The organism is Citrobacter sp. CK185 (assembly GCF_030333565.1).
GTDB classification, from domain to species: Bacteria; Pseudomonadota; Gammaproteobacteria; order Enterobacterales; family Enterobacteriaceae; genus Citrobacter_B; species Citrobacter_B koseri.
The window spans coordinates 230,685-346,027 of sequence record NZ_JAOWFR010000023.1; the positions used below are offsets into that span (position 1 = coordinate 230,685).

The following is a 115,343-nucleotide window of genomic DNA, read 5'->3' on the forward strand; positions in this document are numbered from 1 at the left end:
GACGTTCAGCGCGTCATTAACCAGATCTTGTTGCTGTTTCTGGTGAACGGACAGATACCCTACCGCCGGAGAGGCGGAGGCCGGGCGACCTGCGTAACGCAGAGCAGACCCAAATGGAATCACTTCACGGAAATGATGCTGACTACAGTACCATGCGCCCTGGTTGAGCGGCTCTTCCTGGCACCAGACAAAATCATGTACGTGGGCGTACGGTTTCAGCGCTTCCTGAACCGCTTTGTGCGGGAACGGGTAGAGCTGTTCAATGCGCACAATGGCGACATCTTTCTGATCGTTTTTACGGCGTTGTTCCAGCAGGTCGTAATAAACCTTACCAGAACACATCACCACGCGCTTCACGCCTTGCGGATCGAGCTCATCAACCTCGCCAATCGCTGGCTGGAAGGCGCCGTTGGCCAGTTCGTCCAGGCTGGAGACCGCCAGCGGATGACGCAGCAGCGACTTCGGCGACATAACAACCAGCGGGCGGCGCATACCGCGCAGCGCCTGACGACGCAGCATGTGGTAAACCTGCGCCGGGGTGGACGGGACGCAAACCTGCATGTTCTGCTCAGCGCAAAGTTGCAGATAACGTTCCAGACGCGCGGAGGAGTGCTCCGGCCCCTGCCCTTCGTAGCCGTGCGGCAGCAGCATCACCAGGCCGCACATCCGCCCCCATTTCTGCTCGCCGGAGGAGATGAACTGATCGATCACCACCTGCGCGCCGTTGGCGAAGTCGCCGAACTGCGCTTCCCAGATGGTCAGGGTGCGCGGTTCAGCGGTCGCATAGCCGTATTCGAACGCCAGCACCGCTTCTTCAGACAGGACGGAGTCCCAGACGCGGAAGGTGCCCTGACCGTTATGAATGTGCTGCAACGGCGTATACGTGGAGCCATTCGCCTGGTTATGAATCACCGCATGACGGTGGAAGAAGGTGCCGCGACCGGAGTCCTCGCCGGACAGACGCACCGGAATCCCCTCATCAACCAGCGTGGCGTAGGCCAGCGTTTCCGCGCCGCCCCAGTCGAACAGCTTCTCGCCAGCGGCCATCGACTGACGGTCGCCGTAAATTTTGGCGACGCGCGACTGCATTTCTACCGCTTCCGGCACCGTGCTGATGCGTTTAGCCAGTTCCTGCAAACGCTTCATTTCCACCTTGTTCGGGTAGCTCTCATCCCATTCATGGTTGAGGTACGGCGACCAGGTGAAGGAGTGCATGTTCATCGGACGCCACTCTTTCACCACGCATTCGCCTGCATCCAGCGCATCGCGGTAGAGGTTGACCATTTCAGTGGCGTCTTCCAGCGTAGCGACCTTGTCCGCTTCCAGCTTGTCGGCGTAGAGTTTACGCGGCGTCGGATGCTTTTTGATTTTCTGGTACATCAGCGGCTGGGTTGCGCTCGGCTCGTCGGCTTCGTTATGGCCGTGACGGCGGTAGCACACCAGATCGATGAAGACATCGCGTTTAAAGGTGTTACGGAAGTCCAGCGCCAGACGGGTAACGAAAGCCACCGCTTCCGGGTCATCCGCGTTAACGTGGAAAATCGGTGCCTGAACCATCTTGCCGATGTCGGTGCAGTATGGGGTGGAACGCGCATCCAGCGGGTTGGAGGTGGTAAAGCCCACCTGGTTGTTGATGACGATACGCACCGTACCGCCCACTTCGTAACCACGCGCCTTGGACATGTTCAGGGTTTCCTGAACCACGCCCTGGCCCGTCACTGCGGCGTCGCCGTGAATGGTGATTGGCAGCACTTTATTGCTGCTCGGCTCATCCAGACGATCCAGACGGGCGCGCACGGAACCGATCACCACCGGGCTGACGATTTCCAGGTGCGACGGGTTAAACGCCAGCGCCAGGTGAACCAGACCGCCTTCGGTTTCGATATCAGACGAGAAGCCCATGTGGTACTTCACGTCGCCGGTGCCGAGATGCTCTTTATGTTTGCCCGCAAATTCGTCGAACAGATCCTGCGGTTTTTTACCCAGCACGTTGACCAGCACGTTCAGACGGCCACGGTGCGCCATACCCAGCACCACTTCGCGGGTGCCGCTGTTGCCCGCATGGCGGATCATCTCTTTGAGCATCGGGATTAACGCATCGCCGCCTTCCAGCGAGAAGCGTTTCGCCCCCGGGAATTTCGCCCCCAGATAACGCTCCAGCCCTTCGGCGGCGGTCAGTTCGTTGAGGAAGCGTTTTTTCTCTTCCGCGCTGAAGGCGGCGCGGCCGGATTCGATACGCTGCTGAATCCAGCGTTTCTCTTCGGTGCTGGTGATGTGCATATACTCGGCGCCAATCGGGCCGCAGTATGTTTGTTTGAGCGCGGAAATAAGTTCGCCCAGCTTCATCGTCTCTTTGCCAATCGCAAAAGAACCTACGTTAAAGCTTTCCTGGAAATCGGCCTCTGTCAGATCGTGGAAAGAGGGGTCCAGATCCGCCACGTTTTCTTGCTCCCACAGTCCCAGCGGATCGAGATTCGCATGCTGGTGACCACGGAAACGATAAGCGTTGATAAGTTGCAGGACTTTGACCTGCTTCGTATTGGTGTCAGGGTCGGAAATCGAAGAAGAGTAACGTGAGGCATCCTTCGCCAGACGACGGAAATAATCACGCGTTTTTGAATGGAATTGATCCGGTTTGACTCCGGTGCCAGGTAACTGCTGGAACGTCGAACGCCAGTTAGCGTCTACCGAGTCAGGATCGGTTAAGAAGTCTTCATAGAGCTGTTCTATCCAGCTCTGGTTTGCGCCAGAGAGGTAAGAAGAGTCCAACCAGGCTTTCAAAGCGCTGTTCTGCATCGTGATCCCTTAAGCATTCTGTATGCTTACTTCGCCGTGGATACTACCACGCACATTGCTGTGCGTGCCGGGGTTCACTTGCGAGCTCTTCTCTGTGTAGCGGCTCGCGAAGGAACCTTTAGAAACTGTCTAACCATCAGGGCAGTTTTTAAAGGTTTCCTGCATTTCAAACCGGTGGTGGCCCCGTAGGTCTGATAAGCGTAGCGCCATCAGGCAATATATGCCGGATGGCGACGCCAACGCCTTATCCGGCCTACGGGACTGTCATTTACTGCGCTTACCGGCGTTATTATTTACGCACTGCGTTGCAACAACATCGACTTAATATGGCCGATGGCGCGCGTCGGGTTCAGCCCCTTAGGACATACACTGACGCAGTTCATGATGCTATGACAGCGGAATACGCTGAATGCATCGCTAAGATCTTCCAGGCGGCTGTCGGTCTCGGTATCCCGGCTATCGATCAGGAAACGATACGCCGCTAACAGGCCTGCCGGGCCGATAAACTTATCCGGGTTCCACCAGAACGACGGACACGACGTTGAACAGCACGCACAAAGAATACACTCATACAGCCCATCGAGTTTTTCACGCTGCTCGGGCATCTGTAAATGCTCACGAGCGGGTGGATTTTGCCCATTATTCAATAAGTAAGGCTTAATCTTCTCATATTGTGCGTAGAATTGCCCCATGTCTACCACCAAATCGCGGATAACCGGTAAACCGGGCAGCGGACGGATAACAATCTTCTTACCCGGCTGGTGTAGCGCCGAAACCGGCGTAATACACGCCAGGCCGTTTTTGCCGTTCATGTTCAGGCCATCTGAACCGCACACGCCTTCACGGCATGAGCGACGGAAAGAGAGGCTGGGATCTTTCTCTTTCAGCTGCATCAGCGCATCCAGCAGCATCATGTCACGCCCTTCTTCGCCTTCCAGGGTGTAATCCTGCATGCGCGGAGCGTCATCAACATCCGGGTTATAGCGATAAATCGAAAACTCGAGTTTCATTTTCCTGTCTCCGCATTAGTAAGTACGAATCTTCGGCGGGAATGCCGGGCGCAGTTTCGGTTCCATATTGACGCTACGACGCGTCATGGATTCCGTCTCTGGCAGATACAGGGAATGGCACAGCCAGTTTTCATCATCACGATCCGGGAAGTCGAAGCGGCTATGCGCGCCACGGCTTTCGGTACGGAAGTTGGCGGATACCGCAGTTGCGTAAGCCGTTTCCATCAGGTTGTCCAGCTCCAGACACTCGACGCGCTGGGTGTTGAACTCGCTGGAGGTGTCATCCAGACGGGCGTTTTTCAGACGCTCGCGGATCACCTTCAGTTGCTCAAGCCCTTTCGCCATCGCGTCGCCTTCACGGAATACCGAGAAGTTGTGCTGCATACATTCCTGCAACGCTTTACGGATAACCACCGGATCTTCGCCGTCACGGTTGTTGTTCCAGCGGTTGAGACGTTCCAGAGAGGCCTCAATGTCAGACTCGCTGGCGTCACGCAGCGCGCCCTGCTCGGCGATGGACTCCTGCAAATGCAGACCGGCCGCACGTCCGAAGACCACCAGGTCAAGCAGCGAGTTGCCGCCCAGACGGTTAGCGCCGTGTACGGATACGCAGGCGATCTCACCCACCGCGAACAGGCCAGGAATCACCACGTCTTCGCCCTGCTCGTTCACGGTCAGCGCCTGACCGGTCACTTTGGTCGGGATACCGCCCATCATGTAGTGACAGGTTGGAATAACCGGGATCGGCTCTTTAACCGGGTCAACGTGCGCAAAGGTACGGGACAATTCGAGGATACCCGGCAGACGGGATTCGAGCACTTCTTTACCCAAATGGTCGAGCTTCAGTTTCGCGTGCGGCCCCCACGGGCCGTCGCAGCCGCGACCTTCACGGATTTCGATCATAATAGAACGCGCGACCACGTCACGACCGGCCAGGTCCTTCGCGTTCGGGGCATAGCGCTCCATAAAGCGCTCGCCATGTTTATTCAGCAGATAACCGCCTTCACCACGGCAGCCTTCCGTCACCAGCACGCCCGCGCCCGCAATGCCGGTCGGGTGGAACTGCCACATTTCCATATCCTGCACCGGAACACCGGCACGCAGCGCCATACCCACGCCGTCGCCGGTGTTGATATGAGCGTTAGTGGTGGACTGGTAAATACGGCCTGCGCCGCCGGTCGCCAGCACGGTTGCGCGCGCTTTGAAGTAGACCACTTCGCCGGTTTCGATACACAGCGCGGTACACCCCACTACCGCGCCATCCTGGTTTTTCACCAGATCCAGCGCATACCATTCAGAAAAAATGGTGGTGTGGTTTTTCAGGTTCTGCTGGTACAGCGTGTGCAACAGCGCGTGACCGGTACGGTCAGCCGCCGCTGCGGTACGCGCCGCCTGTTCGCCGCCGAAGTTTTTCGACTGGCCGCCGAACGGACGCTGATAGATACGGCCATCGTCAAGACGGGAGAAAGGCAGCCCCATGTGCTCCAGTTCCAGAATCGCTTCCGGGCCGGTTTTGCACATATATTCAATCGCGTCCTGGTCGCCGATGTAGTCCGATCCTTTTACGGTATCGTACATGTGCCATTCCCAGTTATCTTCATGGGTATTACCGAGCGCCACGGTGATGCCACCTTGTGCGGATACGGTATGGGAACGGGTTGGGAAGACTTTGGAGAGCAGCGCACAGGTCTGGCCGCTCTGGGAAATTTGCAGCGCTGCGCGCATACCTGCGCCGCCTGCGCCAATAACAACAGCATCAAATTCTCTGACTGGCAGTTTCATTACACACCCCACACCACAACAAATCCATAAATGACGTAAACCACCAGCGCAACAACGATTGCCAGCTGTAGCACAAGGCGCAGGGCCAGAGGTTTAACGTAGTCGGTCAACACCTGCCACATGCCGATCCAGGCATGAATCAAGATGGAGAAAAGTGCCAGCAGGGTGAAGACTTTGGTGAATGCCGATGAGAAGAAACCGCTCCAGACATCAAAGGTCAGCTCGCCGCTTATTGCGAAAAAGCCCACCATATAAACGATGTAGAGGGTCAGAACGATAGCGGTAGCACGGACCAGGATGAAGTCATGTACGCCATTGCGTCCTAATGCGGAGGCGTTGCTTACCATACGAGGACTCCTGCGAGAAGTGAAAGCACGACAGTGATAACAAAAGAGATTTTGGCTGAGCGTTTACCCGCTTCGAATGTTTCTTCCAGATAGCCAAAATCCATCATCATGTGACGAATACCGACCACGACGTGATACGCCAGCGCGGTGAGGATGCCCCACATAATAAATTTAACAAAGAAGCTCCCCATGATGGCGGATGCCTGCTGGAATCCTTCAGGGGAAGAGAGGCTGGTGCCCAATAACCACAACAGAATCCCGACCGCCACGAAGGTGATCACTCCAGAAACGCGATGGAGAATGGACGCTATCGCCGTGATTGGGAACCGGATCGTTGTCAGATCCAGATTGACAGGTCTTTGTTTTTTCACATTTCTTATCATGAATAACGCCCACATGCTGTTCTTATTATTCCCTTTGGACTTCGGGTACAGAGGGTGAATCTACCTGTAGCCAGAAAGACGACGGGATTTCCTTCCTCCGGTCTGCTTGCGGGTCAGACAGCGTCCTTTCTATAACTGCGCGTCATGTAAAACACTGCTTCCAGTTGCTAAAACGACACGTTACAACGCTGGGTGGCTCGGGATTGCAGGGTATTCCGGAGACCTGGCGGCAGTATAGGACGTTCACAAAATCATTACAATTAACCTACATATAGTTTGTCGGGTTTTATCCCGAACAGTGACATAGGTCACGATAACAACATTTATTTAATTTTTAATCATCTGATTTGACAAACATTAAACAAAGTTGTTACAAACAACACCAGAAAAGGCATATAATGCGCAAAAGTTATGGGGTCACTCTTTCACCTGCTAATAAGTTATGTAACAGTGTGGCGGTATTGACCAATTTATTCAGGACAGTTATTAGTGATAGTCAGGTTTAATAATTCGGATTGCTAAGTTGTTGATTTGTTGCTAATTCGCCATAAGTTAACTGTTTTTACCTGCAAGCGCCCATTGCTCTGTACCCTGGTTTTCTCCTCTTTCGCAGAGCGGCGAGCCAAATAACAAACTGGTAACGGTTGATTTATGTAACGAAGCAAATCTCACTGAGTAGTCTTAAGCAATAAGGCGCTAAGGAGACCGTAAATGGCTGATACAAAAGCAAAACTCACCCTAAATGGTGACTCTGCTATTGAACTGGATGTGCTAAAGGGCACACTCGGTCAAGACGTTATTGATATTCGTAGTCTCGGCTCAAAGGGGATGTTCACTTTTGATCCAGGTTTCACCTCTACCGCATCCTGCGAATCCAAAATCACCTTCATCGACGGCGACGAAGGCATTCTGTTACATCGCGGCTTCCCGATTGACCAACTGGCTACCGAGTCTAACTATCTGGAAGTATGTTACATCCTGCTGTACGGCGAGAAACCGACCCAAGCAGAGTACGACGAGTTCAAAACCACCGTCACACGCCATACCATGATCCATGAGCAGATTACCCGTCTGTTCCACGGTTTTCGCCGCGACTCGCATCCGATGGCCGTTATGTGCGGCGTCACTGGCGCGCTGGCTGCGTTCTACCACGACTCGATGGATGTGAATAATCCGCGTCATCGTGAAATCGCCGCGTTCCGCCTGCTGTCCAAAATGCCGACAATGGCGGCAATGTGTTACAAGTATTCTATCGGTCAACCGTTCGTCTACCCGCGCAACGACCTCTCCTATTCCGGCAACTTCCTGAACATGATGTTCTCCACACCGTGCGAAAACTATGAAGTTAACCCGGTGCTGGAACGCGCAATGGATCGCATTCTGATTCTTCACGCCGATCACGAACAGAACGCATCAACGTCAACCGTCCGTACCGCAGGCTCCTCCGGCGCGAACCCGTTCGCCTGCATCGCGGCGGGCATTGCCTCCCTGTGGGGACCGGCACATGGCGGCGCGAACGAAGCGGCGCTGAAAATGCTGGTAGAAATCAGCTCTGTTAAACACATCCCGGAATTTATTCGCCGGGCAAAAGACAAGAATGATTCTTTCCGCCTGATGGGCTTCGGTCACCGTGTTTACAAAAACTATGACCCGCGCGCTACCGTCATGCGTGAAACCTGCCACGAAGTTCTGAAAGAGCTGGGCACCAAAGATGACCTGCTGGAAGTCGCGATGGAGCTGGAACACATCGCGCTGAACGACCCGTACTTTATCGAGAAGAAACTCTACCCGAACGTAGACTTCTACTCCGGCATCATTCTGAAAGCGATGGGCATTCCGTCCTCCATGTTCACCGTGATCTTCGCGATGGCGCGTACCGTGGGCTGGATTGCACACTGGAACGAAATGCACAGCGAAGGCATGAAAATCGCCCGTCCGCGTCAGCTGTACACCGGCTACGAAAAGCGCGATTTCAAGTCTGATATTAAGCGTTAATCTGTAAACGCCGGATCTTATCCGGCCTACGATGATTCACTTTTGTAGGCCGGATAAGACATTTATGCCACCATCAGGCAAATAACAGCAAACCCCACCTTTTCTTGACCCCCGTTATGTTATTCTCATCACGCTTTCCCTATGATTTATTGAGATTTCACGAGAGTTAACACAGGGAGCACAGGATGCCGGTTTTGCAGTGGGGTTTGTTGTTCCTGCTATCACTCCTTCTTTCGCTGGCTTTTCTCTGCATCCACCTTCCGGCGGCGCTGCTGCTCGGCCCGATGATTGCCGGTATCGCATTCAGTCTGAAAGGCATTACGCTGCGACTCCCCCGCTCCACTTTTCTCGCAGCGCAGGCCATTCTCGGCTGCATGATTGCGCAAAACCTTACTGGTTCGATTCTCACCACGCTGGCGGTGAACTGGCCGGTGGTGTTAGCCATTCTGCTGGTGACGCTGCTCTCCAGCGCAGTGGTCGGCTGGCTGCTGGTGCGCTACAGCTCACTGCCAGGCAATACCGGCGCATGGGGTTCCTCCCCCGGCGGCGCGGCGGCAATGGTGGCGATGGCGCAGGACTACGGCGCGGATATCCGCCTGGTGGCGTTTATGCAGTACCTGCGGGTACTGTTTGTCGCAGGCGCCGCCGTGCTGGTCACGCGGCTGATCCTCGGCGACAGCGCAGAAGCGGTCAGCCAGCAGATTGAGTGGTTCCCGCCGCTGAGCGGCAATCTGTGGAGCACGCTGCTACTGGCTGCGGTTGCAGGCTTCGCCGGGCGCATATTGCGCATTCCTTCCGGTACTATGCTGGCGCCGATGATCGTCGGCGCATGGCTTCATGCGGGCGGCATGATCGTGATTGAACTGCCGGAATGGCTGCTGGCGATTGCGTATATGGCCATTGGCTGGCGCATCGGATTAGGGTTCGACAGGCAGGTCTTTTTTATGGCGCTGCGTCCGCTGCCGCAGATTCTGGCCTCCATCTTTGCCCTGATGGCGATTTGCGCGGCGATGGCCTGGGGACTCGCCCACTACATGCAGATTGATTTTATCACCGCCTGGCTTGCCACCAGCCCCGGCGGGCTGGATACCGTGGCGGTGATCGCCGCCGGTAGCAACGCCGACATGGCGCTGATTATGGCGATGCAAACCCTGCGGCTGTTCAGCATTTTGTTGACCGGGCCTGCGGTTGCTCGTTTTATTTCAACCTATGCGCCGAAACAGCCGCAGGCATAAAAATGTTTAATTTAAATTATACTTAAACCCAACCCTGATCTGGTATTCATTTTTGGTGTCATCGCCATCTTTATATTCATCCAGATAACCTAATTCAAAGAAGGGATAAAAACGCGGCGTTGCATGGAAGTTAAAAACAAAATTATGTTGCAGCGTATGGTTTTTACCATTCGCATATTCAAATTTATCACCATGCGTTTTACTGTAATATGTTGGATTATATTGTACCCAAAAATCTGGCGTAAAATATTTGGTCAGATAAATATCAACGCGATGTTCCGAAGAGTCATCCCAGTCGCCCTGTAGCGTCTGGCTGTCGTGATTTTGATGATTATAGCGATAGCGTAAAACGGCACCCAGCGTTGGGTCAAAGTGATAACCAATGCCGAGGTAAGGATCGATACGCGAACCGGCGGACTCCCAATGAAAGACAACCCCAGGTTCAAGCCAGAAGTCGCTCTCGCCCAGCGGGAACGGCTTGTTAAACTCTGCTTCTTCGTAGCTGCTTTTCCACTGCTCCATATTTTTACCGAGATCGGAGTCCGTCTCAAAACTCCAGTACATTCGGGCGAAAATACTGTTCGGGTCCTGCACCACGCCTGTCAGCATCAGTCGTTGTAAAAAACGCTCGCTGGCCGTGCGATATTGTGTGCGTGGCGCAAAATAAACCGTCGTAAACGGTTTTTCTTTTGCCTGTGGCGCCGTCGTTGAATGACTGTTATTGTCCGCAAAAACGCTGGCGGAAGGCATGACCAGTGCAGCCGCTAATAGGGCTGTATTCATATTATTACTTTTCATTATATTTTCCTTGCAGAAACAGAGATAAAATCTCCCCCTGCTAACTGAATAGCATTATTATTTAACAGGAGGAGTGGGATATTACCAGTAACTATTCCAGCATGACGTTGCGCGGGTAATGGCCTCCATCAGGAAATAATCACCCCAGGCACAGCATTCATTCACGCCAACGTTACCTTTAAAATAATAAACAGAATGTTTTAATAATCCTTCGCCTTCTTTGTGCTCCAGATTGAGATAGCCGTCGAGCATCCGCTCAATCATTCGCAATGCCAGCGCCTCATAACTTTCACGATCGGGATGAGTCGCCGGAAGCTGTTTTACCAGCTCCAGCAAGGCGCAGGCGAGAATCGCGCTGGCAGAACTGTCTCTTTCGCTGTTGGGTTCGGTCAGCGCCAGATCCCAGTAACAGACCAGGTCTTCCGGCAAACGGTTAATAAAATAGTTTGCCAGCGTCTGGCTCAATTCCAGCAGTTTCTCATCCCCGGTATAGAGGTAGTTCAGCAGAAAGCCATACACGCCCCATGCCTGCCCACGCGACCAGCAGGAATCGTCGGAGAACCCCTGATGGGTATTGCCAAAGCGTGGCTCACCGGTGTGAACATCCATATAGTACGTGTGAAACGTCGAGCCGTCCTCGCGCACAATATAGCGTCGCGCCTGCTCAATATGGCTTTTCGCCGCCTGGGCATAGCGCGGGTCGCCCGTTGTCGCGCTGGCCTGATACAACAACGGCAGATTCATATTGCAGTCAATGATCATCCTCCCCTGCTGTTCCGGGTTATCCAGCTCGCCCCACGCCTGAATAATGCCGCACTTGTCGTGATAGCGCTCCATCAACACTTCTGCCGCCTGCTGGACGATATATATTGCCTCCCGGTTATCGGTCAATTTGCTGGCAGCCACGCAGGAAAGGCTGTACAGAAACCCGAGGTCATGGTGATTAGTGTGGTCGCGCTTTGCGATACGTTCGCCAAAGGAGCGGACATGCTGCCCGGCTAACGCGCGATATGCGGCATTCCCTGTCCACTCCCATGCCAGCCACAGTTGCCCGGTCCAGAAACTGGTCGTCCACTCCTGATTATCGATAATCGGATAGATACTGTTTTTACATGCCGCGTCGGGAAAACGCTGGCCGAAATAAGCGCTGTTACGATCAACAGCCTTTAAAATCACCGGCAACGCATGACGAATTTTCTGCGCGATAGCAGCGCGCTCGCCGCGCTGTAGCGCAACAGGGACAATCGTTTCTTTACGGATAGTTGCAGACATAATTCTCTCGTTTTCTTTACTTTAATGAATGGCTTCTTGCCCGTGGGCAGGGATGGCGGTGTTTTTTTTATGCTGATAGCAGGGAGATAGCGTGATGGCGGAGATCCCGGTAAATATCAGCGCGATGATGCCCATAATCAGATAGGTGTGTTCAAAACCGATCTTCTGGTAGGCATACCCGGCAGGCGGCGCCACCACGATAGAGCCGACGTAAATCATGGCCTGATAACCCAGCAGATACATCGTGGCGTTGACGCGCTTGTCGAAGTGTTCGGCGATATATTTGAAAACCGAGACCAGAATCAGCGCAATTTCAATCCCATACAGCGGTTTCACCAGGCAGATAATCAACGGATCGTTGGTTAACCCGGAGATAATCAAACGCAGGCTGATCACCAGCCCTGTCAGGAGCATCCCCTGTTTGGCGCCGATGCGGTTAATGATGGCGGGCACCAGCATCATGCCGAAGAACTCGGCGGCGGACTGCGCGGTGCTCATATAGCCAAACATGGCGTTTCCTTCCTCTTTGGTACTGAAGAAGGTGACGAAATAGCGAGAGAATTGCTGCTCGGCAATAAACATCATCCATGCCACACCCGCGATATACAGGGAGAAGGTCCAGAACTTTTTATTGCGCAGCAGCTGGAACACATCGCCAATGACAATCTTCTCTTTCGACAGAACGTTGTTTTCTTCCTGACCAAAGTGATCGACCTTCAGCGTCAGCAGCACCGCGAACATGCACAGCGCGGAAACGGTACTGATAACAAAGTTGATTTTGGGGGAGATATTGTAGAGATAGCCGGAAAACGACGACGCCGTCGCCCAGCCCAGCGCCGCCCACATGCGGATGCGGCCAAACTCCATATCATACAGACGGCTGAAACGGTCAACATACGACTCTTCCGCCGCCACGCCCGCATACCAGCCGAGGCTGAAAAACAGCGCGCCGACAATCATTCCGCTGACAAAATGGGTTTGCAGCAGCGGCAGATAGCACCAGATGTAAAACGGCGCCATCAGTGCCGAAACAATACAGACAAAATAGAGCAGGTGTTTTTTCATGCCCATTTTGTCCATGATGTAGCCGTAAACGGGTTTGATAATCACCGCAAAAACGCCGTTAACGGCAAACACCGTGCCGATTTCCACGCCATCCAGCCCGGCTTTATCCCCCAGCCAGATAGCATACAGGCCAAAACTGGCCGCCCAGGTAAAGGTAAACAGAAATACAAACAGACTCAGCTTGATGTAAGCCGAACGTGTCGACTGAACAGGGTTCATCATTATTTTCTCCGCATCAGCGTCAATTATTTTATTTCCAGCGTTTTCGAGTTCAGCGTCAGCACCTGATTGACACGATCGAATGCCATGACCACCGGCGGCGGCAGCGACGGAGACATCGTGGCGTTAACGCTACAGGCCAGCCAGTGAGTGCCCGGCGTGAGCGTCGTGCCGAGACAGGGGATCTCTCCAGGAGAGGCATACAGAATGTTGCTGTTCGGCGGGGTGGTGACGACCAGCGGCTGGCGTTCAGCCAGCAAATCCTCGATCTGACACACGCCGGAAGTGGTACTGAGAGTCAGCCCGTTTTTTGCCATTCGGGTCGTCGTCAGATGATGGCGATTCAGTGCGAATCCGCCTTCCACGCAGTCGAGCGTGCGTGGGGTTACAACGCGATGTAGCCGGAGATGCCCCTGCTCATGCGGGATAAGCCAGGTGGTGACGCTGACATCCGGCCAGGGGCGCCAGACGCTTCGAAGCCACGCTGGCGTCATCTCCACAGCATCGCACTCGCGACGCCCGCGCCAGTAGCCGTCCTGCTCACTGAACATCAGCGTCGAGTCACAGGCGGCATGGTTCAGACCATACACGCCGCGTTCAAGGGTGAAACCAAAGTGGCTGGAATAGGCGAACTTGCAGTATTTGGCGTCGAAATTGACGAAGTTATTGCGATCGTACTGCCCGGACATCAGCATCCAGACGTGATGGTTATCCTCCGCATGAACAATAAACTGCCCGGCTTCCGCTATCGGGTGAACCGTCTCCAGCACGGGCAATGGCGCGGGTTCCGCCTGCCAGAACGCACTCTCTTGCGGCAGCGCCAGAATCAGCAATGCCTTACATGCCCAGTACGGCGAACCGGGGCTGTTGTAATCTTCGGTCATCACCAGATTCGGGTATGTGTACCCCAGCGTGAACAAACCATCCGGGCCGATAAACGGTTGGCTCAGCCACCAGTCGATATGCCGCAGGATCAGCCCTTTGATAACCGGTACGCTAAACACATCCAGCCCGGTATATGCCACCGCGCTCCAGAATGCGACCTGTACGAAGCGATAAGTCAGGCTACGGCCAAAGGGGATCGCATTGCCGTCACCGGTAAAGTAATGGATATAATCTTTCGCGAACTGACGCGCGCGCTGACGATAGCGCAGGCAACGTTCAGGATCAGCATCCTGCATAAAGTGGCTGTACAGCAGGCTGTAAAAGTGAAACCCGCTGGAGATGTAGTAGTCGCGCGGCTTACCGGCGCCATCGGCGTACCAGCCGTTGCCAAGCCAGAACGGTTCAATGGCATTCAGATGCTTATCAATCACCATCATGTCGTAATGCCGCCCGACGCACTTAAGCCCCACCTGCACCAGCACCGGGAAGAAATGCCAGTTGTTATCGGGGATCTGAATGTCGGCGCTCTGGCGTAACCAGCGCTCCAGATTGTTTTGCTCGTCGGTGGAGAGCGCTGGCCAAAGCCCCGTTCCCGGTAACGCCAGCGCCAGGCCAAACGCCGCCATTTCAACGCATCGCTGATCGTTATCCGCCAGGGAGCCCCAGTAGTCAGGATGTTCGGGATCGCAGCCGTGACGAATACCGTCGATAAACGTCTCGCGAAAATCATCGGCTTCGCCACCGCTCAGTAACGGCGCCAGCAGCCACAGCAGACGGGAGAAACCTTCCATTCCGGCGACATCCGCCGGATAGTGTGCAGACGTTTCTCCGGCGTCCAGACGCGTGTTTCCTCGCCTCAAATGGGGGACGGCTGACGCCAGCCATTGTTGCGCCAGTCCGACATATTCTTGCCTTATTCGCATAATGAAACCTCGTTTCATTTGATAAATGTTGGACGCATAATAAGGATTCAGACGGACAGACAAATGTGATAATTGTCGTATTTTCGGACAACGTCGGTGATGAATAACAACATTCATCCGCTTTTAGCGACAAAAATTCGATTAGAGTGATAAAAGTTTAAGTTTATTCACATTGCGGGAGGGGCGGGCAGAAATGCAGCGAATGGAAGACAGCAGTTATCTTGAGAATATCAACCTCAACGATAAGTCGATTTACTTTAACCGCATGAAGAATATGCCTGCCAACTACTACCACTGGCATCAGTGTGTGGAGATCCTGTCAGTTTCTCAGGGAGTTGGCATCGCGCTAATGGAGCACCAGCAGTACACCGTTAAACCGGGGCGTATTTTTATTTTTCCGCCGGGAAAGCTGCATAAGGTGTTTGTCGAGCAGGACGATCGTAATGTTTATCACCGTACAACGCTGCATTTTAATGGCTCAATTATTGAGCAGTACCTGCGGGATTTTCCGCGTCAGCAAATGTTGCTGCGTCAGCTCTGCGGTCGGGGAGAAAAGGCGCGGGTATTTGATGTCGGCGACGTACAGCCGGTGATTGAAACGCTGCTGAGCCGTTTTGAAACGCTGGTAAAAAGCAAAACGTTCAGCGTCAGCGACAGCGCATTTCTGGTGATGCAGATTATCAGCCTGCTGCCGCATCAGGAGCAGGCGACGGGATACAATACCTTTTCGGTCAGCATTATCCGTTGGATAGAAACCCATTTTCACCAGCGCTGCTCGCTGGACGATATCGCCCGCGAGATGGGCTGCTCGCGCGGACATGCCTCACGCCGCTTTCACGAGGAAACGGGCGGCACCATTCAGGAGTATCTGATGATGCGCCGTATCCGTCAGGCATGTGAATTGCTGTTGCACACCAACAGCTCAGTGCGTGAGATTGCCGAACAGGTCGGTTTCTCCGAGTACGCCTGGTTTATTACCTGTTTTCGCAAGAATATGGGTAAAACGCCGTTGCAATATCGCAAAACGTATTCCCCCGCCTAGTTCCCACGCCAGATGGTCTGGTCTGTAAGCCGGATAAGGCGAAGCCGCCATCCGGCGCGTTGACGAATTACGTCTGACAGTATGGACACCAGTAGAACGGGCGCGAGGAGAGCGTCGTTTTCTCAATAATGCCGCCGCAGCGCTCGCAGGCTTCGCCGTCCCGGTGGAACACCTTAAAGCGAAACAGCGCGCCGTGATGCGTGTTCTCATCCGCCTGACCGCGCGTGGTATAAGAAAGGCGCGGGATATCGAGCAGCGCATGAGATAACGCCTCCAGCTGTTGGTCACTGAGATCTTTCGCCTTATGCTGCCCCGTCAGCCCTACCTGCCAGAGAATTTCCACACGCAGATAGTTGCCCAGCCCGGCGAGAAACGCCTGATCCAGCAACAGCCCGGAAAACTGACGATTACGAAAACGCGCAGAGAGCAGACGTGCTTTTACATCATCGGGCGTCAGCCGCGGGTCCAGCACGTCCGGCCCGACGCGTTGCAGAAACGGGTGGGTGGCGAGCTGTTCCGGCGTCAACATTTCAATGTCGGACGCGCTGTAAAGCAGAATGGTTTTATCCGCCGTTTGCAGGTTAACGCGTAATACCCGGGTGGTTGCCGGGATGTTCCCCGTCTCCACTACTCGCCATACACCATACAACTGGTTATGGCTGTAGAGCGTCAGCCCCTGCGAAAAGTGGGTCAGCAACGCTTTCCCCCGCGTTTCGATATGGGTAACCGTCTGCCCAATCAGCGGCGATTCATACGGTTTTAACTGCGAAAAGGCAAACCAGACATCCGTCAATGGTTTGCCTTTGATCGCCGCCTCCAGGTTATCCGCCGCACGACGGATCTCCGGGCCTTCAGGCATAGTTCTGTCCTTTGTTAGTGAGTTGCTCCGCCTGTTACTGCAATGTCAGTTTCCACATGAAGCGCTGTGACAATGGCGATTTCCAACGCCTGACGCACCGTTTCCGCCGCCATGCTGGGCGCACCAGGATGTGCCGCCGCCTGTTCCGGCAGATAAGGAATATGGATAAATCCACCCTTCACGTCCTGAATATCGCGCAATTTATGCAACAGTCCATACATTACGTGGTTGCAGACAAAAGTGCCTGCGGTCTGAGAGACCGATGCCGGAATCCCCGCTTCACGCACCGCCGAGACCATCGCTTTGATCGGCAGCGTGCTAAACCAGGCTGCCGGGCCTTCCGCCACGATGGGCTCATCAACCGGCTGCCTGCCGCGATTATCGGGGATACGCGCATCGTCAATATTAATCGCCACGCGCTCCACGGTAATATCCGTACGCCCTCCGGCCTGCCCTATCGCCAGCACCAGCACCGGGGATAACGCGTCAATCGCCGCATTCAGCACGGTGAGAGAATCGCCAAAGACGCAAGGGAGCTGGCGGGCCACCACGCGACACCCTGCGATAATAGCATTGTCGAGACGCGAGACCACTTCCCAGGAAGGGTTAACCTGCTCGCCGCCGAAGGGTTCAAACCCGGTGATTAATACCGTCTTCATCCTTCCTCCTTACAGAAACATCAGGAAATACATCAGAAACACGTTAACCAACAGCAGCACAATACCGGTCGGCACCTGCGCTTTGATCACCGCATTTTTATCCGGCAGTTCCAGCAGCGCCGCAGGCACGATATTAAAGTTTGCCGCCATCGGCGTCATCAGCGTTCCGCAGTAGCCGGAGAACATGCCGATTGCCGCCATCACCGCCGGGTTACCGCCATGTTGCAGCACCAGGATTGGAATCCCAATCCCCGCCGTCACAATCGGGAATGCGGCAAAGGCGTTCCCCATCACCATCGTCAGTAGCGCCATACCGATGGTGTAGACCGCCACGGCGATAAAACGGCTATCGACGGCAAGATATTCCTGGGTGAGATACGAAATTCCACTGCCGACGCCTGCCGCGGTAAATAACAGCCCTAACGTGGCGAGGATCTGCGGTAAAATGAACGCCCAACCGATGGAATCCAGCAGACGACGCGCTTCCTGAATCGGCTGGTGCACCTTCTCATGCGTCATCTTTATCGCCATCCCCAGACCAATCAATGACCCCACAGTCATGGAAAACAGCGTCACCAGCGTGGCGTGATTGCCCGGCCCGAACAGCGCCTCCTGCAACCCGGGAACATGGTTGAACATAAGCACGCCGATCACCGTGACCACCGGGATCGCCAGCGCCGGATAAAACAGGCGGTTGCCCAGACGACTGGCGCTTTCCTCACGCTGTTCGCGAGTTCGCTGGTGATAGCTTCCGAGCTTCACGCCGCCGAAACCGGCAATCAGCGCCATCACCACCACCGCCCCACCGACGGCGATGTTAACCATACGTTTGTCACCCACCAGCTGATAAGTCCAGTCGCCGAGCAGGAACAGTACGCCATAAACGCCCCAGAATAACCCCGTCGTCAGGCGACGCGGATTGGCTTTGTCCTGCCAGGACATGACGGCGACAATCAACAGCACCACACCGGCCAGCCAATAGAGATAGCTTTGTTGAAAATTCATTTCGCCTCTCCTTTGCTCATCGCCGCGCTGACTTTCGCCACTTCACGTTGCAGATAATTGTCCAGACGCCACAGGCGCGCGCCGTGAATCAGAAAAGCGCAGATCGCCGTCGGAATCCCCCACAGCGCAATATGCAGCGGCTCGGTCTGAATCCCGCCGGACTCCAGCATGAAGTTATGCATAAAGATGATGGCGCCAAAAGCCACGAAAATGTCTTCGCCAAAAAACAGCCCGACGTTATCGGTGGCTGCTGACATTGCCCGCAGCCGGTAGCGAACCGTGCCTGGCAGTTCCCCGTGTATTTTCTCTGCCGCCCCTTCCGCCATCGGCGCCAGCAACGGACGCACCATTTGCGGATGGCCGCCGAGACTGGTCAGCCCCAGCGCTGCCGTCGCTTCGCGGACAAACAGATAGACAATCAGCAGACGTCCTGCCGTGGCGCTGCGGATTTTCGCGATCCACGCCTGCGCGCGCTCTTTGAGCCCGTGACGTTCCAGCAGACCGATAACCGCCAGCGGAATCAGCAGAATAAAGGGCAGGTTACGGGTATTGAGGAACCCTTCACCCAGTTTTTCGAGGATCGTGGCGATCGGCATCTGCGCCGCCAGTCCCGTGACGATCCCGGCAATAATGACCACTAATACCGGGTTAAAGCGTAAAAGAAATCCAGCCACAATGACGGCGATACCCATCAGTGGCCAGAGAGAAATTGCGTCTCCCATGATCCGTTCCTGTCAGTCGTGTTGCGTTGTTTTTATTTGCACAGCGCCTCTTCGGGCACTGTGTCAGCCTGGTTATTGGTTATGCCATAATCCTGATACTGCGTTCTTCAAACGCCGCGCGCAAACGACGGGCAAAAGCGAGTGCGTGCTCGCCGTCGCCGTGAATACATACCGTTTGCGCCACAACGTTCGCCCATTCACCGGTAATGCTTTTCACTCTACCGGATTCCACCATGCCCAGCGTTTGCGCCAACGCGTGTTCTTCGTCTTCTACCAGCGCGCCCGGCTGGGTTCGCGGCACCAGGCTGCCGTCAGCCTGATACCCCCGATCGGCAAAAACTTCCTGACGCGTCGTCAGGCCATAATGCTCGCCTGCGCGAATCAGTTCGCTACCCGCCAGCCCGACCAGAATCAGCGACGGATCGCAGGCATGTACCGCTCTGGCGATGGCATCCGCCAGCTGTGGATCTTTCGCCGCCTGGTTGTACAACATACCGTGCGGTTTGACATGACGCATAACGCCGCCTTCCGCGCGGGCTATCGCCGCCAGCGCGCCGATCTGGTACAGCGTCTGGCCGTAGACGGTTTCCGGCGGTAACGTCATGGCGGTGCGGCCAAAGTTTTCCCGGTCAGGGAAACTGGGATGCGCGCCAATCGCTACGCCGTTTTTCAGCGCTTCGCGCACGCTCGCCAGCATGGTTTGCGCATCGCCCGCGTGAAACCCGCAGGCGATGTTGGCGGATGACACCAGTTGCAGTAACGCCGCATCGCTGGCGCACCCTTCTCCTAAGTCTGCGTTAAGATCAATGTTCATCATTAAGTCGCCATGTTAACTGTTCCAGATAACGCTGCTGGTCGTGACGCGCCTTAAGCGCCTCCTCCAGCGTACACTGAACAAAATGGATCGGTTGCCCGAGAGGGATCTGCGCCAGATGATACATATCCGCCTCAATGATGCAGGCGATACGCGGGTAGCCGCCGGTGGTCTGGGCATCGTTCATCAACACGATCGGCTGACCATTATGCGGCACCTGAATAACGCCCGGCAGCAGCCCGTGCGACAGTAACTCACGTTCGGTGGTACGTTTCAGCGGTTGCCCCTGCAAACGATAGCCCATACGGTTACTTTGCGGGCTAAGCTGCCACGGCGAGCGCCAGAACGCCTCCTGCGAGGCCGCTTCAAACTCCTGGTATTCCGGGCCAGGCAACGCGCGAATCCGGTTCCCCCACAGCAGCTGTTTAACGCCCTGCGGGCCGCTGAACTGGCGTTCTGACCTTCCTGTCGCCAGCCGATCGCCATCTTTTAACAAGCGCCCTTCCAGCCCGCCAATGCCGACTTTCAGGTCGGTGCTGCACGACCCCATCACTTCAGGCACGTCAATGCCGCCCGCCACGGCCAGATAGCTGCGCATTCCGTGGAGCGGGCGCTTCAGCGCCAGACGCTGCCCCGCTTTCACCGGCAGCCGCCAGCCGGTCCAGACCGGTTGGTCGTCCAGACGGGCCTCGCACCCGGCGCCGGTCAATGCAAACCAGCCGTCGGATTCAAATTCCACCACCAGTTGGCCGAGCGTAATCTCCAGCGCCGGAGCACTGGCGTCATTCCCCACCAGCAGGTTCGCGATATGCAGCGCCGGTTTGTCCAGCGCGCCGCAATGGCTAATACCGGACTGACGATAGCCGTGTCGTCCCCCATCCTGCACTGAGGTGTACATACCCGCGCGAATAATGTTCAGCATACCCCCTCCTTCTGCGGGACAAAGCGTATGGTGTCGCCCGGACGTAACAGGATGGGCTCATCCCGCTGTGGGTCGAACAGCTTCAGCGGCGTATGGCCGATTAGTTGCCAGCCGCCCGGCGTCGGCAGAGGGTAAATCCCGGTTTGCGGGCCGCCAATCCCCACGGAACCCGCCGGAACAATCAGGCGCGGTTCTGCCCGCCTTGGCGTGTGCAATTGTTCCGGTAAGCCCCCGAGATACGGGAAGCCCGGCTGAAAACCTAAAAACCAGACGACGTACTCCACTGAAGCGTGCAGTTCAACTACCTGCTTTTCGCTTAATCCGCTGTGTCGCGCCACCTCCGCCAGATCCGGGCCGCCCTCGCCGCCGTAGGTCACGGGAATTTCGATAAAGCGTGAATCAGGCTCCAGCGCCTCGCTCTCTTCCCACCAGCGCTGCAAACGTTCAATCGCATCCAGCGCCAGCGTCTGCGGCTCACGCAGGATCACCGTGATATTGTTCATACCCGGAATTGCTTCAACAACATTCGGCATATCGACCAGACGCTGCGCCAGTCGCCAGATGCGTTTCTGGGATGCCAGCGTGACCGGCGGTTCAAGCTCCAGCACCACCGCCGTTTCACCTAACAGATAACAACGCGCTCGTTGCACTTTCGTCCCTCTCGTGTTTTATGCGTTATGCCGGATTAGGAATATCAATAAAGGTCACATCCAGACTCGTATTTTCAGTCAGCCATTCGCTTAACGCGCGAATACCGCCGCGCTCGGTGGCGTGGTGTCCGGCGGCATAGAAATGCAGCCCCTGTTCGCGGGCGGAGTGAATCGTTTGTTCAGAGACCTCGCCGGTAATAAACGCATCCACGCCAAAGCGCGCGGCGCTGTCGATAAAACTTTGCCCGCCACCGGTACACCAGGCCACACGCTGCACTTTTTCCGGCCCGGTATCGCCGCACCATAACGGTTTACGCCCCAGGCGCGCTTCAATCCACGAGGCCAGTTCCAGGCCCGGCACCGGCATTGATAACTCTCCCCACGGCACCAGCGGCTCGATTTCCCCCATCACGGTAATGCCAAGCAGCGCCGCCAGCTGCACGTTGTTTCCCAGTTCCGGGTGCGCATCCAACGGCAGATGCCAGCCATAGAGGTTAATGTCATTCGCCAGCAGCGTTTTCAGCCGATTGCGTTTCATACTGCGAATGACCGGAGATTCCCCTTTCCAGAAGTAACCATGATGAACGATGACCGCATCAGCCTGCTGGCGTACCGCTTCATCCAGTAAGGCCTGGCTTGCCGTCACGCCGGTCACGATTTTTTGCACCGTCTCTTTGCCTTCAACCTGTAAGCCATTCGGCGCGTAATCGCTGATGGCCGCGCTGTTCAGCTTTTCATTGATCAGTTGTTCCAGTTCGGTGTTTTTCATCATCGCTCCCTTCTTCATATGTGCACTACGTTAAAATAGCGTTCTCCCGTCACTTCGTCGATAGCCATTTCTTCGACACATTGAGAAACAATCACGCCGTTTTAAGACGCAAAATGCTTACCCTTACTCGATCTGATTCATGTATATTTATGCAATCAGACAGCATATTGCAAAAATAATCAGATCTGTATCGAAGTTATAACTTTAAGGAAACACACTCACGCCGCGGATTTCTTTTGCGGTGTGACATCCATCCCGGAATCACAATGAATAAACCATCTTCTCAACCGCGCGCCATTTATTACGTCGTCGCACTGCAAATTTGGGAATACTTCAGCTTTTACGGCATGCGCGCCCTGCTGATTCTCTACCTCACCAACCAGCTAAAATACGACGATAACCATGCGTATGCGCTGTTCAGCGCTTACTGTTCGCTGGTCTATGTCACCCCGATTCTCGGCGGGTATCTGGCGGATAAAGTGCTTGGTAATCGCATGGCGGTCATGCTGGGAGCATTTTTGATGGCCGTTGGGCATCTGGTGCTGGGGGCGAGTGAAATCGCGCCGACCTTCCTTTATTTGTCGCTGGCGATCATCGTCTGCGGTTACGGTCTGTTCAAATCCAACATCAGTTGCCTGTTGGGTGAGCTGTATAAACCGGAAGATCCACGCCGTGACGGGGGATTCTCACTGCTGTATGCCGCCGGCAATATCGGCTCGATCGTTGCCCCTATCGCCTGTGGTTATGTTCAGGAAGAGTACAGCTGGGCGATGGGTTTTGCGCTGGCCGCCATCGGCATGATCGCCGGGTTAATTATCTTCCTGTGCGGCAATCGCCATTTCGCCCACACCACTGGGGTAAATAAAGCCGTGCTGCACGCCAGAACGTTTGTTCTGCCCAACTGGTGTTGGCTGCTGGTGCTGTTGGTCGCCGCGCCGCTGCTGATCACGGTGCTGTTCTGGAAAGAATGGTCGGTCTATGCGCTGATTGTCGCCACCGTCATTGGTCTTGCGGTGCTGACAAAAATCTACCGTCAGGCACAGACGCAAAAACAGCGTAAAGAGCTGGGGCTGATTGTGGTTCTCACCTTCTTCAGCATGTTGTTCTGGGCGTTCGCCCAACAGGGCGGCAGCTCCATCAGTTTGTACATCGACCGATTTGTGAACCGTACGATTCTGGGTTACGAAGTACCGACGGCAATGTTCCAGTCAGTGAATGCCTTCGCGGTCATGCTGTGCGGCGTGGTGCTGGCCTGGCTGATTAAGGAGAGTATGGGCGGCAACCGTACCGTGCGGATCTGGGGGAAATTCGCCCTGGGTCTCGGTTTAATGAGCGCCGGATTCTGCATTCTGACCGTAAGCGCCCGGTTATCTGCCGCCTACGGTCACTCTTCTATACCACTGATGATCTTAGGGTTGGCGGTAATGGGTTTTGCCGAGTTGTTCATCGACCCGGTCGCAATGTCGCAGATTACACGTATTGAGATCCCTGGCGTGACGGGCGTTCTGACCGGTATCTATATGTTGCTCTCCGGCGCAATCGCCAACTATCTGGCTGGCGTCATTGCTGATCAGACCTCGCAGAGCGCGTTTGATGCAAGCGGCGCGATCAACTACGCCATCAATGCCTATATCGATGTGTTCGACCAGATAACCTGGGGAGCGCTGGCCTGCGTGGCGCTGGTACTGCTGATTTGGCTGTATCAGTCGCTCAAATTCAGAAACCGCCCGCTGGCGGTTGAGTCCTGAATGACATTACGCCCGGTGGCGCTACACTTACCGGGCCTACAGTGCGGCACTATCTGTAGGCCGGATAAGGCATCGCCGCCATCCGGCATAACGTATAAAAAAACCGCCACATTTCTTACGCCCGGGGGCGCGACGCTTACCGGGCCTACAGTGTGGCACTATCCTGTAGGTCGGATAAGGCATCGCCGCCATCCGACCGCCACATTCATTACGCCCGGTGGCGCGACGCTTACCGGGCCTACAGTGTGGCACTATCCTGTAGGCCGGATAAGGCATCGCCGCCATCCGGCATAACGTATAAAAAAACCGCCACATTTCTGTTGGCGGTTTTCTCGGACGATGCTGTATATCAGTAGAAATCGCAGGTCACTTTTTCTGCCTGCTCCATCCACACCGGTTTATCGCTGGTTTTCGACCAGACGCGATGCAGATAGCTGTAAAAACGAGCACGGTCTTTCCAGAACAACATGACCGGCAGCGCCAGAACCCCAGCCACAACGGCGAGAATGCGGCGCAACAAAACAACATGAGCTGGATATTCTTTATAGAGTTCCATACTTTTCTCCCCTTTATCTGGCCGGTAATCATCACCGGTAAAGTCAAATTGGTTATCTGCTGAAAATAGTACCGCTTTGCGTGTAATTTTACTACTCATCCGACCACTTATTTTTGTCTATTTAAGCTTTATTTACATTCGCCCTGTAATTAAGTTACATAAAAGTTAAATTAATACTAATCATTAGTTAAATGATGGTCTTTTCCATTTTTATACTTTTTTTACACCCTACGCGCCGATTTTTGCGAAATCTTTGCAGGCAAAAAATTACCCTCCGCATATCAGAAGAAAAACCACTGGAGGTGCACCGTGAGTGCAGGCGTAATCATCGGCATCGTGCTGATTTTCTTACTTTTGGGTTACCTGGTGTATGCCCTGATTAATGCGGAGGCATTCTGATGGCGGCCCAGGGATTTTTACTGACAGCCAGTTTTTTACTGATCCTGTTCGTGCTCGCCCGCCCTTTAGGCGTGGGTCTGGCGCGACTTATCAACGACATTCCCCTGCCAGGCACCGCCAGCGCAGAGCGTCTGCTATGGCGCGGGTTGGGGATACCGACGCAAGAAATGGACTGGAAACAGTATCTGCTGGCCATTCTTACCCTGAATCTGTTGGGTCTGGCAGTGCTGTTTCTGATGCTGCTGGGGCAAAACCTGCTGCCGCTGAACCCGCAGCAGTTGCCTGGCCTTTCCTGGCATCTGGCGCTCAATACGGCCATCAGTTTTGTCACCAATACCAACTGGCAGTCCTACGGCGGGGAAACCACCTTAAGCTACTTCAGCCAGATGGCGGGACTGACCGTACAGAACTTCCTGTCGGCGGCTACCGGTATCGCAGTGATCTTCGCCCTGATCCGCGCCTTTACGCGCCAGAGCATGGATACGCTGGGCAACGCCTGGATGGATTTGGTGCGCATTACGCTGTGGATCTTATTGCCGCTCGCCCTGTTAATCGCCCTGCTTTTCATCCAGCAGGGCGCACTGCAAAACCTGCTGCCCTATCAATCGTTCACCAGTGTTGAAGGTGTGAAACAGCTTTTACCGATGGGGCCGGTAGCTTCACAGGAAGCCATAAAGATGCTCGGCACCAACGGCGGCGGGTTCTTCAACGCCAACTCATCGCATCCGTTTGAAAACCCGAGCGCATTAACCAACATGGTACAGATGCTGGCGATCTTTTTGATTCCCGCCGCGCTTTGCTTTGCCTTTGGCGATGCGTCAGGCGATCGCCGTCAGGGGCAGATGCTGCTGTGGGCGATGTCGATCATTTTCGTAGTCTGCGTCGCCGTGGTGATGTCGGCGGAAGTCCAGGGTAATCCTCATCTGCTGAAGTTTGGCGCCGACAGCAGCCTCAATATGGAAGGCAAAGAGAGCCGCTTTGGCGTGCTGGTCAGCAGCCTGTTCGCCGTCGTGACCACGGCGGCCTCCTGCGGGGCGGTTATCGCTATGCATGACTCTTTTACCGCACTGGGCGGCATGGTGCCAATGTGGCTGATGCAAATCGGCGAAGTGGTTTTTGGCGGCGTCGGTTCGGGTTTGTACGGCATGCTGTTGTTCGTATTGTTAGCCGTATTTATCGCCGGGCTGATGATTGGCCGCACGCCAGAATATCTGGGTAAAAAAATCGACGTGCGCGAAATGAAAATGACCGCCCTGGCGATTCTGATTACCCCGACGCTGGTATTGCTCGGTACGGCGCTGGCGATGATGACCGAAACCGGCCGCAGCGGAATGCTCAACCCCGGCCCACACGGTTTTAGCGAAGTGCTGTACGCCGTCTCTTCGGCGGCCAACAACAACGGCAGCGCCTTTGCCGGTCTGAACGCCAACACGCCCTTCTGGAACTGCCTGCTGGCCTTCTGCATGTTTGTCGGTCGCTTCGGGGTGATTATCCCGGTCATGGCAATTGCCGGATCGCTGGTCGGTAAAAAGCGCCAGCCGGCCAGCCCCGGCACACTGCCGACGCACGGCGCGCTGTTTGTCGGCCTGCTGATCGGTACGGTGTTGCTGGTGGGCGCACTGACCTTTATTCCTGCGCTGGCGCTTGGGCCGGTTGCTGAACACCTCTCTTTATATTGAGCGAAGCGGAGTACATGGTGATGAGTCGCAAACAACTGGCGCTGTTCGAGCCCTCCCTGGTCGCTCAGGCGCTGATCGAGGCCGTGAAAAAATTAAGCCCACATACCCAGTGGCGCAATCCGGTCATGTTTATTGTCTGGATCGGCAGTCTGCTGACGACCCTTATCACGGTGGCGATAGCAACCGGGCAAATGCCAGGTAATCCCCGGTTTACTGGCGCGATAAGCCTCTGGCTGTGGGTTACCGTCCTGTTCGCTAACGTTGCCGAAGCGCTGGCGGAAGGTCGCAGCAAAGCGCAGGCCAGCAGTCTGAAAGGGGTGAAGAAAACGGCATTTGCCCGCAAACTGCGTGAACCAAAGTATGGCGCGCAGGCGGATCGCCTCCCTGCCGATGAGCTGCGTAAAGGGGATATCGTCCTGGTTGAAGCGGGCGATATTATTCCCTGCGACGGCGAGGTCATTGAAGGCGGCGCATCGGTGGACGAAAGCGCCATTACCGGTGAGTCCGCGCCGGTGATTCGTGAATCCGGCGGCGACTTTGCCTCAGTGACCGGCGGAACACGTATTCTCTCCGACTGGCTGGTCATCGAATGCAGCGTGAATCCCGGCGAAACCTTCCTTGACCGGATGATCGCGATGGTGGAAGGCGCGCAGCGCCGTAAAACGCCAAACGAAATCGCGCTGACCATTCTGCTGATTGCCCTGACTATTGTCTTTTTACTGGCAACCGCCACGCTCTGGCCCTTTTCCGCCTGGGGCGGCCATGCCGTCAGCGTGACGGTGCTGGTCGCCCTGCTGGTTTGCCTGATCCCCACCACTATCGGCGGATTACTTTCGGCGATCGGCGTCGCCGGGATGAGTCGAATGCTGGGAGCAAACGTCATCGCCACCAGTGGGCGGGCGGTAGAAGCCGCAGGCGACGTGGACGTGCTGCTGCTGGATAAAACCGGCACCATCACCCTCGGCAACCGTCAGGCCTCGGACTTTCTGCCCGCTCAGGGCGTGGATGAAAAGACGCTGGCCGACGCGGCGCAGCTCTCTTCGCTGGCCGACGAGACGCCGGAAGGCCGCAGCATCGTCATTCTCGCCAAACAGCGTTTTAATCTGCGCGAGCGCGATGTGCAGTCGCGCCATGCCACCTTTGTTCCCTTTACCGCGCAAAGCCGGATGAGCGGCATCAACATTGATAACCGAATGATCCGTAAAGGTTCCGTGGACGCCATTCGCCGCCACGTTGAAGCCAGCGGCGGTCACTTCCCCGCTGACGTGGAGCAAAAAGTGGATAGCGTCGCCCGTCTTGGCGCCACGCCGCTGGTGGTGGTGGAAGGTTCCCGCGTGCTGGGCGTTATCGCGCTGAAAGATATTGTCAAAGGCGGGATTAAGGAACGGTTTGCCCAGTTGCGCAAAATGGGCATCAAAACGGTGATGATCACCGGCGACAACCGCCTGACGGCAGCGGCGATTGCCGCCGAAGCCGGAGTGGATGATTTCCTGGCGGAAGCCACACCAGAAGCCAAGCTGGCGTTGATCCGCCAGTACCAGGCTGAAGGTCGCCTGGTGGCGATGACCGGCGACGGAACCAACGATGCACCGGCGCTGGCGCAGGCTGATGTGGCAGTGGCAATGAACTCCGGTACTCAGGCAGCGAAAGAAGCCGGTAACATGGTGGATCTGGATTCCAACCCGACCAAGCTGATCGAAGTGGTGCATATCGGTAAACAGATGCTGATGACGCGCGGTTCGCTCACCACGTTCAGTATCGCCAATGACGTGGCGAAATATTTCGCCATCATTCCGGCGGCGTTTGCCGCGACGTACCCGCAGTTGAATACGCTGAACATTATGCGTCTGCATTCGCCGGATTCCGCAATCCTCAGCGCGGTGATCTTCAATGCGTTGATTATCGTTTTTCTGATCCCGCTGGCATTGAAAGGGGTGAGCTATAAGCCGCTTTCGGCCTCTGCCATGCTGCGCCGTAATCTGTGGATCTACGGCCTGGGTGGTCTGGTTGTGCCGTTTATCGGCATTAAAGTGATTGATTTACTGCTGACTCTGCTGGGTCTGGTGTGAGGTTTATAATGAGTGGATTACGTCCTGCATTATCAACGCTGGTGTTTCTGACGCTGCTAACCGGCGGCATTTACCCGCTGCTTACCACCGCGCTGGGGCAATGGTGGTTCCCGCATCAGGCTAACGGCTCACTGATTGTTGATGGCAGTCTCGTGCGCGGCTCTGCGCTTATCGGGCAGAATTTTACCGCCGACGGCTATTTTCAGGGACGCCCGTCAGCAACGGCGGAAATACCCTATAATCCCATGGCTTCCGGCGGCAGTAATCTGGCGGTCAGTAACCCGGAGCTGGATAACCAGTTGCAGCAGCGGGTGAAGGCGCTGCGGGCCGCTAACCCGGACGCCAGCACGACGATTCCGGTGGAGCTGCTCACCGCCTCCGCCAGCGGGCTGGACAATAACCTGACGCCAGCAGCGGCGGCGTGGCAGATCCCGCGCGTCGCCAAAGCGCGAAATCTCAGCGTTGAAGCCGTGACGCAGTTGGTCGCAGAATATACGCAAAAGCCGCTGGTGAGTTTTATCGGCCAGCCAGTGGTCAATATCGTGGAACTCAATTTAGCGCTGGATAAGCTCTGATGGTTAATGAAGAACCGCTACGCCCTGACCCCGATCGCCTGCTGGAACAGACCGCCGCACCACACCGGGGAAAACTGAAAATCTTCTTCGGCGCCTGCGCAGGCGTCGGGAAAACCTGGGCGATGCTGGCTGAGGCGCAGCGACTGCGGGCGCAAGGGCTGGATATTTTGACGGGTGTCGTGGAAACCCACGGGCGTAAAGAGACCGCCGCGCTGCTGGACGGCCTCAGCATCCTGCCGCTAAAACGGCAGACGCGTCACGGACGCCATCTCAGCGAGTTCGATCTCGACGCAGCGCTGGCCCGTCGCCCGGCGCTTATTCTCATGGACGAACTGGCGCACAATAATGCGCCAGGCTCGCGCCACCCCAAACGCTGGCAGGATATTGAAGAGCTGCTGGAAGCGGGTATTGACGTCTTTACCACCGTCAACGTCCAGCACCTGGAAAGCCTCAACGATGTGGTCAGCGGCGTGACCGGCATTCAGGTTCGTGAAACCGTGCCAGACCCTTTCTTCGATGCCGCCGACGAGGTGGTTCTGGTCGACCTGCCACCTGACGATCTGCGAGCGCGTCTGAAAGAGGGCAAGGTGTACATTGCCGGTCAGGCTGAACGCGCCATTGAGCACTTCTTTCGCAAAGGCAATTTGATCGCCCTGCGTGAACTGGCGCTGCGCCGCACGGCCGACCGGGTGGACGATCAAATGCGCGCCTGGCGGAGTCATCCGGGCGAAGAGAAAGTGTGGCATACCCGCGACGCCATTCTGCTGTGCATCGGGCACAACACCGGCAGTGAAAAACTGGTGCGTGCCGCCGCGCGGCTGGCGGCCCGCCTCGGCAGCGTCTGGCACGCGGTGTATGTCGAAACCCCGGCGCTGCATCGCCTGCCGGAAAAGCAGCGGCGCGCCATCTTGAGCGCCCTGCGTCTGGCGCAGGAGCTGGGCGCGGAGACCGCCACGCTTTCCGATCCCGCCGAAGAAAAAGCGGTTGTGCGTTACGCCCGGGAACATAACCTCGGCAAAATTGTGCTGGGGCGTCCGGCAACGCGACGCTGGTGGCGCAGAGATTCGTTTGCCGATCGCCTGGCGAAACAGGCGCCGGATCTCGATCAGGTGGTCGTCGCCCTTGATGATCCCCCGACTCGCCCGTTGAATCAGACACCGGATACCCGTGCCTTCAAAGATAAGTGGCGGGTGCAGATACAGGGCTGCCTGGTCGCGATCGCCCTTTGCGCGGTGACCACCGTCATCGCCGTACAGTGGATGGTCGCCTTTGATGCCGCTAACCTGGTGATGCTGTATCTGCTGGGCGTGGTGATTATCGCTCTGTTTTATGGGCGCTGGCCCTCGGTAGTGGCAACCTTTATTAACGTCGCCAGCTTCGATCTCTTTTTTATTGCTCCTCGCGGCACGCTTGCCGTTTCCGATGTGCAGTATCTGTTGACCTTCGCCGTGATGCTGACGGTGGGGCTGGTGATCGGTAACCTGACGGCGGGCGTGCGCTATCAGGCGCGGGTTGCCCGCTATCGGGAACAGCGCACGCGCCATCTGTACGAGATGTCCAAAGCGCTGGCGGTGGGGCGAAGCAGGCAGGATATCGCCGCCACCAGCGAACAGTTTATCGCTTCCACGTTTCAGGCCCGCAGCCAGGTGTTATTGCCGGATGAAAACGGCACGCTGACGCCGCTGACCCACCAGCAGGGCATAACGCCGTGGGATGACGCCATCGCCCGGTGGAGCTTTGACAAAGGCCTGCCGGCCGGGGCGGGCACGGATACCCTGCCCGGCGTGCCGTATCAAATTTTACCGTTAAAAAGCGCCGATAAAACGCATGGACTGGTGGTGGTCGAGCCGGGGAATCTTCGTCAGTTGATGATCCCGGAGCAACAGCGGCTACTGGAAACATTCACCTTGCTGGTCGCCAGCGCGCTGGAGCGTCTGACGCTTACCGCCAGTGAAGAGCTGGCCCGACTCGCCAGCGAGCGCGAGAGCATTCGCAATGCCCTGCTCGCCGCCCTCTCCCACGACTTGCGCACGCCGCTGACGGTGCTGTTTGGTCAGGCGGAGATTTTAACCCTGGATTTGGCAAGTGAAGGATCGCCACATGCGCGCCAGGCCAGCGAAATCCGCCAGCACATACTCAACACCACCCGGCTGGTGAATAACCTGCTGGATATGGCGCGCATCCAGTCCGGTGGATTTAATCTTAAAAAAGAGTGGCTGACGCTGGAAGAGGTTGTCGGCAGCGCCCTGCAAATGCTGGAGCCGGGGCTATCCCACCCCATTAACCTGTCGCTGCCAGCGCCGCTGACGCTGGTACACGTTGACGGCCCGCTGTTTGAACGGGTACTGATCAACCTTCTGGAAAACGCCGTCAAATACGCCGGTTCGCAGGCGGAGATCGGCATTGATGCCCATATTGAAGACGAACATCTTCAGCTTGACGTCTGGGATAATGGCCCCGGCATTCCTGACGGGCAGGAGAAAAGCATCTTTGATAAATTTGCCCGGGGAAATAAAGAGTCTGCCGTACCGGGCGTTGGGCTGGGGCTGGCTATTTGCCAGGCGATTGTTGAAGTGCACGGTGGAACGATTTCCGCCCACAATCGCCCGCAGGGCGGAGCCTGTTTCCGTGTTACACTCCCGCAGGAAACTGCGCCTGAACTTGAAGATTTTCATGAGGATATGTGACCAACGTTCTGATTGTTGAAGACGAACAGGCTATTCGCCGCTTTCTGCGCAGCGCGCTGGAAAGCGACGGGCTGCGCGTGTACGAAGCAGAGACGCTAAGCCGTGGGTTGCTGGAAGCCGCCACGCGGAAACCCGATCTCATCATTCTTGATCTTGGCCTGCCTGACGGCGACGGCATCGATTTTATTCGCGACCTGCGACAATGGAGCGCAATTCCGGTGATTGTGCTTTCTGCTCGCAGCGAGGAGAGCGATAAAATCACTGCGCTGGATGCAGGCGCCGATGACTATCTGAGTAAACCCTTCGGCATTGGCGAACTACAGGCGCGCTTACGCGTGGCGCTGCGCCGTCACGCCAGCGGCCCTTCTCCTGACCCCATCGCGCACTTTTCCAGCATAAAAGTGGACTTAGCAGCACACCTTGTCCACCGTGATGAAGAAGAAATTCACCTGACGCCGATTGAGTTTCGCCTACTGGCCGTGTTGCTGAATAATGCGGGCAAAGTGCTCACCCAGCGGCAGCTGTTGAACCAGGTCTGGGGCCCGAACGCCGTCGAGCACAGTCACTATTTGCGTATTTATATGGGTCACCTGCGACAGAAACTGGAGAAAGATCCCGCCCGCCCCCGCCATTTCATTACCGAAACCGGAATCGGTTATCGTTTTATGCCATGAATGGTTATTCATTTTTTTTAATTAATTCCTAAATATCATTTTTATCATTAACCACACTGCAAATAATGTATTTTGCAGTGTAAGCTCATTCCTTAAAAAATATAAAAATACAAACCCATAACATATAAACAACAATACGATATCTTATCGTGTGATATGCATAAACAACGACTAAATATTTTAGAAATGATCGTTTTTTATTGATCTTCTTCACAGATCAGGCTCATTTCCTGGATAAAATACCCTCACCTTCCACTTATCCAGTAAAGGTAACCAAAATGGAAAATAATAGCCGTACAATGCCCCATATAAGGCGGACAACTCATATTATGATGTTTGCTCACCGTAACAGCTTCGACTTTCATTTCTTTAATGCCCGTTAGTCTTTCGACTAAGGGCACTCCAGCATACAGGTCTTCCTGACCCCTTGTATCGCAGGCTAACGCCTGTATCTCGTGGTGCTCACACTGCATAACCCTGTTTTACCTGTGACCGGAAAGGTTAGGGTTTATTGCATCTTCTAAAAAGCAATTTACTGATTTATTTATCAGTGGCGTCGTATTGCTTTTTTTCCGGAGCTATCAGTTTCTCATTCGAGAAATTGAGGACCTGCTATTACCTGAAAATAAAGAGATGAAAATGTCTGAATTAAAAATTGCCGTCAGTCGTTCCTGCCCTGATTGTTTTTCTACACAGCGCAGTATCGTTAATGTTGATGAAAGTAATTTCATTGATGTTGCCGCTATCGTGTTATCCATCAATGATATTGAACGAGGTAAACTCGATGAGATTGATGCGACGGGCTACGGTATTCCCGTGTTTATCGCGACACAAAATGAAGAGCGCGTTCCGGCAGAATATCTGCCGCGGATCTCGGGCGTATTCGAACATAATGAAGCCCGTAACGCCTTCTATGGCCGCCAACTGGAGACCGCTGCCAGCCACTATGAAACGCAACTGCGCCCGCCGTTCTTCCGGGCGCTGGTGGACTACGTAAACCAGGGCAACAGCGCATTTGACTGTCCGGGGCATCAGGGCGGTGAATTCTTCCGCCGTCACCCCGCAGGGAACCAGTTTGTTGAGTACTTTGGCGAAACGCTTTTCCGCTCTGATTTGTGTAACGCCGACGTGGCGATGGGCGATCTGCTTATCCATGAAGGCGCGCCGTGCATCGCGCAACAACACGCCGCGAAAGTGTTCAACGCCGATAAAACCTACTTTGTGCTGAACGGCACCTCATCGTCAAACAAAGTGGTACTTAACGCGCTGCTGACCCCAGGCGATCTGGTGCTGTTCGATCGTAATAACCACAAATCGAACCACCACGGCGCGCTGTTGCAGGCGGGCGCGACGCCGGTTTATCTGGAAACCGCGCGCAACCCGTACGGCTTCATCGGCGGGATCGACGCCCACTGCTTTGAAGAAGACTATCTGCGTGAACTGGTCAGCGAAGTGGCGCCGCAACGCGCGCAAGACGCCCGTCCGTTCCGCCTGGCAGTGATCCAGTTAGGCACCTACGACGGCACCATCTACAACGCCCGTCAGGTGGTGGATAAGATTGGTCATCTGTGCGACTACATCCTGTTTGACTCCGCATGGGTCGGCTACGAGCAGTTTATTCCGATGATGGCCGATTGCTCGCCGTTGTTGCTGGACCTGAACGAGAACGATCCGGGTATCCTGGTCACGCAGTCTGTTCACAAACAGCAGGCCGGTTTCTCCCAGACCTCGCAGATCCACAAGAAAGACAGCCATATCAAAGGTCAGTCTCGCTATGTGCCGCATAAACGTATGAATAACGCGTTCATGATGCACGCCTCCACCAGCCCGTTCTACCCGCTGTTCGCCGCCCTGGACATCAACGCCAAAATGCACGAAGGCGTCGGTGGCCGTAACATGTGGATGGACTGCGTAGCGAACGGCATCAATGCACGTAAGCTGATCCTTGATAACTGCCATCACATCCGTCCGTTCGTGCCGGAACTGATCGACGGTAAACCGTGGCAGTCTTACCCCACGGCGGAGATCGCAAACGACCTGCGCTTCTTCCACTTTGTGCCGGGCGAACACTGGCATGCCTTCGAAGGCTACGCCGAACACCAGTACTTTGTTGATCCGTGCAAACTGCTGCTCACGACGCCGGGCATCAATGCGCGCAACGGCGAATACGACACCTTTGGCGTTCCGGCGACCATCCTTGCCAACTTCCTGCGTGAAAACGGCGTGGTACCGGAAAAATGCGATCTCAACTCGATCCTGTTCCTGCTGACGCCAGCGGAAGACATGGCGAAATTGCAGCAACTCGTCGCCCTGCTGGTGCGCTTTGAGAAACTGCTGGAAGCCGATGCGCCGCTGGCTGACGTTCTGCCGTCAATTTATAAGCAGCATGAAGCGCGTTATGCCGGCTACACCCTGCGTCAGCTGTGCCAGGAGATGCACGATCTGTACGCACGCCATAACGTGAAACAGCTGCAAAAAGAGATGTTCCGTAAATCCCATTTCCCACGCGTCAGCATGAATCCGCAGGACGCCAACTACGCCTATCTGCGCGGTGAAGTCGAACTGGTTCGCCTGCCGGACGCGGAAGGACGGATCGCGGCAGAAGGCGCGCTTCCGTATCCGCCAGGGGTTTTGTGCGTTGTTCCGGGTGAAATCTGGGGCGGTGCGGTGCTGCGTTATTTCAGCGCGCTGGAAGAAGGGATCAACCTGCTGCCGGGCTTTGCGCCTGAACTACAGGGCGTTTACATCGAAGAACACGACGGCCGTAAACAGGTGTGGTGCTACGTCATTAAACCGCGCGAAGCACAGAACACCCTGCTGAAAGGGGAAAAATTATGAGTAAAGCCAAATCCAATAAAATGGGCGTCGTTCAGCTCACCATCCTGACAATGGTCAATATGATGGGCTCCGGGATTATCATGCTGCCCACCAAACTTGCAGAGGTCGGCACCATCTCGATCATCTCGTGGCTGGTGACTGCCGTTGGTTCAATGGCGCTGGCATGGGCTTTCGCCAAATGCGGGATGTTCAGCCGTAAATCCGGCGGTATGGGCGGCTACGCGGAGTATGCCTTTGGTAAGTCCGGCAACTTTATGGCGAACTACACCTATGGCGTTTCGCTGTTGATTGCCAACGTCGCTATCGCCATCTCCGCCGTCGGCTACGGCACCGAGCTGTTCGGCGCCACGCTGTCACCGGTGCAGATCGGTCTGGCGACCATCGGCGTGCTGTGGCTGTGCACCGTCGCCAACTTCGGCGGCGCGCGCATTACCGGGCAAATCAGCAGTATCACCGTCTGGGGCGTGATTATTCCGGTTGTCGGTCTGTGCATCATCGGCTGGTTCTGGTTTAGCCCGACGCTGTACGCCAACTCCTGGAACCCGCATCACGTACCGTTCTTCACCGCCGTCGGTTCTTCTATTGCGATGACGCTGTGGGCCTTCCTCGGTCTGGAATCTGCCTGCGCCAACGCCGAAGTGGTGGAAAACCCGGAGCGTAACGTACCGATTGCGGTATTAGGCGGTACGCTGGGCGCGGCGGTGATTTACATCATCTCCACCAACGTGATTGCCGGGATCGTACCGAACATGGATCTGGCCAACTCCACCGCGCCGTTCGGTCTGGCGTTCGCACAGATGTTTACCCCGGAAGTCGGTAAAGTGATCATGGCGTTGATGGTGATGTCCTGCTGCGGTTCGCTGCTGGGCTGGCAGTTCACTATCGCCCAGGTCTTCAAATCCTCGGCGGATGAAGGTTATTTCCCGAAAATCTTCTCTCGCGTAACGAAAGTGGATGCGCCGGTTCAGGGGATGCTGACCATCGTGATTATCCAGAGCGGATTATCGCTGATGACCATCAGCCCATCGCTGAACAGCCAGTTCAACGTGCTGGTTAACCTGGCGGTGGTAACAAACATTATCCCGTACATTCTGTCGATGGCCGCGCTGGTGATCATTCAGAAAGTGGCAAATGTTCCGTCGTCAAAAGCCAAAACGGCGAACTTCGTGGCATTCATCGGCGCGCTGTACAGCTTCTATGCGCTGTATTCCTCCGGTGAAGAAGCGATGCTGTACGGCTCCATCGTGACCTTCCTCGGCTGGACGCTGTATGGGCTGGTATCGCCGCGCTTTGAGCTGAAAAACAAACACGGCTAAAAAAAAGCCCGGTGGCGCTAACGCTTACCGGGCCTACGATCGTTGTTGTAGCCGGGCAAATGCAGTACCGCCCGGCACACAAACCGCACTTACGCGTTTTTCAGCACTTCGCTGACAATCTCAACCGCTTCTTTTTCGATCTGCTTGCGGTGTTCCTCGCCGAGGAAGCTTTCGCAATAAATCTTATAAGCGTCTTCCGTACCAGAAGGCCGCGCGGCGAACCAGCCGTTGTCGGTCATCACTTTCAGGCCGCCAATCGACGCGCCGTTACCCGGCGCCGCCGTAAGACGCGCGGTGATCGGATCGCCCGCCAGCGTGCTGGCGCTCACCATTTCTGGAGAGAGCTTAGACAACGCGGCTTTCTGCGCAGACGTTGCGCTTGCCTGCAAACGGTTATAGCTCGGCGCGCCGAAGCGGGCCGCCAGCTCGTTGTAGTGCTCCTGCGGGTTCTTCCCGGTGACGGCCGTGATTTCCGCCGCCAGCAGGCACATGATGATGCCGTCTTTATCGGTAGACCACGGCGTGCCGTCGAAACGCAGGAAAGACGCCCCGGCGCTCTCTTCGCCGCCGAAGCCGAAGCTGCCGTCGAACAGACCGTCAACGAACCATTTAAAGCCGACCGGCACTTCCACCAGTTTACGCCCCAAATCGTTCACCACGCGGTCGATCATCGCAGAGGAAACCAGCGTTTTACCGACCGCCACCTCTTTGCCCCACTGCGGACGGTGCTGGAACAGATAGTTGATCGCTACCGCCAGATAGTGGTTCGGGTTCATCAGCCCTGCCGGAGTCACGATGCCGTGGCGGTCATAGTCCGGGTCGTTGGCGAACGCCAGATCGAACTTATCACGCAGCGCCAGCAGACCCGCCATCGCGCACTCGGAGGAACAGTCCATACGGATTGCGCCATCTTTGTCGAGATGCATAAAGCGGAACGTCTGATCAACGTGATCGTTAACGATAGTCAGGTTCAGGTTGTAGTGCTTAGCAATACGCTTCCAGTATTCGATACCGGAACCGCCCAGCGGATCGACGCCCAGCGTCAGGCCCGCTTTCTGAATCGCCGCCATATCGACGATATCCGCCAGCCCTTCAACGAACGGCTGCACCAGATCCTGCTCTTTAACGTGGCCTGAGGCCATCGCCGCATCCAGAGAGATACGCTTCACGCCCTTCAGACCGTCAGCCAACAGCGCGTTGGCCCTGTCTTCCACCACTTTGGTGACGTTGGTATCCGCCGGGCCGCCGTTTGGCGGGTTGTACTTAATTCCGCCGTCTTCCGGTGGATTGTGAGATGGCGTGATCACGATGCCATCAGCCAGCGGGCCGCCTTTTTTATTGTGAACCAGGATAGCGTTGGAAACGGCAGGCGTTGGCGTGAAGCCATTGTTTTCCTGCACGATGACATCAACACCGTTCGCCGCCAGCACTTCCAGTACAGAGATAAATGCCGGTTCAGACAGCGCGTGGGTATCTTTGCCCACATAACAAGGACCAGTGATACCGTTTTTTGCACGCTCTTCCGCAATCGCCTGGGCGATTGCCAGGATGTGCGGCTCGTTAAAACTATGACGACCTGCGCTACCGCGATGCCCGGACGTACCGAACTTCACGGCGTGCTCTGCATTCCCTGCTTCGGGTTTCAGTACATAGTACTGTGCCGTCAGTTGGGCGACGTTAATCAAATCACTCTGTTGCGCAGGTTGACCTGCACGGTTGTGGATTGCCATTGCCTGGTCCTTTTAATGCAAGGATTAAATTGTTCCGCAAACCTTCTCAATCAATTCCGCCGGGAATTGCATTGACTGCATGATGTGTTCAACCATGCTGCATTTACGGCCGGTGTTGGTGTTGGTAATCACCCAATACGGCGTGCCGGGCACATGTTTCGGTTTGGTTTGATTACCATTTTTCAGCAGCGTTTGTTCATCAGCCGCAAAATAGACGCGCGTACGGCCATGCAACGACTCCGTCGCTTCGGCAAACGCGCGATTATCCAGTGAGTAGAGTGTAGACAGCACCAGCATGAAGCGGTTTACCGCTTTCTTCTGCTCCGCGTACTCGTCGGAAAGCAGCAGTTCACGCATGGCGCGGACTTTATCTTTTACGGGGTTGACGGGCTTCGCTTCCACGATAGCAGGTTGCGCGACGCGAACCTCTTTCGCCGCCGGAGTGACAGGCTGTGATACGGCGGAAAACTTCAACATGCGCCGTAAAATGTCGGATGCGCTCTCGCCAATATGCTTGGTGTGGCTGGCAATATAGCTATAGAGTTCATCATCAACTTCAATCGTTTTCATCTTAATCCAGTGCGGTGTCTTATCTGAATACAAGTCGTTGGGATTACCTGCACGTAGTGTAAAGGCAAATTCCAACAGCGGATAGCGTCAAACCTGGCTGACGGAAAAACTCGGAGTAAACCGTAGTTGTTGCAGCCCTGTGGCAGAATAGTCAACATAATACCCTAACCCGACAGAGCGAAAAAAAGAACTTTGCCATGAAATTGAATATCCGAGCGCAAACTGCACAAAACCTGCACAATAATTCTCCCATCGTCCTCGTTCACGGTTTGTTTGGCAGCCTGGACAACCTCGGCGTGCTGGCGCGCGACCTGGTGACCGATCACGATATCATTCAGGTTGATATGCGCAACCACGGTCTCTCCCCTCGCGATCCGGTGATGGACTACCCGGCAATGGCGCAAGACTTACTGGATACCATTGATGCCGAAGGCATTGAGAAAGCCACCTTTATCGGCCACTCCATGGGCGGTAAAGCGGTAATGGCGCTCACCGCGCTGGCGCCGGAGCGTATTGACCAGTTGGTCGCGATCGACATCGCGCCGGTCGATTACCACGTTCGCCGCCACGATGAAATCTTCGCCGCCATCAATGCCGTTACCGACGCGGGCGCCGAAACCCGTCAACAGGCCGCCACCGTTATGCGTCAACACCTGCAAGAAGAAGGCGTCATCCAGTTTCTGCTGAAATCGTTTATCGACGGCGAATGGCGCTTTAACGTACCGGTGTTGTGGGAACAGTATCCACATATTGTGGGCTGGGAGACCATTCCAGCCTGGGATCGCCCGGCGTTGTTTATCCCCGGCGGCAACTCGCCTTATGTGACCGAAGCATATCGTCACGATCTGCTGGCGCAGTTCCCTCAGGCGCGGGCGCACGTCATCGCCGGAGCGGGCCACTGGGTTCACGCGGAAAAACCCGATGCGGTGCTGCGCGCCATTCGTCGCTATCTGGCAGATAAGGCCAACTGATTAAAAACTCAGCGTCCGCGCGCGATTACGTCCGCGGGCGTTGGCGTGTCTGCCTTGCTGATGTATGATGGCGCGCTATCCATCCGGGCAGACGCCTGGCTGATTGTTTCCCCGAAGTCACCAAAATCATGGCCAAAGAACAAACGGACCGTACGACATTAGATCTGTTCGCACACGAGCGTCGCCCGGGACGACCCAAAACCAATCCGCTTTCGCGTGATGAACAGCTGCGCATTAATAAGCGTAACCAGCTAAAACGCGACAAAGTACGTGGCCTTAAGCGTGTCGAACTGAAACTCAACGCTGAGGCTGTCGATGCGCTGAACGAGCTGGCCGAATCCCGCAATATGAGCCGTAGCGAACTCATCGAAGAGATGCTGATGACTCAACTGGCAGCGCTGCGCGGCCAGGGCGTAGTCTGAAAAACTGCTCAATATCATAAATCATGTAGCACAGAGTGCAGTCCCGCGTGATTGCTGTTTCCGCATGCCTGACTGTTCTGCTATGATTGCCCTTATCTGCGGGCAATACGCCACCACCATTTCAATAAGTTTCAAGAGGTTATTTTACTCATGGCAATCACTGGCATCTTTTTCGGCAGCGACACCGGTAATACCGAAAATATCGCAAAAATGATTCAAAAACAGCTTGGTAAAGACGTTGCCGATGTGCATGACATTGCGAAAAGCAGCAAAGAGGACCTGGAAGGGTACGACATCCTGCTGCTGGGCATCCCGACCTGGTACTACGGTGAAGCGCAATGTGACTGGGATGACTTCTTCCCGACTCTCGAAGAGATTGATTTTAACGGTAAACTGGTGGCGCTGTTCGGCTGCGGCGACCAGGAAGATTACGCAGAATATTTCTGCGACGCGTTAGGCACCATCCGCGACATCATTGAGCCGCGCGGCGCGACCATCGTCGGCCACTGGCCAACGGCGGGCTACCATTTTGAAGCGTCCAAAGGTCTGGCTGACGACGATCACTTTGTTGGTCTGGCTATCGACGAAGACCGTCAGCCTGAACTGACCGCAGAGCGCGTTGAAAAATGGGTTAAACAGATTTCCGGCGAACTGCACCTCGACGAAATCATTAACGCCTGATTTTGTGCGGCGCAGAAAAGCATCTGCGTCGCATCAATAGATAAAACCAATTAAAATAATTGCTACAAATTTGTAACTTTCTTGCCTGACCCTGTACAATGTCCGGGTGTTATTCTGGTATTGCACAGTGTGTTTGTTGGCGATACCTCGTTTTTATTAACAATATTTGCCGGAGGCTTGCAGTTTTCATTTAGGCGTGGCAGTTCTATAATGAAACGCATTATCTCAAGTGCAATTTCTGTCACTTCTTTGTTTGAAGTGAATCGTTTAGCAACAGGACAGATTCCGCATGACTGACAACAATACCGCATTAAAGAAGGCTGGCCTGAAAGTAACGCTTCCTCGTTTAAAAATTCTGGAAGTTCTTCAGGAACCGGATAACCATCACGTCAGTGCGGAAGATTTATATAAACGTCTGATCGACATGGGTGAAGAGATTGGGCTGGCGACCGTGTACCGCGTGCTGAACCAGTTTGATGACGCCGGTATCGTAACCCGCCACAATTTTGAAGGCGGTAAATCCGTTTTTGAGCTGACCCAACAGCATCATCACGATCACCTTATTTGCCTCGATTGTGGCAAAGTGATCGAATTCAGTGATGATTCTATCGAAGCGCGCCAGCGTGAGATTGCGGCTAAGCATGGCATTCGTTTGACGAACCACAGCCTCTATCTCTACGGGCACTGCGCTGAAGGCGATTGCCGGGAAGACGAGCACGCGCACGACGCGAAGTAATGTGAAACCTCCTAAAAAGCCAACCGACCGGTTGGCTTTTTTATGCCTCCGACCCGGTAGCGGCCTTAAAAAACGCAAACGGGCGGAGAGTTCTCTCCGCCCGCCATTAACCCGCCCTGCTTTTATTTGCCGCTATTTTTACTGCGAATTTCCTGCCAGATTTTGTCGCAATCGGCGGTCACCGCCTGATCGTTCCCCGTACGCGTAGCCTGAATGCACTGCTGATAATCCAGCACGCGTACGCTCTCTTCTGTAGCAAACTGCTTGTGCTGGTCATCTTTCTTCAGCACGTTCAGTACACTCTGACAGGCCTCGATTTTCTCTGGCGAACCTTGCGCCGTATTGATGCAGGCGCTGTACGCCTCTTTTAACTGACTGTCTTCTTTGGGCGCGGTTGGTTGCGCGCAGGCCACCAGTCCCGATGCCATCATAGCGATGAGTAACAGTTTTTTCATATCAGTGTCCTCAACGTTGCGGCAGACAAATCGCCTGCCGCAACGGGCATCAGAAAATAGTGAACGGAGCGATAACCATGAACTTCACGTCACGTTCATCCTGGAAGATGTTGCCGTAACCGCCGCCCCAGCTTGGGATGTTGGAGTGGTTGTCATATTCCGTGAAGTGCAGTTTAAACATGGTGCCTTTGGCACGGCCTTCCTGTAGGGTGTAGACCGCATCAAGGCTGTAAGAAGACTCTTCAATGGTACGGTTTTTGTCATAGTACGCATCCGGGGTAATCTGCCAGGTTGATGGCTTCGCGTCCCAGGCGTAAACGTATGACGCCCCCACTGCCCAGCCCGGCAGGTTCCAGTTTTTCAGATCGTACATCGCACCGAAGAAGACGGCTTTTTCGCCGTTGGCGTTAAAGTCTGAGCGGTTATCCCACCAGATATCCAGACGACCGTTTGAGGATGCGTAAGTTGGCGTCATACGTTGCAGGAAGTAACCTTGTTGACCGTCCGCCTTAACCCAGGTCCCTTCCAGGCGCAAATCGACGACTTCGGCCACTTTGTAACCGAAAGTCAGCGCCTGCAACCAGGCGGTGCCGTCATAAATATCGTTTACGCTGCGATCATCAACTTTGTCGCGCGCACCATAGAACTGATAGCTGGTGGTGAACGGGTTGCCGCCCAAATCAAATTTGTAGCTGGCTTTGGCAAAATACTGGTCGACATACCCTTCTGATTGACCAAATGCCGCTTCCAGCACGAGGTCATTTTTGAAATCGTATTTAGCGCCGATAGAGTGGAGGTAATCCACTTTGGTCTTTTTATCGGCCTGATAGAATTTATCAACATCGGTGTGCCACGGCGCTTTATATTGGTTGGCCCACATATAGGAGAAACTCAGCGCGCCCGCATCACCGTAGTCAAAATTCGCTCCGGCTTCCGCGCCCTGATAAGTACCCGGCATAAAGCTCCAGTGCGGCGCTAACAGCGTCTGACCGGTCGGCTGGATATACCCCGCACGCGCCCAGGTTGGCCCGTACTTAAATTTTGCCGCGGCTTTATAGAGGCTGATCCCGCTCTTATCGCCAGAATAATCTTCATCGTAACCTTTATTCTTTTTCGAGAAGGCGATTTCGTTGGGGTGTCCGCTGTCGCCGTTTTCCGCCATTTCTATCGCGGTAAATGCCGCGATATCCAGACCGAACATATCAGCCGCATAACCAGACTGGAAATCCAGGTTGGCGTTCCAGGTCGCGTGTGAAAGGTTGGTTTTATATTTGTCATCGTCGGTGACATCTTTACGGTCACGCTCACGCTGCCAGTAATAGATGCCGCCTGTTAACGTGGAATCGTCAATAAAGCCTTCGGCCTGAGCCTGTGGAACGACGACCAAACCTGACATTGCTGTGATACCGGCGATAGCCAGCGCCAGCGTACTACGTTTGCCACTAAACGTACGCATGTGTTAATCCTCTTTGACGTATAAAATGCTGCCGAACAAAAGCGGACAGCGAAAAATAAAAATGTAAAAGTAGCGTTGAGAAAAACCTCGCAGACTACAGTGAATAGACTATTTTTCGCGACGCGAATTATCAATCTCTTTCTGTAACGAGAATGTAAGAATATGAGCAACCGCACATATTTCATTGCTTTCTGTTACATTTTCATCAGGTGCTAAAAAAGATGAACAAAAGTTAAAATTGTCTTGTTTTCCATGCACATGAAATCGGTTTCACATGAAATGATATTCATTCCATAAATTCACTATGCCAAAACTATTTTGTTGCGAAATTATTTTCCCGACGGCATTAATTCGCTCTGCAAACAGAGAGCGGGATGACAAAATGGAAAGGATAAAAAAACGCCGCAAAATGCGGCGTTGGAAGGTGATGTGATGCGGTGGTTTTACTCGCCCGCTTTAGCCCACGTATCGCGCAGACCTACGGTACGGTTAAATACGCGTTTATCCGCCGTTGTGTAGCGGCTGTCCAGGCAGAAGTAGCCTTCACGCTCAAACTGATACGCTTTACCCGCTACGGCGTTCTGCAACGACGGTTCCGCGTAACCCTGCTTAATCACCAGCGATTCAGGGTTGATCACGGACAGGAAGTCCTCTGCGGCGCCCGGGTTCGGCACGCTGAACAGACGATCGTACAGACGAATTTCAACCGGTAGCGCGTGTGCCGCGCTTACCCAGTGAATGACGCCCTTCACTTTACGGCCATCGGCCGGATCTTTGCTCAGGGTGTCCGCATCATAGGTACAGAAGATGGTGGTGATATTGCCTTCCGCATCCTTCTCCACGCGCTCAGCCTTCACCACATAGGCGTTACGCAGACGCACTTCTTTCCCCATCACCAGACGCTTGTACTGCTTGTTCGCTTCTTCGCGGAAGTCAGCACGATCGATCCAAATCTCACCGCTAAACGGTACTTCACGGCTGCCCATTTCCGGTTTGTTCGGATGGTTCGGCATGGTGACCATTTCGCTTTCGCCCTGCGGGTAGTTTTCGATAACCAGTTTCACCGGATCGATAACCGCCATCGCGCGCGGTGCGTTTTCGTTCAGATCTTCACGAATACAGGACTCCAGCGACGCCATCTCAATGGTGTTGTCCTGCTTGGTAACGCCGATGCGTTTGCAGAATTCACGGATGGAGGCCGCGGTATAGCCACGACGACGCAGGCCAGAAATGGTCGGCATACGCGGATCGTCCCAGCCTTCAACGTGTTTGTCCGTCACCAGCAGGTTCAGCTTACGCTTGGACATCACGGTGTATTCCAGATTCAGGCGCGAGAATTCGTACTGACGCGGGTGAACCGGGATGGTGATGTTGTCCAGCACCCAGTCGTACAGACGACGGTTGTCCTGGAATTCCAGCGTACACAGAGAGTGCGTAATGCCTTCCAGCGCATCGCTGATACAGTGAGTAAAGTCGTACATCGGGTAGATGCACCACTTGTTGCCGGTCTGGTGGTGTTCGGCAAATTTAATGCGGTACAGCACCGGATCGCGCATCACGATAAACGGCGACGCCATATCAATTTTGGCGCGCAGGCACGCTTTACCTTCTTCAAAACCACCGGTACGCATTTTTTCAAACAGCGCCAGGTTCTCTTCCACGCTGCGATCGCGGAACGGGCTGTTTTTACCCGGCTCTTTCAGCGTACCGCGATATTCGCGGATCTGATCCGGCGTCAGCTCATCGACGTACGCCAGACCTTTGGTGATCAGCTCAACCGCATACGCATGCAGCTGATCGAAGTAATCTGAGGAGTAGCAAACGTTGCCAGCCCAGTGAAAACCTAACCACTCGACGTCGTTTTTGATCGAATCAACGTACTCGATATCTTCTTTTACCGGGTTGGTATCATCGAAACGCAGGTTGCACAGGCCCTGATAATCTTGCGCGATACCAAAGTTCAGACAGATGGATTTCGCGTGGCCGATGTGCAGATAGCCATTCGGCTCCGGCGGAAAACGGGTGTGGATTGTGGTGTGCTTACCACTGGCCAGATCTTCATCGATGATCTGACGAATAAAGTTAGTCGGGCGGGCTTCAGCCTCACTCATCGTGGATTCCTCAAAGCGTAAACAACGTATAACGGCATATGATCTTATAAGCCGGACAGACTGACAACCTTTAGTTACTTAAAAAGTGGCTTTGAAGAAAATATGGGGGCTGATTGCTGTAAAAAAAAGCGATGGCGCTTTGCCGGATGACGGCTACGCCTTATCCGGCCTACAAGCTGCTACAACTGTGTCGAACCGTAGGCCTGATAAGCGCAGCGCCATCAGGCGCATTTGCCGGATGGCAGCTATACCTTATCCGGCCTACAGGCTGCAAAAAAAGCGGCGGAGGTTTCCCCCCGCCGCTCAGGCACAAACTCTACTCAGGAGCGATTATTTGCCTTTAATCTCATACAGTGGCGTTTGACCTGCAACCACCTGACCTTCAGCTTTAATCACCAGACCGCTGAAGTCGTCGATGTTGCTGCAAACCACCGGGCTAATCATCGAGCGCGCATTGGCGTTCAGGAACTCCAGATCCATTTCCAGGATCGGCTGACCGGCAACCACTTCGGTACCCTCTTCCACCAGGCGTTTGAAGCCCTGACCGTTCAGCGCAACGGTATCGATCCCCATGTGGACAACGATTTCCGCGCCTTTTTCAGTTTCCAGGCAGAACGCATGATTGGTGTTGAAGATTTTCACAATGGTGCCTGCCGCCGGGGAAACAACGGTTTTATCCGTTGGTTTCACCGCCACGCCGTCGCCAACCGCTTTGCTGGCGAACGCTTCGTCAGGAACCTGTTCCAGCGCAACCACGTCACCCGTGACTGGAGAAACCAGCGTCGCGATAGTCACCGCATTAGGAACCGCCTGCGGTTTTGCCGCCGGCGCCGCAGTCACTGGCGCGCTGTCAGCAGACGCTGCCGCAACCGGGCCACGCGCCACCACTTTCTTCATTTCGTCGCCGATAGATTCCGCTTTCGCGCCGACGATAACCTGGATGGTCTGTTTGTTCAGTTTCACCACGCCGGACGCACCAAGACGTTTACACATCGCATCGCTCACGCGAGCCGCATCGGCAACGGTCAGACGCAGACGGGTGATGCAGGCATCGATCGCTTTCAGGTTATCCGTACCGCCAACCGCAGCAATGTAGTTGGTCGCCAGTTGGGTCATACCTTCTTCAGTGTTGCTGTTCGCTTCGTCAGTCACGATATCGTCGTCTTTATCTTCACGACCTGGCGTTTTCAGGTTGAACACGCGAATTACCGCACTGAACAGCAGGAAGTAGATGACGAAGAAGACCGCGCCCATCACCAGCAGCATCCAGACGTTTTTGCTGGCCGCAGGCAGGCTATACATCAACACGTAGTCAATTGCGCCTGCGGAGAAGGAGAAGCCCGCATGAATACCCAGCAGCGTCGCGATGAACAGGCTGATACCGGTCAATATTGCGTGCAGGAGGTACAGCAACGGCGCCAGGAACATGAACAGGAATTCCAGCGGCTCAGTAACACCGGTCAGGAACGCGGTGATCGCAACGGACAGCAACATACCGCCAACCATTGGACGACGCGCTTTCGGCGCAGCGAAGTACATCGCCAGCGCCGCACCCGGCAGACCGAACATCATGATCGGGAAGAAGCCGGACATGAACATCCCCGCCGTGCCGTCACCCGCGTAGAAGCGGTTGATGTCGCCGTGGAATACCGTACCTGCCGTGTTAGTGAACTCGCCAATCTGGAACCAGGCGATGGTGTTCAGCACCTGATGCAGACCTGTCGGGATCAACAGACGGTTGATGAAACCGAAGATACCGGAGCCCAGCGCGCCCGCGCCGACAATCCATTCACCGCCCGCATGAATAGCGTGCTGAACCGGAGGCCAGACGTAACCGAAAATCGCCGCCAGCACCAGACAGAAGAAGCCCGTGGCGATCGGCACAAAACGTTTGCCGCCAAAGAAGCTCAGGAAATCAGGAAGTTTGATACCGGACCAACGGTTATAAACGGCGCCGCCCACCAGACCGGTAATGATACCCGCCAGGACGCCCATGTTGATTTCCGGGTTAATCGTCACCATCGCTTTGGTCAGGACGAAGTACCCGACCGCACCCGCCAGCGCTGCTGCACCCGCGCTGTCCTTAGACCAGCTGGATGCCACACCGATGGCGAAGATCAGTGCGAGGTTATCGAAGATCGCCCCGCCCGCCTGCGCGATAAAGGCGACATTCAGTAAATCTGGTTGACCGAATCGCAGCAACAGTGCCGCCACCGGCAGCACTGCGATAGGGAGCTGTAACGCCCTACCCAGTCGCTGGAAAAAACCTAAAATATTCATCTTATTCCCCCTACGAGACCCCGATTAGGCTTCTGGAAGCCATTTTTTTATTGTGCGACAAATCGTTAAAGCGTGATGTTTGGCAACAACGGTATGAATTATTCATCTACGCTCAGAGTGTGTGAAAAATTAATTCGTATCGCAAATTAAACGCGTGTTTTTTGTGATTTGAATCACCAAATATCGTTATTCACCCTCCCTTATACTGGCTAACTGCGAAAACTTATTTTATCATTCAAAAAATCAACACGGATTGGCGCCTGTCCATACGAATCCAGGTTACGCTTACTAACGTACAGATGCTCAATCCGCCAATTTATTACTTTTACTTTTGAGGTGAAGAATGAGACTGATCCCCCTGACGTCCGCTGAACAGGTCGGCAAATGGGCTGCTCGCCATATCGTTAACCGTATTAACGCCTTCAAACCTACCGCCGATCGCCCGTTTGTCCTGGGCCTGCCGACCGGCGGCACGCCGCTGACGGCGTATAAAGCATTAGTCGAAATGCACAAAGCGGGCCAGGTCAGCTTTAAGCATGTGGTGACGTTCAACATGGACGAATATGTTGGCCTTCCGAAAGAACACCCGGAAAGCTACCACAGCTTCATGCATCGCAATTTCTTCGATCACGTTGATATTCCAGCAGAAAATATTAACCTGCTCAACGGTAACGCGCCGGATATCGATGCGGAATGCCGTAATTATGAAGAAAAAATCCGTTCTTACGGTAAAATTCACCTGTTTATGGGCGGCGTAGGCAACGACGGCCATATCGCGTTTAACGAACCGGCTTCTTCCCTGGCTTCCCGTACGCGTATCAAAACGCTGACCCATGACACGCGCGTGGCAAACTCCCGCTTCTTTGACGGCGACGTCAATCAGGTGCCGAAATATGCGCTGACCGTAGGCGTGGGTACGCTGCTGGACGCAGAAGAAGTGATGATCCTGGTGCTGGGCCATCAGAAAGCGCAGGCGCTACAGGCGGCCGTCGAAGGCAACGTCAACCACATGTGGACCATTAGCTGTCTGCAACTGCATCCGAGAGCAGTCGTGGTGTGCGACGAACCTTCCACTATGGAACTGAAAGTTAAGACACTGAAATATTTCAACGAGTTAGAAGCCGAAAATATTAAAGGTCTGTAATGTTATCTCCGCCCTGCACGCAGACGCAGGGCGGCATTTTTTGAAATCGGGGGTCGGAATGTATGCTTTAACCCAGGGCCGGATTTTTACCGGTCACGAAATTCTTGATGACCATGCGATTGTTGTCGCCAATGGCCTGATTGATCGCATCTGTCCAATGGCGGAACTGCCGCCAGAGATAGAACAACGCGCGTTGAATGGGGCCATTCTCTCCCCCGGTTTTATTGATGTGCAATTAAACGGCTGTGGCGGCGTCCAGTTCAACGATACCGCTGACGCGGTGACTGTCGAAACGCTGGAAATCATGCAGAAAGCCAATGAGAAATCAGGCTGCACCAGCTACCTGCCGACGCTGATTACCACCAGCGACGATCTGATGAAACAGGGCATTCGCGTCATGCGTGAATACCTGGCGAAATACCCGAATCAGGCATTAGGTCTTCATCTTGAAGGTCCGTGGCTGAATCTGGTCAAAAAAGGCACCCATAATCCGAGTTTTGTCCGCCAACCTGACGCTGCGCTGGTGGACTTCCTGTGCGATAATGCCGATGTGATCACCAAAGTCACGCTGGCGCCGGAAATGGTGCCGGCGGAAGTGATCGCCAAACTGACGGCGGCGGGCATTGTGGTTTCAGCCGGTCACTCCAATGCGACGTTAAAAGAGGCGAAAGCCGGTTTCCGCGCAGGGATCACCTTTGCCACCCACCTGTTCAACGCGATGCCGTATATTACGGGCCGTGAACCGGGTCTGGCGGGCGCCATTCTTGACGATGCCGATATTTATTGCGGCATCATCGCGGATGGTCTGCATGTTGATTACGTCAACATTCGTAACGCTAAACGTCTGAAAGGTGACAAACTTTGCCTGGTGACCGATGCAACCGCCCCGGCGGGTGCAAACATTGAACAGTTCATTTTTGCTGGTAAAACAATATACTACCGTAATGGACTGTGTGTGGATGAGAACGGTACGCTGAGCGGATCATCATTAACCATGATCGAAGGCGTGCGTAATCTGGTTGAACATTGCGGTATTGCGCTGGATGAAGTGCTGCGTATGGCGACGCTCTACCCTGCGCGCGCGATTGGCGTCGATAAGCAGCTCGGCAGCCTCGCGCCGGGTAAAGTTGCGAACCTGACCGCCTTCACCCACGACTTTAAAATCATCAAGACCATCGTTAATGGTAACGAGGTCGTTACTGAGTAAGAGAAAGTATGACACCAGGCGGACAAGCTCAAATAGGTAATGTTGATCTCGTAAAACAGCTTAACAGCGCGGCCGTTTACCGCCTGATTGACCAGCACGGGCCAATCTCGCGTATTCAGATTGCCGAGCAAAGCCAGCTTGCTCCCGCCAGCGTAACCAAAATTACGCGTCAACTCATTGAACGCGGCCTGATCAAAGAAGTTGATCAGCAGGCCTCCACCGGAGGCCGCCGCGCCATCTCCATCGTTACCGAAACCCGTAATTTCCATGCGATTGGCGTGCGGTTGGGTCGTCATGACGCAACCATTACCCTGTTTGACCTGAGCAGTAAAGTGCTGGCTGAAGAGCACTATCCATTGCCAGAGCGCACTCAGGAGACGCTGGAACATGCCCTGCTCAATGCCATCACCACATTCATCGACAGTAATCAGCGTAAACTTCGTGAGTTAATCGCGATTTCCGTGATCCTGCCGGGTCTTGTCGATCCCGAAAGCGGCGTGATCCGCTATATGCCGCATATTCAGGTTGAAAACTGGGGATTAGTTGAAGCGCTGGAAAAACGTTTTCACGTAACCTGTTTTGTCGGTCACGATATCCGCAGTCTGGCGCTGGCCGAGCACTATTTCGGTGCAAGCCAGGATTGCGAAGATTCCATTCTGGTGCGCGTACACCGGGGGACTGGCGCCGGGATTATCTCAAATGGCCGCATTTTTATTGGTCGCAACGGCAACGTCGGAGAGATCGGCCATATTCAGGTCGAGCCGCTGGGCGAGCGCTGTCACTGCGGCAATTTTGGCTGTCTGGAAACCATCGCCGCCAACGCGGCCATTGAACAACGCGTACAGCACTTACTCAAGCAGGGCTACCAAAGTCGCGTTACGCTGGACGACTGCACGATTAAAACCATCTGCAAGGCAGCCAATAAAGGTGACAGCTTAGCGGCAGAGGTGATTGAACACGTTGGTCGTCATCTGGGCAAAACCATCGCTATCGCTATCAACCTGTTTAATCCGCAAAAAATCGTGATTGCCGGTGAAATTACCGAAGCGGATAAAGTGCTGCTGCCGGCGATTGAAAGCTGTATCAACACACAGGCGCTGAAAGCGTTTCGCAAAAATTTGCCGGTTGTCCGTTCCACGCTGGATCACCGCTCCGCCATCGGCGCATTTGCGCTGGTGAAACGCGCCATGCTCAACGGCATTTTGTTGCAACATTTGCTGGAAAATTAATGAGCTTTTATAGTGGCGCATTATGACTAAATCCTTTGGGTAGTTCATGACCATCAAGAATGTAATTTGTGATATTGACGGCGTGCTGATGCACGACAATGTTGCCGTACCCGGTGCGGCAGAATTTCTGACGGATGTAATGGAAAAAGGTCTGCCGCTGGTGCTGCTGACCAATTACCCTTCACAGACCGGCCAGGATCTGGCGAACCGCTTTGCTACCGCAGGGGTTAACGTACCGGACAGCGTTTTTTATACTTCCGCGATGGCCACCGCCGATTTCCTGCGTCGTCAGGAAGGCAAGAAAGCCTATGTGGTCGGTGAAGGCGCACTAATTCACGAATTGTATAAAGCAGGTTTTACCATTACTGACGTCAATCCCGATTTTGTGATTGTCGGTGAGACCCGTTCCTATAACTGGGACATGATGCATAAAGCGGCCTTCTTCGTCGCCAACGGCGCCCGTTTCATCGCCACCAACCCCGATACCCACGGTCGTGGTTTCTATCCGGCCTGCGGCGCGCTCTGTGCAGGTATTGAAAAAATCTCTGGTCGTAAGCCTTTTTACGTCGGTAAACCCAGCCCGTGGATTATCCGCGCCGCGTTAAACAAAATGCAGGCGCACTCGGAAGAGACCGTTATCGTCGGCGACAATCTGCGCACCGATATTCTGGCAGGATTCCAGGCCGGTCTGGAAACCATTCTGGTGCTCTCTGGCGTCTCAACGCTCAACGATATCGACGACATGCCGTTCAGACCAAGCTGGATTTATCCTTCCGTCGCCGAAATCGACGTTATCTGAAAACATCCCCCTGCCTGATGGCGCTGCGCTTATCAGGCCTACAATATTGTTCTGTTCGAATCGTAGGCCTGATAAAAAACATCGTTTAATAAAATCGCCATAAAATTATCGATTCATCAATAAACACGCTCATTACGTAATCTTTTTTCATCATTCAACAACTGCCATTGCATTTTTTGCTTTCATCACGCCAAATCTCTTGCGAACCCTGCGGCTTTGCGGCATTTTCATAAACAAGCAAACACAAAAAAGCACCACGCAACGGGTTAATGGAGAAGGTTATGTGTTCTATTTTTGGCGTATTCGATATCAAAACAGACGCGGTTGAGCTGCGTAAAAAAGCCCTTGAGCTGTCACGTTTGATGCGCCATCGCGGCCCTGACTGGTCCGGTATTTACGCCTGCGATAACGCGATTCTGGCACACGAGCGTCTGTCTATTGTCGACGTCAACGCCGGTGCGCAGCCGCTGTACAACGAAAAGAAAACACATGTGCTGGCCGTTAACGGTGAAATTTATAACCACCAGGCATTACGCGCGGAATATGGCGACCGCTATCAGTTCCAGACCGGGTCTGACTGTGAAGTGATCCTCGCGCTGTACCAGGAAAAAGGGGTGGAATTTCTCGACGACTTACAGGGTATGTTCGCCTTTGCGCTGTACGACAGCGAACAGGATGCCTGGCTGATTGGTCGCGACCACATCGGGATCATCCCGCTTTATATGGGTCATGACGAACACGGCAACTTTTATGTCGCCTCTGAAATGAAGGCGCTGGTGCCGGTCTGCCGCACGATTAAAGAGTTCCCGGCAGGCAGCTACCTGTGGAGCAAAGACGGTGAGATTCGTCAGTACTACCAGCGCGACTGGTTCGAGTTCGACGCAGTAAAAGACAACGAAACGGACAAAAACGTGCTGCGCCAGGCGCTGGAAGAGTCCGTCAAAAGCCACCTGATGTCAGACGTGCCATACGGCGTATTGCTCTCGGGCGGCCTGGACTCCTCCATTATTTCCGCCATCACCAAGAAATTCGCCGCACGCCGCGTGGAAGATCAGGAACGTTCGGAAGCCTGGTGGCCTCAGTTGCACTCCTTTGCTGTCGGTCTGGAAGGCTCCCCGGATCTGAAAGCCGCGCAGGAAGTGGCAAACCATCTCGGCACCGTGCATCACGAAATTCACTTCACCGTGCAGGAAGGTCTGGATGCGATTCGCGACGTGATTTACCACATCGAAACTTACGATGTCACCACCATTCGCGCCTCGACACCGATGTATTTAATGTCGCGTAAAATCAAAGCGATGGGAATCAAAATGGTGCTGTCCGGCGAAGGTTCCGATGAAGTGTTTGGCGGCTACCTCTACTTCCATAAAGCGCCAAACGCCAAAGAACTGCACGAAGAGACCGTACGTAAACTACAGGCGCTGCATATGTTTGACTGTGCTCGCGCCAACAAAGCGATGTCTGCCTGGGGCGTCGAAGCCCGCGTCCCGTTCCTGGATAAGAAATTCCTCGATGTGGCGATGCGCATCAACCCGGAAGACAAAATGTGCGGCAACGGCAAAATGGAGAAACATATCCTGCGTGAATGTTTTGAATCCTACCTGCCCGCAAGCGTGGCATGGCGTCAAAAAGAGCAGTTCTCTGACGGCGTCGGCTACAGCTGGATCGACACGCTGAAAGAGGTCGCGGCGGAGCAAATTTCCGACCAGCAACTGGAAACCGCCCGCTTCCGTTTCCCGTACAACACGCCATCTTCTAAAGAAGCGTACCTGTACCGTGAAATCTTCGAAGAGCTGTTCCCGGTACCCAGCGCGGCAGAATGTGTGCCAGGCGGCCCGTCCGTCGCCTGTTCTTCTGCGAAGGCCATCGAATGGGATGAGGCGTTCAAAACGATGGACGATCCATCAGGCCGCGCCGTCGGCGTACACCAGTCCGCTTATAAATAAGTTATCGTGTTAAAAAGAGTCCTGCGGGACTCTTTTTTTACGCCGTTTTTTCACCGCAAAAAACGATTAATAACCAATAATTGCCGAATATTGCGTCACGCTGTTCGCAACCTAACCAAACAGTCACATTCCGGCCATTTTCAATGAAAAAGAGGTTGACGCTTCAAGGCTCAATACGCATAATGCGCCCCGCAACGCCGATAAGGTAACGCGAAAAAAGATGGCTACGTAGCTCAGTTGGTTAGAGCACATCACTCATAATGATGGGGTCACAGGTTCGAATCCCGTCGTAGCCACCATCTTTTTTGCGGGAGTGGCGAAATTGGTAGACGCACCAGATTTAGGTTCTGGCGCCGCAAGGTGTGCGAGTTCAAGTCTCGCCTCCCGCACCATTCACCAGTACGCGTTGCACGGATGGGGTATCGCCAAGCGGTAAGGCACCGGTTTTTGATACCGGCATTCCCTGGTTCGAATCCAGGTACCCCAGCCATATTTCTTCGAGTTTGCGGATTGCCGCGACGGTCATTGGGGTATCGCCAAGCGGTAAGGCACCGGTTTTTGATACCGGCATTCCCTGGTTCGAATCCAGGTACCCCAGCCATCGAAGAAAACAATCTGGCTACGTAGCTCAGTTGGTTAGAGCACATCACTCATAATGATGGGGTCACAGGTTCGAATCCCGTCGTAGCCACCAAATTCTTGGGGTATCGCCAAGCGGTAAGGCACCGGATTCTGATTCCGGCATTCCGAGGTTCGAATCCTCGTACCCCAGCCAAATTTGAAAGACGTTCGGATGACGAACGCAAAAACCCAACCATTGGGGTATCGCCAAGCGGTAAGGCACCGGATTCTGATTCCGGCATTCCGAGGTTCGAATCCTCGTACCCCAGCCACATTAAAAAAGCTCGCTTCGGCGAGCTTTTTGCTTTTCTGCCCGGCACTCCGGGCGGTGTAGGCCTGATAAGCGCAACGCTATCAGGCACAGAACATCCTACAACCCTAACGCATACTTCAGAGCCTGACGTTTCAACACGCCTGCGCGCTCTGCCGCCATCAATCCAATATTACGCATAATGCGCAGCGGCTGAAGATTATTGCTGAAACCGGCATAGAACAGATCCATTCCGCTTTGCATAATGAAGTTATCCGCCATGCGGCGCGTCTGATAGCGTTTCAGCACCTGGTGACTGGCCCAGACTTCGCCATGACTGCGGGCGCTGATCAACACATCCAGCAGTGCATCCACATCACGATACCCCAGGTTTACCCCCTGCCCGGCTAATGGATGAATGGTATGCGCCGCATCCCCCACCAGCGCCAGACCAGGCTGTACGTATTGCAACGCATGGCGGCGCGTCAGCGGAAAAGCACCTGCCGCAACCGGTGTGACCGCCCCCAGACGCGACGGAAAATGTTGCATAATTTCCACCTGCAACTGCGGCATACTCAGGTTCTGCAACTGGCGAATACGCGCCGGTGAGTCATACCACACCAGCGATGCCCAGTTGTCGAACAACGGTAAAAAGGCCCGTGGGCCGTCTGGCGTAAATTGCTGCCAGGTGCTGTCACCGGGATCGCTCTCACACTGTACGGTAATCAGCATACAGGACTGAGCATACTGCCAGGCATGAATGCCAATCCCCGCCAGCTGTCGTACCTGCGAATTCGCACCGTCAGCGCCGATCACCAGTTTTGCGGTAAGACGCTCGCCATCCGCCAGCTCCAGCTCATGTCGATCATTGTGGCGATGCAACGCAATCAGTGAAGCAGGCGCGCGCAGCGTCACTTTCGGGTGCACGTCCAGCGCCTGCCACAGCGCCTGTTGCAGCACGATATTCTCAACCATATAGCCAAGCAGCGGTAACTTAAGCTCGGCGGCGTCAAACACCACATGGGCGTTTTCCCACTCCCAGGTCTCCAGACGACGGTACGGATGGCTGCGCATCCCCTGCACCGCATCCCAGACGCCCAGGCCTTTAAGCAGCGACACCGACGCCGCGCTGATCGCTGAAATACGCACATCAGGCTGGCTGTCGGCCACAAACGGCGCAGGCTCAGCATGTTCAATCACCGTGACGGTAAATCCATGCTGCGCCAGTCCCAGCGCCAGCGCGCCACCGACCATCCCCCCGCCAACAATGGCAATTTCCGTTGGTTGATTTGTCATGGTCACTCATCCTGTTACGTTGATAAGACAAGTTTACAGGATTTTTTACCTCTAAGGGCTGATAAGCGTCATACTGGTCACAACCGCGCCAAAGCATTACACTATGCGCCCTGCAATTCAGCCACTATTTCGCAAGAGCAAGTCGATGACCAAAAAACTCCATATTAAAACCTGGGGCTGTCAGATGAACGAGTACGATTCATCGAAGATGGCCGATCTGCTGGATGCTACCCACGGGTATCAACTGACCGAGGTCGCGGAAGAAGCGGATGTGCTGCTGCTGAATACCTGCTCAATCCGCGAGAAGGCTCAGGAAAAAGTCTTCCATCAATTAGGCCGCTGGAAACTCTTAAAAGAGAAGAACCCGGATCTGATTATCGGCGTCGGCGGTTGCGTGGCCTCCCAGGAAGGCGACCACATCCGTCAGCGTGCGCACTATGTCGATATTATTTTTGGCCCGCAAACGCTGCACCGCTTACCGGAAATGATCAACTCCGTTCGTGGCGACCGCAGCCCGGTGGTGGACATCAGCTTCCCGGAAATCGAGAAGTTCGACCGCCTGCCGGAACCGCGTGCGGAAGGCCCGACCGCGTTTGTCTCCATCATGGAAGGGTGTAATAAATACTGCACGTACTGTGTGGTGCCGTATACCCGTGGTGAAGAGGTCAGCCGTCCGTCTGACGACATCCTGTTTGAGATCGCCCAGCTTGCTGCTCAGGGCGTGCGTGAAGTCAACCTGCTCGGTCAGAACGTTAACGCCTGGCGCGGTGAAAACTACGACGGCACCACCGGCTCCTTTGCCGACCTGCTGCGTCTGGTTGCCGCCATTGACGGGATCGATCGCATCCGCTTCACCACCAGCCACCCGATCGAGTTCACCGACGACATCATCGAAGTTTACCGTGATACGCCGGAACTGGTGAGCTTCCTGCACCTGCCGGTACAGAGCGGCGCGGATCGCGTACTGAACCTGATGGGGCGTACCCACACGGCGCTGGAGTACAAAGCGATCATCCGTAAACTGCGCGCGGCGCGCCCGGATATTCAAATTAGCTCGGACTTCATCGTTGGCTTCCCTGGCGAAACGACTCAGGACTTCGAACAGACCATGAAGCTGATTGCCGACGTCAATTTCGACATGAGCTACAGCTTTATTTTCTCGGCGCGTCCGGGAACACCGGCGGCCGATATGGTTGACGATGTGCCGGAAGAAGAGAAAAAGCAGCGTCTGTATATTCTACAGGAGCGTATTAACCAGCAGGCGATGGCCTGGAGCCGTCGGATGCTCGGCACCGTCCAGCGTATTCTGGTGGAAGGCACCTCGCGTAAGAGCATTATGGAACTGTCAGGCCGTACCGAAAATAACCGCGTGGTGAACTTTGAAGGCACCCCGGAGATGATCGGTAAGTTTGTGGATGTGGAAATCACCGATGTCTACACCAACTCTCTGCGCGGCAAGGTTGTACGCACCGAAGATGAGATGGGGCTGCGCGTGGCTGAAACGCCGGAGTCAGTCATTGCCCGCACCCGTAAAGAAAACGAGATTGGCGTCGGTTTTTACCAGCCTTAATCCTGCTGAAAAGCGAAAAAATGCCCGATGGCGCTGCACTTATCGGGCCTACGGCACAATATGGTTCGTAGGCCGGATAAGGCACTTGTGCCGCCATCCGGCAAATAACAGACAGGCCTTGTAATTCCCCCCTACGCCCCCATCTTCATTGCAATGCTTGCGCCTTTATCCTGTGGCGTGAATAATTTCCTTATCTGCCGGTGAATTTTCATTTTCCGGCAACTCAGGCATAAGAGGAACAGTTTGAACATAGACACTCGCGAAATTACCCTTGAGCCCGCAGACAACGCCCGTCTGTTGAGCCTTTGCGGCCCGTTTGACGACAACATCAAACAACTGGAACGCCGTCTCGGCATCGAGATCAACCGTCGTGACAATCACTTTAAGCTGACCGGTCGCCCGATTTGCGTCACCGCCGCGGCAGATATCCTGCGCAGCCTGTACGTCGATACCGCCCCGATGCGCGGTCAGATTCAGGACATCGAGCCGGAACAAATCCACCTTGCGATTAAAGAAGCGCGCGTGCTGGAACAAAGCGCGGAGAGCGTTCCTGACTATGGCAAGGCGATAAATATTAAAACCAAGCGTGGCGTGATTAAGCCGCGCACGCCGAATCAGGCGCAGTACATCGCCAACATTCTTGATCACGACATTACTTTCGGCGTTGGCCCTGCCGGTACGGGGAAAACTTACCTCGCCGTTGCCGCTGCCGTGGACGCTCTTGAGCGTCAGGAAATTCGTCGTATTCTGCTGACCCGTCCGGCGGTGGAAGCCGGGGAAAAACTGGGCTTTCTGCCAGGCGACCTGAGCCAGAAGGTCGACCCGTATCTTCGCCCGCTGTACGACGCGCTGTTTGAGATGCTCGGCTTCGAGAAAGTAGAAAAGCTGATTGAGCGCAACGTCATTGAAGTCGCGCCGCTGGCCTATATGCGCGGTCGTACGCTGAACGACGCCTTTATTATTCTCGATGAGAGCCAGAACACCACCATCGAACAGATGAAGATGTTCCTGACGCGTATCGGCTTTAATTCGAAAGCGGTTATTACCGGCGACGTCACGCAGATTGACCTGCCGCGCAACACGAAGTCTGGCCTGCGCCATGCGATAGAGGTGCTGGCGGAAGTCGAAGAGATCAGCTTTAACTTCTTCCACAGCGAAGACGTGGTGCGCCATCCGGTGGTTGCCCGTATCGTTAACGCCTATGAAGCCTGGGAAGAAGCGGAGCAAAAACGCAAGGCAGCGCTGGCGGCAGAACGTAAGCGTGAAGCGCAGGAGCAGGAACAAAAATGAGTCAGGTGATCCTCGATTTACAACTGGCATGTGAAGACCATTCCGGCCTGCCGGAAGAGAGCCAGTTTCAGACGTGGCTGAATGCGGTGATCCCACAGTTTCAGGAAGAATCAGAAGTGACGATTCGCCTGGTGGATGAAGCCGAAAGCCACGATCTTAACCTGACCTACCGCGGGAAAGATAAGCCAACCAACGTGCTCTCTTTCCCGTTTGAAGCGCCGCCAGGTATGGAGATGCCGCTGCTGGGCGATCTGATCATCTGCCGCCAGGTAGTGGAGCAAGAAGCGAAAGAACAAGATAAGCCGCTGGAGGCCCACTGGGCGCATATGGTCGTGCACGGCAGCCTGCATTTGCTGGGCTACGACCATATCGAAGATGATGAAGCGGAAGAGATGGAAGCCCTCGAAACAGAGATTATGCTTGCTCTGGGCTATGAGGACCCGTACATTTCCGAGAAAGACTAAGTACGATGAACAAACATGCCGTCAGCCGTTAAGTATATGCATGACGAGCGACCTATTAACCAACATGAGAACCCATACGACGCCATGAGCGACGACAATTCACACAGTAGTGACACGTTAAACAGCAAAAAGGGATTTTTTTCCCTGTTACTGAGCCAACTTTTCCACGGTGAACCCAAAAACCGTGACGAACTGCTGGCGCTGATCCGTGATTCCGGGCAGAACGACCTTATCGATGAAGATACGCGCGATATGCTCGAAGGGGTGATGGACATTGCGGACCAGCGCGTTCGCGACATCATGATCCCCCGCTCCCAGATGATTACCCTGAAACGCAACCAGACGCTGGATGAGTGCCTTGATGTCATCATTGAGTCAGCACACTCGCGTTTCCCGGTCATCAGCGAAGACAAAGATCACATTGAAGGGATTCTGATGGCGAAGGATCTGCTGCCGTTTATGCGCAGCGATGCCGAAGCCTTCAGCATGGAAAAAGTGTTACGCCAGGCCGTTGTTGTCCCGGAGAGTAAGCGCGTTGACCGCATGCTCAAAGAGTTCCGTTCCCAGCGTTACCATATGGCGATCGTTATCGACGAGTTTGGCGGGGTGTCGGGTCTGGTGACCATTGAAGACATTCTCGAACTGATCGTGGGTGAAATTGAAGACGAGTATGATGAAGAAGATGATATCGACTTCCGTCAGCTCAGTCGCCACACCTGGACCATTCGCGCTCTCGCACCGATTGAAGACTTCAACGAAGCCTTCGGCACCAGCTTCAGCGATGAAGAGGTCGATACCATTGGCGGTCTGGTGATGCAGGCGTTCGGTCATCTGCCTGCGCGCGGTGAGACCATTGACATTGATGGTTACCAGTTCAAAGTCGCTATGGCCGACAGCCGTCGTATTATTCAGGTTCATGTCAGAATACCGGATGACTCGCCCCAGCCTAAACTGGACGAATAAAACCAAAAGTGGACTAAAGACTAAATGGCATTTGCCTCACTGATTGAACGCCAGCGCATTCGCCTGCTGCTGGCGTTATTATTCGGCGCCTGCGGAACGCTGGCTTTTTCTCCGTATGACGTCTGGCCCGCCGCGCTTATCTCGCTTATGGGCCTACAGGCGTTAACCTTACACCGCCGCCCGCTCCAGTCGGCTGCTATCGGCTACTTCTGGGGGCTGGGACTCTTTGGCTCCGGCATCAACTGGGTCTACGTCAGTATCGCGCAGTTCGGTGGTATGCCCGGCCCGATAAACGTCTTCCTTGTGGTGCTGCTTGCCGCATACCTTTCCCTCTACACGGGCCTGTTTGCCGGTATTCTGTCGCGTCTGTGGCCGAAAACCACCTGGCTGCGCGTGGCGATCGCCGCCCCCGTAGTCTGGCAAATCACCGAGTTTCTGCGTGGCTGGGTACTGACCGGCTTCCCGTGGCTACAGTTCGGCTATAGCCAGATTGACGGCCCGCTAAAAGGGCTGGCGCCGGTGATGGGCGTTGAGGCCATCAACTTCCTGCTGATGATGGTCAGCGGCCTGCTGGTGCTGGCGGCAGTTACCCGCAACTGGCGTCCTCTGGTCGCCGCGCTGGTGTTATTTGCCCTGCCCTTCCCGCTGCGTTACATCCAGTGGTATACGCTGGAGCCGGAAAAAACCACGCAGGTCTCGCTGGTTCAGGGCGACATTCCCCAATCGCTGAAGTGGGATGAGAGTCAGCTTATCAATACGCTGAAAATCTATCTCGACGCCACCCAACCGGAAATGGGTAAATCGCAACTGATTATCTGGCCGGAGTCCGCCATTCCCGATCTGGAGATTAATCAGCAGCGTTTTCTCGGCATGATGGACGATCTGCTGAAATCCAAAAACAGCACGTTGATTACCGGCATCGTCGATGCGCGTCTGAACAAGCAGAACCGCTACGACACCTACAACACGATTATCACGCTGGGTAAAGACAGCCCGTACAGCTACGATTCCAGCAATCGCTACAACAAAAACCACCTGGTGCCGTTTGGCGAGTTCGTGCCGCTGGAGTCGATTCTGCGCCCGTTAGCGCCGTTCTTTGACCTGCCGATGTCCTCATTCAGCCGTGGGCCGTACATACAGCCACAGCTGCATGCGCATGGCTTTAAACTGACGGCGGCGATTTGCTACGAAATCATTCTGGGTGAACAGGTTCGGGACAATTTCCGCCCGGACACTGACTATCTGCTGACCATCTCTAACGACGCCTGGTTCGGAAAATCTATCGGCCCGTGGCAGCACTTCCAGATGGCGAGAATGCGTTCTCTGGAGCTGGCGCGCCCGCTGTTGCGCAGCACCAACAACGGCATTACGGCAGTCATTGGCCCGCAAGGTGAAATTCAGGCGATGATCCCGCAGTTTACCCGCGACGTGTTGACCACCCACGTTACGCCAACCCGTGGTTTAACGCCTTATGCCCGTACCGGCAACTGGCCGTTATGGTTGCTCACCGCGCTGATGGGCTTTGGCGCCGTGGTGATGAGCCTGCGTCAGCGTCGTAAATAATCTCCCTTATTACCGGATAAGACGCGATGCGTCTTATCCGGCCTGGCTATATCCCTCCATTCTGGCACGCCTATTGCTTTGTTAAACAAGGTAAACCTTGTTTTGGCTATATGTGCAACCTGGTCGCACCAATATCGATCATCGGTAGCACCCAAACAGTGCAATGAAAGATTTTTGCCTCTAAACGGTGCGGCGCACTTCGCAAAAATAAACAATAAAGCAGCAAAATCTTTACATTAAGCCAAACTAAATGTTAACAAACACGCATAACACTGCACGCTCAAGTTGCAGACGATAACAACACAAACACTCACAATGGGTATCAATGCGTCGATGGCGCAGACGATAAAGGAGTTGGATATGCAATTACGTAAGCTAGCCACAGCAATGCTGGTCATGGGAATGTCTGCCGGTCTGGCACACGCGGAAGACGCCGCGCCAGCGGCGGGCAGTACGCTGGATAAAATCGCGAAGAATGGCATTATCGTCGTCGGCCACCGCGAGTCCTCCGTGCCGTTCTCTTACTACGACAACCAGCAAAAAGTGGTCGGTTATTCACAGGACTACTCCAACGCCATCGTTGAAGCCGTGAAGAAAAAGCTTAACAAACCTGACCTGCAGGTGAAGTTGATCCCAATTACCTCCCAGAACCGTATTCCGCTGTTGCAGAACGGAACCTTCGACTTTGAATGTGGCTCCACCACCAACAACGTCGAACGCCAGAAACAAGCTGCGTTCTCTGACACCATTTTCATCGTCGGTACGCGTCTGCTGGCGAAAAAAGACGGCGATATTAAAGACTTCCCGGACCTGAAAGGGAAAGCGGTCGTGGTCACCTCCGGTACCACCTCTGAAATTCTGCTGCACAAGCTGAATGAAGAACAAAAAATGAATATGCGCATTATCAGTGCGAAAGATCACGGCGACTCCTTCCGTACGCTGGAAAGCGGTCGCGCCGTCGCCTTTATGATGGATGATGCCCTGCTGGCGGGTGAACGTGCGAAAGCCAAAAAACCAGACAACTGGGAGATCGTCGGTAAGCCGCAATCTCAGGAAGCCTACGGCTGTATGCTGCGTAAAAACGATCCTGAGTTTAAAACGCTGGTAGATGACACGATTGCCCAGGTGCAGACCTCAGGCGAAGCGGAAAAATGGTTTGATAAGTGGTTTAAAAACCCAATCCCGCCGAAAAACCTGAACATGAATTTCGAACTGTCCGACGAGATGAAGGCGCTGTTCAAAGAACCGAATGACAAAGCACTTAACTAACTAAAATAAATGGGGCGGGATCTCCTTGCCCTCTCGATTGTCATTCAGCACGGACAGACTATAAGCCTGATGGTCGTTCCCCATCAGGCCTGAAAACCGCAAAACGCTGGATAACAATCTTCGAGGGTAGCGCTGCTACCCTTTTTTTTCTGGAGTAGATTTATGTCAATAGACTGGAACTGGGGGATTTTTTTACAACAAGCCCCGTTCGGCAACACCACGTATCTCGGCTGGCTCTGGAGCGGCTTCCAGGTCACCGTCGCGTTATCCATCACCGCCTGGATTATTGCTTTCCTCGTCGGCTCGTTATTCGGCATTTTACGTACTGTACCTAACCGCTTCCTCTCAGGAATGGGGACGCTTTACGTGGAACTGTTTCGTAACGTCCCGCTGATTGTTCAGTTCTTTACCTGGTATCTGGTCGTGCCTGAGCTGTTGCCGGAAAATATCGGCATGTGGTTCAAGGCGGAACTGGACCCGAACATTCAATTTTTCCTCTCATCAATGATCTGCCTGGGGCTGTTTACCGCTGCGCGCGTCTGCGAGCAGGTACGCGCCGCGATTCAGTCGCTGCCTCGCGGGCAGAAAAACGCTGCGCTGGCGATGGGGCTGACGCTACCTCAGGCTTATCGCTATGTTCTGCTACCGAACGCCTATCGGGTGATTGTCCCGCCGATGACCTCGGAAATGATGAACCTGGTGAAAAACTCCGCCATCGCATCGACCATTGGTCTGGTGGATATGGCGGCGCAGGCGGGCAAGCTGCTGGATTACTCCGCCCACGCCTGGGAGTCATTCACCGCAATTACGCTGGCCTACGTGCTGATTAATGCCGTCATTATGCTGGTGATGAATCTGGTGGAACGTAAAGTCCGCCTGCCTGGCAATATGGGAGGCAAATAATGTACGAGTTTGACTGGAGTTCGATCGTTCCTTCCATGCCGTACTTGCTGGCCGGGCTGGTGATCACCCTGAAAATTACCGTCACCGCCGTGGTGATCGGGATTCTCTGGGGCACCATTCTGGCGGTAATGCGTCTCTCAAGTTTCGCCCCTGTCGCCTGGTTTGCGAAAGCTTACGTCAACGTTTTCCGCTCCATCCCGCTGGTGATGGTGCTGCTATGGTTCTACCTGATTGTGCCGGGGCTGTTGCAGGACGTACTGGGTATTTCGCCCAAAACGGATATTCGCCTGATTTCAGCGATGGTCGCGTTTTCCATGTTTGAAGCGGCGTATTACTCGGAGATTATCCGTGCGGGTATTCAGAGCATTTCACGCGGGCAGTCCAGCGCTGCGCTGGCGCTGGGGATGACCCACTGGCAGTCGATGAAGCTCATCATCCTGCCGCAGGCGTTCCGTGCAATGGTGCCGCTGCTGCTTACCCAGGGTATCGTACTGTTCCAGGATACCTCCCTGGTTTACGTGTTAAGCCTCGCGGATTTCTTCCGCACCGCCACCACCATTGGCGAGCGTGATGGTACGCAGGTCGAAATGATCCTGTTTGCCGGTGCCGTCTACTTTGTTATCAGCCTGAGCGCGTCGTTGTTGGTCAGCTATTTGAAGAAAAGGACAGTTTAATGATTACCCTGAAAAATGTTTCTAAATGGTATGGTCACTTTCAGGTGCTGACCGACTGCTCCACGGAAGTGAAAAAAGGTGAAGTGGTGGTAGTCTGCGGCCCGTCGGGTTCCGGTAAATCGACCCTGATCAAAACGGTGAACGGACTGGAACCGGTGCAACAGGGTGAAATCACCGTTGACGGCACCAAAGTGAATGACAAAAAAACGGATCTGGCGAAGCTCCGCTCGCGGGTCGGAATGGTGTTCCAGCACTTTGAACTGTTCCCGCATCTGTCGATCATTGAAAACCTGACGCTGGCGCAGGTGAAAGTGCTCAAACGCGGCAAAGCGCCCGCCCGTGAAAAAGCGCAGAAGTTGCTTGAGCGCGTAGGACTTTCGGCCCATGCCAATAAGTTCCCGGCGCAGCTTTCCGGCGGGCAGCAACAGCGTGTGGCAATCGCGCGCGCGCTGTGCATGGACCCTATCGCTATGCTGTTTGATGAACCGACATCCGCACTCGATCCTGAAATGATCAACGAAGTGCTGGACGTTATGGTCGAGCTGGCAAACGAAGGGATGACCATGATGGTCGTCACCCACGAAATGGGCTTTGCCCGTAAGGTGGCCAATCGGGTGATCTTTATGGACGAGGGGAAAATTGTCGAAGACTCACCGAAAGAGGAGTTCTTCGCCAACCCGAAATCGGACCGCGCCAAAGACTTCCTGGCGAAAATCCTGCATTAATCCTCCCGGCGCGCACGACAGAGTGCGCGCCATATCACGCTTTATCTCTTCATATCTCGAATCGCACTCATCCCGGCGTTACCCTTGTCACAAAGTACCACTTACAAGGAGCAACAATGGCACTTCCAGTCCTTTTTGATTGCGATCCAGGTCATGACGACGCTATCGCAATTGTTCTCGCCCTCGCATCGCCTGAACTGGATGTGAAAGCGATCACCTCTTCCGCCGGTAACCAGACGCCTGACAAAACGCTGCGTAACGTATTGCGTATGCTGACGCTACTGGGGCGTACCGATATTCCTGTCGCGGGCGGCGCGATAAAACCGCTGATGCGCGATCTGATCATCGCCGATAACGTACACGGCGAAAGCGGACTGGACGGCCCGGCGCTACCGGAGCCGTCATTTGCGCCGCAGACCTGCACCGCCGTTGAGCTGATGGCGAAAACCCTGCGCGAAAGCCCGGAACCGGTAACCATCGTCGCCACCGGGCCGCAAACCAACGTCGCCTTGTTGCTGAACAGCTATCCAGAATTGCACCGTAAAATCGCCCGTATTGTGATCATGGGCGGCACGATGGGATTAGGTAACTGGACGCCAGCGGCAGAATTCAATATTTACGTCGACCCCGAAGCGGCAGAGATTGTCTTCCAGTCAGGGATTCCCGTAGTGATGGCCGGGCTGGACGTAACGCACAAAGCGCAGATTCATGCTGAAGATACCGAGCGTTTCCGGGCGACGGGCAATCCTGTTTCCACGATCGTGGCGGAGCTGCTAGATTTCTTCCTCGAATATCACAAAGACGAAAAGTGGGGCTTTATCGGCGCGCCGTTGCATGACCCTTGCACCATCGCCTGGCTGCTAAAACCCGAGCTTTTCACCACCGTTGAACGTTGGGTCGGCGTGGAGACTCAGGGGAAATACACCCAGGGAATGACGGTCGTGGATTATTACTTCCTGACGGGCAATAAACCGAATGCGACGGTGATGGTCGATATCGACCGGCAGGGCTTTGTGGATTTGCTGGCGGAGAGGCTGGCGTTCTACGCATCATAACCAGCCGGATGGCGCTAACGCTTATCCGGCCTACATCAGCGTACAATTTGTAGGCCGGATAAGACGCTTCGCGTCGCCATCCGGCACTGCCGATTACGGCTCAAACGGTCTGCGCTGGAACTGGTCGTGGCCGCATTTCGGGCACAGCGGCAGTACATCCGGCGTATACACCGCTAAATGGTAATGACACTTCTCGCACACAAGGTTGCCCAAGCCGACCACCTCGCCGCTGTGGTAGACCCCGTGGTGATTGAGATCCTGGAACACTTCGCGCCACTCCAGTTGCGTTTTGTCGGTGATGTCCGCCAGCTCCTGCCAGAGGCTCTCTTTAATCACCCGCATAAAGACGCTGTCGCTCTCCTCTTCCTGGCTCTCCTCGTAGCTCATGGCGAACTCTTCCAGGTCGCGTCTGACGGCGCGCGTCAGTTCGTCCACCTCGATTCGCGTTAACTCCCCTGCTTTCATTACGCTCTGACGCGCCTGTTCCACCAGCGCGTCAATATCGCGTTCGCCATTACGCAGGCGTTCGCTTAATGACGTCACCAGTTCACGGTAATATTGAGCAACCTTGTTCATCGCTTCGCCTCCTGGGTCGTTAACTGTCTATAATAATAGACGTTATTTACGCCGCGCTTTGCAAGACCGCCCACAGACTGTGTAAATTCATGCAAGGATTAGCATGGCGGGAATTCAATGCAGAATGCGCGAAAGGCTGTTTTGGCGCGGGCGTTTGGGCTATGCTATGCGGATCTGAAACACCACATCTAACGCTACGTTTGTAGCCGTAATGAAAACAGGACCACTGGCTGCCATGCAAGAGCAATACCGCCCGGAAGAGATAGAATCAAAAGTCCAGCAACACTGGGACGAGAAGCGCACCTTTGAAGTAACCGAAGACGAGAGCAAAGAGAAGTATTACTGCCTGTCGATGCTTCCCTATCCTTCTGGTCGACTACACATGGGCCATGTGCGTAACTACACCATCGGTGATGTGATTGCCCGCTACCAGCGCATGCTGGGTAAAAACGTTCTACAGCCCATCGGCTGGGATGCATTCGGTCTGCCTGCTGAAGGCGCGGCGGTGAAAAACAACACGGCGCCAGCGCCGTGGACCTATGACAACATCGCCTACATGAAAAACCAGCTCAAAATGCTGGGTTTCGGCTATGACTGGAGCCGCGAGCTGGCGACCTGCACCCCGGAATACTACCGCTGGGAGCAAAAATTCTTCACCGAACTGTATAAAAAAGGCCTGGTGTACAAAAAGACCTCTGCGGTGAACTGGTGCCCGAACGACCAGACCGTACTGGCGAACGAGCAGGTTATCGACGGCTGCTGCTGGCGCTGCGACACCAAAGTTGAGCGTAAAGAGATCCCGCAGTGGTTCATTAAGATCACCGCCTACGCCGACGAACTGCTGAACGATCTGGATAAACTGGATCACTGGCCAGACACCGTTAAAACCATGCAGCGCAACTGGATCGGCCGTTCTGAAGGCGTCGAGATCACCTTTGACGTGAACGGCTACGACAATACGCTGACGGTGTACACCACGCGTCCAGACACATTCATGGGCGCCACTTACCTGGCGGTTGCCGCAGGTCACCCGCTGGCGCAGAAAGCGGCTGCCAACAACCCGGAACTGGCTGCCTTTATCGACGAATGCCGCAACACCAAAGTGGCGGAAGCCGATATGGCGACGATGGAGAAAAAAGGCGTCGACACCGGTTTTAAAGCCATTCACCCGCTGACCGGCGAAGCGATCCCGGTATGGGCCGCCAACTTCGTGCTGATGGAATACGGTACCGGTGCGGTCATGGCCGTTCCGGGCCACGATCAGCGTGACTATGAATTTGCCACCAAATATGGCCTGACCATCAAGCCGGTTATCCTGGCGGCGGACGGCTCTGAACCGGATCTGTCCGAGCAGGCACTGACCGAGAAAGGCGTACTGTTTAACTCCGGCGAATTTAACGGTCTGGGCTTTGAAGACGCCTTCAACGCGATTGCCGATAAACTGGCGGCAAAAGGCGTCGGCGAGCGAAAAGTCAACTACCGTCTGCGCGACTGGGGCGTTTCCCGTCAGCGTTACTGGGGCGCGCCGATTCCGATGGTGACTCTGGAAGACGGCACCGTTCTGCCGACCCCGGAAGATCAACTGCCGGTCATCCTGCCGGAAGACGTCGTCATGGACGGCATCACCAGCCCGATCAAAGCCGATCCTGAGTGGGCGAAAACCACCGTTAACGGTCAGCCTGCGCTGCGTGAAACCGACACCTTTGACACCTTTATGGAGTCCTCCTGGTACTACGCGCGCTACACCTGCCCGCAGTACAACGAAGGGATGCTGGACCCGGAAGCAGCAAACTACTGGCTGCCGGTCGATATCTACATCGGCGGTATTGAACACGCGATCATGCACCTGCTCTACTTCCGCTTCTTCCACAAGCTGATGCGCGACGCGGGCATGGTGAACTCTGACGAACCGGCGAAACAGCTGCTGTGCCAGGGTATGGTGCTGGCAGACGCATTCTACTATGTAGGCGAAAACGGCGAGCGTAACTGGGTCTCCCCGGTTGATGCCATCGTTGAGCGCGACGAGAAAGGCCGCATCGTTAAGGCGAAAGACGCGGCGGGTCATGAGCTGGTGTACACCGGCATGAGCAAGATGTCCAAGTCCAAAAACAACGGCATCGACCCGCAGGTAATGGTTGAGCGTTACGGCGCGGACACCGTGCGTCTGTTCATGATGTTTGCTTCTCCGGCCGATATGACGCTGGAATGGCAGGAATCTGGCGTGGAAGGGGCAAACCGCTTCCTGAAGCGCGTCTGGAAACTGGTCTATGAGCACACCGCGAAAGGCGAGGTTGCGGCACTGAACGTTGATGCGCTGAGCGAAGATCAGAAAGCGCTGCGTCGCGACGTCCACAAAACCATCGCGAAAGTGACCGATGATATCGGCCGCCGTCAGACCTTCAACACCGCGATTGCCGCGATTATGGAGCTGATGAACAAACTGGCGAAAGCGCCGCAGGAAGGCGAGCAGGATCGCGCCCTGATGCAGGAAGCGCTGCTGGCTGTCGTGCGTATGCTCAACCCGTTCACCCCACATGCCTGCTTCACGCTGTGGGAAGCGCTGAAAGGCGAAGGCGATATCGATAACGCGCCGTGGCCGGTCGCTGACGACAAAGCAATGGTAGAAGACTCTACGTTGGTTGTGGTTCAGGTGAACGGTAAAGTCCGTGGCAAAATCACCGTACCGGTGAACGCCACTGAAGAACAGGTTCGTGAACGTGCTGGCCAGGAACATTTGGTCGCAAAATATCTTGATGGCGTTACCGTGCGTAAAGTGATTTACGTTCCGGGTAAACTCCTCAATTTGGTCGTTGGCTAAGCGCGGGAGGAAGCGTGCGACATCTGACAACATTGTTGTTATCCCTGGCGGTGCTGGTCACCGCCGGGTGCGGCTGGCACCTGCGTAGCACTACGCAGGTGCCCAGCACGATGAAAACTATGATTCTTGATACAAGCGATCCGAATGGACCATTAAGCCGGGCGGTACGTAACCAACTGCGTCTTAACAATATTGAATTGCTTGAGAAAGATACAACGCGCCAGGATGTTCCGTCACTGCGCCTTGGCCGGACCAGTATCTCTAAAGATACCGCCTCCGTGTTCCAGGATGGCCGTACGGCGGAATACCAGATGGTCATGAGCGTCAGTGCAAGCGTTCTGATCCCGGGTCATGATATTTATCCGATCAGCACGAAAGTGTACCGTTCATTCTTTGATAACCCGCAAACCGCGCTGGCGAAGGATAATGAACAGGATATGATCATCAAAGAGATGTATGACAAAGCGGCCGAACAGTTGATTCGCAAGCTGCCGAGTATCCATGTCGCTGATGCTCAGTCATCCCAGGAAAACGCGGACGCCGCTGAAAACACCACGGCGACGCCAGCATCTTCCCCGGCACGCGTGTCCACCACGCTGGGTAACTGATGATCCGGTTGTACCCTGAACAACTCCGCGCACAGCTCAATGAAGGGCTGCGCGCGGCGTATTTGCTCCTGGGCAACGACCCTCTCTTGTTGCAGGAAAGCCAGGACGCTATTCGTCTGACGGCCGCTGCGCAAGGGTTCGAAGAACACCACGCCTTTACGATCGACACCAGTACCGACTGGGGAACTCTGTTCTCACAGTGTCAGGCAATGAGCCTGTTTGCCAGCCGTCAAACGCTGCTGTTGTTGCTACCGGAAAATGGCCCGAATGCGGCGATCAATGAACAGCTCGCAACGCTCAGCGGTTTGCTGCATGACGACCTGCTGCTGATCGTGCGCGGAAACAAGCTCACCAAAGCCCAGGAAAACGCCGCCTGGTATACCTCGCTGGCGGGCACTGGCGTGCAGGTAAGCTGTCAGACGCCGGAGCAGGCGCAGCTACCGCGCTGGGTTGCAGCCAGAGCAAAGCAGAATAATTTGCAGCTGGATGACGCCGCAAATCAGCTGCTGTGTTATTGCTACGAAGGCAACCTGCTGGCGCTGGCGCAGGCGCTGGAGCGGCTTTCACTCCTCTGGCCTGACGGTAAGCTCACGCTTCCACGCGTAGAGCAGGCCGTCAACGACGCGGCGCACTTTACGCCATACCATTGGGTGGATGCGTTATTGATGGGCAAAAGCAAACGCGCCCTGCACATTTTGCAGCAACTGCGCCTTGAGGGCAGTGAGCCCGTGATCCTGCTGCGCACCCTGCAACGCGAATTACTGATGCTGGTTAACCTTAAACGGCAATCCGCCCATACGCCTCTGCGCACGCTGTTTGATAAACATCGGGTATGGCAAAACCGTCGCGGCATGATTGGCGATGCGTTGAATCGGCTCCAGCAGACCCAGCTTCGCCAGGCAGTGCAACTGTTGACGCGGACGGAAATTACGCTAAAACAAGATTATGGACAGTCAGTGTGGGCTGAGTTGGAGGGGCTTTCTCTCCTTCTCTGCCACAAAGCGCTGGCAGATGTTTTTATTGATGGTTGATATGAAATCGTTACAGGCTCTGTTCGGCGGCACCTTTGATCCCGTGCATTATGGTCATCTCAAGCCCGTGGAAACGCTGGCCAATCTGATTGGCCTGTCGCGGGTGATTATCATGCCCAATAACGTACCGCCTCATCGTCCACAGCCTGAAGCGTCCAGCGCACAGCGTAAATATATGCTTGAGCTGGCTATCGCCGACAAGCCGCTGTTTATCCTGGATGAGCGCGAACTCAAACGCGATACCGCCTCTTACACCGCGCAAACGCTGAAAGAGTGGCGGGAAGAGCAAGGCCCGGACGCGCCGCTGGCGTTTATCATCGGCCAGGACTCCTTACTGACGTTCCCGACCTGGCACGACTATGAAACCATTCTGGACAATACTCACCTGATCGTTTGCCGACGCCCCGGCTACCCGCTTGAGATGGTGAAAGAGCAGCATCAGCAGTGGCTGGAGCGCCATTTAACCCATACGCCGGACGATCTGCACGCGCTCCCGGCGGGTAAAATTTATCTGGCTGAAACGCCCTGGTTCAATATCTCCGCCACCCTTATCCGCGAGCGGCTGGAGAAAGGCGAACCGTGCGACGATCTCATGCCGGAATCCGTCCTGAACTACATCAACCAGCAAGGGTTGTATCGGTAAAGACTTCCGCCAGCGCCGTCAGCAGGCGGCTGTTCTCTTCCTGACTGCGAATCGCCACCCGGTAATAACGCGCGTCAAGCCCCGGATAGTTAGCACAACTGCGGATCAGAATGTGCTTCTCCAGCAAGGCACGTTGCAAATCCAGACCTTCCCGCTCACAGCGCAATAAAAGATAATTCGCCCGACCGGGATAAACCGTTAGCTCAGGAAACGCATGTAACCGCTGACGGAAGCGTTGTCCCTCCTCCGCCAGCCACTGCCAGGTCGCCTGGTGATAGGCGGCATCCTGCAAGATAACCTCTCCGGCCAGTGCCGCAAACGCGTTGATTGACCAGGGCATCTGTTGCGCTCTCATTTGCGCGACCGCCTGCTCGTCGCTGTTCACCAGATAGCCCAGCCGCAGCCCCGGAATGGCGTAAAATTTGGTGAGCGAACGCAGCACCCAGATATGCGGGTTGCCCTGCAACAGCGGAATAAAACCCTCTTCACCCGGAATAAAATCGATAAACGCCTCATCCAGGATCAGCGCGATCCCCTGCGTCTTACAGCGCTCCGCAATAGCCAGTAACAGTTCGTGGGCAGGCAGGAGTCCGGTTGGATTATTTGGCGTACAGAGAAACAGGCAGTCCAGATCCGGGGTCAGCGCATTCAGAATGGCGTCCGTGAGTTGCCAGCCATCGGCTTCGCGAAGCGCAAATTCATGTATCTCACACGCGCCCCACTGTAGCGCACGGCGATACTCGGCAAAGCCCGGCGTGGCGATCATGGCATGACGCGGCTTCAGCCCGTGAACCAGCGTGAAGATGGATTCCGTCTCGCCATTTCCGGCCAGGAGCCATGACGCGGGGATCTGATGGTGCTGCGCCAGCGCCTGGTGCAGATGCTGATAATCCACATCAGGATACCGCTCCGCGCAGGTAAGATTGTCGATAAGCGCGCGTTTTAAGCGCCCTGGCATACCCAGAGGATTAATATTTGCGCTAAAATCCAGCAACTGTTCAGGCGAGATGCCCAACAATGCAGCGGCTTCCCGGGTGTTACCGCCATGCGCACTCTTCAGTAAAGGCATCTTGCCTCCGATAAAAAGTCTATTTTAGTGAAAAAGCGCTGCGCAATCAGGGTGAATATCATATTTTGCGCGAATACGTATCACGAGGAAAAACATGCGACTCTGGTTAGTTCGTCATGGGGAAACCGAAGCCAATGTAGCCGGATTATACAGCGGCCACGCCCCCACTCCGCTGACAGAAAAAGGGATAGCCCAGGCGCAAACGCTGAATAATCTGCTGCGCAATGTCCCCTTCGACAACGTATTCTGTAGCGAACTGGAACGCGCCCGCCACACGGCGCGGCTGGTGCTTCACGACCGCGACGTACCGCAGCGCCTGTTCCCGGAGCTTAACGAGATGTTTTTTGGCGACTGGGAGATGCGTCATCACCGCGATCTGAGCCGCGAAGACGCGGCAAGCTACGCGGCCTGGTGTACCGACTGGCAGAACGCCGTCCCGACCAATGGGGAAGGCTTCCAGGCGTTCTCACAACGCGTAGAGCGCTTTATTGCACAACTTGCTGATTATAAAGATAATAAAAATCTGCTGGTCGTGAGCCACCAGGGGGTTCTGAGTCTCATGATCGCGCGATTATTATCCATGCCCGCCGCCTCATTATGGCATTTCAGGGTTGAGCAAGGATGCTGGAGCGCCATTGATTTTTGTGAAGATTTCGCCACGCTGAAGGTGTTAAACAGTCGGGCTGTCTGGCATCACGGCGAGTGATATTTCTGTTTTTTCTCCTCGGGGGCGTTTCGGCCATTGACACCCCCTGACAGGCTGCTATCCTCCGCGCCAGACTTCTCCCGCCCTTCAGAGCTTTGCAGAAATTGTTTTACAAAAATGGCGATGCAATCTGTTGTGCGGGATGGGATGATAACCCACTTTTAAACGCCCGTTGATGACATTAGTCCCGACATCGCCTCGGGTTCAGGTATACTGACAGGCTTATTTATATTCATCCGTAATACCCAGGGGGAAAACTTGCAGGGTAAAGCACTCCAGGATTTTGTAATCGACAAAATTGATGACCTGAAAGGTCAGGACATCATCACCTTAGATGTTCAGGGTAAATCCAGTATCACCGACTGCATGATTATCTGCACCGGTACATCCAGCCGTCACGTTATGTCTATTGCTGACCACGTTGTACAGGAATCTCGCGCGGCAGGCATGTTGCCGCTTGGCGTTGAAGGTGAAAGCGTAGCCGACTGGATTGTCGTTGACCTGGGTGATGTGATTGTCCATGTCATGCAGGAAGAGAGCCGTCGCCTGTATGAACTGGAAAAACTCTGGAGTTAATGCGTGAAGCTTCAACTTGTCGCTGTCGGTACGAAAATGCCCGACTGGGTACAAACCGGTTTTACGGAGTATCTCCGGCGTTTTCCGAAAGACATGCCGTTTGAGCTGATCGAAATTCCAGCGGGCAAACGCGGCAAGAACGCGGATATTAAACGTATTCTCGACAAAGAGGGTGAGCAGATGCTGGCGGCCGCAGGCAAAAACCGTATCGTCACCCTTGATATCCCAGGGAAACCCTGGGACACGCCGCAGCTGGCGACTGAGCTGGAGCGCTGGAAGCTGGATGGTCGCGACGTCAGTCTCCTGATTGGCGGCCCTGAGGGGTTGTCTCCGGCCTGTAAAGCGGCGGCGGAACAAAGCTGGTCACTTTCTGCGTTAACCCTCCCTCACCCGCTGGTTCGGGTGCTGGTGGCAGAGAGTCTGTACCGGGCGTGGAGCATTACCACCAACCACCCTTATCACCGTGAGTGATTATTAAGCCTTGAGTAGATTAAGCAGCGGATGAAACTACAGAATTCTTTTCGCGACTATACGGCTGAGTCCGCGCTGTTCGTGCGCCGGGCGCTGGTCGCTTTTTTGGGTATTTTGCTGCTGACCGGCGTGCTCATCGCCAACCTTTATAATCTGCAAATCGTGCGTTTTACCGATTACCAGACCCGCTCGAACGAAAACCGCATCAAACTGGTCCCTATCGCCCCCAGCCGTGGGATCATCTATGACCGTAACGGCATCCCTCTCGCCCTCAACCGCACTATTTATCAGATAGAAATGATGCCGGAGAAGGTCGATAACGTTCAGCAAACGCTGGATGCGTTACGCAACGTGGTCGATTTGAACGACGATGACATTGCCGCGTTCAAGAAAGAGCGCGCACGTTCACACCGTTTTACCTCTATTCCCGTCAAAACGAACCTGACCGAAGTGCAGGTCGCGCGTTTTGCCGTCAATCAGTACCGTTTTCCTGGCGTGGAAGTGAAAGGCTACAAGCGCCGCTACTATCCTTACAACTCCGCGCTGACCCACGTCATCGGCTACGTTTCGAAGATTAACGATAAAGACGTCGAACGCCTTGATAAAGACGGTAAGCTGGCCAACTACGCCGCCACGCACGATATCGGCAAGCTGGGGATTGAGCGCTATTACGAAGAGGTGCTGCACGGTCAGACGGGTTATGAAGAGGTTGAAGTCAACAACCGTGGCCGCGTCATCCGTCAGCTTAAAGAGGTGCCGCCGCAGGCCGGGCATGACATCCATCTCACAATTGACCTGAAACTCCAGCAATATATTGAAACGCTGCTGGCGGGCAGCCGCGCCGCCGTGATCGTAACCGACCCACGGACAGGCGGCGTACTGGCGCTGGTTTCCATGCCGAGCTACGACCCGAACCTGTTTGTGGATGGCATCTCCAGCAAAGATTACTCAGGGTTGCTCAACGACCCAAATACGCCGCTGGTTAACCGGGCGACGCAAGGTGTTTACCCGCCGGCCTCAACGGTTAAACCGTATGTCGCGGTGTCCGCTTTAAGCGCTGGGGTGATCACCCGCAATACCAGCCTGTTCGACCCCGGATGGTGGCAGTTGCCGGGTTCTGAGAAGCGTTACCGCGACTGGAAAAAATGGGGGCACGGTCATCTGAATATCACCAAATCCCTTGAAGAGTCAGCGGATACCTTCTTCTACCAGGTGGCCTATGACATGGGGATAGACCGACTCTCCGAGTGGATGAGCAAATTTGGATACGGGGAATATACCGGCATCGATCTGGCTGAAGAGCGTTCCGGCAATATGCCAACCCGTGAATGGAAGCAAAAACGCTTTAAAAAGCCGTGGTATCAGGGCGATACCATCCCGGTGGGCATCGGCCAGGGTTACTGGACGGCAACCCCGATCCAGATGAGCAAAGCGCTGATGATCCTGATTAACGACGGGGTGGTAAAAGTGCCGCATCTGCTGATGAGCACGGCGGAGAATGGCAAGCAGGTGCCGTGGGTACAGCCGCACGAACCGCCTGTCGGCGATATTCACTCCGGTTACTGGGAAATTGCCAAAGACGGCATGTACGGCGTCGCAAACCGCGCTAACGGCACTGCGCATAAATATTTCGCCAGCGCGCCGTATAAAATCGCCGCGAAGTCTGGTACGGCGCAGGTCTTTGGCCTGAAAGCCAACGAAACCTACAACGCGCACAAAATTGCTGAACGACTACGCGACCATAAACTGATGACGGCATTCGCGCCGTATAACAATCCCCAGGTTGCTGTCGCCATAATCCTGGAAAACGGCGGCGCGGGCCCGGCTGTCGGTACAATCATGCGTCAGATTCTTGACCACATCATGTTGGGCGACAACAACACCAATTTGCCTGCGGAAAACCCGGCGGTTGCAGCGGCGGAGGACCAATAATCGTGACGGATAATCCGAACAAAAAAACATTCTGGGATAAAATCCATATCGATCCCACGATGTTACTGATTCTGCTGGCGCTGCTGGTTTACAGTTCATTAGTCATCTGGAGCGCCAGCGGCCAGGATATTGGCATGATGGAGCGAAAAATCGGTCAGATCGCGATGGGTCTGGTCATTATGGTGGTGATGGCGCAAATCCCGCCTCGTGTCTACGAAGGATGGGCGCCCTATCTCTATATTTTCTGCATCATCCTGCTGGTGGCGGTAGACGCCTTCGGGGCGATATCCAAAGGAGCGCAACGCTGGCTGGATCTGGGGATCGTCCGTTTTCAGCCTTCTGAAATCGCCAAGATCGCCGTCCCCCTGATGGTGGCGCGCTTTATCAACCGTGATGTCTGCCCGCCGTCGCTGAAAAACACGGCTATCGCGCTGGTATTGATTTTTATGCCGACTCTGCTGGTCGCCGCGCAGCCTGACCTGGGCACCTCGATTCTGGTCGCCCTTTCCGGCCTGTTCGTGCTGTTTTTGTCTGGTTTGAGCTGGCGTTTAATCGGCATTGCGGTGGTGCTGATTGCCGCGTTTATCCCGATCATGTGGTTCTTCCTGATGCATGATTATCAGCGCCAGCGCGTCATGATGCTTCTCGACCCGGAGACCGACCCTTTAGGCGCGGGTTATCATATCATCCAGTCTAAAATTGCGATTGGCTCCGGCGGCCTGCGCGGTAAAGGCTGGCTGCACGGCACTCAGTCGCAGCTTGAGTTTTTACCCGAACGCCACACCGACTTTATCTTCGCCGTACTGGCGGAAGAGTTAGGTCTGGTGGGAATATTAATCCTGCTGGCGCTCTACATTCTGCTGATTATGCGCGGACTGTGGATCGCTGCCCGCGCGCAAACCACCTTTGGCCGCGTGATGGCCGGTGGTTTAATGTTGATATTATTCGTTTATGTCTTCGTAAATATTGGTATGGTGAGCGGTATTCTGCCCGTTGTAGGGGTTCCACTCCCGCTGGTCAGTTACGGAGGCTCCGCACTGATAGTGCTGATGGCCGGGTTCGGGATTGTTATGTCGATCCACACCCACAGAAAAATGTTGTCGAAAAGCGTGTAAGGGGTGCGCAATGCGTAAGCAGTTGCCAGGAGTCTGCGTCGCGGCAGGAATAATGTTACTCGCGGCGTGTTCGAGTGATGATGGTCAGCAGCAGGTTGCCGTCGCGCCGCAGCCTGCGGTGTGTAACGGGCCGATTGTTGAGATCGGCGGGGCGGAGCCACGTTATGAACCTCTGAGCCCGACAGCAAATCAGGATTATCAACGAGACGGTAGAAGCTACAAAATTGTCCAGGACCCGTCTCGCTTTAGCCAGGCCGGGCTTGCCGCCATTTATGATGCGGAACCCGGCAGCAATTTGACCGCATCAGGCGAAGCGTTTGACCCGATGCAGCTCACCGCTGCGCATCCAACGCTGCCGATCCCGAGCTATGCGCGAATCACGAATCTGGCGAATGGCCGGATGATCGTGGTACGCATTAACGATCGCGGCCCTTACGGTAACGATCGGGTGATTTCACTCTCCCGCGCGGCAGCCGATCGTCTGAATACGTCAAATAACACCAAAGTCCGCGTTGATCCCATTATCGTTGCGCAGGACGGTTCACTGTCAGGGCCAGGCATGGCCTGCACGACAGTGGCGAAACAGACCTACGCCCTGCCCGCGCGCCCTGATTTAAGCGGCGGCATGGGCAGCGTCTCTTCCGCGCCGGAATCGGTACAGCCGCAAGGCGATGTCCGGGCGATAAGCAATTCGACGCTGAAAAGCGATGACCCGAGCGGCGCACCGGTCAACAGCAGCGGCTTCCTTGGCGCGCCGACCACGCTTGCCTCCGGGGTGCTCGAAGGCAGCGAACCAACGCCCGCGCCACAGCCCGCCGCAGCGACACCCGCCGCGCCGGTAACGGCTCCTGGTTCGACTCAGGGCGCAGTCGCTGCCCCGACGCCGGCTCCAGCTCCGGCCGCCGCAAGCAGCGGTTTCGTGGTTCAGGTTGGCGCGGTCAGCGATCAAACGCGCGCGCAGCAGTACCAGCAGCGTTTAAGCCAGCAGTTTGGCGTACCGGGGCGTGTGATGCAAAACGGCGCGGTCTGGCGCATTCAGCTTGGGCCATTCGCCAGCAAAACTGAAGCCAGCGCGTTGCAGCAGCGTCTGCAATCTGAAGCCCAGTTACAGTCCTTTATCGCCAGCGCGCAGTAGCCTGCAAAGGGCATCTGAATTGTCAATTTCTGTAAATGACATTAACAAAGTCACGCGGAAAGTCAGATGCCTGCCGGTTATGCTTTTGCTATAGTAGGGCACTTTTTTTAATTCCATCACGGACGTCGTAGTTCAGACCATGAAGACCACTTTTTCCGCTCGTTTCATGCAGCGCATGGCGCTCACCACGGCTCTCTGCGCCGCCTTTATCACAAGCGCGCATGCCGATGACCTGAATATCAAAACCATGATCCCAGGTGTTCCGCAGATCGATGCGGAGTCGTATATCCTGATCGACTACAACTCCGGCAAAGTGCTGGCGGAACAGAATGCGGATACACGCCGCGATCCCGCCAGCCTGACCAAAATGATGACCAGCTATGTCATCGGCCAGGCGATGAAAGCAGGGAAATTTAAAGAAACCGATCTGGTGACGATCGGCAACGACGCCTGGGCTACCGGCAACCCGGTATTTAAAGGCTCGTCCCTGATGTTCCTGAAACCGGGTATGCAAGTTCCTGTTTCCCAGTTAATCCGTGGTATTAACCTGCAATCCGGCAACGACGCCTGCGTGGCGATGGCCGACTTTGCCGCCGGCAGCCAGGATGCCTTCGTCGGGCTGATGAACAGCTATGTGAATGCCCTGGGTCTGAAAAACACCCACTTCCAGACCGTTCATGGCCTGGATGCTGATGGACAATACAGCTCTGCGCGCGACATGGCGCTGATCGGCCAGGCGTTAATCCGCGATGTGCCAAACGAATACTCCATCTACAAAGAAAAAGAGTTCACCTTCAACGGGATTCGCCAGTTAAACCGCAATGGTCTGCTGTGGGACAACAGCCTGAACGTTGACGGGATCAAAACCGGCCACACGGATAAAGCAGGCTACAACCTCGTGGCGTCGGCAACTGAAGGCCAGATGCGCCTGATCTCTGCGGTGATGGGTGGACGTACCTACAAAGGTCGTGAAACAGAAAGCAAAAAACTGCTGACCTGGGGCTTCCGCTTCTTTGAAACCGTGAACCCGCTGAAAGTCGGGAAAGAGTTTGCCTCTGAACCGGCCTGGTTTGGCGATACCGACCGCGCCTCGCTGGGTGTGGATAAAGATGTCTATCTGACCATTCCTCGCGGCCGCATGAAAGATCTGAAAGCCAGCTATGTGCTGAACACGGCTGAACTGCATGCCCCGTTGCAGAAAAACCAGGTCGTCGGCACAATCAACTTCCAGCTGGATGGCAAAACCATTGAGCAGCGCCCGCTGGTGGTACTACAGGAAATTCCTGAAGGTAACTTCTTCGGCAAAATCATTGATTACATTAAATTAATGTTCCATCACTGGTTTGGTTAAAAATTAAGCACTTGAAAGTGTGATTTCCATCCCCATATACTGAGTATCCTGATAACTCCCACACGCTGTGGGAGTTATTATTTTTTGATGTAATGCCGGAGCTGACATGAAAACCAAACTTAACGAACTGCTTGAATTCCCTACGCCATTTACTTACAAAGTAATGGGGCAGGCGTTGCCTGAGCTGGTTGATCAGGTGGTTGAAGTGGTACAGCGCCATGCGCCAGGTGATTACTCCCCGACGGTAAAACCGAGCAGCAAAGGTAACTACCACTCGGTCTCTATCACCATCAACGCAACCCATATCGAGCAGGTTGAAACACTGTACGAAGAACTGGGTAATATCGATATCGTTCGTATGGTGCTGTAATACATCCGTTCGTTACCCGGCGTTGCCCGGGTAACATCCTCCCCCGCTGTGATATACTTTTCTCCCTCTTTTGTTCATTCTCTACGGAGATGCCGTTTTGTATCAGGATAAAATTCTTGTCCGCCAGCTCGGTCTTCAGCCCTACGAACCCGTTTCCCAGGCCATGCACGAATTCACCGATACCCGCGATGAAAACACGCCCGATGAGATCTGGTTAGTTGAGCACTTTCCTGTTTTCACCCAGGGTCAGGCCGGTAAAGCGGAGCATGTATTAATGCCCGGCGATATTCCGGTGATCCAGAGCGATCGTGGCGGGCAAGTCACCTATCACGGCCCCGGCCAGCAGGTAATGTATGTTCTGCTGAATCTTAAACGCCGTAAGCTGGGCGTGCGGGAGCTGGTAACGCTGCTGGAACAAACCGTCGTCAATACGCTTGCCGAACGGGGTATTGATGCGCATCCGCGAGCCGATGCGCCCGGAGTTTATGTGGGAGAAAAAAAGATCTGCTCACTGGGTTTACGAATCCGTCGCGGCTGCTCTTTTCATGGTCTGGCATTAAACGTCAATATGGATCTCTCTCCGTTCTTACGCATCAATCCTTGCGGTTATGCCGGGATGGAAATGGCGAAAATATCGCAATGGGATAATAACGCAACGACGGATAATATTGCCCCTCGCCTGTTGGCCAATATTTTAGCCCTGCTAAACAATCCACCTCATGAATATATTCCTGCTTAATCAATAAAATATAATGACCCACGCAATTCATGGGTCATTAACTATATATTGCTTGAATGCTTTACTTCTCCGCCCGGTTTCTATATTTTCGTTATGCCTAAGCTAAAACCGTCAATGACGCAACCTCATCAGCCATCAGAATGAGGGGATTCGCCGTGGCTAAAATCCGAATGTACTGTTTGTTACCCTGTTGAAATTGTTACTGATATTGACATTCAGGCGATATTTAAGCCAAATCAAAAATGCAATAAATATAAACCCTACTATTATTTATAACGTGAATAAATTCGGAGCGAGAGCGTGAATGATAATAATCTGCCGGGACGACGTCTAATCGAGCAACGGCCAGAAGACAAACCTCAAATTTTCAGAACGCTGAGAAATATTGACCTTAATCTCTTGACTATTTTTGAAGCGGTATACGTTCATAAAGGCATCGTCAATGCTGCGAAAATTCTTAATTTAACGCCATCCGCTATTAGCCAGTCTATTCAAAAATTACGCGCTATATTTCCCGACCCGCTATTTATCCGTAAAGGCCAGGGCGTGACCCCGACGGCCTATGCCACCCATCTGCATGAGTATATTAGCCAGGGGCTGGAATCTATTCTGGGCGCGCTGGATCTGACCGGCAGTTACGACAAACAGCGCACCATCACGATAGGCACGCCTCCCTCTATCGGGGCGTTAGTCATGCCAACCATCTATCAGGCGATCAAATCCCGGTATCCGCAGCTTCTGTTACGCAACATTCCGGTAAGCGACGCCGAATGCCAGCTCAGCCAGTTTCAGACCGATTTGGTCATCGATACCCATATCTACAGTAGTCGGGCCATTCATCACCATGTGCTGTTTGCCGATACTGTTGAGCTGGTTTGTCGCCAGGATCACCCTTCACTTTCCGCCCCGCTAACCGAAGAGAAGCTGAAAGCGGTCGACCATACTCTGCTGATGCTCGAAGGGCAGAATTTCAGCCTGGTGCGTCAGCGTATCCAGGACCTCTTCCCTGAACGACAAATCAACTTTAGCAGCTACAACATCTTCACCATTGCCTCACTCATCGCCAGCAGCGACCTGCTGGGGATGATGCCTACCCGGTTCTACACCTTATTTAGCCGTTGCTGGCCGCTCAAGCGCATTCCCTATGCGCCACTGAGCGATGAGAGAATCGACTTTTCGCTGCATTACAACAAATTAAGCTTGCGTGACCCGGTGCTGGAGAATGTTATTGATGTAATACGCGATGCGTTTCGAACCGGAGATGTTGCTGCTTAGTCACAGGAGATGTTGGGCAAATGGCACAAAACAACAACTATTTTACATTTTGCCGACCACTCAGGCTGCTTTATGGCCCGTTTCAATGATATACTGCCTGTAGTTAATTCAAAAATAGTTGATAAATACAACATTCCCTTGAATTGAAACGCTTTCCTTCGTTATTCGCAACTGGAACACGCACGCTATGAGTAAACCCATTGTGATGGAACGCGGTGTTAAATACCGCGATGCCGATAAGATGGCCCTTATCCCGGTTAAAAATGTGGCAACAGAGCGCGAAGCCCTGCTGCGTAAACCGGAATGGATGAAAATAAAGCTTCCAGCGGACTCCACTCGTATCCAGGGCATCAAAGCGGCAATGCGCAAAAATGGCCTGCATTCTGTCTGCGAGGAAGCCTCTTGCCCTAACCTGGCGGAATGTTTCAATCACGGAACCGCCACCTTTATGATCCTCGGCGCGATTTGTACCCGCCGTTGCCCGTTCTGTGACGTTGCCCACGGCCGCCCTGTCGCCCCGGATACCAACGAACCGTTAAAACTGGCTCAGACGATTGCAGATATGGCGTTACGCTATGTGGTTATCACCTCCGTTGACCGCGATGATCTGCGCGATGGCGGCGCTCAGCACTTTGCTGACTGCATTACCGCGATTCGTGAAAAAAGCCCGGCAATTAAAATTGAAACGCTGGTGCCTGACTTCCGTGGCCGTATGGATCGCGCACTGGAGATCCTTAACGCTACCCCGCCAGATGTCTTCAACCATAACCTTGAAAACGTACCGCGTGTCTATCGTCAGGTACGCCCAGGCGCTGATTACAACTGGTCGCTGAAGCTGCTGGAGCGTTTCAAAGAGGCCCACCCGGAAATCCCAACCAAATCGGGTCTGATGGTCGGTCTGGGAGAAACCAACGCTGAAATCATTGAGGTTATGCGCGACTTGCGCCGTCATGGCGTCACCATGCTGACGCTGGGCCAGTATTTACAGCCAAGCCGCCATCACCTGCCGGTACAGCGTTATGTTAGCCCGGAAGAGTTCGATGAGATGAAAGCCGAAGCCATGGCGATGGGCTTTACCCATGCCGCCTGCGGGCCGTTTGTTCGTTCTTCTTACCATGCAGACATGCAGGCGAAAGGACTGGAAGTGAAGTGATCGAGTAATACTCGCTTACATTTAACGCATAAAAAACCCGCTTAAACGCGGGTTTTTTCTCTTCAGAGTCAGATGAAGGAGCATCCTGCTCGCGTCATGATCACTCTTTATGAGAGAGTTTCTCAGCCTGAATATCGCCGCCCGCTTCTTTTTTCGCGCCAGCGTCTTCATCATTCATCGCCTTTTTGAAACCTTTAATTGCCGTGCCCAGGTCTCCGCCCAGCGTACGTAACTTCCTGGTACCAAACAGCAGAACGACCAGTGCGGCAACCACCAGCAGTTTGGTAATACTAATCTCACCCATAGATACCTTCTTGACTTAAAATCAGGCGGCTTAACGCGCCATATTAACCTGAGAATATTAACGGTCATTCGACGCGCGCACACAATAGCAATCTGTAACAAGGTGAATCAAGCTTAGTTTAAAAAAACATCATAATAATTGCGGTGGCGCAAAACGACGGTTACGCAAAACGGGAAGTTGCGCCCGAACTTGCCTGACGCGCTCGGCGGAGACCTCGGCCATAATCAGCGCCGGAGTCTCTGCCGCAGCGGCTATTGTGACGCCAAACGGATCGACGATTCGGCTCTGACCGATATTTTTGTTGCCGCACTCCCCTGCGGCAACGATATAGCAGGTTGAATCCAGCGCTCTTGCCGCCAGTAAGGTCGCCCAGTGATGCTCTTTCAGCGCTCCTCTTACCCAGGCGGCAGGCAGCACCAGAATGTCAGCCCCCTGCAAAGCCAGCGCCAGAGCCAGCTCCGGGAAGCGCAGGTCATAGCAGGTCATTAACCCGACTTTGATCCCCTCAACATCCAGCAACGGGGCAATGGTGTCGCCTGCATCAACGCTGCGGGACTCCTGAATCGAAAAGGCATCGTACAAATGCAGCTTGGCGTAATGCGCAACAATCTTTCCCCCGCACAACGCAACCTGCATGTTGAATGCCCGCCCCGGCGTTGAAGGAACATGAATCGTCAGGATTGTCGTCATCGTATTGCGCGCGCTCTCACGCAGTAAGCAGCGCAAAAATCCGCCCTCCAGTAGCTGCGCGGACTTAACCGACAGATCGGGATCGCGATCGTCGCGAGCCAGCAGCGCCTCAGGCAACACCAGTAAGGAAACGCCATTTTCTGCCGCCTGAGACATTAACGAAACGCATGTTTCGGCGTTCTTTTCCCAGACCGACGCCACGGCAAATTGTCCTGCTGCAACGAGCATACTCCCCTCCGACCAGATTCGTTAAACTCGCCAAAGATGTTTATTCGGCGTTACACTCATCCCATATACAATCAAATAGCAGGAATATTCAGTGTTACAACTCCTTTTAGCAGTTTTTATTGGCGGTGGTACAGGAAGCGTAGCGAGATGGATGTTGAGTATGCGGTTTAATCCGCTTCATCAGTCCATTCCGTTCGGCACCCTGACGGCGAATTTGATCGGCGCCTTCATCATCGGTATGGGCTTCGCCTTATTTAGTCGCATGACGAATATTGATCCGATGTGGAAGGTGTTGATTACCACCGGTTTTTGCGGCGGCCTGACCACGTTTTCCACCTTCTCAGCGGAAGTTGTTTTTTTGCTCCAGGATGGGCGTTTTGGCTGGGCGATGGTGAATATACTGGTCAACCTGCTCGGGTCATTTGCCATGACCGCGCTTGCGTTTTGGCTGTTTTCAGCATCCACCGCGCATTAAGGGCATAAAAAAACCCGCCATTGGCGGGTTTTGGAATTCTTGCTGTCGTATGCTTACAGAGCGATTACGTTAGCAGCAGAAGGGCCTTTGGCACCGTTAGTGATTTCGAACTCTACGCGCTGACCTTCAGCCAGAGTTTTAAAACCATTAGTCTGGATTGCAGAGAAGTGTACGAACACGTCTTTGCTGCCATCTTCCGGAGTAATGAAACCGAATCCTTTGGATTCATTAAACCACTTAACGTTACCTTTAATCTTAGACATCAAAATTACCTTTACATGAAAAATAGACACAAATGCTGTGTCGGGTACCAGTACATCAATTGTGGTGCATTTTGTCCAGTCCAACTTTGCCAAAAAGTGATAAATATCGCGTTATTTTTTAGATTTTTTGTACTACCTATTGTTTTATAACGCTATTTTATATACCACTAACAAGGCATATCACTCATCAAAACTGGAAACGCATCCAGGCAAAGTAGACGTTACCGTTGTTATACGTACCGGGGATGTAGGTCATCTGGAACGTTGCCGGACCGTAGCCTATCGAGGCTAACGGTAACAGAACCGGCACCGGAATGTACTTCCAGTTATCACGCGCCGTTGCGCCAGCGGTAAATCCCAGCCCCATGTGGAAGTTTTCATCTGCCAGAGGTCGCCAGGTTTTTTCCCAACCGTAACCGCCGATAGGCTCCCACTTATTGAAGGAGTCTTTAAACGCCATGATGTAAAGCCCATGCCAGTTGCCTTTATCATCCCAGCGTGACTGACCAAACCCTGCCCCCCACGGGCGCTCATTGTAGCGATCCGTTTTTTCTTTATCGTAGGCAAACCGCGCATGCCAGGTAATGGCCGGCACGTACAAATCATAATGCTCGGGTTGTTGCCAGGTTTCCGACACATTATCTTTCAGCGTATCAAACCAGCCTTTATCTGCTGAAAAGGCCTGGGGCAGAAGGGCGAATTGCACAAAGAGAAATGAAAGAACAAGAAAATATTTTTTAGCGACAATCACAACTTAATTACCATCCTGGAGTTCAATACCGATCGTAGCAAAACGAACCTGAATGGAATCTTAACAAAAAACAGGTAACGAAAAATCAGAAAACTCCCCTTTGCAATAGCAAACCCACTTATTTCCCGTTTATTTCATACGGATCATCGCCGTTTACTGAAACTTTTTATCATCAGGAAAGGGAATCTGGCCTGTTATAATTCTGTACACCACCTCACAGTTAACATTGCATTTCCATAAAAATAACAAATACAAAACAAATACGTTTCTACGTAAATTTTTCGCCTGAGAGATTTCATATTCGTTGCCTGCATGAAAAAATAACAACACAGGACGTTTAATCCGTCCTTTTCTTGATTTTAATCAGCAAGGGGAAGCGGTTTATTCGGCACATTTTCACACCACTTTCTGTTCCTTTTTTATTCTTACTTTCTGGGCGTCCAGGCGACAGGGGAAACAATGCTAACGTTTATTGAACTCCTTATTGGGGTTATGGTTATTGTGGGTGTAGCGCGCTACATCATTAAAGGTTATTCGGCAACCGGCGTGCTCTTTGTGGGCGGCCTGGTGCTGCTGATTATCAGCGCGTTAATGGGGCATAAAGTCCTGCCCGCCAGTGAAACCAGTACCGGCTATACCGCGACGGACATCGTTGAATACATTAAGATTCTGTTGATGAGCCGTGGTGGCGACCTCGGTATGATGATCATGATGCTGTGCGGTTTCGCCGCCTACATGACGCATATCGGCGCAAACGACATGGTTGTAAAACTGGCCTCCAAACCGCTGCAATACATTAACTCACCTTACCTGCTGATGATCGCCGCCTATTTTGTCGCCTGCCTGATGTCGCTGGCGGTCTCTTCGGCAACCGGGCTTGGCGTATTGTTGATGGCAACGCTCTTTCCGGTGATGGTTAACGTCGGGATCAGCCGTGGCGCTGCCGCAGCCATCTGCGCTTCCCCCGCAGCGATCATCCTCTCTCCGACCTCGGGCGACGTGGTTCTGGCGGCAAAAGCGGCTGAGATGCCGTTGATTGATTTTGCCTTTAAAACGACCCTGCCGATCTCCATTGCCGCCATTATCGGTATGGCGATTGCCCACTTTTTCTGGCAGCGTTATCTGGATAAAAAAGAGAACATCTCCCATGAAATGCTGGATGTAAACGAAATTACCACCACCGCCCCGGCGTTTTACGCCATTCTGCCATTCACACCGATTATCGGCGTTCTGGTTTTTGATGGTAAATGGGGTCCGCAGTTGCACATTATTACTATTCTCGTCATCTGTATGCTGCTCGCTGCCGTGCTGGAGTTCATTCGCGGATTCAATACACAGAAAGTCTTTTCCGGTCTGGAAGTCGCGTACCGCGGGATGGCTGACGCATTTGCGGGCGTGGTGATGCTGCTGGTCGCTGCCGGGGTATTCGCTCAGGGGCTGAGCACTATCGGTTTCATCCAGAGTCTGATCTCTATCGCCACCTCGTTTGGTTCCGCCAGTATTATCCTCATGCTGGTACTGGTGATCCTGACCATGCTCGCGGCAATGACCACCGGTTCCGGTAACGCGCCTTTCTATGCCTTTGTCGAAATGATTCCCAAACTGGCGCACTCTTCCGGTATTAACCCGGCTTACCTGTCCATTCCGATGTTGCAGGCCTCAAATCTGGGGCGCACGATCTCCCCGGTCTCTGGCGTCGTCGTTGCGGTGGCAGGGATGGCGAAGATTTCGCCGTTTGAAGTGGTGAAGCGTACTTCCGTTCCGGTTATGGTCGGGCTGCTGGTTGTCATCATTGCAACTGAAGTGATGGTGCCAGGCACTTCTTCTGCTGTGGCAGGTGGTTAAGCGAATTAATTTGTAGACGATTCGCCGGATGGCAGCGGTAACGCCTTATCCGGCCTACAAATCTTACCGTAGGCCCGGTAAGCGCAGCGCCACCGGGCGATTGGTCAATCCCGAATTCAACCGTGGTAAATACGCTGCGGTCTGCCCACTTTTCCGTGAATAATCTCGGCAATAATCAAATGCTGACTGGCGCAATACTCCAGATACCGCCGGGATGTGGTACGGCTGATCGTCAACGCCTGCGCCACCGTCTCAGCCGTATGGCGCGTCGCTGGGTCGCTAAACAGCTTCAGCACGGCATTTAGTGTCAGAGCATCAATCCCGGTCGGCAAATCACCTTTTGGCTCCCCTCGCGCATAGGCATTAAACATCTCGTCAATCTGCCGCTGGCTGGCGCTATCGTTACCCGCCAGCATACGCCGGCGTTGCTGATACCGCGTAAGCGTCTGCCCCAGGCGCTCATAGGCAATCGGCTTCACCAGATAATCAAACGCCCCCCAGCGCACCGCTTCGGAGACGGTTTCCATATCACTGGCGGCCGTGGTAAACACAATTCCGCCGGGATAGCGCGCCTGCATCAGTTCATGCAGCAGCGTGATGCCCTTCCCATCCGGCAGATAGTTATCCAACAGAATAAGCCCGGGTTTAAAACGTTCGATCATCATACGGGCCTGCGCCAGATTGCCCGCCAGCCATATCTGGCTGAAACCGGGAATATGGCGGATATATTCCGCATGCATTTCCGCCAGCAGCGTTTCATCCTCAACGATCAATAGGGTTAATGGTTCCGTCATCGTTTTTTTTCACTTTCGGAAGAAATAGAGAAAACAAGGTGCCACAGGGATCATTATCTTCCAGCGTAATCACCCCGCCACAGCGCCCCACATAACTTGCAATCAGATACAGCCCGATGCCATGTTCGCCTGGTTCATCGGTTCGGGTGCTGACACCCTGTTCAAATATTTTTTCGCGCAGAGATTCAGGAACGCCGCATCCCTGATCGGCAACTTCAATCACCACATCGTCCCCTTCGTCGCTCAAATAGAGTTCAACGACGTTATTCCCTTCCCGGGTACGCAAACTGGCTTCAAACGCGTTATCGAGAAGATTGCCGACAATCGCGGCAAATTCGGTGCTATCAAGCCCTTCCGGGAGTCGGTGCAGCTGACTGCCAGGCACGATCGTCATTTTTAACCCCAACTCCCGCGCCCGCTGGACTTTGCCGAACAGCAGACCGGCGACCTGGCGATCGGCAAACGCGCTGCGTAGACTATCGATCAGTTGCTGTTGCGCCTGCGACTCGCCCTGCACCATTTCCCTGACCCGATCATACTCTTTCATCTGGAGCAGACCGTTGAGCGTCGACATCCAGTTCAGGTGTTCATGACGCAGCGTTCTCAGGCTCTCCACATACTGTTTTATTTGCGTCAGTTGGGCGTTCAGGGTGGAAATTTCATCCTTGCTGCGAAAGCTGATGATCGCCCCCAGTAATTCATCCCCGGAGCGAATGGCCTCACGATTGGCAATAACGCTCAACCCATTGAAATTCGCCATCACATCCTGGCGTTTTTCCGCAATCTGCTGTGTGAAGAAGTCCGCAGGATTAACTACCGTCTCTATCGACTTACCCAGCCATTGCCGTCCCGGCGAACGCAGCCCCAGCATTTTTCGCGCGTTGCGGTTAATGGCGGTAATGTGCCCTTCCGGGTCGACTGCAATTAATCCTTCATACACTGAACTGAATAATGCCTCCTGCTGGCGCACAACGCGCGCAATCTGCTTTGGCTCCATCCCCAGCATCTGGCGGCGAATGTGGGCGGCGAAAAACCAGGAAAGCAGCATAAGCACCACCAGCAGCAGGACGAATACGCCCGCCATCGGCAGTAAAAAATCCAGTCGCCAGCTGTCAATTTTACTGACCAGATAACCGATGGAAACCACGCCGATCACGTTGCCATTGTCGTCAAATATCGGCGTTTTAGCGCGCATCGCCATGCCAATAGACCCCTTGCCGGTGATGAAATAGCTCTCACCGTTCTCCAGCGCGCCGGGTTTCGTGAACTGCATCGGGTAACCAATTTTTTCCGGGTTAGGATGGTAGAGGCGAATCGAGTTTTTGTCGCCGATGACCACATAATCAAAATCGGTGTCGCTTTGTAGTTTGTCCGCGATGGTCGCCAGCCGCCTGTAATCCCGGTGTTTCACGGCCGTGATGATACTGTCGTTAGAGGCGATAATTTTTGCCTGGTTCATCGCCATATCCCTGACATGCGATGCCAGATAGTCTTCAAAGCTGGCGGAAAAATAGCGGGCTAACGCGGCGATGATGAAAACAGAAACGACCAGAATGAGCAGAAAAATCCGCAGCGGGAACGCGAGTTGACGAAAAAAAAGAAACCGTTTTTTATTTTTTGGGTCGGGCATTGTTATTCCTTCGCTGGCGTAAGCGTCTCATTTCCCGTATATGTAATAAAAATGTTTTAACTTTCTGCTGTGCATTTAATAGCGATCGTTACAGATTCCCCACCTTAAATCAATTAAACAAATAAAACCCACCGCGCAATTTGCTATTAAATTAATTAAAAAACTTAAAACCATTAAACACATAAAAACCATCTAAGTGTTTGTGAAATAAATCAAAATTTACCACCAAAATACCCCTTACGATATAGGCAACAGAGAGAAAAAGAAATACGTCGTAATAAAAACAACGACCGTTCCAATTGAAAACAAAACGTTATCAGGTTGCAACGACACACAACATACGCAAAAAACTGGCAACAAAATATATCATCAGGACGCTCAATACTATGTTCGGTAATAATGTATTCACGCAAGTGAAACGCTCAGAAAATAAAAAGATGGCGGTTATCACGCAATTTCTGAAAGAGAATGATTTAAGCGTAGATACCACCGTCGAAGTTTTTATTACCGTTACGCGCGATGATCGTCTTATTGCCTGCGGCGGTATTGCCGGAAATATCATTAAATGCGTTGCTATCTGCCAATCCGTGCGCGGCGAAGGGCTGGCGCTGACGCTGGCTACAGAGTTAATCAACCTCGCCTACGAAAGGCACTGTACGCACCTCTTCATCTACACCAAAACAGAATACGAAGCGCTCTTTAAACAGTGCGGCTTCTCAACGCTGGCTGATGTGCCTGGCGTGATGGTGCTCATGGAAAACAGCAATACGCGCCTGAAACGCTACGCTGAATCCTTAACGAAACTGCGTCATGACGGGAAAAAAATCGGCTGTATCGTCATGAACGCCAACCCCTTCACAAACGGGCATCGCTATCTGATCCAGCAGGCCGCCGCACAGTGCGACTGGCTGCATCTGTTCCTGGTAAAAGAGGATACGTCGCGTTTTCCGTACGAGGACAGGTTTGATCTGGTGATCAAAGGAACAACGGATATTCCACGCCTGACTGTGCATCGCGGTTCCGAGTACATCATCTCGCGTGCGACCTTTCCGTGCTACTTCATCAAAGAACAAAGCGTCATTAACCACTGTTACACCGAAATCGACCTGAAGATTTTCCGCCAGTACCTGGCGCCAGCATTGGGTGTAACACACCGTTTTGTCGGCACGGAACCGTTTTGCACCGTCACCTCCCAGTACAACCACGATATGCGCTACTGGCTGGAGACGCCAACGCTTCCCACCCCACCCATCGAGCTGGTGGAAATTGAGCGGCTGTGTTTCCAGGAGATGCCAATTTCCGCCTCCTGGGTACGCAAGCTGCTGGTTAAAAAAGATCTCACGGCTATCGCACCGCTGGTTCCCAACCCCACTCTGCACTATCTGCAAGGCATGGTTGAACGTAACCCGTCCAGCGCGGTAGTCCGCCAAAAGACCCCCGCATTAGAAACAGGTGAAAAATGAAAATAGACCAGGCTGCCGTCGCTGGCACACTTGAGTCCGGTGATGTGATGATTCGCATTGCTCCACTCGACACGCAAGATATTGACCTGCAAATCAACAGCAGCGTTGAAAAACAGTTTGGCGACGCCATTCGCGCCACCATTCTGGATGTGCTTGCCCGTTATAACGTCCGCGGCGTGCAACTAAATGTTGATGACAAAGGCGCGCTGGACTGCATTTTGCGTGCGCGGCTGGAAGCATTACTGGCTCGCGCCAGCGGCATCCCCGCTCTGCCGTGGGAGGATCACCAATGATTTCCGCTTCTCTGCAACAACGTAAATCCCGCACCCGCCGCAGCATGCTGTTCGTCCCCGGCGCAAATGCCGCGATGGTCAGCAACTCGTTTATCTACCCGGCCGATGCGCTGATGTTCGACCTGGAAGACTCCGTCGCACTGCGTGAGAAAGATACCGCTCGCCGTCTGGTGTATCACGCCCTGCAACACCCGCTGTACCGTGATGTGGAAACCATTGTCCGCGTTAATGCGCTGGATTCCGAATGGGGCATTAACGACCTTGAAGCGGTGGTTCGCGGCGGCGCTGACGTTGTCCGTTTGCCGAAAACCGACACCGCTCAGGATGTTACCGACATCGAGAAAGAGATCCTGCGCATTGAGCAAACCTGCGGCCGTGAACCCGGCAGCACCGGACTGCTGGCCGCAATCGAGTCGCCGCTGGGCATTACCCGCGCCGTTGAAATCGCCCACGCCTCCGAACGTCTCATCGGGATCGCGCTGGGGGCGGAAGACTATGTGCGCAATCTGCGTACCGAACGTTCCCCGGAAGGCACCGAGCTGCTGTTTGCCCGCTGCTCCATTTTACAGGCAGCACGCTCCGCAGGCATTCAGGCGTTCGATACCGTCTATTCCGATGCCAATAACGAAGCGGGCTTCCTGCACGAAGCGTCACACATCAAACAGCTGGGTTTTGACGGCAAGTCCCTCATCAACCCACGCCAGATTGAACTGCTGCACAACCTGTATGCCCCGACGCTTAAAGAAGTCGCCCATGCGCGTCTGGTCGTGGAAGCCGCAGAAGCCGCCGCCCGTGAAGGCCGCGGCGTCGTCTCCCTGAACGGCAAAATGGTAGACAGCCCGGTGATTGAACGCGCCCGTCTGGTGCTCTCCCGTGCAGAACTTTCCGGCATTCGCGAAGAATAAGGCAAAAAAATGACGCAGAAAATCGAACAACTTCAACGACAAGAACGGGTAGCGGCCTGGAGTCGCCATGCCGAAAGCGAATTTTCCGCTTTTCAGAGCACTTCAAAACTGAATTTACAGGCGCAAAAACCGCGCGATAAAAAACTGTGCGCCACGCTTGAAGAAGCCATCCGCCGTTCTGGTTTACAGGATGGAATGACCATCTCTTTCCACCACGCTTTCCGTGGCGGCGACCTGACGATCAACCTGGTGATGGACGCCATCGCCAGCATGGGCTTTAAAAACCTGACGCTGGCCTCCAGTTCGCTGAGCGATTGCCACGCGCCACTGGTCGGGCATATTCGCCAGGGCGTCGTGAGCCGAATTTACACGTCTGGTCTGCGTGGCCCCCTGGCGGAAGAGATCTCCCGCGGATTGCTGGATGAGCCCGTACAAATCCACTCCCACGGCGGTCGCGTCCATCTGGTGCAAAGCGGTGAGCTCAATATCGATGTGGCCTTCCTCGGCGTGCCGTCCTGCGATCCGTTTGGCAACGCCAACGGCTACACCGGTAAAGCCTGCTGCGGTTCGCTGGGCTATGCGAAAGTGGATGCCGAAAACGCTCGCCAGGTTGTTCTGCTGACGGAAGCGCTGCTGCCGTATCCGCATAATCCAGCCAGTATCGCCCAGGACCAGGTGGACCTCATCGTGCAGATCGAACGGGTAGGCGACGCCGACAAAATTGGCGCAGATGCGACCCGTATGACCACCAACCCGCGTGAACTGTTGATTGCCCGCAGCGCGGCAGACGTGATTGCCAACTCAGGCTATTTCCAGGAAGGCTTCTCTCTGCAAACCGGAACCGGCGGCGCCTCTCTGGCAGTAACCCGTTTTCTGGAAGACAAAATGCGCAGCCGCGATATTCACGCGGATTTCGCGCTGGGCGGCATTACCGCCACGATTGTCGACCTGCATGAAAAAGGGCTGATCCGCAAATTGCTGGACGTACAGAGCTTCGACCGTAACGCCGCAGAATCGCTGGCCCGCAACCCGAATCACATCGAAATCAGCGCCAACCAGTATGCCAACTGGGGCTCAAAAGGCGCATCGGTCGATCGTCTGGATGTCGTGGTGCTGAGCGCCCTGGAGGTGGATACCCAGTTCAACGTGAACGTGCTGACCGGTTCCGATGGCGTACTGCGCGGCGCTTCAGGCGGTCACTGCGATACCGCCGTTGCCGCCGCGCTGTCAATCATCGTCGCACCACTGGTTCGCGGCCGCATCCCGACGCTGGTCGATAACGTGCTCACCTGCGTAACGCCTGGCTCCAGCGTCGACATTCTGGTGACCGACCACGGCATCGCCGTCAACCCGGCGCGCCCGGAGCTGGCGGAACGCCTGAAAGAAGCGGGAATGAAAGTGGTCTCCATTGAATGGCTGCGTGAACGTGCGCAGCTGCTCACCGGTCAACCTCGCGCCATTGAATATACCGATCGCGTCATCGCCGTAGTGCGTTACCGCGACGGTTCGGTCATTGACGTTGTTCATCAGGTGAAGGAATAAGCCATGCACCTGCTCCCTGAACAGGCCACTCGCCATGCGGTTTCCATTCCCGAGCTGCTCGTCAGCCGTGATGAGAGACAAGCGCGGCAACACGCCTGGCTGACGCGCCATCTCACTCCACTGGTCTCCTTTACCGTGGTGGCGCCCGGCCCGATTAAAGACAGCGAGCTTACTCGCCGAATCTTCAATCACGGCGTAACCGCCCTGCTCGCCGTGGCGAAAAAAGCAGGCTGGTCTGTCAGGGAGCAGGCTGCACTGGCCTCAGCCAGTGGGCCGGAAGGGTTCCTCGCCATTGAGGCGCCGGCCCGCGATCTCAAGCTCGCCACGATCGAGCTTGAGCATCAGCATCCGCTGGGACGTTTATGGGATATCGATGTGCTGACGCCGGAAGGCGACATTCTGTCCCGCCGTCATTTTTCGCTTCCTGCCCGCCGCTGCCTGTTGTGCGAGCAAAGCGCCGCTGAATGCGCCCGAGGGAAAACCCACGCGCTTTCTGACTTACTTATTCGCATGGAGGCGCTGCTGCATGATGCCGATTCCAGCCACATCAACTGACTCCGCCGCCATTCCTCAGACGCTGCTTGACGCGTACGCCCTGCTGGCGTGGCGCGCCATGCTGACTGAGGTCAATTTATCTCCCAAGCCGGGTCTGGTCGATCGCATTAACTGCGGCGCGCACAAAGACATGGCGCTGGAAGATTTCCATCGCAGCGCGCTGGCCATTCAGGGCTGGCTGCCGCGTTTTATCGAATATGGCGCGAGCTGCGCGCAGCTACCGTCAGACGATGTACTGAAAGGGCTACGTCCATTAGGTATGGCCTGCGAAGCCGACATGTTTCGCGCCACTGCCGGCGTTAACACGCATAAAGGCAGCATATTTTCCCTGGGACTGCTGTGCGCCGCCATCGGACGCCTGCACCAGCAGCATTCCCCGATCACTCCTGTAAACATCTGCTCGACCGCCGCAACATTTTGCCGGGGTCTGACCGAGCGTGAACTGCGACAGAACAATCAACAACTCACCGCAGGTCAACGCTTGTACCAACAGCTGGAGTTAACTGGCGCGCGCGGCGAAGCCGAAGCGGGTTACCCGTTAGTGATCCGCCATGCTTTACCACACTACCGCGCATTGCTGGCGCAGGGGCGCGACCCCGAGCTGGCGCTGCTCGACACCCTGCTGCTGCTGATCTCAATGAACGGCGACACCAACGTCGCATCACGCGGCGGCGCGGAAGGTCTGCGCTGGATACAACAGCAGGCGACAACATTATTACGGCAAGGAGGCATTCGTTCTCCTGCCGATCTTGAACATCTCCACCGGTTCGATCAGCAGTGCATTGCACGCAACCTCAGCCCTGGCGGCAGCGCCGACTTACTGATCGTCACCTGGTTTTTAGCACAAATTTCGCAAGTTAATCATTTACATAATTATTGAAAGATCCTTTTCGGAGAATCACTTATGTCTTTATCTAAAGATAATATATGGAAGTTATTGGCCCCATTAGTCGTTATGGGCATCATGTTTTTGATCCCCGTCCCGGACGGCATGCCCCCTCAGGCATGGCACTACTTCGCCGTTTTCGTGGCGATGATCGTCGGGATGATACTGGAGCCGATTCCGGCCACCGCGATCAGTTTTATCGCGGTGACCATTTGCGTTATCGGCAGCAACTATCTGTTATTTGATGCCTCAGAGCTGGCCGACCCGGCCTTTAACGCGGGCAAGCAGGCGCTGAAATGGGGGCTGGCGGGCTTCTCCAGCACCACCGTCTGGCTGGTGTTCGGCGCATTCATTTTCGCGCTGGGCTATGAAGTCACCGGTCTGGGCCGCCGTATTGCGCTCTTCCTGGTGAAATTCATGGGTAAACGCACCCTGACGCTGGGTTATGCCATTGTCATCATCGATATTCTGCTGGCGCCGTTTACACCGTCCAACACCGCGCGTACCGGCGGTACGGTATTCCCGGTAATCAAGAACCTGCCGCCGCTGTTTAAGTCGTTTCCAAACGATCCTTCCGCGCGCCGCATTGGCGGTTATTTGATGTGGATGATGGTCATCAGTACCAGCCTCAGTTCTTCCATGTTCGTGACCGGCGCGGCGCCTAACGTTCTGGGTCTGGAATTCGTCAGCAAAATTGCCGGTATTCAGATCAGCTGGTTGCAGTGGTTCCTGGGCTTCTTACCGGTAGGGATCATTCTGCTGATCGTCGCACCGTGGCTCTCTTACGTACTCTACAAACCCGAAGTGACCCACAGCGCCGAAGTTGCGGCATGGGCTGGTGAAGAGTTAAAAACGATGGGTACGCTGACCCGCAAAGAGATGACGCTGATCGGTCTGGTGTTGCTCAGCCTCGGACTGTGGGTATTTGGCGGTGAAGTGATTGATGCCACCGCTGTCGGCCTGCTGGCGGTATCCCTGATGCTGGCGCTGCACGTTGTGCCGTGGAAAGACATCACGCGTTATAACAGTGCGTGGAACACCCTTGTTAACCTCGCGACGCTGGTTGTCATGGCCAACGGTTTAACCCGTTCGGGCTTTATCGACTGGTTTGCTACCACAATGAGCGCCCATCTGGAAGGCTTCTCACCTAACGCAACGGTGATTGTGCTGGTACTGGTGTTCTACTTTGCTCACTACCTGTTCGCCAGCCTGTCCGCACATACCGCAACCATGCTGCCGGTCATTCTGGCGATAGGTAAAGGTATTCCAGGCGTTCCGATGGAGCAACTTTGTATTCTGCTGGTGCTGTCCATCGGTATCATGGGCTGCCTGACGCCGTATGCAACAGGGCCGGGGGTCATCATCTACGGCTGCGGCTATGTAAAATCCAAAGATTACTGGCGTCTTGGCGCGATCTTTGGGGTTATCTACATCACCATGCTGCTGGTGGTTGGCTGGCCGATTCTGGCGCTGTGGAACTAAACATCGGCACATAATGCCGGATGACGGCTAACGCGTTATCCCTCTCATGCCAGTCAGATAAACCTGACTGGCTTTTTTTATGGTTAAATAGGTGATATTCAATATTTGTATGAGTTTCAGCATCCATCATGAAATCAACATGGCGTTATGGTTCTCTCCTGGCAGTATTCCTGCTTCCCCTCTTCAACGTTAACGCTGAGCCACTTCAGGCAAAACAGTACGCTGATTTTGACCGCTATGTGCTGGCGCTCTCCTGGCAAACCGGTTTTTGTCAAAGTCAGCATGAGCGCGATCATCGGGAACCCGAAGAGTGCCGTCAGCAGAAAGAGATTCCCAACAAAGCTGATTTTCTGACTGTCCACGGTCTGTGGCCAGGTCTGCCGGGATCGGTTGCCGCGCGTGGCGTGGACGAGCGCCGTTGGATGCGGTTTGGCTGCGCGACTCGTCCGATCCCCAATCTGCCGGAAGCGCGCGCCAGCCGTAAATGCGCCGCGCCTGAAACCGGCCTTTCACTGGAGAGCGCGGCAAAACTCAGCGCGGTCATGCCCGGAGCCGGTGGAAAATCCTGTCTGGAACGTTATGAATACGCCAAGCACGGTGCCTGCTTTGGATTTGATCCAGACGTTTATTTCGGCACAATGGTACGGCTGAACCATGAGATAAAACACAGCGCGCTGGGCGATTTTCTGGCCGCAAATTACGGGAAAAGAGTCAGCCGCGCCGCGTTTGACGCCGCCGTCGCCCAAAGCTGGGGGAAAGAAAACGTGAAGGCGGTGAAACTGAGCTGCCACGGGAACCCGGCTTATCTGACAGAAATACAGTTCTCGCTCAACGCCGCCAGGATTAACGATCCGCTTTCCGCTTCCTCGTTTATATCGCAACCCCATCCGGGCAATTGCGGGAAGCGGTTTGTGATTGACAAAGCGGGTTACTGAGGCGGTATACAAACTTGAGAACCATCACGGCTTGCGACTAAAATTTACGCAAAGACAACCGTATTGAGGATTTCCCCGAATGTGAGCTAAATCACTTCAAAGAAGGGGGAAGTCTCAGTATTATCATGAAAGCTAAACCCTCGCCGCCTGACGGTGAGGGTTTTCTTTTGGGATTATTTACCTGCGGCACTCGCAGCATCGACGACATGGAGTAACAAATGTCCAGACCAACTATTATCATCAACGACCTCGACGCCGAACGCATCGACCGCCTGTTGGAGCAGCCTGCGTTTGCTGGTTTACCCATTGCTGACGCATTAAATGCGGAGCTGGATCGCGCCCAGATGTGCTCGCCGGAAGCCATGCCGCACGACGTCGTCACCATGAACAGTCGGGTGAAATTCCGCAATCTCAGCGATGGCGAAATTCGCGTGCGCACGCTGGTGTATCCGGCGAATATGACCGACAGCAATACGCAGCTTTCCGTAATGGCGCCGGTGGGCGCGGCATTGCTGGGCCTGCGCGTCGGCGATACCATTCACTGGGACCTGCCTGGCGGGGCATCCACTCACCTTGAAGTGCTGGAGCTTGAATATCAGCCTGAAGCAGCGGGCGACTACCTGCGCTAAACCATCTGGATAAGCGTTCACCCGTTTACACAGAGGATGCTCCCTGCATCCTCTTTCCGAAAATCACCCATTCCTCCTGGTTCACCCCCGTTCCCCGTCATCCAGAATTAATCCGTTTCATTGCCGCGAGTACGGTCATGAATGAGGCTCTTTTCATCACGCTGGCATTTCTTATTATGATGGCGATTATCGTCGTGGCCGTGCTTTACCTTGAGCGACGCTGGTAGCTTCTGGTCATAAGCATCAATCAGTCGTAAAGAAACGTTGTGATATGAAAAGTGCCGGGCAGATACCAGAAAGAAATATTATTATATGTTTGAATGAATTCAGTATTAGTTAACAGGGAGAAACGGGTATGTATAAGACAATCATTATGCCGGTTGATGTTTTCGAAATGGAACTTAGCGACAAGGCCGTGCGCCACGCAGAGTTTCTGGCGCAACAGGATGGCGTCATTCATCTGTTGCATGTTCTTCCGGGCTCCGCCAGCCTGAGTCTGCACCGCTTTGCCGCCGACGTTCGTCGTTTTGAGGAGCATTTGCAGCACGAAGCGGAGACTCGCCTGCAAACGATGGTGAGTCATTTCAGTATCGACCCTTCCCGGATTAAGCAGCACGTCCGCTTTGGTAACGTGCGGGATGTGGTGAACGAACTGGGCGAAGAGCTGAATGCGGACGTCGTGGTCATTGGCTCCCGCAATCCGTCTATCACCACGCATTTGCTGGGTTCTAACGCCTCCAGCGTTGTCCGCCATGCTACGTTGCCGGTGCTGGTTGTGCGGTAAATCGCACGGTTGTTGCGTAAAAAAAGAGGCTGCCATTGGCAGCCTCTTGCATTGCAGGTGTAGTCTTACTTTCTTTTTATGCCGTCTTACTGCGGATCAGATAATCAAATGCGCTCAGAGAGGCTTTCGCGCCTTCGCCCGTCGCGATGATGATCTGTTTGTAAGGAACCGTGGTGCAGTCGCCTGCGGCGAATACGCCTTTCACGCTGGTTTCGCACCGGCCATCAATGATGATTTCGCCCATACGGTTACGCTCAATCGCGCCTTCCAGCCAGTTGGTGTTTGGTAGCAAGCCAATCTGTACGAAGATCCCGGACAGCGCAACGTTGTGGATGTCGCCGCTTACGCGATCGCGATATTCCAGCCCCGTCACTTTACTGCCGTCGCCTTTCACTTCCGTTGTCTGCGCATTCAGAATAATGTCGACGTTTTTCAGGCTACGCACTTTATCTTGCAGAACCTGGTCGGCTTTCATTTCTGGCGCAAATTCCAGCAGCGTAACGTGCTCAACGATCCCCGCGAGGTCAATCGCCGCTTCCACGCCGGAGTTCCCTCCGCCGATTACCGCAACGCGTTTGCCTTTAAACAGCGGGCCGTCGCAGTGCGGGCAATAGGTTACGCCTTTCGTGCGGTACTGATCTTCGCCCGGCACGTTCATGTTGCGCCATTTGGCACCGGTGGCAATGATAATGCTGCGGGCTTTCAGCACCGCGCCGGAAGCGGTCTCAATCTGATGCAGGCCCCCTTCCGTTGCCGCCGGAAGCAGTTTGCTCGCGCTCTGGCTGTCGATCACGTCAACATCGTAATCATCAACATGTGCTTTCAGCGCGCCAGCCAGCTTCTGCCCTTCCGTTTTTGGCACAGAAATATAGTTCTCGATATCAACGGTATCCAGCACCTGACCGCCAAAACGCTCGCCCATCAGACCGGTACGAATGCCTTTACGTGCGGAGTAAACTGCCGCTGCCGCCCCCGCCGGGCCGGAACCGACAATCAGTACGTCGTAAGCGTCACGCTTATTCAGCTCCTCCGCCGCCCGTTTTTCTGCGCCGGTATCCACTTTGGCGACGATTTCCGTCAGCGTCATACGTCCCTGACCGAATTCGTTACCGTTCAGGTACACAGCCGGAACGCCCATCACATTACGATCGGTGATTTCATTCTGGAATGTGCCGCCGTCAATCGCGGTATGTTTGATACGCGGGTTCAGCACCGCCATCAGGTTCAGCGCCTGTACGACGTCAGGGCAGTTGTGGCAGGAGAGCGAGTAATAAGTTTCAAACTCGAAATCGCCGTCGATATCGCGGATCTGCTCCAGCAGAGACTGCGCCTCTTTCGACGGATGGCCGCCAGTCCACAACAGCGCCAGCACCAGCGAGGTAAATTCATGCCCCAGCGGAGAACCCGCAAAGCGCGGCCCCTGGTCAGAACCCGGGTTTGCTATCAAGAAAGAAGGCTTGCGCACCGGCAGGCTGTTATCTTCTTTAAATGTGACTTTCTCTGACAGTTCAGCGATTTCAGCCAGCAGTTCCTTGATTTCTGCCGATTTAGCGCTGTCGTCCAGCGTGGCAATCAGCTCAACAGGCCTGGTCAGTTTCTCAAGATACGCTTTGAGCTGAGTTTTCATGTTAGTGTCGAGCATTATTCTTCCCTCTCTAAAAACATCATCATGCAAGTTGCCTTATACCGACAGCCTGAATGCGACTTGCATGATGGTGCTGGAAAAAACGGGTGCGACGCACCCGCTTAAGGATTAATTCGCCAGTATTTCGCGTTACAGGAAGGCGGCAAGCTTATGAATCCCCGGGAGCTTACATCAGTAAGTGACCGGGGTGAGAAAGCGCAGCCAACGCACCTGTAGCGCGAAAGGCGCAGCGAATTTTAGATTTTGCCGACCAGGTCCAGGGATGGAGCCAGAGTCGCTTCGCCTTCTTTCCATTTAGCCGGGCAAACTTCGCCTGGGTGAGCAGCAACATACTGAGCCGCTTTGATTTTACGCAGCAGGTCAGATGCGTCACGGCCGATACCTTCAGCGGTAACTTCGATAGCCTGGATGATACCCTGCGGGTCAACAACGAAAGTCGCACGGTCAGCCAGACCTTCGTCTTCACGCATGTTGTCGAAGTTACGGGTCAGGGCGCCAGTCGGGTCACCGATCATCGCATATTTGATTTTTGCGATGGTTTCAGAGCTGCTGTGCCATGCTTTGTGAGTAAAGTGGGTGTCGGTAGAAACAGAGTAAACGTCTACGCCCAGTTTCTGCAATTCATCGTAATGATCTGCTACGTCGCCCAGTTCGGTCGGGCATACGAAAGTGAAGTCAGCCGGGTAGAAGAAGAAGACGCTCCAGCGGCCTTCGGTATCTTTCTCGGTTACTTCGATGAATTCACCGTTTTTGAACGCCTGGTTTTTGAAAGGTTTAATTTTGGTATTAATCAAGGACATCTATACTTCCTCCGTGTTTTCGTTGAGATGTAAAGTAACCAACTTTCCGTGATTGGGCTAATGCGTTTGCATTATCAAATCAATCAGCGATACCTAACAACTCACACAAGACAACGTTGTGAACGTTTAGCGACAAAAAGTAAAAAGGCCCCCTTTACAGGCGGCCCCATTACCTGAACTACCCGTAGGTAACTTCAGCGCCAGTGAAACTGGCTATGTGTTGCGCTCTACATTACCTTAACAAAGGCTGTAACAGCGAAAGGATTACATCACCCTACCAAAGAAAGGGCAATCTTCCGACGGCAGACCTTACCTATGACTGTGATAGGTTTTGCCGTCAATGTTCCTTTTGCACTGATTTTTAAGGAAATATAATGATAAAACGAACATTGCTGCTGACGTTGCTCCCGCTCATCGCCTTTGCTGAAGAACTGCCTGCCCCGGTTAAAGCGATAGAAAAACAGGGAATTACGATCCTGAAGTCTTTTGACGCCCCCGGCGGAATGAAAGGCTATCTGGGCAAATACCAGGATATGGGCGTGACCATCTACCTCACGCCTGACGGGAAACACGCGATTTCCGGCTACATGTACGACGAAAAAGGCGCAAACCTCAGTAATGCGCTGATAGAAAAAGAGATCTACGCCCCGGTCGGCAGAGAAATGTGGCAGCGGATGGAAAAAGCGTCGTGGATTCTGGACGGCAAAAAAGAGGCGCCGGTGATTCTTTATGTCTTTGCGGACCCTTTCTGCCCTTACTGCAAACAGTTCTGGCAGCAGGCGCGCCCCTGGGTCGAATCCGGCAAAGTACAACTGCGGACGCTACTGGTGGGCGTGATCAAACCCGAAAGCCCGGCAACGGCTGCCGCTATCTTATCCACCCGCGATCCGGCAAAAACCTGGCATGACTATGAAGCGTCAGGCGGTAAACTCAATCTGGCGATCCCTTCACCGCTGCCAGAAGATAAGATGAAAATGCTGAATATTCATCAGAAACTCATGGACGATCTGGGGGCGAATGCAACGCCAGCCATTTACTATATGAATAAAGAAAATATGTTACAGCAGGTCGTCGGGTTACCGGAAAAAGCGCAGCTGGACATTATGATGGGTGAACATTAAACCTAAATTAAAGGGGGGAGATTGTCATTGTTTTTCTGTCAATCTCCTTTTCCATTATAAATCGCTCGCAAAGATATTCTGAGCTATGCTATTTTAGTATTATTGAAAGAGAATTTAAGCTTAGCAAACATCACTATTGTAAAGCATTGGATGTGTTGCATAACTATAGCAAATATAGTTATGACAATAGTCACAAAACAGGAAGAAAAAAACATGGCTAATCTCTACGATCTCAAAAAATTCGATCTCAACTTACTGATTATTTTTGAGTGTATCTACCAGAATTTAAGCATTAGTAAAGCGGCGGAAACGCTGTACATCACCCCGTCAGCCGTGAGTCAATCTCTGCAACGATTACGAACTCAATTCAACGATCCTTTATTTATTCGTTCAGGAAAAGGCATCACGCCAACCGTCACCGGTATAAATCTGCATCATCATCTTGAGGAAAACCTCAATAGTCTGGAACAAACAATTAATATTATGCATAGTTCCAGCCTTAAGAAAAAATTTATCATTTACAGCCCTCAGCTACTTACTGCAATGAACGTAATAAAGCTGATTAATTTTATTATGGAAGATTCTTCCGTTGAAATTGAGCATCATGATATCCTGATGTCTGCGGAATCAGCAGAAGACCTGCTGGCATACCGCAAGGCGGACATGGTGATCACCACCACGCCGCTGAACAACCATTCGGTTGTCTGTACGCCTTTTAAAACAATCAAAAGCGTACTGGTGTGTCGTGCCGATCACCCCAGAATCAGTGACGCCAGTACATTAGCGCAAATACTCGAAGAACCGTTTACCTCATACCAGGGAGAGGAGCCAGGCGTTAAAGAATACCAGTCGCTGGTCAACTCCCTTCTTGCCAGTCGGAAAATTGGGTTTCGCAGTGACTCGATGGTTGCAATCATTAATACTATTGCTGAAACCAACATAATTGGCATCGTTCCTGAAGTCATATATGACTTCTTTCACTCCACCCTTAAACTGCAACGAGTTAATATTGATCAGGATTTACCTTCAGTTCAGTTATACCTGGTATATAATCGAACGTCACTGAATAACAAAGGTTTTACGAGTATCATTAACAAAATGACGGAAAATAGCTGAAACGAAAACATACGGGGCCATCGCCGACACAAGCATTCAAAATTAAAATAATTAATATAAAATTAATTTAAGTTTTGGATGCTTTTTTAAATCTTGCACATTCTGTTGATTATATCATATAATATATAATTATTTTTCTGTATTCTACACATAGCCATTTTCCGTTCAGGTATGAACTCATTATGTCTGTTTATAAAATCCCACTTGACCAAAATGTTTTGGAAGCTGCGGAAGAGCGCATTACATGGACACTCACCACCTTACCGCGTATTTGCGTGTCATTTTCCGGGGGGAAAGACTCAGGGTTGATGCTGCACCTTACCGCCGGAATCGCGCGTAAGTTAAAGAAGAAGATCTGCGTATTATTTATTGACTGGGAAGTGCAATTCTCCTGCACAATTGACTATGTTCAGTCATTACGCGAACAATATTCCGATGTCATTGAACATTTTTACTGGGTTGCCCTGCCGCTCACCACACAAAATTCGCTGTCGCAATACCAACCCGAATGGCAATGCTGGGACCCGAATGCCGAATGGGTGCGTCAACCGCCTGCCGACGCCATTACCGATCCGGCTTACTTTCCTTTTTATCAGCCAGGCATGACCTTCGAACAATTTGTTCGCGACTTTGCCGAGTGGTTTTCAGAAAAGCGTCCTGCGGCGATGCTGATCGGCATCCGCGCTGACGAGTCTTACAATCGGTTTGTCGCTATCGCCTCCCTGAGCAAACAGCGTTTTGCGGACGACAAACCCTGGACGACCGCCGCTCAGGGCGGGCACACCTGGTATATTTACCCGATGTATGACTGGAAAACGGCAGACATCTGGACATGGTTCGCAAAAACGAAGCAGCCTTGCAACCCGCTTTATAACCTGATGTACCAGGCCAACGTGCCGCTCCGGTATATGCGCATCTGCGAACCTTTCGGCCCGGAGCAACGTCAGGGATTGTGGCTCTATCATGTCATTGAACCCGAACGCTGGGCAGCAATGTGCGCCAGGGTAAGCGGCGTGCGCAGCGGAGGGATATATGCAGGCCAGGATAACCATTTTTACGGCCATCGAAAAATACTGAAACCCGAGCACCATAGCTGGCAAAGCTACGCCATGCTGCTGTTGGACAGCATGCCGGAACAGAGCGCCGAGCATTACCGCAACAAAATCGCGGTCTACCTGCAATGGTATAAAAAGAAAGGAATGGAGAACATTCCACAAACGCAGGAAGGCGATATCGGCTCCAAAGATATCCCCTCATGGCGACGTATCTGCAAGGTGCTATTGAACAATGATTACTGGTGTCGGGCGCTCTCATTCAGCCCGACAAAGCCTAAACACTACCAGCGCTACAATGAACGCATGAAAGCAAAGCGCAAAGAATGGGGGATTTTATGCAACAGCGACTCACCCAACAAATAACCGACTTTCTCTCCACGCTGAACGAAGAAGAGAGAATTGCGGCAATCAACGAATTCAGAATGGCAATCCACCGCGTCAGCCCCTTTCGCGATCAGCCGGTAGACTGCGTGCAATGGGTAAAAAACGAACAAATCGAGCCTAATGATTACAACCCAAACAATGTGGCGCCCCCGGAGAAAAGGCTCCTGCTGAAGTCTATTGAGGTAGATGGCTTCACGCAGCCTATCGTCGTTGCAGAAACGGCGGCAGAAAAATATGAAATCGTGGATGGCTTTCACCGTCACGAACTCGGTAAAGGGAAATCCACATTACGCTCAAAGTTAAAAGGCTATCTCCCCGTCACCTGTCTGGAACGCAATCGCCATGAACGAATTGCGGCGACCATTCGTCACAACCGCGCCCGTGGCCGTCATCAGATTCACGCGATGTCGGAAATTGTGCGAGAACTCTCCCTGTTGGGCTGGGACGAGACGCGAATCGGAAAAGAGCTGGGCATGGATAAAGATGAAGTCCTGCGTCTGAAACAAATCAACGGCCTACAGGAACTCTTTGCCGACCGTCGATTCTCCAAAGCCTGGACCGTAAAGTAATTACAATTTACACAGGCGTTCTGCGGCCGCCAGCAGCGTGGATTCCTGCTTGGCAAAACATAAGCGGATGAGTTTATGTGGGAAAGGATCGGCGCAAAATACCGACAGCGGAATCGCCGCAACGCCGATTTCCCGGGTCAGCCACTGGCAGAAATCCACGTCATTGAGGTCTGATACCGCACTGTAATCCACCAGCAGAAAATAGGTGCCTTCGCAGGGCAGGATTTCCAGACGACTGTCACGCAGGGCATTAACCAGAACGTCACGCTTCTTCCGGTAAAATGCGGGTAAATCGCGGTAATGTTCCGGTTCAGCACGCAGCATATCGGCCAGCGCCAGTTGCGCCGGTGTGTTGACGCAGAACGTCAGATACTGATGCACTTTACGCAATTCCGCGCTGATCGCCGCTGGCGCTACGCAGTACCCCACCTTCCAGCCAGTCATATGAAAGGTTTTACCGAATGACGAGACCGCGACAGCACGCTCACGTAGCTGCGGATGCGCCAGTACGCTGGCATGGCCTTCTGGCGCAAAGCAGATATGCTCATACACTTCATCGCTTAATACATAGATTTCGCGATCGCCAATCGCCTGCCACAGCGCTTCAAAGTCGGCTTTGCGCCAGACGGTCGCGCTCGGGTTATGCGGCGTATTGAGGATCACCAGCCGGGTACGTTCGCTCAGTAACGCAGCAAATGCCTGCCAGTCAACGCGAAACTGCGGCGGCTGAAGCGCCAGACGTTTCAGCACGCCGCCGGACAGTTCAACGGCTGGCGCGTAGCTGTCATAGCTGGGATCGAAGCAGATCACCTCATCTCCCGCACGAACCAACGCGGTGATGGCGGCATACAACGCTTCCGTTGCCCCCGCCGTTACCGTCACCTCGCTCCCGGCATCAGCCTTATAGCCGTATAACGCCGCCGTTTTTTCCGCAATGGCTTCGCGTAATGCAGGCACGCCGGTCATCGGCGCATATTGATTCGCCCCTTGTGCAACATGCCAGGCCAGACGTTCCTGTAGATAGCGCGGGCCATCGAAGTCAGGAAATCCCTGCGACAGGTTAATCGCCTGATGCTCCTGCGCCAGGGCGCTCATTTGTGTAAAGATTGTGGTGCCTAAATTAGGCAGTTTGCTTTGCGGAATCAGTGGGTTATTACTCATAGTTATCATACCCGAGGGTGATGTCGATGTTGAAACCACTATAACACGATGTTAGCATTTGGCAATCAAGACGCTTAGACGTCTAAATAAAAACAACTCCCGGACAGCGCAGCCACAAGGACAACACACCATGAGTAACACTGACATCCGCGTCGTTACCGGCCCGGCTAACTACTTTTCCCATACCGGCAGCCTCTCCAGACTGAAGGATTTTTTCAGCGCCGGGCAACTCTCCGCCGCAGTATGGGTGTATGGCGAACGTGCGATTGCCGCCGCCCGCCCTTACCTGCCGGATGCGTTTGATCTTCCGGGAGCCAGACACCTGCCGTTTACCGGCCATTGCAGCGAAAGCGATGTGAAACAACTGGCCGCGAAAGCAGGCGACGACCGCCGCGTAGTGATCGGTATCGGCGGCGGTACGCTGCTTGATACCGCCAAAGCCCTTGCCCGTCGGCTACAACTCCCCTTCGTGGCGATCCCGACTATCGCGGCCACCTGCGCGGCCTGGACACCGCTGTCGGTCTGGTACAACGATGCCGGTCAGGCGCTGCACTTTGAAATTTTTGACGACGCCAATTATCTGGTGCTGGTAGAACCGGAAATCATTCTCCGCGCGCCAGAGGCCTATCTGCTGGCCGGCATCGGCGACACGCTGGCAAAATGGTACGAAGCCGTTGTATTAGCGCCACAGCCAGAAACCTTACCGCTTACCGTGCGTCTGGGCATTAACGGCGCGCTGGCGATCCGTGATGTGCTACTGGAAAGCAGCGAACAGGCGCTGGCGGACAAAGAGCGTGGAGAACTCACCCAGGCATTTCGCGATGTGGTGGATGCGATTATTGCCGGAGGCGGCATGGTCGGCGGCCTTGGCGAGCGTTATACCCGTGTGGCGGCGGCACACGCCGTCCATAATGGGCTCACCGTATTGCCGCAAACCGAGAAGTTTCTGCACGGCACCAAAGTGGCCTATGGCATTCTGGTGCAAAGCGCATTGCTGGGTCAGGATGAGGTACTGGCGCAGCTTGTCGCCGCTTATCAGCGCTTTAGTCTGCCCACCACGCTGGCGGCGCTGGATGTCGACATCCAGAACCAGGCGGAGATTGATAACGTGATTGCCCACACCCTGCGCCCGGTTGAATCCATCCACTTTCTGCCGGTGACGTTAACGCCAGCCACATTACGCGCCGCGTTTGAAAAGGTAGAGTCGTTTACGGTTTAGCGGCGGCTTGCCGGATGGCGGCTGCGCCTTATCCGGCCTGTAAAATACCCCGTAGGCCCGGTAAGCGTAGCGCCACCGGGCAACACAAAACATCAGCAGCAACGTGCGCCGCCTTTCCCGCCATAACGCGCATCCTGCCGCTCACGAAAAAATTCTTCGTAAGTCATTGGCGTCTGATCCGGGTGCGTCACGCGCATATGCTCAACGTAGTTGTCATAGTCCGGCACGCCAATCATCAGTTTTGCCGCCTGACCCAGATATTTCCCGGCCTTAGAAAGCGTATCAAACATCGTTACCACCTGTGACGCAAATGCCCTCTCCCGTTAAGAAGAGGGCCGCTTATTTAAAAATTAGTGCGCGCCTTTCGCCTGCGCCACAATCTCTTCAACGTTTTCCGGCATGGCTTCATACGGCGTTTCTTTCGCCGTCGGTTTGTCCTCTTTCAGCGCTGCCAGCGCAGTTTTGATTGAGAACAGAGCCAGAACCACCACCACAACCATGAAGAAGATGGTCAGACCGGCATCCAGACGGTTGTTGAACACCAGCTGCGCCAGCTGAGACTGCGTGTACTGCGCAGGAATATCGCCACTGTCGATCATCGCCTGGAATTTATTGGCGATCGCCAGGAAACCAATTTTGGTATCCGGGCTAAATGCTTTCTGCCAGCCTGCGGTCAGCGTACAGATCAGCAGCCAGGCGGTAGGCACCAGCGCCACCCATGCGTAACGCTGACGTTTCATCTTGAACAGTACAACCGCGCAGAGCATCAGCGCCATACCCGCCAGCATCTGGTTCGCGATACCAAACAGCGGCCACAGGGTGTTGATCCCTCCTAACGGGTCCACCACGCCCTGGTGCAGGAAGTATCCCCACGCCAGCACGCACAGCGCCGTCGCTAACAGGTTCGCAGGCAGTGAATCCGTACGTTTCAGACCCGGAGAGACCACGCCCAGCAGATCCTGCAACATAAAGCGCGCCGCACGCGTACCGGCATCAACCGCCGTCAGAATGAACAGGGCTTCAAACAGAATCGCGAAGTGATACCAGAACGCCACATCCATCATACCGCCCAGCGCGCCGTGCAGGATGTAGGCCATCCCCACCGCCAGCGTTGGCGCGCCACCGGCACGAGAAATAATGGATTGTTCGCCCACTTCGTTGGCAATCTGATGCAGCGTATCAGGCGTAATCGCAAAGCCCCAGCTACTGACCACCTGCGCAGCAGAGGCAACCACATCAGCGGTTCCGGCTGGCGCCAGTACGGCCATTGGGCTGTTCATGGCGAAGTAAACGCCCGGATCAATGATACATGCGGAAACCAGCGCCATAATCGCCACGAAGGATTCCATCAACATCCCGCCGTAGCCGATAAAGCAGGCCTGCCCTTCGTTCGCCAGCATCTTCGGCGTGGTGCCGGAAGAGATCAGCGCATGGAAGCCAGACACCGCGCCACAGGCAATGGTGATGAACAAGAACGGGAACAGGTTACCGGTCCACACCGGGCCGGTGCCATCCACAAATTTGGTCAGCGCAGGCATCGTCAGCGTCGGACGCATAATCAGAATGCCGACGGCCAGACCGACAATCGTACCAATCTTCAGGAAGGTTGAGAGGTAATCACGCGGCGCCAGCAGCAGCCATACCGGCAGAACCGCCGCCACAAAACCGTAGCCCACCAGCATCCAGGTCAGCTGTACGCCGGTAAAGTCAAAATACGGCGCCCAGGTTGGGCTTTCCGCCACCCAGCCACCGGAGATGATGGCAAAGACAAGGAACACCAGACCAATAACAGACACCTCGCCAATACGTCCCGGACGCAGGTAACGCAGGTAGACGCCCATAAAAATGGCCAACGGAATGGTGAACGCAACGGTGTACGTCCCCCACGGACTGTGGGTCAGGGCTTTCACGACGATCATCGCCAGTACCGCAAGGATAATCACCATGATCATGAAACAGGCCACCAGCGCGATCACACCAGCCGTTGGGCCCATCTCTTCTTTAACCAGTTCACCCAGCGAACGACCGTCACGACGGGTAGAAACAAACAGCACCATAAAGTCCTGCACCGCGCCTGCCAGCACAACCCCGGCAAGCAGCCAGATCATACCGGGCAGATACCCCATCTGCGCCGCCAGCACCGGCCCAACCAACGGCCCTGCCCCGGCAATCGCCGCAAAATGGTGACCGAACAGCACTTTCTTATCGGTAGGTACGTAGTCCAGACCATCGTTATGACGCACCGCAGGCGTCATGCGCGTCGGGTCAACCGCCAGCACATTTTTGGCGATATACAGACCATAAAAACGGTAGGCAATGAGGTAGACACAAACTGACGCCACGACGATCCATAGCGCGTTGATCTGTTCCCCACGGTTTAACGCAATATATCCCAGGGCAAATGCTCCCATAACGGAGAGCAATGTCCAGACGAGGTATTTCCCTGATTTGTTCATAGTTGTTGTCCGTTTGCGTGTTGTGTTCCAGAGAGATGTTACATTTTGTTTCTATAACACCTCTGCTGGTTTTAACAACCTGACAACGCTATAAAACTGATTATTTACATTGCATTGTTAACTGGATCACTTCATTGGCCGGTCAACGCTGCAACATCATTGCATTTTGTTGGGCCTAGCCCATCACCGCCGTCCCCAGGCGGCAGGTACAGCAACGTCGTCCCTGTTCGTCAAAAATCACAATTTCCCAGCTCTGGCTTTGCCGACCCAGATGCAGCGGCTGGCAAACGCCGCGCACCTTCCCCTGCGACACGGCGCGATGATGCGTGGCATTCAGCTCGGTTCCCACCACACACTGGCCGTCACGGGTCATCAGATACCCGGCCATTGACCCCAGGGTCTCCGCCAGCGCCGCCGAAGCGCCGCCGTGTAACAGGCCGAAAGGCTGATGCGTTCGCGCATCGACGGGCATTTCCGCCTCCAGCACGTCATCGCCCAGACGGGTATAGACGATCGCCAGATGCGCCACCATCGTGTTCAGACTGGTGGCGTTCAGCTCATCAAGCGTTAAATGGCGTTTCCAGATCATCGTTACGCTCCCAGGGTTGAGCCGCCGTCAACCACAATGTCCTGTAGCGTAATGTGGCTGGCCAGATCGGACGCGAGGAATAAAATGGTATTCGCGATTTCCTGCGGACGCGCGATTTTTCCCAGCGGAATGCCAAGCTTAAACTGCTCGCCAAACCCACGAATACGCTGTTGTTCCGCATCATCGCTCACCCACAGCGTGCGCTGCATATCGGTATCGGTAGATCCCGGAGAGACAACGTTACAGCGAACGCCGCTGCCCGCCAGCTCCAGCCCAACGGTCAGCGCCAGGCTTTTCAGCGCCGCTTTGGACGCGCCATAGGCGCTCATGCCAATGCGCGGCGTGTGCGCCGCATCAGACGCGACGGTAACAATCGCCCCGACCTGCTGCTGACGAAATTGCGCCATCGTCTGCTGGAAGAGGTTAAACGCGCCGCCGACGTTGACGGCGAACGTCTGCTGCCAGTCCTCGGCGCTTAGCGCATCGGTCGCCCCCATCCGTAAAATCCCGGCGGCATTCACCAGCACATCCAGCCGTTCGGTTTGCGCCAGCACGCGCTGGCAAACCTGCGCGACCTGCGCGGCGTCTGCGACATCCAGCACTTCGGTCGCAAAGGGATACGCATCCTGCGCGAACTCGCGATCGAATCCCGTCACCTGCGCGCCAGCCGCAACAAATGCCAGCGCCGTGGTATAACCAATCCCTTTTCCCGCGCCGGTCACCCAGACGGTTTTGCCGTTAAAATCCAATCCGGCCATCACTTCACCTCACGGGAAAGCAGCGTCCACCAGGCATCGATCGTCGGGTTTTTCGCCAGCATCACGAAGTCGATATCGCCATGCACTTTACGCCAGCGAGCCGCCAGCGCCATCATACGTACAGAGTCCAGCCCATAATCAATCAGGTTTTCATCATCCAGCGGCTCGTCGGATTCATCCAGCAGCGGCAGGATCAGCGCCCGCAACTCTGCTTTGCTCGCCGGAACCGGCGTCGGCAGCAGTTCCTGCGTCATCACCACGCGACCGGAGCGACCGGCAACGTAATTAAGCGACATCACATGTTCTTCACGGCTGAAATCGGCCAGCGCATCCGCCACCATAAACGGCTTGATATCGCGCATGAAAGCGTCGGTCGCCGTGGTCATACAGCCAATGTGCGCATACACACCCGTGATAATCAGCTGATTACGCCCGGTTTCTTTTAACATCTGCTCCAGCGGCGAACGGTGAAACGCGCTGTAGCGCCATTTCACCAGCACGGTGTCCGCCTCGTCCGGCGCCAGCGCATCGACAATCTTTTGCTGCTCGGGAGAACGCGTCAGGCCCGGCCCCCACATATCATTCAACAGGGCGCGATCTTCATCGCTCTGATCTTTCGGCTGAGCGGTGTAATAGACCGGAATGTTGTGCTCTTTGCAGTACTGACGCAGGGCGGCGATATTCGCGATCACCTGTTTCATCATCGGGCAGTTGTCGCCCCAGAAGCTGACAAAATAATCCTGCATATCGTGGATCAACAGCGCAGCGCGTTCAGGTTCAAAGGCCCAGTTCACTTTATTGGGCGGAATATCGAGCGCGCCAGGCAGCGCGTACGCCTGCAATTTCGGAATTGCCATCTCTCTTTCTCCTTCAGGTCAGTGAACGTGACGCCAGCCACTGACGTAATTGTTTTTTATCGACTTTACCGACCGGGGTCAGAGGCAACGCCTCGACGCACTCCACGCGATCCGGCAATTTGAATTCGGCGACCCCCTGCTCACGCAGGAAGCGGCGTACCTGTACCGCGCGCAGCGGCTCTTTCACCACCAGCCATGCGCAGCTTTTTTCCCCCATCAGCTCATCTTCCATGCTGACCAGCGCGGCATGGATTACGGCCGGGTGGCGCAGTAACAGGTTTTCAATCTCTTCCGCGGCGATCTTCTCCCCGCCGCGATTGATCTGATCTTTTTCACGTCCCTGCACGGTGATATAGCCATCTGGATCAATGGAGATCAGATCGCCGGAGCAGTAAAAGCCGTTGGCATCAAACGCACTGGCGTTATGCTCCGGGCTTTTAAAATAGCCGCGAAACGTGTACGGCCCGCGCGTCATCAGGCGTCCCGTTTCCCCCTGCGGCAGCGGATTACCGTCAGCG

General features: G+C 54.2%; 108 protein-coding genes and 7 tRNA genes (2 of these 115 cut by a window edge). 73 read left to right on the forward strand and 42 right to left on the reverse strand.

All coding sequences use genetic code 11. The features are described from left to right. From sucA to sdhC, 5 genes are all read right to left on the reverse strand, one after another. On the reverse strand, positions 1–2,796 hold the 5' portion of the coding sequence (gene sucA / locus OGV79_RS08765) for a 2-oxoglutarate dehydrogenase E1 component (protein WP_012133275.1). Its footprint begins 6 nt before the window's first position; 2,796 of the gene's 2,802 nt are visible here — the first part of the coding sequence; it begins with the start codon at positions 2,794–2,796; its stop codon lies beyond the left edge, outside the window. Positions 2,797–3,089: 293 nt separating this feature from the next. Continuing rightward, on the reverse strand, positions 3,090–3,806 hold the full coding sequence (gene sdhB / locus OGV79_RS08770) for a succinate dehydrogenase iron-sulfur subunit SdhB (protein WP_012133276.1): 717 nt from the start codon (positions 3,804–3,806) through the stop codon (positions 3,090–3,092). 15 nt (positions 3,807–3,821) lie between these two features. After that, positions 3,822–5,588, reverse strand: a complete 1,767-nt coding sequence (gene sdhA / locus OGV79_RS08775) for a succinate dehydrogenase flavoprotein subunit (RefSeq protein WP_012133277.1) — start codon at positions 5,586–5,588, stop codon at positions 3,822–3,824. Continuing rightward, entirely contained in the window at positions 5,588–5,935 is a 348-nt protein-coding gene (gene sdhD / locus OGV79_RS08780) for a succinate dehydrogenase membrane anchor subunit (RefSeq protein WP_012133278.1), read from the reverse strand. The genes sdhA and sdhD overlap by 1 nt, the downstream gene beginning before the upstream one ends. After that, a complete protein-coding gene (sdhC, locus tag OGV79_RS08785; protein WP_047458089.1) occupies positions 5,929–6,333 on the reverse strand; it encodes a succinate dehydrogenase cytochrome b556 subunit in 405 nt (134 codons plus the stop codon). Before sdhC ends, sdhD begins: the two co-directional genes overlap by 7 nt. A gap of 383 nt (positions 6,334–6,716) precedes the next feature. On the opposite strand from sdhC, the gene OGV79_RS21700 reads away from it, so the two are divergent. The 3 genes from OGV79_RS21700 (at position 6,717) to OGV79_RS08795 (ending at position 9,548) form a co-directional block, all read left to right on the forward strand. Next, a complete protein-coding gene (locus OGV79_RS21700; protein ID WP_418222314.1) occupies positions 6,717–6,824 on the forward strand; it encodes a hypothetical protein in 108 nt (35 codons plus the stop codon). A 205-nt stretch (positions 6,825–7,029) separates the two neighbouring features. Further along, the gene (locus OGV79_RS08790; RefSeq protein ID WP_012133280.1) at positions 7,030–8,313 is read left to right on the forward strand and encodes a citrate synthase; all 1,284 of its coding nucleotides are present in this window, start codon (positions 7,030–7,032) and stop codon (positions 8,311–8,313) included. 185 nt (positions 8,314–8,498) lie between these two features. Beyond that, the gene (locus tag OGV79_RS08795) at positions 8,499–9,548 is read left to right on the forward strand and encodes an AbrB family transcriptional regulator (protein WP_071259706.1); all 1,050 of its coding nucleotides are present in this window, start codon (positions 8,499–8,501) and stop codon (positions 9,546–9,548) included. A gap of 6 nt (positions 9,549–9,554) precedes the next feature. On the opposite strand, the gene OGV79_RS08800 is transcribed toward OGV79_RS08795, so the two are convergent. The 4 genes from OGV79_RS08800 to OGV79_RS08815 all read right to left on the reverse strand — a co-directional run bounded on the left by OGV79_RS08800 (position 9,555) and on the right by OGV79_RS08815 (position 14,710). Further along, positions 9,555–10,346: an oligogalacturonate-specific porin KdgM family protein gene (locus OGV79_RS08800; RefSeq protein WP_071259709.1), complete on the reverse strand. Its 792-nt coding sequence runs from the start codon at positions 10,344–10,346 to the stop codon at positions 9,555–9,557. A gap of 81 nt (positions 10,347–10,427) precedes the next feature. Continuing rightward, on the reverse strand, positions 10,428–11,618 hold the full coding sequence (locus OGV79_RS08805; protein ID WP_286468246.1) for a glycoside hydrolase family 88 protein: 1,191 nt from the start codon (positions 11,616–11,618) through the stop codon (positions 10,428–10,430). Between the two features lie 21 nt (positions 11,619–11,639). Continuing rightward, complete coding sequence (locus OGV79_RS08810) at positions 11,640–12,905, reverse strand: oligosaccharide MFS transporter (RefSeq protein WP_012133289.1); 1,266 nt, start codon at positions 12,903–12,905, stop codon at positions 11,640–11,642. 23 nt (positions 12,906–12,928) lie between these two features. Next, positions 12,929–14,710, reverse strand: a complete 1,782-nt coding sequence (locus OGV79_RS08815; protein WP_286468247.1) for a DUF2264 domain-containing protein — start codon at positions 14,708–14,710, stop codon at positions 12,929–12,931. 193 nt (positions 14,711–14,903) lie between these two features. Between OGV79_RS08815 and OGV79_RS08820 the strand changes: the two genes are divergently transcribed. Further along, on the forward strand, positions 14,904–15,752 hold the full coding sequence (locus OGV79_RS08820; RefSeq protein ID WP_058668776.1) for an AraC family transcriptional regulator: 849 nt from the start codon (positions 14,904–14,906) through the stop codon (positions 15,750–15,752). Between the two features lie 67 nt (positions 15,753–15,819). Here OGV79_RS08820 and nei read toward each other — a convergent pair whose 3' ends face one another. From nei to ybgI, 8 genes are all read right to left on the reverse strand, one after another. Beyond that, a complete protein-coding gene (nei, locus tag OGV79_RS08825; protein WP_286468248.1) occupies positions 15,820–16,611 on the reverse strand; it encodes an endonuclease VIII in 792 nt (263 codons plus the stop codon). Positions 16,612–16,625: 14 nt separating this feature from the next. Continuing rightward, on the reverse strand, positions 16,626–17,270 hold the full coding sequence (pcp, locus tag OGV79_RS08830; RefSeq protein WP_286468249.1) for a pyroglutamyl-peptidase I: 645 nt from the start codon (positions 17,268–17,270) through the stop codon (positions 16,626–16,628). Positions 17,271–17,279: 9 nt separating this feature from the next. Then, the gene (locus OGV79_RS08835; RefSeq protein WP_115181838.1) at positions 17,280–18,275 is read right to left on the reverse strand and encodes a DUF979 domain-containing protein; all 996 of its coding nucleotides are present in this window, start codon (positions 18,273–18,275) and stop codon (positions 17,280–17,282) included. Next, positions 18,272–18,997 carry a DUF969 domain-containing protein gene (locus tag OGV79_RS08840; protein WP_012133295.1) on the reverse strand — a complete coding sequence of 242 codons (726 nt, stop codon included), beginning with the start codon at positions 18,995–18,997 and terminating at the stop codon, positions 18,272–18,274. Before OGV79_RS08840 ends, OGV79_RS08835 begins: the two co-directional genes overlap by 4 nt. A 79-nt stretch (positions 18,998–19,076) precedes the next feature. Beyond that, on the reverse strand, positions 19,077–19,811 hold the full coding sequence (gene pxpA, locus OGV79_RS08845) for a 5-oxoprolinase subunit PxpA (RefSeq protein WP_049009860.1): 735 nt from the start codon (positions 19,809–19,811) through the stop codon (positions 19,077–19,079). Continuing rightward, positions 19,801–20,733: a 5-oxoprolinase subunit PxpC gene (gene pxpC, locus OGV79_RS08850; protein WP_012133297.1), complete on the reverse strand. Its 933-nt coding sequence runs from the start codon at positions 20,731–20,733 to the stop codon at positions 19,801–19,803. Before pxpC ends, pxpA begins: the two co-directional genes overlap by 11 nt. Further along, positions 20,727–21,383, reverse strand: coding sequence for a 5-oxoprolinase subunit PxpB (pxpB, locus tag OGV79_RS08855; protein WP_047458123.1), 657 nt, complete (start codon positions 21,381–21,383; stop codon positions 20,727–20,729). The genes pxpC and pxpB overlap by 7 nt, the downstream gene beginning before the upstream one ends. A gap of 25 nt (positions 21,384–21,408) precedes the next feature. Continuing rightward, the gene (gene ybgI, locus OGV79_RS08860; protein WP_058669154.1) at positions 21,409–22,152 is read right to left on the reverse strand and encodes a radiation resistance protein YbgI; all 744 of its coding nucleotides are present in this window, start codon (positions 22,150–22,152) and stop codon (positions 21,409–21,411) included. 266 nt (positions 22,153–22,418) lie between these two features. Here ybgI and OGV79_RS08865 point away from each other — a divergent pair, with 266 nt between their 5' ends. Then, entirely contained in the window at positions 22,419–23,900 is a 1,482-nt protein-coding gene (locus OGV79_RS08865) for an MFS transporter (protein ID WP_286468250.1), read from the forward strand. Positions 23,901–24,249: 349 nt separating this feature from the next. Here the strand turns inward: OGV79_RS08865 and OGV79_RS08870 are convergent, their stop codons facing one another. After that, on the reverse strand, positions 24,250–24,456 hold the full coding sequence (locus OGV79_RS08870; protein ID WP_115182348.1) for a YbfA family protein: 207 nt from the start codon (positions 24,454–24,456) through the stop codon (positions 24,250–24,252). 309 nt (positions 24,457–24,765) lie between these two features. Between OGV79_RS08870 and kdpF the strand changes: the two genes are divergently transcribed. The 9 genes from kdpF to potE all read left to right on the forward strand — a co-directional run bounded on the left by kdpF (position 24,766) and on the right by potE (position 36,693). Next, entirely contained in the window at positions 24,766–24,855 is a 90-nt protein-coding gene (kdpF, locus tag OGV79_RS08875) for a K(+)-transporting ATPase subunit F (protein WP_042285393.1), read from the forward strand. Then, complete coding sequence (kdpA, locus tag OGV79_RS08880) at positions 24,855–26,534, forward strand: potassium-transporting ATPase subunit KdpA (RefSeq protein WP_286468251.1); 1,680 nt, start codon at positions 24,855–24,857, stop codon at positions 26,532–26,534. Before kdpF ends, kdpA begins: the two co-directional genes overlap by 1 nt. Before the next feature lie 20 nt (positions 26,535–26,554). After that, complete coding sequence (kdpB, locus tag OGV79_RS08885; protein WP_286468252.1) at positions 26,555–28,603, forward strand: potassium-transporting ATPase subunit KdpB; 2,049 nt, start codon at positions 26,555–26,557, stop codon at positions 28,601–28,603. A gap of 8 nt (positions 28,604–28,611) precedes the next feature. Further along, a complete protein-coding gene (gene kdpC, locus OGV79_RS08890; RefSeq protein WP_101743884.1) occupies positions 28,612–29,178 on the forward strand; it encodes a potassium-transporting ATPase subunit KdpC in 567 nt (188 codons plus the stop codon). Further along, positions 29,178–31,865 carry a two-component system sensor histidine kinase KdpD gene (gene kdpD / locus OGV79_RS08895; RefSeq protein WP_286468253.1) on the forward strand — a complete coding sequence of 896 codons (2,688 nt, stop codon included), beginning with the start codon at positions 29,178–29,180 and terminating at the stop codon, positions 31,863–31,865. Before kdpC ends, kdpD begins: the two co-directional genes overlap by 1 nt. After that, positions 31,862–32,539: a two-component system response regulator KdpE gene (gene kdpE, locus OGV79_RS08900; protein WP_286468254.1), complete on the forward strand. Its 678-nt coding sequence runs from the start codon at positions 31,862–31,864 to the stop codon at positions 32,537–32,539. Before kdpD ends, kdpE begins: the two co-directional genes overlap by 4 nt. A 278-nt stretch (positions 32,540–32,817) precedes the next feature. Further along, positions 32,818–32,922 (forward strand): leader peptide SpeFL, encoded by a 105-nt coding sequence (gene speFL / locus OGV79_RS08905; RefSeq protein ID WP_114149115.1) that lies wholly within the window; start codon positions 32,818–32,820, stop codon positions 32,920–32,922. 256 nt (positions 32,923–33,178) lie between these two features. Further along, positions 33,179–35,377 carry an ornithine decarboxylase SpeF gene (gene speF / locus OGV79_RS08910; protein ID WP_024130539.1) on the forward strand — a complete coding sequence of 733 codons (2,199 nt, stop codon included), beginning with the start codon at positions 33,179–33,181 and terminating at the stop codon, positions 35,375–35,377. Continuing rightward, positions 35,374–36,693 carry a putrescine-ornithine antiporter gene (potE, locus tag OGV79_RS08915; protein ID WP_012133311.1) on the forward strand — a complete coding sequence of 440 codons (1,320 nt, stop codon included), beginning with the start codon at positions 35,374–35,376 and terminating at the stop codon, positions 36,691–36,693. Before speF ends, potE begins: the two co-directional genes overlap by 4 nt. Positions 36,694–36,782: 89 nt before the next feature. Here the strand turns inward: potE and pgm are convergent, their stop codons facing one another. After that, positions 36,783–38,423: a phosphoglucomutase (alpha-D-glucose-1,6-bisphosphate-dependent) gene (pgm, locus tag OGV79_RS08920; protein ID WP_012133312.1), complete on the reverse strand. Its 1,641-nt coding sequence runs from the start codon at positions 38,421–38,423 to the stop codon at positions 36,783–36,785. Between the two features lie 24 nt (positions 38,424–38,447). Next, positions 38,448–38,993 (reverse strand): replication initiation negative regulator SeqA, encoded by a 546-nt coding sequence (seqA, locus tag OGV79_RS08925; protein WP_047458147.1) that lies wholly within the window; start codon positions 38,991–38,993, stop codon positions 38,448–38,450. Between the two features lie 197 nt (positions 38,994–39,190). Here seqA and ybfF point away from each other — a divergent pair, with 197 nt between their 5' ends. From ybfF to fur, 4 genes are all read left to right on the forward strand, one after another. Then, positions 39,191–39,964, forward strand: a complete 774-nt coding sequence (ybfF, locus tag OGV79_RS08930) for an esterase (RefSeq protein WP_049009846.1) — start codon at positions 39,191–39,193, stop codon at positions 39,962–39,964. Between the two features lie 128 nt (positions 39,965–40,092). After that, entirely contained in the window at positions 40,093–40,386 is a 294-nt protein-coding gene (gene ybfE / locus OGV79_RS08935) for a LexA regulated protein (protein ID WP_012133315.1), read from the forward strand. A gap of 150 nt (positions 40,387–40,536) precedes the next feature. Then, complete coding sequence (fldA, locus tag OGV79_RS08940; RefSeq protein ID WP_047458152.1) at positions 40,537–41,067, forward strand: flavodoxin FldA; 531 nt, start codon at positions 40,537–40,539, stop codon at positions 41,065–41,067. A 289-nt stretch (positions 41,068–41,356) separates the two neighbouring features. Beyond that, entirely contained in the window at positions 41,357–41,803 is a 447-nt protein-coding gene (gene fur / locus OGV79_RS08945; RefSeq protein WP_007373881.1) for a ferric iron uptake transcriptional regulator, read from the forward strand. Positions 41,804–41,925: 122 nt separating this feature from the next. Here the strand turns inward: fur and chiQ are convergent, their stop codons facing one another. The 4 genes from chiQ to nagE all read right to left on the reverse strand — a co-directional run bounded on the left by chiQ (position 41,926) and on the right by nagE (position 48,105). Then, on the reverse strand, positions 41,926–42,258 hold the full coding sequence (chiQ, locus tag OGV79_RS08950; protein WP_275375904.1) for a ChiQ/YbfN family lipoprotein: 333 nt from the start codon (positions 42,256–42,258) through the stop codon (positions 41,926–41,928). Positions 42,259–42,307: 49 nt separating this feature from the next. Beyond that, entirely contained in the window at positions 42,308–43,714 is a 1,407-nt protein-coding gene (gene chiP / locus OGV79_RS08955) for a chitoporin ChiP (protein WP_012133319.1), read from the reverse strand. A 443-nt stretch (positions 43,715–44,157) separates the two neighbouring features. Further along, the gene (glnS, locus tag OGV79_RS08960; RefSeq protein WP_012133322.1) at positions 44,158–45,825 is read right to left on the reverse strand and encodes a glutamine--tRNA ligase; all 1,668 of its coding nucleotides are present in this window, start codon (positions 45,823–45,825) and stop codon (positions 44,158–44,160) included. Positions 45,826–46,155: 330 nt separating this feature from the next. Next, positions 46,156–48,105 (reverse strand): PTS N-acetyl glucosamine transporter subunit IIABC, encoded by a 1,950-nt coding sequence (nagE, locus tag OGV79_RS08965; protein WP_286468255.1) that lies wholly within the window; start codon positions 48,103–48,105, stop codon positions 46,156–46,158. Between the two features lie 343 nt (positions 48,106–48,448). Between nagE and nagB the strand changes: the two genes are divergently transcribed. From nagB to OGV79_RS09025, 12 genes are all read left to right on the forward strand, one after another. Then, on the forward strand, positions 48,449–49,249 hold the full coding sequence (gene nagB, locus OGV79_RS08970; RefSeq protein WP_286468256.1) for a glucosamine-6-phosphate deaminase: 801 nt from the start codon (positions 48,449–48,451) through the stop codon (positions 49,247–49,249). Positions 49,250–49,307: 58 nt separating this feature from the next. Then, a complete protein-coding gene (gene nagA, locus OGV79_RS08975; RefSeq protein WP_104868924.1) occupies positions 49,308–50,456 on the forward strand; it encodes an N-acetylglucosamine-6-phosphate deacetylase in 1,149 nt (382 codons plus the stop codon). Positions 50,457–50,464: 8 nt separating this feature from the next. Continuing rightward, positions 50,465–51,685: a DNA-binding transcriptional regulator NagC gene (gene nagC, locus OGV79_RS08980; RefSeq protein ID WP_058668765.1), complete on the forward strand. Its 1,221-nt coding sequence runs from the start codon at positions 50,465–50,467 to the stop codon at positions 51,683–51,685. 46 nt (positions 51,686–51,731) lie between these two features. Beyond that, positions 51,732–52,484: a ribonucleotide monophosphatase NagD gene (gene nagD, locus OGV79_RS08985; RefSeq protein ID WP_012133329.1), complete on the forward strand. Its 753-nt coding sequence runs from the start codon at positions 51,732–51,734 to the stop codon at positions 52,482–52,484. 281 nt (positions 52,485–52,765) lie between these two features. Next, positions 52,766–54,430 (forward strand): asparagine synthase B, encoded by a 1,665-nt coding sequence (asnB, locus tag OGV79_RS08990; RefSeq protein ID WP_047458165.1) that lies wholly within the window; start codon positions 52,766–52,768, stop codon positions 54,428–54,430. Between the two features lie 222 nt (positions 54,431–54,652). Beyond that, positions 54,653–54,729, forward strand: a tRNA-Met gene (locus OGV79_RS08995). An 8-nt stretch (positions 54,730–54,737) separates the two neighbouring features. Beyond that, a tRNA-Leu gene (locus tag OGV79_RS09000) sits at positions 54,738–54,822 on the forward strand. Positions 54,823–54,845: 23 nt separating this feature from the next. Continuing rightward, a tRNA-Gln gene (locus tag OGV79_RS09005) sits at positions 54,846–54,920 on the forward strand. A gap of 36 nt (positions 54,921–54,956) precedes the next feature. Further along, positions 54,957–55,031, forward strand: a tRNA-Gln gene (locus tag OGV79_RS09010). 16 nt (positions 55,032–55,047) lie between these two features. Next, positions 55,048–55,124 (forward strand) — tRNA-Met (locus OGV79_RS09015). 6 nt (positions 55,125–55,130) lie between these two features. Beyond that, a tRNA-Gln gene (locus tag OGV79_RS09020) sits at positions 55,131–55,205 on the forward strand. A 43-nt stretch (positions 55,206–55,248) separates the two neighbouring features. After that, positions 55,249–55,323: transfer RNA gene (locus OGV79_RS09025), tRNA-Gln, on the forward strand. A 98-nt stretch (positions 55,324–55,421) separates the two neighbouring features. Here the strand turns inward: OGV79_RS09025 and ubiF are convergent. Further along, on the reverse strand, positions 55,422–56,597 hold the full coding sequence (gene ubiF / locus OGV79_RS09030; RefSeq protein WP_115626482.1) for a 3-demethoxyubiquinol 3-hydroxylase: 1,176 nt from the start codon (positions 56,595–56,597) through the stop codon (positions 55,422–55,424). Positions 56,598–56,742: 145 nt separating this feature from the next. Between ubiF and miaB the strand changes: the two genes are divergently transcribed. The 10 genes from miaB to rihA all read left to right on the forward strand — a co-directional run bounded on the left by miaB (position 56,743) and on the right by rihA (position 67,073). After that, positions 56,743–58,167, forward strand: a complete 1,425-nt coding sequence (miaB, locus tag OGV79_RS09035) for a tRNA (N6-isopentenyl adenosine(37)-C2)-methylthiotransferase MiaB (protein WP_024130541.1) — start codon at positions 56,743–56,745, stop codon at positions 58,165–58,167. A gap of 243 nt (positions 58,168–58,410) precedes the next feature. Beyond that, positions 58,411–59,457 carry a PhoH family protein gene (locus tag OGV79_RS09040; protein WP_286468257.1) on the forward strand — a complete coding sequence of 349 codons (1,047 nt, stop codon included), beginning with the start codon at positions 58,411–58,413 and terminating at the stop codon, positions 59,455–59,457. Then, positions 59,454–59,921: an rRNA maturation RNase YbeY gene (gene ybeY, locus OGV79_RS09045; RefSeq protein WP_012133335.1), complete on the forward strand. Its 468-nt coding sequence runs from the start codon at positions 59,454–59,456 to the stop codon at positions 59,919–59,921. Before OGV79_RS09040 ends, ybeY begins: the two co-directional genes overlap by 4 nt. An 84-nt stretch (positions 59,922–60,005) precedes the next feature. Beyond that, positions 60,006–60,884, forward strand: a complete 879-nt coding sequence (gene corC / locus OGV79_RS09050; RefSeq protein WP_024130542.1) for a CNNM family magnesium/cobalt transport protein CorC — start codon at positions 60,006–60,008, stop codon at positions 60,882–60,884. Positions 60,885–60,908: 24 nt separating this feature from the next. Further along, positions 60,909–62,447, forward strand: coding sequence for an apolipoprotein N-acyltransferase (lnt, locus tag OGV79_RS09055; protein ID WP_110494537.1), 1,539 nt, complete (start codon positions 60,909–60,911; stop codon positions 62,445–62,447). Between the two features lie 360 nt (positions 62,448–62,807). Then, positions 62,808–63,716, forward strand: a complete 909-nt coding sequence (locus OGV79_RS09060) for an amino acid ABC transporter substrate-binding protein (RefSeq protein WP_047458175.1) — start codon at positions 62,808–62,810, stop codon at positions 63,714–63,716. Between the two features lie 162 nt (positions 63,717–63,878). Further along, positions 63,879–64,619, forward strand: coding sequence for a glutamate/aspartate ABC transporter permease GltJ (gltJ, locus tag OGV79_RS09065; RefSeq protein ID WP_012133339.1), 741 nt, complete (start codon positions 63,879–63,881; stop codon positions 64,617–64,619). Continuing rightward, positions 64,619–65,293: a glutamate/aspartate ABC transporter permease GltK gene (gene gltK, locus OGV79_RS09070; RefSeq protein WP_012133340.1), complete on the forward strand. Its 675-nt coding sequence runs from the start codon at positions 64,619–64,621 to the stop codon at positions 65,291–65,293. Before gltJ ends, gltK begins: the two co-directional genes overlap by 1 nt. After that, complete coding sequence (gene gltL, locus OGV79_RS09075; RefSeq protein WP_012133341.1) at positions 65,293–66,018, forward strand: glutamate/aspartate ABC transporter ATP-binding protein GltL; 726 nt, start codon at positions 65,293–65,295, stop codon at positions 66,016–66,018. The genes gltK and gltL overlap by 1 nt, the downstream gene beginning before the upstream one ends. 116 nt (positions 66,019–66,134) lie before the next feature. Continuing rightward, positions 66,135–67,073, forward strand: a complete 939-nt coding sequence (rihA, locus tag OGV79_RS09080; RefSeq protein WP_286468258.1) for a pyrimidine-specific ribonucleoside hydrolase RihA — start codon at positions 66,135–66,137, stop codon at positions 67,071–67,073. Between the two features lie 93 nt (positions 67,074–67,166). Here the strand turns inward: rihA and OGV79_RS09085 are convergent, their stop codons facing one another. Next, a complete protein-coding gene (locus OGV79_RS09085; RefSeq protein ID WP_012133343.1) occupies positions 67,167–67,649 on the reverse strand; it encodes a zinc ribbon-containing protein in 483 nt (160 codons plus the stop codon). Between the two features lie 235 nt (positions 67,650–67,884). On the opposite strand from OGV79_RS09085, the gene leuS reads away from it, so the two are divergent. From leuS to nadD, 4 genes are read left to right on the forward strand one after another with little or no spacing between them, the layout of a single operon-like run. Then, positions 67,885–70,467, forward strand: coding sequence for a leucine--tRNA ligase (gene leuS, locus OGV79_RS09090; protein ID WP_024130545.1), 2,583 nt, complete (start codon positions 67,885–67,887; stop codon positions 70,465–70,467). Between the two features lie 14 nt (positions 70,468–70,481). Continuing rightward, on the forward strand, positions 70,482–71,075 hold the full coding sequence (gene lptE, locus OGV79_RS09095) for an LPS assembly lipoprotein LptE (protein WP_024130546.1): 594 nt from the start codon (positions 70,482–70,484) through the stop codon (positions 71,073–71,075). Further along, positions 71,075–72,106, forward strand: coding sequence for a DNA polymerase III subunit delta (gene holA / locus OGV79_RS09100; protein WP_012133346.1), 1,032 nt, complete (start codon positions 71,075–71,077; stop codon positions 72,104–72,106). The genes lptE and holA overlap by 1 nt, the downstream gene beginning before the upstream one ends. A 1-nt stretch (position 72,107) precedes the next feature. After that, positions 72,108–72,749, forward strand: coding sequence for a nicotinate-nucleotide adenylyltransferase (nadD, locus tag OGV79_RS09105; RefSeq protein ID WP_024130547.1), 642 nt, complete (start codon positions 72,108–72,110; stop codon positions 72,747–72,749). Here the strand turns inward: nadD and cobD are convergent. After that, positions 72,724–73,818, reverse strand: coding sequence for a threonine-phosphate decarboxylase CobD (gene cobD / locus OGV79_RS09110; RefSeq protein WP_286468259.1), 1,095 nt, complete (start codon positions 73,816–73,818; stop codon positions 72,724–72,726). The genes nadD and cobD overlap by 26 nt on opposite strands. Positions 73,819–73,912: 94 nt before the next feature. Here cobD and OGV79_RS09115 point away from each other — a divergent pair, with 94 nt between their 5' ends. The 11 genes from OGV79_RS09115 to lipA all read left to right on the forward strand — a co-directional run bounded on the left by OGV79_RS09115 (position 73,913) and on the right by lipA (position 84,641). Beyond that, a complete protein-coding gene (locus OGV79_RS09115) occupies positions 73,913–74,524 on the forward strand; it encodes an adenosylcobalamin/alpha-ribazole phosphatase (RefSeq protein ID WP_049011893.1) in 612 nt (203 codons plus the stop codon). Between the two features lie 258 nt (positions 74,525–74,782). Beyond that, entirely contained in the window at positions 74,783–75,100 is a 318-nt protein-coding gene (gene rsfS / locus OGV79_RS09120; RefSeq protein WP_012133350.1) for a ribosome silencing factor, read from the forward strand. Between the two features lie 3 nt (positions 75,101–75,103). Further along, a complete protein-coding gene (gene rlmH / locus OGV79_RS09125; RefSeq protein ID WP_003022725.1) occupies positions 75,104–75,571 on the forward strand; it encodes a 23S rRNA (pseudouridine(1915)-N(3))-methyltransferase RlmH in 468 nt (155 codons plus the stop codon). A 30-nt stretch (positions 75,572–75,601) separates the two neighbouring features. Next, a complete protein-coding gene (gene mrdA, locus OGV79_RS09130; protein WP_047458187.1) occupies positions 75,602–77,503 on the forward strand; it encodes a peptidoglycan DD-transpeptidase MrdA in 1,902 nt (633 codons plus the stop codon). A 2-nt stretch (positions 77,504–77,505) separates the two neighbouring features. Further along, positions 77,506–78,618 carry a peptidoglycan glycosyltransferase MrdB gene (gene mrdB, locus OGV79_RS09135; protein WP_012133352.1) on the forward strand — a complete coding sequence of 371 codons (1,113 nt, stop codon included), beginning with the start codon at positions 77,506–77,508 and terminating at the stop codon, positions 78,616–78,618. A gap of 10 nt (positions 78,619–78,628) precedes the next feature. Continuing rightward, a complete protein-coding gene (gene rlpA, locus OGV79_RS09140; protein WP_012133353.1) occupies positions 78,629–79,753 on the forward strand; it encodes an endolytic peptidoglycan transglycosylase RlpA in 1,125 nt (374 codons plus the stop codon). A gap of 139 nt (positions 79,754–79,892) precedes the next feature. Next, complete coding sequence (gene dacA / locus OGV79_RS09145) at positions 79,893–81,104, forward strand: D-alanyl-D-alanine carboxypeptidase DacA (protein WP_012133355.1); 1,212 nt, start codon at positions 79,893–79,895, stop codon at positions 81,102–81,104. A 106-nt stretch (positions 81,105–81,210) separates the two neighbouring features. Next, positions 81,211–81,474, forward strand: coding sequence for a DUF493 family protein YbeD (gene ybeD, locus OGV79_RS09150; protein ID WP_000850547.1), 264 nt, complete (start codon positions 81,211–81,213; stop codon positions 81,472–81,474). Between the two features lie 97 nt (positions 81,475–81,571). Continuing rightward, positions 81,572–82,213, forward strand: coding sequence for a lipoyl(octanoyl) transferase LipB (gene lipB, locus OGV79_RS09155; RefSeq protein ID WP_024130548.1), 642 nt, complete (start codon positions 81,572–81,574; stop codon positions 82,211–82,213). A 300-nt stretch (positions 82,214–82,513) separates the two neighbouring features. After that, entirely contained in the window at positions 82,514–83,488 is a 975-nt protein-coding gene (locus OGV79_RS09160) for a YbeF family transcriptional regulator (RefSeq protein ID WP_047458193.1), read from the forward strand. Between the two features lie 187 nt (positions 83,489–83,675). Continuing rightward, entirely contained in the window at positions 83,676–84,641 is a 966-nt protein-coding gene (gene lipA, locus OGV79_RS09165) for a lipoyl synthase (RefSeq protein ID WP_012133358.1), read from the forward strand. 100 nt (positions 84,642–84,741) lie between these two features. On the opposite strand, the gene tatE is transcribed toward lipA, so the two are convergent. Together tatE and OGV79_RS09175 are read right to left on the reverse strand one after the other, a co-directional pair. Continuing rightward, on the reverse strand, positions 84,742–84,945 hold the full coding sequence (gene tatE, locus OGV79_RS09170) for a twin-arginine translocase subunit TatE (protein WP_012133359.1): 204 nt from the start codon (positions 84,943–84,945) through the stop codon (positions 84,742–84,744). Positions 84,946–85,074: 129 nt separating this feature from the next. Then, positions 85,075–85,863 carry a deaminated glutathione amidase gene (locus tag OGV79_RS09175; RefSeq protein WP_047458198.1) on the reverse strand — a complete coding sequence of 263 codons (789 nt, stop codon included), beginning with the start codon at positions 85,861–85,863 and terminating at the stop codon, positions 85,075–85,077. A 91-nt stretch (positions 85,864–85,954) separates the two neighbouring features. Between OGV79_RS09175 and crcB the strand changes: the two genes are divergently transcribed. Beyond that, entirely contained in the window at positions 85,955–86,338 is a 384-nt protein-coding gene (gene crcB, locus OGV79_RS09180; protein WP_024130549.1) for a fluoride efflux transporter CrcB, read from the forward strand. Positions 86,339–86,391: 53 nt separating this feature from the next. On the opposite strand, the gene cspE is transcribed toward crcB, so the two are convergent. Further along, positions 86,392–86,601 carry a transcription antiterminator/RNA stability regulator CspE gene (cspE, locus tag OGV79_RS09185; protein ID WP_000034825.1) on the reverse strand — a complete coding sequence of 70 codons (210 nt, stop codon included), beginning with the start codon at positions 86,599–86,601 and terminating at the stop codon, positions 86,392–86,394. Positions 86,602–86,788: 187 nt separating this feature from the next. Next, the gene (gene pagP / locus OGV79_RS09190; RefSeq protein WP_012133363.1) at positions 86,789–87,352 is read right to left on the reverse strand and encodes a lipid IV(A) palmitoyltransferase PagP; all 564 of its coding nucleotides are present in this window, start codon (positions 87,350–87,352) and stop codon (positions 86,789–86,791) included. 459 nt (positions 87,353–87,811) lie between these two features. Here pagP and dcuC point away from each other — a divergent pair, with 459 nt between their 5' ends. Beyond that, positions 87,812–89,197 (forward strand): anaerobic C4-dicarboxylate transporter DcuC, encoded by a 1,386-nt coding sequence (gene dcuC, locus OGV79_RS09195; protein WP_012133365.1) that lies wholly within the window; start codon positions 87,812–87,814, stop codon positions 89,195–89,197. Positions 89,198–89,313: 116 nt separating this feature from the next. Here the strand turns inward: dcuC and dpiA are convergent, their stop codons facing one another. Next, positions 89,314–89,991, reverse strand: coding sequence for a two-component response regulator DpiA (gene dpiA, locus OGV79_RS09200; protein WP_012133367.1), 678 nt, complete (start codon positions 89,989–89,991; stop codon positions 89,314–89,316). Further along, positions 89,960–91,621, reverse strand: a complete 1,662-nt coding sequence (dpiB, locus tag OGV79_RS09205; RefSeq protein ID WP_012133368.1) for a sensor histidine kinase DpiB — start codon at positions 91,619–91,621, stop codon at positions 89,960–89,962. Before dpiB ends, dpiA begins: the two co-directional genes overlap by 32 nt. Before the next feature lie 386 nt (positions 91,622–92,007). Here dpiB and citC point away from each other — a divergent pair, with 386 nt between their 5' ends. From citC to uspG, 11 genes are all read left to right on the forward strand, one after another. Next, positions 92,008–93,084 (forward strand): [citrate (pro-3S)-lyase] ligase, encoded by a 1,077-nt coding sequence (gene citC / locus OGV79_RS09210; protein WP_134769635.1) that lies wholly within the window; start codon positions 92,008–92,010, stop codon positions 93,082–93,084. After that, positions 93,081–93,377 (forward strand): citrate lyase acyl carrier protein, encoded by a 297-nt coding sequence (gene citD / locus OGV79_RS09215; protein WP_275147982.1) that lies wholly within the window; start codon positions 93,081–93,083, stop codon positions 93,375–93,377. Before citC ends, citD begins: the two co-directional genes overlap by 4 nt. Continuing rightward, on the forward strand, positions 93,374–94,282 hold the full coding sequence (locus OGV79_RS09220; protein WP_024130551.1) for an aldolase/citrate lyase family protein: 909 nt from the start codon (positions 93,374–93,376) through the stop codon (positions 94,280–94,282). Before citD ends, OGV79_RS09220 begins: the two co-directional genes overlap by 4 nt. Before the next feature lie 9 nt (positions 94,283–94,291). Next, complete coding sequence (citF, locus tag OGV79_RS09225) at positions 94,292–95,824, forward strand: citrate lyase subunit alpha (protein ID WP_275147981.1); 1,533 nt, start codon at positions 94,292–94,294, stop codon at positions 95,822–95,824. Positions 95,825–95,827: 3 nt separating this feature from the next. After that, on the forward strand, positions 95,828–96,379 hold the full coding sequence (citX, locus tag OGV79_RS09230) for a citrate lyase holo-[acyl-carrier protein] synthase (RefSeq protein WP_012133373.1): 552 nt from the start codon (positions 95,828–95,830) through the stop codon (positions 96,377–96,379). Continuing rightward, positions 96,351–97,259 carry a triphosphoribosyl-dephospho-CoA synthase CitG gene (citG, locus tag OGV79_RS09235; RefSeq protein WP_071259771.1) on the forward strand — a complete coding sequence of 303 codons (909 nt, stop codon included), beginning with the start codon at positions 96,351–96,353 and terminating at the stop codon, positions 97,257–97,259. The genes citX and citG overlap by 29 nt, the downstream gene beginning before the upstream one ends. A 24-nt stretch (positions 97,260–97,283) precedes the next feature. Continuing rightward, entirely contained in the window at positions 97,284–98,747 is a 1,464-nt protein-coding gene (gene citT, locus OGV79_RS09240) for a citrate/succinate antiporter CitT (RefSeq protein ID WP_012133375.1), read from the forward strand. A 128-nt stretch (positions 98,748–98,875) separates the two neighbouring features. Further along, complete coding sequence (rna, locus tag OGV79_RS09245) at positions 98,876–99,682, forward strand: ribonuclease I (protein WP_012133376.1); 807 nt, start codon at positions 98,876–98,878, stop codon at positions 99,680–99,682. Positions 99,683–99,900: 218 nt separating this feature from the next. Then, complete coding sequence (gene rnk, locus OGV79_RS09250; protein ID WP_012133377.1) at positions 99,901–100,311, forward strand: nucleoside diphosphate kinase regulator; 411 nt, start codon at positions 99,901–99,903, stop codon at positions 100,309–100,311. A 137-nt stretch (positions 100,312–100,448) separates the two neighbouring features. Beyond that, positions 100,449–100,538 (forward strand): small membrane protein YldA, encoded by a 90-nt coding sequence (gene yldA, locus OGV79_RS09255; RefSeq protein ID WP_272917174.1) that lies wholly within the window; start codon positions 100,449–100,451, stop codon positions 100,536–100,538. A gap of 128 nt (positions 100,539–100,666) precedes the next feature. Continuing rightward, entirely contained in the window at positions 100,667–101,095 is a 429-nt protein-coding gene (uspG, locus tag OGV79_RS09260) for a universal stress protein UspG (RefSeq protein ID WP_024130553.1), read from the forward strand. A 76-nt stretch (positions 101,096–101,171) separates the two neighbouring features. Here uspG and ahpF read toward each other — a convergent pair whose 3' ends face one another. Both ahpF and ahpC read right to left on the reverse strand, forming a co-directional pair. Further along, positions 101,172–102,737, reverse strand: a complete 1,566-nt coding sequence (gene ahpF, locus OGV79_RS09265; RefSeq protein WP_012133379.1) for an alkyl hydroperoxide reductase subunit F — start codon at positions 102,735–102,737, stop codon at positions 101,172–101,174. Between the two features lie 239 nt (positions 102,738–102,976). Beyond that, positions 102,977–103,540 carry an alkyl hydroperoxide reductase subunit C gene (gene ahpC, locus OGV79_RS09270; protein ID WP_012133381.1) on the reverse strand — a complete coding sequence of 188 codons (564 nt, stop codon included), beginning with the start codon at positions 103,538–103,540 and terminating at the stop codon, positions 102,977–102,979. 374 nt (positions 103,541–103,914) lie between these two features. On the opposite strand from ahpC, the gene dsbG reads away from it, so the two are divergent. The 4 genes from dsbG to OGV79_RS09290 all read left to right on the forward strand — a co-directional run bounded on the left by dsbG (position 103,915) and on the right by OGV79_RS09290 (position 107,785). After that, positions 103,915–104,661 (forward strand): thiol:disulfide interchange protein DsbG, encoded by a 747-nt coding sequence (gene dsbG / locus OGV79_RS09275; RefSeq protein WP_104868933.1) that lies wholly within the window; start codon positions 103,915–103,917, stop codon positions 104,659–104,661. Between the two features lie 213 nt (positions 104,662–104,874). Continuing rightward, the gene (gene citR, locus OGV79_RS09280) at positions 104,875–105,777 is read left to right on the forward strand and encodes a DNA-binding transcriptional repressor CitR (protein ID WP_049011612.1); all 903 of its coding nucleotides are present in this window, start codon (positions 104,875–104,877) and stop codon (positions 105,775–105,777) included. Positions 105,778–105,959: 182 nt separating this feature from the next. Further along, a complete protein-coding gene (locus tag OGV79_RS09285; RefSeq protein ID WP_012133385.1) occupies positions 105,960–107,195 on the forward strand; it encodes a phosphoadenosine phosphosulfate reductase in 1,236 nt (411 codons plus the stop codon). Then, positions 107,168–107,785, forward strand: a complete 618-nt coding sequence (locus tag OGV79_RS09290; RefSeq protein WP_012133386.1) for an IbrB-like domain-containing protein — start codon at positions 107,168–107,170, stop codon at positions 107,783–107,785. Before OGV79_RS09285 ends, OGV79_RS09290 begins: the two co-directional genes overlap by 28 nt. Here the strand turns inward: OGV79_RS09290 and OGV79_RS09295 are convergent, their stop codons facing one another. Further along, positions 107,786–108,946, reverse strand: a complete 1,161-nt coding sequence (locus tag OGV79_RS09295) for a pyridoxal phosphate-dependent aminotransferase (RefSeq protein WP_024130556.1) — start codon at positions 108,944–108,946, stop codon at positions 107,786–107,788. A 130-nt stretch (positions 108,947–109,076) separates the two neighbouring features. On the opposite strand from OGV79_RS09295, the gene OGV79_RS09300 reads away from it, so the two are divergent. Further along, positions 109,077–110,165: an oxidoreductase gene (locus OGV79_RS09300; protein ID WP_071259780.1), complete on the forward strand. Its 1,089-nt coding sequence runs from the start codon at positions 109,077–109,079 to the stop codon at positions 110,163–110,165. Between the two features lie 92 nt (positions 110,166–110,257). On the opposite strand, the gene OGV79_RS09305 is transcribed toward OGV79_RS09300, so the two are convergent. The 6 genes from OGV79_RS09305 to entE all read right to left on the reverse strand — a co-directional run. Continuing rightward, entirely contained in the window at positions 110,258–110,455 is a 198-nt protein-coding gene (locus tag OGV79_RS09305) for a YbdD/YjiX family protein (protein WP_012133390.1), read from the reverse strand. Positions 110,456–110,515: 60 nt separating this feature from the next. After that, positions 110,516–112,621 (reverse strand): pyruvate/proton symporter CstA, encoded by a 2,106-nt coding sequence (cstA, locus tag OGV79_RS09310; RefSeq protein WP_012133391.1) that lies wholly within the window; start codon positions 112,619–112,621, stop codon positions 110,516–110,518. Between the two features lie 175 nt (positions 112,622–112,796). Further along, the gene (entH, locus tag OGV79_RS09315) at positions 112,797–113,210 is read right to left on the reverse strand and encodes a proofreading thioesterase EntH (RefSeq protein ID WP_012133392.1); all 414 of its coding nucleotides are present in this window, start codon (positions 113,208–113,210) and stop codon (positions 112,797–112,799) included. Between the two features lie 2 nt (positions 113,211–113,212). Next, entirely contained in the window at positions 113,213–113,968 is a 756-nt protein-coding gene (gene entA, locus OGV79_RS09320; RefSeq protein ID WP_115609503.1) for a 2,3-dihydro-2,3-dihydroxybenzoate dehydrogenase EntA, read from the reverse strand. Continuing rightward, positions 113,968–114,825 (reverse strand): isochorismatase, encoded by an 858-nt coding sequence (locus OGV79_RS09325; protein WP_012133394.1) that lies wholly within the window; start codon positions 114,823–114,825, stop codon positions 113,968–113,970. Before OGV79_RS09325 ends, entA begins: the two co-directional genes overlap by 1 nt. A 13-nt stretch (positions 114,826–114,838) precedes the next feature. Beyond that, positions 114,839–115,343: the 3' end of a (2,3-dihydroxybenzoyl)adenylate synthase EntE gene (gene entE, locus OGV79_RS09330; protein WP_071259787.1), read on the reverse strand. The gene runs 1,106 nt beyond the window's last position; the window shows 505 of its 1,611 coding nt (coding positions 1,107–1,611); the start codon falls outside the window, past its right edge; it ends in the stop codon at positions 114,839–114,841.

What these genes read in the sequence shown, in the direction of transcription:
- sdhB (WP_012133276.1), bottom strand. Translation starts at nt 3,806, where the DNA reads ATGAAACTCGAGTTTTCGATTTATCGCTATAACCCGGATGTTGATGAC.
- sdhA (WP_012133277.1), bottom strand. Translation starts at nt 5,588, where the DNA reads ATGAAACTGCCAGTCAGAGAATTTGATGCTGTTGTTATTGGCGCAGGC.
- sdhD (WP_012133278.1), bottom strand. Translation starts at nt 5,935, where the DNA reads ATGGTAAGCAACGCCTCCGCATTAGGACGCAATGGCGTACATGACTTC.
- sdhC (WP_047458089.1), bottom strand. Translation starts at nt 6,333, where the DNA reads ATGTGGGCGTTATTCATGATAAGAAATGTGAAAAAACAAAGACCTGTC.
- OGV79_RS21700 (WP_418222314.1), top strand. Translation starts at nt 6,717, where the DNA reads ATGCGCAAAAGTTATGGGGTCACTCTTTCACCTGCTAATAAGTTATGT.
- OGV79_RS08790 (WP_012133280.1), top strand. Translation starts at nt 7,030, where the DNA reads ATGGCTGATACAAAAGCAAAACTCACCCTAAATGGTGACTCTGCTATT.
- OGV79_RS08795 (WP_071259706.1), top strand. Translation starts at nt 8,499, where the DNA reads ATGCCGGTTTTGCAGTGGGGTTTGTTGTTCCTGCTATCACTCCTTCTT.
- OGV79_RS08800 (WP_071259709.1), bottom strand. Translation starts at nt 10,346, where the DNA reads ATGAAAAGTAATAATATGAATACAGCCCTATTAGCGGCTGCACTGGTC.
- OGV79_RS08805 (WP_286468246.1), bottom strand. Translation starts at nt 11,618, where the DNA reads ATGTCTGCAACTATCCGTAAAGAAACGATTGTCCCTGTTGCGCTACAG.
- OGV79_RS08810 (WP_012133289.1), bottom strand. Translation starts at nt 12,905, where the DNA reads ATGATGAACCCTGTTCAGTCGACACGTTCGGCTTACATCAAGCTGAGT.
- OGV79_RS08815 (WP_286468247.1), bottom strand. Translation starts at nt 14,710, where the DNA reads ATGCGAATAAGGCAAGAATATGTCGGACTGGCGCAACAATGGCTGGCG.
- OGV79_RS08820 (WP_058668776.1), top strand. Translation starts at nt 14,904, where the DNA reads ATGCAGCGAATGGAAGACAGCAGTTATCTTGAGAATATCAACCTCAAC.
- nei (WP_286468248.1), bottom strand. Translation starts at nt 16,611, where the DNA reads ATGCCTGAAGGCCCGGAGATCCGTCGTGCGGCGGATAACCTGGAGGCG.
- pcp (WP_286468249.1), bottom strand. Translation starts at nt 17,270, where the DNA reads ATGAAGACGGTATTAATCACCGGGTTTGAACCCTTCGGCGGCGAGCAG.
- OGV79_RS08835 (WP_115181838.1), bottom strand. Translation starts at nt 18,275, where the DNA reads ATGAATTTTCAACAAAGCTATCTCTATTGGCTGGCCGGTGTGGTGCTG.
- OGV79_RS08840 (WP_012133295.1), bottom strand. Translation starts at nt 18,997, where the DNA reads ATGGGAGACGCAATTTCTCTCTGGCCACTGATGGGTATCGCCGTCATT.
- pxpA (WP_049009860.1), bottom strand. Translation starts at nt 19,811, where the DNA reads ATGAACATTGATCTTAACGCAGACTTAGGAGAAGGGTGCGCCAGCGAT.
- pxpC (WP_012133297.1), bottom strand. Translation starts at nt 20,733, where the DNA reads ATGCTGAACATTATTCGCGCGGGTATGTACACCTCAGTGCAGGATGGG.
- ybgI (WP_058669154.1), bottom strand. Translation starts at nt 22,152, where the DNA reads ATGAAAAACACCGAACTGGAACAACTGATCAATGAAAAGCTGAACAGC.
- OGV79_RS08865 (WP_286468250.1), top strand. Translation starts at nt 22,419, where the DNA reads ATGAATAAACCATCTTCTCAACCGCGCGCCATTTATTACGTCGTCGCA.
- OGV79_RS08870 (WP_115182348.1), bottom strand. Translation starts at nt 24,456, where the DNA reads ATGGAACTCTATAAAGAATATCCAGCTCATGTTGTTTTGTTGCGCCGC.
- kdpA (WP_286468251.1), top strand. Translation starts at nt 24,855, where the DNA reads ATGGCGGCCCAGGGATTTTTACTGACAGCCAGTTTTTTACTGATCCTG.
- kdpB (WP_286468252.1), top strand. Translation starts at nt 26,555, where the DNA reads ATGAGTCGCAAACAACTGGCGCTGTTCGAGCCCTCCCTGGTCGCTCAG.
- kdpC (WP_101743884.1), top strand. Translation starts at nt 28,612, where the DNA reads ATGAGTGGATTACGTCCTGCATTATCAACGCTGGTGTTTCTGACGCTG.
- kdpD (WP_286468253.1), top strand. Translation starts at nt 29,178, where the DNA reads ATGGTTAATGAAGAACCGCTACGCCCTGACCCCGATCGCCTGCTGGAA.
- speFL (WP_114149115.1), top strand. Translation starts at nt 32,818, where the DNA reads ATGGAAAATAATAGCCGTACAATGCCCCATATAAGGCGGACAACTCAT.
- speF (WP_024130539.1), top strand. Translation starts at nt 33,179, where the DNA reads ATGTCTGAATTAAAAATTGCCGTCAGTCGTTCCTGCCCTGATTGTTTT.
- potE (WP_012133311.1), top strand. Translation starts at nt 35,374, where the DNA reads ATGAGTAAAGCCAAATCCAATAAAATGGGCGTCGTTCAGCTCACCATC.
- pgm (WP_012133312.1), bottom strand. Translation starts at nt 38,423, where the DNA reads ATGGCAATCCACAACCGTGCAGGTCAACCTGCGCAACAGAGTGATTTG.
- seqA (WP_047458147.1), bottom strand. Translation starts at nt 38,993, where the DNA reads ATGAAAACGATTGAAGTTGATGATGAACTCTATAGCTATATTGCCAGC.
- ybfF (WP_049009846.1), top strand. Translation starts at nt 39,191, where the DNA reads ATGAAATTGAATATCCGAGCGCAAACTGCACAAAACCTGCACAATAAT.
- ybfE (WP_012133315.1), top strand. Translation starts at nt 40,093, where the DNA reads ATGGCCAAAGAACAAACGGACCGTACGACATTAGATCTGTTCGCACAC.
- fldA (WP_047458152.1), top strand. Translation starts at nt 40,537, where the DNA reads ATGGCAATCACTGGCATCTTTTTCGGCAGCGACACCGGTAATACCGAA.
- fur (WP_007373881.1), top strand. Translation starts at nt 41,357, where the DNA reads ATGACTGACAACAATACCGCATTAAAGAAGGCTGGCCTGAAAGTAACG.
- chiQ (WP_275375904.1), bottom strand. Translation starts at nt 42,258, where the DNA reads ATGAAAAAACTGTTACTCATCGCTATGATGGCATCGGGACTGGTGGCC.
- chiP (WP_012133319.1), bottom strand. Translation starts at nt 43,714, where the DNA reads ATGCGTACGTTTAGTGGCAAACGTAGTACGCTGGCGCTGGCTATCGCC.
- glnS (WP_012133322.1), bottom strand. Translation starts at nt 45,825, where the DNA reads ATGAGTGAGGCTGAAGCCCGCCCGACTAACTTTATTCGTCAGATCATC.
- nagE (WP_286468255.1), bottom strand. Translation starts at nt 48,105, where the DNA reads ATGAATATTTTAGGTTTTTTCCAGCGACTGGGTAGGGCGTTACAGCTC.
- nagB (WP_286468256.1), top strand. Translation starts at nt 48,449, where the DNA reads ATGAGACTGATCCCCCTGACGTCCGCTGAACAGGTCGGCAAATGGGCT.
- nagA (WP_104868924.1), top strand. Translation starts at nt 49,308, where the DNA reads ATGTATGCTTTAACCCAGGGCCGGATTTTTACCGGTCACGAAATTCTT.
- nagC (WP_058668765.1), top strand. Translation starts at nt 50,465, where the DNA reads ATGACACCAGGCGGACAAGCTCAAATAGGTAATGTTGATCTCGTAAAA.
- nagD (WP_012133329.1), top strand. Translation starts at nt 51,732, where the DNA reads ATGACCATCAAGAATGTAATTTGTGATATTGACGGCGTGCTGATGCAC.
- asnB (WP_047458165.1), top strand. Translation starts at nt 52,766, where the DNA reads ATGTGTTCTATTTTTGGCGTATTCGATATCAAAACAGACGCGGTTGAG.
- ubiF (WP_115626482.1), bottom strand. Translation starts at nt 56,597, where the DNA reads ATGACAAATCAACCAACGGAAATTGCCATTGTTGGCGGGGGGATGGTC.
- miaB (WP_024130541.1), top strand. Translation starts at nt 56,743, where the DNA reads ATGACCAAAAAACTCCATATTAAAACCTGGGGCTGTCAGATGAACGAG.
- ybeY (WP_012133335.1), top strand. Translation starts at nt 59,454, where the DNA reads ATGAGTCAGGTGATCCTCGATTTACAACTGGCATGTGAAGACCATTCC.
- corC (WP_024130542.1), top strand. Translation starts at nt 60,006, where the DNA reads ATGAGCGACGACAATTCACACAGTAGTGACACGTTAAACAGCAAAAAG.
- lnt (WP_110494537.1), top strand. Translation starts at nt 60,909, where the DNA reads ATGGCATTTGCCTCACTGATTGAACGCCAGCGCATTCGCCTGCTGCTG.
- OGV79_RS09060 (WP_047458175.1), top strand. Translation starts at nt 62,808, where the DNA reads ATGCAATTACGTAAGCTAGCCACAGCAATGCTGGTCATGGGAATGTCT.
- gltJ (WP_012133339.1), top strand. Translation starts at nt 63,879, where the DNA reads ATGTCAATAGACTGGAACTGGGGGATTTTTTTACAACAAGCCCCGTTC.
- gltK (WP_012133340.1), top strand. Translation starts at nt 64,619, where the DNA reads ATGTACGAGTTTGACTGGAGTTCGATCGTTCCTTCCATGCCGTACTTG.
- gltL (WP_012133341.1), top strand. Translation starts at nt 65,293, where the DNA reads ATGATTACCCTGAAAAATGTTTCTAAATGGTATGGTCACTTTCAGGTG.
- rihA (WP_286468258.1), top strand. Translation starts at nt 66,135, where the DNA reads ATGGCACTTCCAGTCCTTTTTGATTGCGATCCAGGTCATGACGACGCT.
- OGV79_RS09085 (WP_012133343.1), bottom strand. Translation starts at nt 67,649, where the DNA reads ATGAACAAGGTTGCTCAATATTACCGTGAACTGGTGACGTCATTAAGC.
- leuS (WP_024130545.1), top strand. Translation starts at nt 67,885, where the DNA reads ATGCAAGAGCAATACCGCCCGGAAGAGATAGAATCAAAAGTCCAGCAA.
- holA (WP_012133346.1), top strand. Translation starts at nt 71,075, where the DNA reads ATGATCCGGTTGTACCCTGAACAACTCCGCGCACAGCTCAATGAAGGG.
- nadD (WP_024130547.1), top strand. Translation starts at nt 72,108, where the DNA reads ATGAAATCGTTACAGGCTCTGTTCGGCGGCACCTTTGATCCCGTGCAT.
- cobD (WP_286468259.1), bottom strand. Translation starts at nt 73,818, where the DNA reads ATGCCTTTACTGAAGAGTGCGCATGGCGGTAACACCCGGGAAGCCGCT.
- OGV79_RS09115 (WP_049011893.1), top strand. Translation starts at nt 73,913, where the DNA reads ATGCGACTCTGGTTAGTTCGTCATGGGGAAACCGAAGCCAATGTAGCC.
- mrdA (WP_047458187.1), top strand. Translation starts at nt 75,602, where the DNA reads ATGAAACTACAGAATTCTTTTCGCGACTATACGGCTGAGTCCGCGCTG.
- rlpA (WP_012133353.1), top strand. Translation starts at nt 78,629, where the DNA reads ATGCGTAAGCAGTTGCCAGGAGTCTGCGTCGCGGCAGGAATAATGTTA.
- dacA (WP_012133355.1), top strand. Translation starts at nt 79,893, where the DNA reads ATGAAGACCACTTTTTCCGCTCGTTTCATGCAGCGCATGGCGCTCACC.
- ybeD (WP_000850547.1), top strand. Translation starts at nt 81,211, where the DNA reads ATGAAAACCAAACTTAACGAACTGCTTGAATTCCCTACGCCATTTACT.
- lipA (WP_012133358.1), top strand. Translation starts at nt 83,676, where the DNA reads ATGAGTAAACCCATTGTGATGGAACGCGGTGTTAAATACCGCGATGCC.
- tatE (WP_012133359.1), bottom strand. Translation starts at nt 84,945, where the DNA reads ATGGGTGAGATTAGTATTACCAAACTGCTGGTGGTTGCCGCACTGGTC.
- OGV79_RS09175 (WP_047458198.1), bottom strand. Translation starts at nt 85,863, where the DNA reads ATGCTCGTTGCAGCAGGACAATTTGCCGTGGCGTCGGTCTGGGAAAAG.
- cspE (WP_000034825.1), bottom strand. Translation starts at nt 86,601, where the DNA reads ATGTCTAAGATTAAAGGTAACGTTAAGTGGTTTAATGAATCCAAAGGA.
- dcuC (WP_012133365.1), top strand. Translation starts at nt 87,812, where the DNA reads ATGCTAACGTTTATTGAACTCCTTATTGGGGTTATGGTTATTGTGGGT.
- dpiA (WP_012133367.1), bottom strand. Translation starts at nt 89,991, where the DNA reads ATGACGGAACCATTAACCCTATTGATCGTTGAGGATGAAACGCTGCTG.
- dpiB (WP_012133368.1), bottom strand. Translation starts at nt 91,621, where the DNA reads ATGCCCGACCCAAAAAATAAAAAACGGTTTCTTTTTTTTCGTCAACTC.
- citC (WP_134769635.1), top strand. Translation starts at nt 92,008, where the DNA reads ATGTTCGGTAATAATGTATTCACGCAAGTGAAACGCTCAGAAAATAAA.
- citD (WP_275147982.1), top strand. Translation starts at nt 93,081, where the DNA reads ATGAAAATAGACCAGGCTGCCGTCGCTGGCACACTTGAGTCCGGTGAT.
- OGV79_RS09220 (WP_024130551.1), top strand. Translation starts at nt 93,374, where the DNA reads ATGATTTCCGCTTCTCTGCAACAACGTAAATCCCGCACCCGCCGCAGC.
- citF (WP_275147981.1), top strand. Translation starts at nt 94,292, where the DNA reads ATGACGCAGAAAATCGAACAACTTCAACGACAAGAACGGGTAGCGGCC.
- citX (WP_012133373.1), top strand. Translation starts at nt 95,828, where the DNA reads ATGCACCTGCTCCCTGAACAGGCCACTCGCCATGCGGTTTCCATTCCC.
- citG (WP_071259771.1), top strand. Translation starts at nt 96,351, where the DNA reads ATGATGCCGATTCCAGCCACATCAACTGACTCCGCCGCCATTCCTCAG.
- citT (WP_012133375.1), top strand. Translation starts at nt 97,284, where the DNA reads ATGTCTTTATCTAAAGATAATATATGGAAGTTATTGGCCCCATTAGTC.
- rna (WP_012133376.1), top strand. Translation starts at nt 98,876, where the DNA reads ATGAAATCAACATGGCGTTATGGTTCTCTCCTGGCAGTATTCCTGCTT.
- rnk (WP_012133377.1), top strand. Translation starts at nt 99,901, where the DNA reads ATGTCCAGACCAACTATTATCATCAACGACCTCGACGCCGAACGCATC.
- yldA (WP_272917174.1), top strand. Translation starts at nt 100,449, where the DNA reads ATGAATGAGGCTCTTTTCATCACGCTGGCATTTCTTATTATGATGGCG.
- uspG (WP_024130553.1), top strand. Translation starts at nt 100,667, where the DNA reads ATGTATAAGACAATCATTATGCCGGTTGATGTTTTCGAAATGGAACTT.
- ahpF (WP_012133379.1), bottom strand. Translation starts at nt 102,737, where the DNA reads ATGCTCGACACTAACATGAAAACTCAGCTCAAAGCGTATCTTGAGAAA.
- ahpC (WP_012133381.1), bottom strand. Translation starts at nt 103,540, where the DNA reads ATGTCCTTGATTAATACCAAAATTAAACCTTTCAAAAACCAGGCGTTC.
- dsbG (WP_104868933.1), top strand. Translation starts at nt 103,915, where the DNA reads ATGATAAAACGAACATTGCTGCTGACGTTGCTCCCGCTCATCGCCTTT.
- citR (WP_049011612.1), top strand. Translation starts at nt 104,875, where the DNA reads ATGGCTAATCTCTACGATCTCAAAAAATTCGATCTCAACTTACTGATT.
- OGV79_RS09285 (WP_012133385.1), top strand. Translation starts at nt 105,960, where the DNA reads ATGTCTGTTTATAAAATCCCACTTGACCAAAATGTTTTGGAAGCTGCG.
- OGV79_RS09290 (WP_012133386.1), top strand. Translation starts at nt 107,168, where the DNA reads ATGCAACAGCGACTCACCCAACAAATAACCGACTTTCTCTCCACGCTG.
- OGV79_RS09295 (WP_024130556.1), bottom strand. Translation starts at nt 108,946, where the DNA reads ATGAGTAATAACCCACTGATTCCGCAAAGCAAACTGCCTAATTTAGGC.
- OGV79_RS09300 (WP_071259780.1), top strand. Translation starts at nt 109,077, where the DNA reads ATGAGTAACACTGACATCCGCGTCGTTACCGGCCCGGCTAACTACTTT.
- OGV79_RS09305 (WP_012133390.1), bottom strand. Translation starts at nt 110,455, where the DNA reads ATGTTTGATACGCTTTCTAAGGCCGGGAAATATCTGGGTCAGGCGGCA.
- cstA (WP_012133391.1), bottom strand. Translation starts at nt 112,621, where the DNA reads ATGAACAAATCAGGGAAATACCTCGTCTGGACATTGCTCTCCGTTATG.
- entH (WP_012133392.1), bottom strand. Translation starts at nt 113,210, where the DNA reads ATGATCTGGAAACGCCATTTAACGCTTGATGAGCTGAACGCCACCAGT.
- entA (WP_115609503.1), bottom strand. Translation starts at nt 113,968, where the DNA reads ATGGCCGGATTGGATTTTAACGGCAAAACCGTCTGGGTGACCGGCGCG.
- OGV79_RS09325 (WP_012133394.1), bottom strand. Translation starts at nt 114,825, where the DNA reads ATGGCAATTCCGAAATTGCAGGCGTACGCGCTGCCTGGCGCGCTCGAT.